The sequence below is a fragment of the Actinacidiphila alni genome, from assembly GCF_900112845.1.
Classification (GTDB): domain Bacteria; phylum Actinomycetota; class Actinomycetes; order Streptomycetales; family Streptomycetaceae; genus Actinacidiphila; species Actinacidiphila alni.
Map to the genome: position 1 here is coordinate 1 of NZ_FONG01000014.1, position 113,303 is coordinate 113,303.

Genomic DNA, 113,303 nt, shown 5'->3' on the forward strand with positions numbered 1-113,303 from the left:
CCACCGTCTCCGAGCTGGACCGGCTGGACTGCGGCTACTGGAAGGGCGAGGCCGCCAAAGCCTTCATCTCCCACATCGACAGCGACGTCACCCCGCTGATCAAAAAGGCACACGACTCCTTCGGCCGCGCCTCCAGCGCACTGGGCCGCTGGGCCGACCAACTCCACGGCTTCCAGGACGAAGCCGACGCACTCGAACGCGAAGCCGCCACCAAACAAGGCACCCTCGACCACGCCAAAACCGCCGCCGGCATCCCGCCGGACGACGGCGCCCCGCACCCGCAACCCGAGGCGTCCCCCAACCCGGACCCCCACGCCGCAGCCGAGGCCAAGAAGAAACAGCAGGCCGTCACCGACGCCAACAACGCCTTGGACGGCGTACGCCACCGCGCCGAAGAACTCCACAACCGCTTCACCAACGCCGCCAACGCCATCAGCCACGACCTCGACAAAGCCGGCGACATCGCCCCCGACAAACCCGGCCTGTTCAGCCGCATGGTCCACGGCATCGAAGACGCCTGGAACGACACCGTCCAATGGGTCAAGGACCACGCCGACCTCATCAAACTCATCGGCGACCTCCTCAGCGACCTCAGCGGCATCCTCGGTGTCCTGGCGATCATCACGGCCCCGTTCGAGCCGCTCGGCGCGATCTTCGCCGCCGCGGCCGTCGTCACCAGCGCCGCCGCGCTGATCACCCATCTGATCGCCAAGGCCGCCGGCGCCGACGTGAGCTGGATGAGCATCGGCTTCGACGCACTCGGCGCGATACCCGGCATCGGCGCCTTCTCCAAGGGCGCCAAGGTGGCCGACGGCGCGATCGCCGCCACCCGCGCCGCCGAACTCGGCGAGGGATTCCGCGGCGTCACCACCATCGGCCGGAACTTCGTCGGCAAGGCGGGCGAATTCATCGCCGGCGGCAAGCAGATAAAACTCTTCGGGAACGTCAAGCTGGAGTTCGGCGGCTTCAAGACCGCCGGAAAGATCATCTCGGACGGCAAGATTATCAACCGTATGCAGATGGTTTCCGAGCAGCTCTACCACGGCGGCCAGTTGATCGGCACCAAGGGCATCAAAACCATCACCGGCGGCCGGGTGGCGATCGACGCGATGAGCAACGCGGGCCGCGCCATCGACGCCGGGCTCAAGCTCGCGCCGAAGCTGTACTCGATCCCCCAGCACATCGGCGACGCCGTCCACCTCGGCGACCGCTTCAACCAGGCGGCCACCGCCCACTGACCCGCACCCGTTCGACGAGCCCGCAGGAAGCGGCAGAGGAAAGGCGCACGACGATGGACTGGTATCCGGACGCGGACGAATCCACCCTGGTACGGACGCCGATCCGCTTCGCCACCGGTTACGCCCATCCGGTGCTGGGCTCGCGGTGGTTCAGGGACACCGACCGCCGCGACATCCAGGCGGAACTGCCCGGCTGGCCCGCCGGCCCCGCGTACACCCTGCATTCGAAGGCGACGCAGAAGGTGGACCGGGTCGGCGGCGGACTCCTCGGCGGCATCGTCACCGCGGCGCGGGTCGCCGTCGAGGCGGTGACCGGCGGCAACGCGGTGCAGGTCGGCGGCGCGTCCCGGTCGAAGCCGCAGGACCCGGCCAACGAGTCCGAGGACTTCCCGGTGATGTGGGCCGCGACCGGGACCGTGGCCCGTACCGTGCCGTGGCAGCTGGACCCCGGCCGCAGCCCGGAGCACACCCGGGTCGACGCGGTCGTCACCGAGCGCCGCTTCCTGCTGCTGGGCATCGGCCCCGATCTGACCGCGTCCGCCACCGTGCTGTGGGAGACCCCCCGGGACACGGTGGCCGGCGCCGAGCAACTGGCGTTCAGCGAGGGCGGGCACGATGTGCGGGTCACCTTCACCGACGGCTCCTGGGTACGGCTGTCCACCGGCGCCGCCGACAAGTTCGCCGGAGTGCTGGCCGAGCGCCGCAAGCTGCTGCCGGAGTCCGAACTGACCGCGGGGCAGCGCGAACGCCTGGCCCGTTTCGTCGGCGAACTGCCCGCCACCGCACAGCCGCCGAAGCTCTTCCGGCTGGCCAGCGGCATCGTCCTGGCCGAGGCCCAGGTCCCGGCGAAGGTCGGCAAGGGGCTGTTCGAGACCCACTCGATCCTGATGGGCGAGACCGGCGAGGCGGCCCGTCCGCAGCCCGGCGACCTCTGATCCGGGCCGTTCGCGTCCGCTCCTTCCCGGCCGGCCACAGAACGCAGACCGCAGACCTCCACCACCACTAGGCGATCCCACCCATGAGCACTCCTCCTTCCGAAGCCGTCACCCCCGACGCGTCGTCGTCCGACCCGGCACAGGACGCCGGCACGACGCAGGACACCGGTACAGCGCAGGACGCCGGTACGGCGCTGCTCGCCTTCGAGGCCAGCGACGTACCCCCGCTGAACTTCGTCGTCCCCGAGTCCTTCCACGGGCTGCCGATCGCGGCCACCCCCGAGGAACGCGCCGCGCTCGCCGAGACGTTCGTCCGCGACCTGTACCCGGAGGGCAGCGACGACCTGTGGACGCCCGCCGCCCCGTACTACGCGATGCTCGGCGAGGCGATGGGCGACCAGGGCCTCGCCTACTCCGCGATGGGCCTGTTCTCGATCGACGAGGGCATAGCCCACTGCTCCTTCACCGTCGCCGCGATCGCCTCCGACCACCCCTCCCCCGAGGTCGCCGCCCTCGGCATCCGGGAGATCCTGGTCCGCGAGGAGACCAATGACGCCCGCTGGATCGACCTGCCCTGCGGCCCCGCCGTCTCCTGCGTGACGCTGCGCGAGTACGTCATCGGCGCCGAACTCACCGCCAGCGGTGAGGAGGCCAAGCTCCAGATGGGCCAGATCCAGGTGTACGTGCCGTTCCCCACCGGCCCCTACACCGCCGTCTTCACCCTGGACACCGCGGCCATCAACTACTGGGGCGAATTCAGCGAGATGACCATGGCCATCCTGCGCAGCGTCAGCTTCGCGGACCCCGACGCCGAGGCGGATGCCGCCCCGACGGCCGGCACCGGGTCCGGGGCCGATGCCGGGACCGATGCCGGGACCGCGCTGCCGCAGCAGGCGGACCGGTGACGGACCCCGCACCCGGGCCGGCCGGGCGCCCCACCGGGTTCGCCCGCGTGTGGGAGGCGGGCCGTATCGGTGCCCCGACCCGTGGCGCCGCCTGGGCCCGTGGTGCCGTCACGCTGCTGTTCACCGTCGTGTCCACCGCCGGGGTCTCGATCGGCTGGGCTCACGCGACCTACGCGGGCAGCTTCGCGGTGGCGGGTGTCGCGCTCGTCGTGGTGGCCTCCTCGATCACGATGGTGCTGACGCTGTACTGGCTGCACGGCTCCTTCGGTCAGGTCCTGTGCGGTTTCCTCCTTCTGCTCTTCTGCATGATCGCGGGCGGTTTCGCCGTCTCCAACGCCCTGTTCGCGGCCCGCGGCGAGGTGTCCTCCGGTGTGATCACCGGCTACACGCACCGCACGACGCTGCGGACGTCCTGGGACGCGTGCCGGGTCCGGCTGGACAGCGGAGCCGCCGTGGACCGCGAGATCCGCTGCGGCCGGCCGAAGGTCGGCAAGCACGTCACCGTGACGCAGGACCCGTCGGGCCTGGCCGCCCCCGCCTTCAGCGACCGTACGGACGCCTCCCCCGTCCTGCCCGCGATCGTCGGCGGCGCCTTCGTCCTGCTCGCGGGCACCGTCCTGCGCGCCACCGCGACCGGCGAGCGCTACCGCCTGACCGGCACCGCCAGCCCCGCGCAGGCCCCGAACCCCGGCTACTACCCGCGGCGCCTCGCCTCTCCCGGATACGGCTCCCGCGCCACCTCCTGACCCGCCGTCAGCCCGCCCCGGCCCGACGTGCCCCTGCCGACGCGCCCCGGCCCGCCCGGTACTGACCCGCCGTCAGCAGCTCTCGGCCGACCCTGCCGCCTGCGGCTCCACCACTGCCCGCCGCAGAAAGTCCTCGACCGCCGCGTACCACGCCTCGGGCTGGTCCCACGGGACGAGATGGCCGGCGTCCGGGATCTCCGCGTAGCTGCCGCGCGGCAGTACCCGGACCATCTCCTGGGCCTCCGCGCGCCCCAGTTCGCCGTCCAGTCCGCGGACGACGAGGGCGGGGCAGGCGACCTGCGCCAGTTCGTCCCAGTGGGCGTCACGTATCCAGGGGTCACGGGAGCGCAGCAGATGGCGCGGGGCGTAGTGCGGGTGCCAGCCGTCGTCCCGCTCCTCCATGACCTCCGCGAAGAAGTCGCCCCTGACCGGATTCGGCGGATCCGCCCACGGGTCCTCGGCGCCGAACCACCGCCGCGCGTCGGCGAGGGTGTCGAAGGGCACCGGCCAGGAGCGCGTCCAGTCCTCCCACTCACGCTGCCCGGCCGCGCCGAGCGCCGACGCCCGCATGTCGCAGATGACCACCGCCGCCACCAGGTCCGGGCGGCTCACGGCGCACTGCCAGGCGGTGAGCGCCCCCATGGAGTGGCCGATGAGGGTGACAGGGGCGAGATCGAGCTGTTCGATCGCGGCGATGGCGTCGGCGGCGTACGCGTCCGGGGCGTACGGCCCCTCCGGCTTGCCGCTGCGGCCGTGTCCGCGCTGGTCCAGCGCGATCGTGCGGTAGCGCGGGGACAGCCGGCGGGCGGTCGGCGCCCAGTGCGAAGCGCGGCCGAGCAGGCCGTGCAGCAGGAGGACACCCGGCCGCCTGCCGCCGGGTCCCGGGCCGGCGGCTCCGGTCGTGACGCCGGCCGCATAGTCCCAGGCGGCGAGGCGGACGCCGCCCGCGCCGGTCACCTCGGTGCGCCGTGCCGTGTGCTGTGCTGTGTGCCGATCCGCATGCCGGTTCATGTGCCGCACCCCCTCCCGTAGCCGTCGTGTCCCGGTCCGGCCGGCGCGCTCGTACGCACCGGCTCCTTCACGACCCCACGCTATCGAACTTTTATTCGAACAAGCGCTTCACGCGCCCAACACCGCTCTTTCGAGTGACAACGCTCAAGGATTGGCCGGGCGGGCCGAGGGGAGGACTTCTGCGGGGCGCGGCACGCAGGGGAAGCGGGTCGCGGGAGGCACTCGGGAAGCTCGGGGTCCTGGGTGCTTCGGGGAGTCCTTGGGGAGGGACAGAGGGGGAGGAGAGGGGCCCCGGCGCCGTTGGGACGGCGCCGGGGCCCTCACCCGTTCCAGGGCATGGCACGGCGACGGTGGGCCCGGGGGCCCACCGCGCGGGCGCGGGGCCCGCGGCCTACCGCTTGGCGACGAAGACGTGCGAGGCGATCTCGGAGTCCAGCTCGGCCGCCTCGCCGCCGCTGCCGACCAGCACCCCGCCGGCCGACACCGTCACGCTCACCACGGCGCCCGGCTGCACACCGGCCCGCCGCAGCGTGTACATCACCTGGGCGTCCGTCTGGATCGGCTCGCCGATCCTGCGCACCACGACGCTCGCCCCGGCGGAACCGGGCGCCAGCTCGTTGAGACTGACCATGCCGTCCTCCAGGAAAGGATCGGCCTCGCCCTTCTCGCCCAGCTCCTCCAGGCCCGGGATCGGGTTCCCGTACGGCGACTCGGTCGGGTGCCGCAGCAGCTCGAGCACCCGGCGTTCCACCGCCTCGCTCATCACGTGCTCCCAGCGGCACGCCTCCGCGTGCACCTGCTCCCATTCCAGGCCGATCACGTCGACCAGCAGGCATTCGGCGATGCGGTGCTTGCGCATCACGCGAGTGGCGGTGCGGCGCCCCTCGTCGGTCAGCTCAAGGTGCCGGTCGTTGGCGACGTGCAGCAGCCCGTCGCGCTCCATCCGCGCCACCGTCTGGGAGACCGTCGGGCCGCTCTGGTCGAGCCGCTCGGCGATTCGGGCGCGCATGGGGACCACACCCTCCTCCTCCAGTTCCAGGATGGTGCGGAGATACATCTCCGTCGTGTCGATCAATCCGGACATGCGCGCCCCTCGTTTGTTCGTGCGTGGCCCTGACTCAATTCTGACGCATAGCGCCGACAACGGTCCCCGATCCGTTGCTCGCCCTTTCTTGACACGGACTCGCGGGGGCCGCACGGTGATCCGCATGAGTGAGCCCCGCGAGTCCCTGGCCGACCGTTACTTCGACGCCGCGATCACCTTGCTGCACCGGATCAGGGACGAGGAGGCCGCCGGGATCCAGGCCGCCGCGGACGCCATCGGCGACGCCATCGCCGCCGACGGGCGGGTGTTCGTGTTCGGCGCGGGACACTCCTCCCTGCCTGCTCAGGACGTGGTCTACCGGGCCGGCGGCCTCGCGCTGATCAATTTGCTGGCCGTGCCCGGCGTGGTCGGCGTGGACGTGATGCCGGCCACCTTGGGCAGCGCCCTGGAGCGGGTCGACGGGCTCGCGGGCGCCGTCCTGGACACCAGCCCGGTGCGGCCCGGTGACGTCCTGATCGTGATCTCGCTGTCCGGGCGCAACGCGCTGCCCGTGGAGATGGCGCAGAACGCCCGCGCGCTCGGCCTCACCGTGATCGGCGTCACATCGGTCGCGTACGCGAAGGAGACCAAATCGCGGCACGCGTCCGGCACCTTCCTCAAGGACCACTGCGACATCGTCCTCGATTCCAAGATCGCGGTCGGCGACGCCGAGCTGACCGATGAGGCCATCCCCGCGCCCTTCGCGCCCGCGTCCACCGTCGTCATCAGCGCCCTGATGCAAGCTGTTGTGGCGACCGCGGCCACCGGTCTCGCCGCCCGCGGCATCACCCCGCCCATGCTGCGCTCGGGCAATGTCGACGGCGGTCACGACTGGAACGGCCGGATCTTCGAGGAGTACCGGGACCGGATTTTCTTCCGCCACTGAGCGCCGCATATTGCGGCGGAAAACGGCGGGCGCGCACCTCATGAGCGGGCGCGCGTCCTTAGGTCGATCCCGGCGACAGATCCCGTTCAGCGGTCCCCGGTCAGCCCCGCCAGGTCCAGCGCCATGGCGACGCGCGCCGCGACGTCCTCCGCGTACGCCGCGTCCGCCCGGTCGAAGAGCCTGCGTCCCGAGCCGCGCAGGAAGGTGAGCGCGCCGACCGTACGGCCGCGGCTGCGCAGCACCGTGGCCAGGCCGTGCACGGTCCCCGCCGGCCAGCGCCTCGCGGCGGCCCATTCGTCGATCCGGGCCCTGGACGCCGACTCCTCGGCGGTCAGGGCGGCGTCCCCGGTCGTCGGACCGAAGCTGGCGCGTACGGTGCCGATCCGCTCCACGGCCTGGAGCACGGGGTGGGCGATGTCGTAGCCGACCGGGATGGAATTCTCCTCGACCGCCGCGGCCGGGCCCGGTTCGCCGACGGGCGTCTCGGCGATCCGGATCAGCCGCCCGGCGTCGTCGGCGATGTCGAGCAGGGCGTGGTCGGCGAAGCCCGCCAGCGCGAAATCCAGCTGCAAGGTGGCGGCTTCCAGGGCGCTCTCGCACTCGGCGGCGGCCCGGTCGGCCCGGTGCAGCTGCTGGTAGCGGAAGCGGACCTGTGCGCCGTCCTTCTCCAGCGCCTTCTGCCGGGTGATGTCAAGGAAGAGCCAGCCCACACCCAGGGGTACGGGTTCCTCGCCGAGCGGCGACCCCAGTCGGACGAAACCGCTGCGCCAGCAGCGCCGCGTACCGCTCGCGTCGCCCCGCAGGGTCACCCACAGGTCGGCGGTGGTGGGCGGCGCCCCTTCGGACAGGACGTGCTGCAGCGCGTTCTCCAGCTCTTCCACGCCCTGGGTGAGCAGATCGCCCAGCGGCCTGCCCAGCAGCGCGTCACGGCCGGTGCGCAGCAGGCGGGCGGCGTGCGCGTTGACCACGGCGGGGCGCAGATCGGCGTCGATCAGCACGACGCCCCAGGATGCGTCGGTGAACAGCACCTCGCTGAGCGCGATCGACCGTTCGAGGTCGATCTGCGCGTGTACCTCGGAGAAGGCGCAGTAGACACCGCTGGGCCGCCCGTCGGGGCCCTGGACGGCGGCGGACTGGGTGCGGACGAGCACCCGGCGGCCGTCCTTGGTGACGAGCGCGAATTCGTGCACCTGGCGGCCGGGGCCGTCCATGGTGGCGAGCAGGCGTTCCTCGACCTCCCGGGCGTCGGCCGAGCGTGCCGCCCAGCCGGCGAATCCGGCCCTGCCGATCGCGTCCTGCGCGGTCCAGCCCAGTATCCGGACGGCTTCGGAATTCCAGTGCGTGATCACACCTTGGCGGTCGAAGGCGCACAGGCCGGCCTCCATGCCGTCGAGCAGCGCCGCGAGCAGATGCCCGTCGCCCTCGTGTCCCGTGTGCTCCTCGGGGCCGTCACCCGCCCCACCAGGGGGAATGCCGCTGCCCGCCCCCTGGCTCCCGTGGCTCTCGCCACCACCATTGCCGCCACTGCCGCCGTCATCGAGCGGCTTTGATTGCGCGTCGAAAGGCTGCACGACACACCATTCAACTCCGGTGTGGGCTGCGTCACACGAGATTTCGATAAATCAGTTGTGCGGTTCCGGAGCGCTTCTTACTGTGGCTGGACACACGAAGGGAGGTGGTCTGAAGCATGAGTTGCACTCGGACACGTGAGGTGACTGCGGGCTAGTACCGCGCACTGGGCGTGCGCGATGCGCGCCAATCCCACGCAGTTCACCCGACCCGCGGGCTCGTCGGACTTGTCCGGCCGGTGCCCGGAGCCATTGGCTCCGGGGAGCAGCCCGCGGGTCGTTCGCGTTTCCCGCCGCCTAAGGCGCCGGGTAAGCCGCCGCCCTGTGTACCGGCCAAGGCGCCGTGCTCTCAGGGCGCCAGGCGTACGACGTCCCACCCGCCGTCCGGGCCGTGCGTGTAGCGCAGCCGGTCGTGCAGCCGGTTCTCCCGCCCCTGCCAGAATTCGACGCTCCGCGGCTCGACCCGGAAGCCGCCCCAGAAGGGCGGTACGGGCACGGTGGTGCCCTCCGGCCAGCGGGCGCGCAGCTCCTCGTACCGCCGCTCCAGCACCTCCCGCGAGGCCACCTCTGCGGACTGCTCGCTCGCCCAGGCGCCTACTTGCGAGCCGTACGGGCGGCTGTGGAAGTACGCCTCGGTCTCCTCCGCCGGCACGCGGACCGCCGTACCGCCGACGATCACCTGGCGGGCGATCGGATGCCACGGGAAGAGCAGCGACACCTGCGGGTTGGCGGCCAGTTCGCGGCCCTTTTTCGACGCGTAATTGCTGAAGAAAACGAATCCGCGCTGGTCATAACCCTTGAGCAGCACCGTACGGGAGCTGGGCGCACCGTCGGGTGCTGCCGTGGACACCACCATGGCGTTGGGTTCGGCGAGCGCGCCCTCGTCACGGGCCCGTACGGCGTCCGCGAACCAGCGGGCGAACTGCGCGTAGGGATCGGCCGCCAGCTCCGGTTCGGTCAGCCCGCCGGAGCGGTACTGCTCGCGCATCGCGGCGGGGTCCGCAGGTGCCGCGGCCGGATCGGCGGGCGCCGTCGCGGCCGGCTCCTGAGGTGCCGATTCCTGGGGCGTGTCATCTGGTTGTCGCACGACCACATCTTGCAGGACCGCGCCGCAGGGCGGCCGGACCGGCGAATGTGCCGGAACTCACCCTGTCCGCCGTGTCCGGCAGCCAGCAGAATTGTCCGGTCCGCCGCGGCCCCGGATGGAGCAGGGTGACATCCGCCGCCGCGGGGCATGACCGAGGGGTCGGCCCGTCCGGCACCCCCCTGCCCGCGCACCCCTGGGCACCGCCCGTTCCACTCATCAGGCACTGCCGCACCACCGCACTGTCGAGATCATCAAGAGGAGCCGCCTCATGTCCGACTTCGTACCCGGACTCGAGGGAGTCATCGCGTTCGAAACGGAGATCGCCGAGCCCGACAAGGAAGGCGGTTCGCTGCGCTACCGCGGTGTCGACATCGAGGATCTGGTCGGCCATGTGTCCTTCGGGAACGTGTGGGGCCTGCTGGTCGACGGGAAGTTCAACCCCGGTCTGCCGCCCGCCGAGCCCTTCCCCATCCCGGTGCACTCCGGCGACATCCGGGTCGACGTGCAGTCGGCGCTGGCGATGCTCGCCCCCGTGTGGGGCCTCAAGCCGCTGCTGGACATCGACGCGGAGGAGGCGCGCGACGACCTCGCGCGGGCGGCCGTGATGGCGCTGTCGTACGTCGCCCAGTCCGCGCGCGGCCAGGGGCTGCCCATGGTGCCGCAGAAGGAGATCGACAAGGCGCACTCCATCACCGAGCGGTTCATGATCCGCTGGCGCGGCGAGCCCGACCCCAAGCACGTCGCCGCCGTGGACGCGTACTGGACGTCGGCGGCCGAACACGGCATGAACGCCTCCACCTTCACCGCCCGCGTCATCGCCTCGACCGGCGCGGACGTCGCCGCGGCGCTGTCCGGCGCGGTCGGCGCCATGTCCGGGCCGCTGCACGGCGGCGCGCCGTCCCGAGTGCTCGGCATGATCGAGGAGATCGAGCGCACCGGCGACGCCGAGGCGTACGTGAAGGCCGCCCTCGACAAGGGTGAGCGTCTGATGGGCTTCGGCCACCGCGTCTACCGCGCCGAGGACCCGCGGGCGCGCGTCCTGCGGCGGACGGCCCGTGAACTGGGCGCGCCGCGCTACGAGGTCGCCGAGGCGCTGGAGAAGGCGGCCCTCGCCGAGCTGCACGCCCGCCGTCCCGACCGGGTGCTCGCCACGAACGTCGAGTTCTGGGCGGCGATCATGCTGGACTTCGCGGAGGTCCCGGCGCACATGTTCACCTCGATGTTCACCTGTGCCCGCACCGCCGGCTGGTCCGCCCACATCCTGGAGCAGAAACGTACCGGCCGCCTGGTGAGGCCGTCGGCACGCTACGTCGGCCCCGGCTCGCGCGGGCCGCAGGACATCGAGGGGTACGCGGGCATCGTGCACTGAGCGCACGGTCGCCGTATGTGAGCGGTGGGGCGCGGGGGACCGTCGACGGTCCCCCGCGCCCTTTTCGCGCTCCCGTCACCCGGCCCCGCCGGGCTCCTTCTCCCGTCCCCCACCCGGCGCCCCGTCCGGGCCCTCGTCCGCGTACTCGGCCGGTTCCTCGGCAGGGCCCCCGCCCGAGCCGCCGTCCAGACCCTCGGCGAGGAGTTCGGCCAGGTGCCGGGCCGTCACGCCGTCGCCGAGCTGGGCGATCTGGGTGCGGCAGGAGAAACCGTCCGCCAGCACCGCCGCGCCGGGCGCCGCGGCCCGTACGGCGGGCAGCAGCGCCTCTTCCGCGCAGGCCACGGACACCTCGTAATGCCCGGCCTCGAAGCCGAAGTTGCCCGCGAGGCCGCAGCAGCCGCCGGTCAGTTCCCCGGTGAGCCCGGCGCGTTCGCGCAGCCTGCGGTCGGCGGCGTCGCCGAGCACGGCGTGCTGGTGGCAGTGCGTCTGGCCGACGGCCGTACGGTTCAGGCGCGGTGGCGTCCAGTTCGGCGCGTACCGCTCCAGGGCCTCGGCGAAGGTGCGGACGGAGGCGGCGAGTGCGGCGGCGCGCGGCTCGTCGGGCCCGAGGAGTTCCGGCAGGTCGGTGCGGAGGGCCGCGGCGCAGCTGGGTTCGAGGACGACGAGCGGCAGACCCGCGTCGAGTACGGGCGCGAGCCGGTCGAGGGTACGGCGCATCACGGCCTTGGCGTGGCCGAGTTGGCCGGTGGACACCCAGGTCAGGCCGCAGCAGACGGCCGCGGGCGGGATCAGGACGCGCAGTCCCGCGGCTTCCATGACGCGGACCGCGGCGCGGCCGACCTCGGGCGAGAGGTGGTCGGTGAACGTGTCGGGCCACAGGACGACGGTGCGGCGCGGGTCCGGTCGGGCCTCGGATTCGGCGGATTCGCGGTCCCGGAAGACGTCCGGGAGCGTTCCCGCGCCGCCGGGTAGGGCCCGTGATTCCCACCATCGAGTGAAAGTCTCGGATGCCAGTTCGGGAATGGCGCGTTCGTCCGCGACGCCGCCGAAACGTTTTACGAGCCGGGCCAGCGGCCTGAACCTGACAAGTGCGTTGAGCGGCCGGGCGAGTGGCGCGGCGGCCCGAAGCCACACCGGGAGCCAGCCCATCGCATAGTGGGCGCGCGGCCGCGGCCGGTGCCGGTAGTGGTGGTGCAGGAATTCCGCTTTGTACGTGGCCATGTCGACCTCGACGGGGCAGTCGCTGCGGCAGCCCTTGCAGGAAAGGCACAGGTCGAGGGCGTCCCGCACCTCCCGCGAGCGCCATCCGTCGCGGATCACCTCGCCGGCCAGCATCTCGTGCAGCAGCCGCGCCCGGCCGCGGGTGGAGTGCTTCTCCTCGCCGGTGACGCGGAAGGACGGGCACATCACCGCGCTTCCCGCGCTGCCGGAAACGGCCGCTGTCGTACGGCATTTCGCGACTCCGACGCAGCGGCTGACGGCGGTCGGAAAATCTCCCCGGTCACCCGGATAGGTGAACTCGACATCGACCGGCCCGGCCGAAATCGGGGGCAGCGCGGCGAAGCGCAGGTTGCTATCAATGAGTCCGGGACGCACGAGCATCCCCGGATTCAGACCGCGGTCGGGATCCCAGAGGTCCTTGAAATCTGAAAAGAGTGCGATCATCTCCGGTCCGTACATCTTCGGCAGCAGTTCGGCGCGCGCCTGCCCGTCGCCGTGCTCGCCGGAGAGCGAACCGCCGTGCGACACCACCAGGTCGGCGGCGGCCTCGGAGAACCGGCGGAAGCGGGCGACCCCGGCCCGCTCCTTGAGGTCGAAGTCGATACGGACATGGACGCAGCCATCGCCGAAGTGTCCGTAGGGCGCGCCGCGCAGCCCGTGCTCGGCCAACAGGGCCCGGAATTCCCGGAGATAGCCGCCCAGCCGGGCCGGCGGGACCGCGCAGTCCTCCCAGCCCGGCCATGCCTCGCTGCCGTCGGGCATGCGCGTGGCGGTGCCCGCGGCGTCCTCCCTGATCCGCCACAGGGCGCGCTGCCTGGCGGGGTCCGCGACGACCTCGTGCGCGGTGCTGCCGTCCGCAGTACGGCACAGGTCGCGGGCCCTGGCCAGCGCGTCGTCCGGGTCGTCGCCGCCGACCTCGACGAACAGCCAGGCACCGCCGCGGGGCAGCGACCGACCCGCCGCCCCGACGAGGTCGGCCGCCATTCCCTCGACCGTCAACGGCCTTCGCGGCAGCAGGAGATGCGCGGCGTCCGCGGCGGCGCTCTCGTCGGGGTAGCCGAGCACCGCGAGCACCCGCGCGGCGGGCGGGCACACCAGCCGTACGGTCGCCTCGGTGAGGACGCCGAGGGTGCCTTCGCTGCCGGTGAAGGCCCGGGCGGCGTCGCGGCCGTGCTCGGGCAGCAGCCGATCCAGGGCGTAACCGGAGATGCGGCGCGGCAGTTCGGGGAATCCGGTGCGCAGCAGGGCCAGGTGCCGGTCGGCCAGGCCGCGCAGCCCGTCCCGGAGCCGGGCCGGGAGGGCGTCCGGCGCCGCGGACGCCGGATCGGCTTCGGCGCCGCCGAGGCGGGCGTGTTCACCGCGATAGGTGAGGACGTCCAGTGCTCGCACATTGTCCGCGGTGGTGCCCCAGGCCACCGAGTGCGAGCCGCAGGCGTTGTTGCCGATCATGCCGCCGAGGGTGCAGCGGCTGTGGGTGGAGGGGTCGGGGCCGAAGGTGAGGCCGTGCGCGGCGGCGGCCCCGCGCAGGTCGTCGAGGACGACGCCGGGCTGGACGCGGGCGGTGCGGGCGTCCGCGTCGATCGCGACGACGCGGTTCATGTGCCGGGTGAAGTCCAGGACAACCCCGATGCCGGTGGCCTGCCCGGCGATGGACGTCCCGCCGCCGCGCGGCACGACCGGCACCCCGTGGTCGCGGCACACTGCCAGTGCCGCGGCCACGTCCTCGGCGTCCGCCGGGGCGACCACGCCGAGCGGAACGCGACGGTAGTTCGAGGCGTCCATCGTCATGAGGGCGCGTGCTCCCGGGTCGAAGGCGACCTCGCCGCGTACCGCCGCCCGCAGTGCCCGCTGCACATCCCGTGCCAGACCAGCCGTCATGTGCCCAGCTTGCCCCGCCGGCGGTGCGGCGCGCCGCAGGGGCCGCGCGCCGCCGCAGGTCCCGGGGGCCGTCTCATCGGATGGAACGCTCCCGGAAACACGCCTGTGACGCACTACGCTGCGATCGTGGCCGATATCGAGATTCCCGCTGACATCAAGCCCGCCGACGGACGATTCGGGGCGGGCCCCTCCAAGGTGCGGACGGAGGCGCTCGCGGCGCTCGCCGCCACCGGCACGTCCCTGCTGGGCACCTCCCACCGGCAGGCGCCGGTGAAGAACCTGGTGGGCCAGGTCCGTGAGGGCGTCAAGCAGCTCTTCTCGCTGCCCGACGGCTATGAGGTGGTGCTCGGGAACGGCGGCTCGACCGCGTTCTGGGACATCGCCACCCACGGGCTGATCGACAGCAAGTCGCAGCACCTGTCCTTCGGCGAGTTCTCGTCGAAGTTCGCGAAGGCGGCGCAGCTCGCGCCGTGGCTCCAGGAGCCGACGATCGTGAAGTCGGAGCCGGGCACGCACCCGGAGCCGGTCGCCGAGGCGGGCGTGGACGTCTACGCCTTCACGCACAACGAGACGTCCACCGGTGTCGCCGCCCCGATCCGCCGGGTCGCGGGCGCGGACGACGGGGCCCTGGTCCTGGTGGACGCCACCTCGGGAGCCGGCGGCCTGCCGGTCGACATCACCGAGACGGACGTCTACTACTTCGCGCCGCAGAAGAACTTCGCGGCGGACGGCGGCCTGTGGGTCGCCGCCTTCTCCCCGGCCGCCCTGGAGCGCGCGGCCTCGGTCGCCGCGTCCGGCCGGCACATCCCCGCGTTCTTCGACCTGCCGACGGCGATCGACAACTCGGTGAAGAACCAGACGTACAACACCCCGGCGCTCGCCACGCTCTTCCTGCTCAAGGAGCAGCTGGAGTGGATCAACGGCCAGGGCGGTCTGGAGTGGGCGGTCAAGCGCACCGCCGACTCGGCGTCGCGGCTGTACGGGTGGGCGGAGAAGGCGTCCTTCGCGACGCCGTTCGTCGCGGACCCGGCGCAGCGCTCGCAGGTCATCGGCACCATCGACTTCGAGGACGGCATCGACGCGGCGGCCGTCGCGAAGGTGCTGCGGGCCAACGGCATCGTGGACACCGAGCCCTACCGCAAGCTGGGCCGCAACCAGCTGCGGGTGGCGATGTTCACCGCCGTCGACCCGGCGGACGTCGAGGCGCTGACCGCGTGCATCGACTACGTCATCGGGCAGCTCTGACCGCTGCTCCCCCGCACGACCCGCACAGCGGTGGCGCGACCCCGGCCGAGCAGGAGGGCCGGGGTCGCGCGTTCACCGGGTGAGCGACACGGGTCAGTCCCGGCGCCGGTCCCGGCTGCGACGCGCCAGCCTGCGGGCGCCCACACCGAGGGCGCCGATGGCGGCGAGGAAGGCGATACCGGCCACCTTGTTGCGGTTGCTGTGCGAGTCGGAGTCCTTCTCCGAGGTCGATCCCGTCGAACCGCCGGTGGACTTGGAACCGTCCGCCGAGGAGCCGGAATCGGTGGCGGCCGCACTGTCGGGCAGTTCGTCGCCGCTGAGCGGCGCGCGCCAGACATCGCTGTCCTTGCCCTCGCTGCCATACATCAGCGCGCGGCCGTCGGTGGTGAAGGTGACGGATTCGCCCTGCCGCTGCATCGGGACGTCGAGGCTGCCGATCTTGCGCGGGGCGCCGTCGACCCAGCGGTAGCCGGTGGCCCAGAAGTAGCCGCGCAGCACCAGGCGGGTGCCGTCCGGCGAGAAGGCGCCGTCGGTCACCCAAGGGACGTCGGCGATGCGGTGGAAGACATTGACACCGCCGGCGCTGAGCTTGGTGGGGCCGGCGTAGAGGGCGCCGCCGTCCTCGTTCTTGCTGGCGATGTAGACCCGGCCGGTCTTGGGCTGCACCATCAGCGCCTCGGCGTTGCGGGGCCCGGCGTCGTAACGGACGGTGTAGCGGGTGACGTCGACCGTGGCGTCGCGGAGCTGCTTGGGCTCGGGGAAGCGGTAGATCCACACCTCGGGCCAGCTGCCGCCCAGATTGTCGCCGATGTCCCCGACGTAGAGGTCACCGTCGGGGCCGAGGGATATCGCCTCCACATCCCGCGGTTTGATGCCGCGCATCGTCACCGTGGCGACGGTCTTGCCGGTGGCGGAGTCGACCGCGTAGACGTACGGGCCGTCGTCACTGTCGTTGTGCGTCCAGTAGATGCCGGGGTGGATCCGGCTGGCGGCCAGGCCGCTGGACTCGGTGATCCGCGGGTCGCTGATGGTGAAGGCGACCTTGGAGCCGCTGTCGGCGGCGGCCGGGGCGGCGACGCCGCAGGCCAGGGCGAGGGCGGCGCACGCGGCGGCCGTCGGGAGATACGCACGCATGGACCCCAGTGTCCCTGGTCGGCGGCCGGTCGGGGATGATGCCCGGCATGCGTTACCTCTTCGTCGGCGACTCCATGACCGTGGGCGCCGCGGGCGACTACACCTGGCGGTACCGCATGTGGCGGCACCTGAACGAGCTGGCGCAGCCGTTCACGGTGGTCGGACCGCGCACCACGCTCTACGACAGGACGGCCGACGCGGCGGTCTCCTCGGACTACGCGGACCCGTCCTTCCCGCTCCAGGCCCGGCGCCATCTGGCGGGCTGGGGCGAGGGCTGGCAGCACATGGTGCCGCTGATCGGTGACGCCGTGCGGGAGCACCGCCCCGACGTGCTGCTGATCTCGCTGGGCCTGATCGACCTCGGTTTCTACACCGACGCCGAGCAGACCGCGCGGAATGTGGAGCGCTTCATAGCGGCGGCCCGCGCGGAGGGGCCCGCACTGCGGATGGTGCTGCTGCCGGTCATCCCCAACACCCGGGCGGAGCTGGACCCGGGCTTCGCCGACCAGTGCGCGGAGCTGAACACACTGATGGCCAAGGCGGTCGCGGAGCTGGACTCCCCGGTCTCGCCGCTGCTGCTGGCCTCCCGGCCGGACGGTTACGACATCCAGCTCCACACGTACGACGGCACGCATCCCAATGCGGCGGGCGAGCACAAATTGGCGGCGGCGTTCGTGGACGCGATGTACCAGGCGTGGGACATCGGGGCGCCCTACAACGAGTTCTGAGCCGGCCGTTCCGCGCGGCCCCGCCGGGCCGGGGCGGGCCCGGCGATTGGCCCTTGATTCGAGCGCACTCCAAGAGCTTGGCTGATGGGTATGGAGTACACACAGCTCGGACGCACCGGCCTCAAGGTCAGCCGCCTGGTTCTCGGCACGATGAACTTCGGTCCGCAGACCGACGAGGCGGACAGCCACGCGATCATGGACGCCGCGCTCGCCGCGGGCGTCAACTACTTCGACACCGCCAATGTCTACGGCTGGGGCGAGAACAAGGGCCGTACCGAGGAGATCATCGGCACCTGGTTCGCCAAGGGCGGCGACCGTCGGGACAAGACGGTGCTGGCCACCAAGGTGTACGGGCACATGGGCACCGAGGAGACGCCCTGGCCCAATCACGACAAGCTCAGCGCGCTCAACATCCGGCGCGCCGTCGAGGCCAGTCTGAAGCGTCTGGGCACCGACTACATCGACGTCTACCAGTTCCACCACGTGGACCGGGCGACACCGTGGGAGGAGATCTGGCAGGCGATCGACGTCCTGGTCCAGCAGGGCAAGATCCTCTACGCCGGGTCCAGCAACTTCGCGGGCTGGCACATCGCGCAGGCCAATGAGGCGGCGGCGCGGCGCGGTTCGCTCGGGCTGATCACCGAGCAGTGCCTGTACAACCTGGCGGAGCGGCGGGCCGAGATGGAGGTCATCCCGGCGGCGCAGCACTACGGTCTCGGCGTGATCCCCTGGTCGCCGCTGCACGGCGGTCTGCTCGGCGGCGCGCTGCGCAAGCAGCGCGAGGGCGGCGGGTCGCGTTCCACCAGCGGGCGCAGCGCGGACGCGTTGCGGGACGACAAGCAGCGCGACCAGATCCAGGCTTACGAGGACCTGTGCGACAAGCACGGTCTGCAGCCCGGTGACGTCGGCCTGGCGTGGCTGCTCACCCGTCCGGGCGTGACCGGCCCGATCGTCGGCCCGCGCACCCAGGACCAGCTCGACTCGGCGCTGCGCGCGGTGGAGCTGGAGCTGTCGGAGGAGTTCCTGACGGCGCTCGACGAGATCTTCCCCGGCCCCGGGCCGTCCCCCGAGGCGTTCGCCTGGTGATGCGTCCGCTGTGAGCGGTCATGGGCCGGGCGAGCCGACGCCCCGGCCCGGAAAGCCCCGCGATCCCGGTGACGGACACGGGATCCGGTGGTCCTCGCGTCGCCGCCGCGGTTCAGCGCACCGCGGCGGCGACGACCACCACCACGAGCATCAGGACGAAGGCGGCGGTCATCACACGGGTACGGGTCTTGGGGTCCACACCCCGAGGTTAACGGTCCCCGGCCGCCGCCCCGGCGGGTGGGCCGGGCTGCGGTCCGGCGTCCGGGCCGCGAGGCCCCGGGCCGCGAGGGTCAGCGGGCCCGGCCGAGCGGCCAGGACGATTCCGTGGTGTAGCGGGGCTGCTCCCCCGGGGTGCCGGAGTGCGGCAGGGCGCTGCTGACCAGACAGAGGGTGCCGGCCGTCCAAGGTGCGCCGTGGAACGCGGCGAGGGCGTCGGCGAAGGGCCGCAGGCGGACGGGGCGGCCCCGGTGGGTGCGGGCCAGGGTCAGGTGGGGGCGGAAGCCGTGTTCCTCGTCGGCGGGCGCCCCGGCCCGGCGGGCAGCGGCGCGTACGGAGTCGGCGAGTGCGGCGAGCGCGGTGAGTTCGCCGTCGGCCCCGGTCCACAGGGCGCGGTCGCCGAACCGGCCGCCGCCGGACAGCCGCAGCTCGCACGGGGCGTGCCGGGCGGCGGCCCGGCCGAGGCGTTCGTGGAGTTCCGGCCGGACGTGCTCGGGCACCTCGCCGAGGAAGGCGAGGGTGAAGTGCCAGCTCTCCGAGGTCGTCCAGCGCAGCGCCGAGGCGTCGGGCAGGCGGCGCAGTGGGCCGACCGCGTCGGCGAGCTGGTCGGCGGCGGCCCGCGGGGGCAGTACCGCGACGAACAGCCTCATACGGCCGGGGTGAGCCGGGGTGCGGGCTCCTCGCCCTGGGGCGGCGTCGCCCCGTCCGTGGCGGGCCGCTCGCCCTCGCGGCCCGGCTCGTCACCGGAAGCGGCCTCTGTACGCGCCGCGGGGCCGTCTTCCGCCGCGCCGTCCTCCGCGCTGTCGTCCATCGGGACATCGGAGGCGGCACCACCGGGCCCACCGGGTGCACCGGCCGCACCGGAGGCGCCGTCACGGGGCACGAAGGCGAGCAGAGGCTCGCCCTTGCCGCGGCCCCGGCGGAGGTTGAGCTGCGGGCGCAGACCGCCGACCCGGGCCAGTACGAGGGCGACGGCGACGGCCGCGGCGGCGGAGACCAGGCCGCCGGAGAGGAAGCCGACGCGGGCGCCGTAGGTGTCGGTGACCCAGCCCATGACCGGTCCGCCGACCGGGGTGCCGCCGACGAAGACCATCATGTACAGGCTCATCACCCGGCCGCGCATGACGGGGTCGGTGGCGAGCTGGACGGAGGCGTTGGCGGTGGCGTTGAAGGTCATGCCGAAGATCCCGATCGGGATCAGCAGCAGCGCGAAGAGCCAGAACACCGGGGAGACGGCGGCGACGACCTCCAGCAGGCCGAAGGCGCAGGCCGTGGCGACCAGCATGCGCAGCCGGGTGCGGCTGCGGCGGGCGGCGAGCAGCGCGCCGATCAGGGAACCGGCCGCCATCAGCGTGTTGAACAGGCCGTAGGTGCCGGCGCCGCTGGAGAAGACCTTGTTGGCGAAGGCGGAGAGCCAGATCGGGAAGTTGAAGCCGAAGGTGCCGATGAAGCCGACGAGGACGATCGGCCAGATGAGTTCGGGGCGGCCGGCCACGTAGCGCAGGCCCTCGCGGAGCTGGCCCTTGCCGCGGGGGGCGCGTTCGATCTTGTGCAGCTCCGAGGTGCGCATCAGCAGCAGGCCGGTGAGCGGGGCCAGGAAGGACAGGCCGTTGAAGAGGAAGGCCCAGCCGCTGCCCACGGCGGTGATCAGCACACCGGCGACGGCGGGGCCGACGAGGCGGGCGGACTGGAAGTTCGCGGAGTTCAGCGAGACGGCGTTGCGTACGTGGTCGGGGCCGACCATCTCCACGACGAAAGTCTGCCGGGTGGGGTTGTCCACGACGGTGACCACGCCGAGCAGGAACGCGATCGTGTAGACGTGCCAGACCTGGACGACACCGCTGAGGGTGAGGCCGGCGAGCAGCAGTCCGAGGAGGCCGAGGACGGCCTGGGTGAGGATCAGGATCTGCCGCTTGGGGTAGCGGTCGGCGAGGACACCGCCGTAGAGGCCGAAGAGCAGCATCGGCAGGAACTGGAGCGCGGTGGTGATGCCCACCGCGAAGGACGAGCCGGTGATGCTGAGCACCAGCCAGTCCTGGGCGATCCGCGACATCCAGGTGCCGGTGTTGGACACCACGGCGCCGGTCGCGAAGAGCCGGTAGTTGCGGACCTTGAGCGAGCTGAAAGTGCCCGTCTTCTGCTCCGCGGGACGGTCAGGTTCGGTTGCGGCTTCTGGTCCGGCTGCCGAACTCAATCGGGTCTCGCCTCCCTTTCGACGGGTGCGTTGCGTTCATCGGGTCGTACAGATCCATCAGGTCGTACAGGTCCATCGGATCGTGCGGGTGCGGCGGGCCGAACAGGTGCCGTCACAGGTGGGCGAGCTTCTCCAGTACGGGGGCGGCCTGGCGGAGCACCGCCCGTTCCTCCTCGGACAGGCCCTCGGTGAGCTCGGCCAGCCAGGCGTTCCGCCGGTCGCGGCTCTCCGCGAGGATCGCCGCGGCCTGTTCCGTGCGGCTCACCACGACCTGGCGGCGGTCCTCGGGGTGCGGTTCCCTGCGGACCAGGCCCTTGGCCTCCAGCATCGCCACGATGCGGGTCATCGACGGCGGCTGGACGTGCTCCTTGCGGGCCAGTTCGCCGGGGGTGGCGGACCCGCAGCGGGCCAGGGTGCCCAGCACCGACATCTCGGTCGGGCTGAGCGTTTCGTCGACGCGCTGGTGGCGCAGCCGGCGGGAGAGCCGCATCACGGCACCGCGCAGCGTGTTGACGGCTGCGAGGTCGTCCTCGGACAGTTCGGTCACGGTGTTTAGGTTAGCTCATTACCTTACCTAAGCAAACTTTGGCCCACGCCTGCCCCACTCAACCCTCATGTGCCCTTATCTCACCCATACGGGTGAGATGGCGGCCGAAAGCCTCCCGCGGTACCGCCCCGGGCGGCGACCGTTGGCACATGGCATCGAGAGTGCTCAGCCTGCGCATAGACGCAGACCTGTGGGACCGGATCCGTGATCATGCCGCCAAACGCGGAATGAGCGCCCAGGACTATGTCGTCCAGGCGCTCGTCCGCGACGATTTCGACGAGCGGTTCAAGACCGCGGTCGACGAGACCGAACGCTTCTACGGGCAGGACGGGCCCCTGAACGCGTCCGCCCCGGCCCGCGACCCTCAGAGCAGGCCGAGCGCCGGCATCAGGTAGTAGAAGGCGAAGACCGCGGAGACCGCGTACAGCGCGACCGGCACCTCGCGCCCGCGGCCCGCGGCCAGCCGCAGCAGGCAGAAGCTCAGGAAGCCGATGCCGATGCCGTTGGTGATCGAGTAGGTGAAGGGCATCATCACCATCGTCAGGAACGCCGGCACCGCGATGGTGAAGTCGCTCCAGTCGATCTCCCGGACCGACCCGGCCAGGATCAGGAAGCCGACCGCGACCAGGGCGGGCGTGGCCGCCTGGGCCGGGACCATGGTGGCCAGCGGCGTGAAGAACAGCGCGAGCACGAACATCAGCCCGGTGACGATGCTGGCCAGGCCCGTCCTGGCGCCCTCGCCGACGCCCGCGGTGGACTCCACGAAGCAGGTGTTGGCGGACGAGGAAGTGGCGCCGCCGACGGCGGTGGCGATGCCGTCGATCATCAGCACCTTGTTCATGCCGGGCAGGTCGCCCTTCTCGTCCAGCAGGTCGGCCTCGTCGCTGACGCCGAGGATGGTGCCCATCGCGTCGAAGAAGCAGCTCAGCAGCACGGTGAAGACGAAGAGCACACCGGTGAGGACGCCGACGTGCTGGAAGCCGCCGAAGAGGCTGACCTTGCCGACGAGGCCGAAGTCAGGGGTGGCGACGGGGTTGCCGGGCCACTTGGGGACGGTCAGGCCCCACTTGGCGGCCGGGATGTCGGCGACGGCGTCCACGATCACCGCGAGCACCGTCATCGCGACGATGGAGATCAGGATCGCGCCCGCGACCTTGCGGATGATCAGCGCCAGGGTGAGCAGGGTGCCGATGATGAAGATCAGCACGGGCCAGCCGTTGAGGTGACCATCACCGCCGAGCTGCAGCGGGACGGTGGTGTGGGCGGCGTCCGGGATACGGGTGACGAAGCCGGAGTCGACCAGGCCGATCAGCATGATGAACAGGCCGATACCGATCGCGATGCCCTTGCGCAGGCCGAGCGGCACCGCGCTCATCACCCGCTCCCGCAGTCCGGTGGCGACCAGGATCATGATCGCGAAACCGGCGAGCACGACCATGCCCATCGCGTCCGGCCAGCTCATCTTCGGGGCGAGCTGGAGGGCGACCACCGTGTTCACGCCGAGCCCGGCGGCCAGCGCGATCGGCACATTGCCGATGACGCCCATCAGCAGGGTGGTGAGCGCCGCGGTGATCACGGTCGCGGTGACGAGCTGGCCGCCGACCAGGTGGTGGCCGTACTTGTCGGTGGCCGAGCCGAGGATGATCGGGTTGAGCACGATGATGTACGCCATCGCGAAGAAGGTGGCGAGGCCGCCGCGGATCTCCCGCGGGAGAGTGGACCCGCGCTCGGTGATCCGGAAATAGCGGTCAAGGCCGGGGACGGCGGGCGACATACGGGTCCTCAGGGTGCTCAACTTGGATGTTCATACGAACAGAATCAGCCACGGCGTGGCTGTTTCAGTATGAATAAACAACATGTCAAACACCATCTCCGCGCGTAGACACCGGTGTCGCAAGGCCCCGGCCCGCACTACGATGAGCGCATGAGCAGCAGCAAGACGCGGACGCCCCTGCGCGAGGCCCCGGAGCCGCTGGAGGCCAATGACGTGGCCACCGTGACGGTCGGCACCATCGTCTGGGCGGTGCTCTTCGTCGTGCAGCTCCCCTTCTACGGCTGGTACGACGACCACGGCCACACCTGGCTGATCTGGACCTGTCTGGCCGGGGCCGGGCTCGGTCTGGTCGGCCTGAAGTACGTCACCGCACGGCGGGACGCCATCCGCCGGGCCGCCGCGGCGCGCGGCCCGGAAGAGCCCTCCGCCGGGTAGAAGCGCCGGGCGCCACGTACCGTCGGACCCATGACGGAACGCACGGACACCGAGGTCGTCACCCGCAATACGGGACTGACCAGTGGCGAGGTCGCCGAACGCGTGGCGCGCGGCGAGGTCAATGACGTACCGGTACGCTCCTCCCGCTCCACGACCGAGATCGTCCGGGCCAATGTCTTCACCCGGTTCAACGCGATCATCGGCTTCCTCTTCCTGATCATCCTGGTGGTCGGCCCGATCCAGGACGGCCTGTTCGGCTTCGTGATCGTCGCCAACACCGCGATCGGCATCATCCAGGAGCTGCGCGCCAAGCGGACCCTGGACAGCCTGGCGGTGATCGGCGAGGCCAAGCCGTCGGTGCGGCGGGACGGTGCGTCGGCCGAGATCCACACCTCGGAGATCGTCCTCGGCGACCTGATCGAGCTGGGCCCCGGCGACAAGGTCGTGGTGGACGGCGTCATCGAGGAGGCCGACGGCCTGGAGATCGACGAGTCGCTGCTGACCGGCGAGGCCGATCCCGTACTCAAGCGGGCCGGCGACCAGGCGATGTCCGGCAGCTTCGTGGTCGCCGGCGGCGGCGCCTTCACCGCCACCAAGGTCGGCCGGGAGGCGTACGCGGCGCAGCTCGCCGACGAGGCGTCCCGCTTCACCCTGGTCAACTCCGAACTGCGCAACGGCATCAGCCAGATCCTCAAGTACGTGATGTGGATGATGGTGCCGACGGCGGTCGGCCTGATCATCAGCCAGTTCACGGTGGAGAGCCACGACGGCCGGGAGGCGGTGCGCCGCACGGTCGGCGGCATCGTGCCGATGGTGCCCGAGGGGCTGGTGCTGCTGACCTCGGTGGCCTTCGCGATCGGCGTGATCCGTCTTGGCCGCAAGCAGTGCCTGGTGCAGGAGCTGCCCGCGATCGAGGGCCTGGCCCGGGTGGACATCGTCTGCCTGGACAAGACCGGCACCCTCACCGAGGGCGGCATGGACGTCTCGGACCTGCGCCCGCTGGACGGCGCCGACCCGGACCACGTCGCCCGGGTGCTGAGCGCGCTCGGCGCCTCCGACCCGCGCCCCAACGCCAGCCTCCAGGCGATCATCGACGCCTACCCGAAGCCGGCCGACGCCGTGGACGGCAGTCCGGCGCCGGGCTGGCGCTGCACCGAGGCGCTGCCGTTCAGCTCCGCCCGCAAGTACAGCGGCGCCGCCTTCAACGAGCCCGACGGCACCAGCAGTACGTGGCTGCTGGGCGCGCCCGACGTGCTGCTGCCCGCCGGCCACGCCTCGCTCGCCGAGATCGACCAGCTCAACAACGAGGGCCTGCGGGTGCTGCTGCTGGCCCGTACCGACCGGGCGCTGGACGACCCGCGGGTGGCCGAGAGCGTCACCCCGTACGCGCTGGTGGTCCTCGAACAGCGGCTTCGGCCCGACGCCGGCGACACCCTGCGCTACTTCGCCGAGCAGAATGTGCAGACCAAGGTCATCTCCGGCGACAACGCGGTGTCGGTCGGCGCGGTCGCGGGCAAGCTCGGGCTGCCGGGCGCCGAGGAGCCGGTGGACGCCCGCCAACTGCCCACCGACCAGGGCGCGATGGCCCGGGTGCTGGAGAACGGCACGGTCTTCGGCCGGGTCACCCCGCAGCAGAAGCGGGACATGGTCGGCGCGCTCCAGTCCCGCGGCCACAATGTCGCGATGACCGGCGACGGCGTCAATGACGTGCTGGCCCTGAAGGACGCCGACATCGGCGTCTCGATGGGTTCCGGCTCGGAGGCCACCCGGGCCGTCGCGCAGATCGTGCTGCTCAACAACAGCTTCGCGACGCTGCCTTCGGTGGTCGCCGAGGGGCGCCGGGTGATCGGCAACATCACCCGGGTCGCCACGCTGTTCCTCACCAAGACCGTCTACTCGGTGCTGCTCGCGGTGCTGGTGGTGTGCTGGCAGGTGCCGTACCCGTTCCTGCCGCGGCACTTGACGCTGCTGTCCACGCTGACCATCGGCGTGCCCGCGTTCTTCCTGGCGCTGGCGCCCAACAAGGAGCGGGCCAGGCCGCATTTCGTGCGGCGCGTGATGCGCTATTCGGCGCCCGCCGGCATCATCTGCGGCATCGCGGCGATGCTGACGTATCTGCTGGCCCGCCACCACTACACCGGCAGCGGCTCGCTGGACGCGGAGACCAGCGCGGCGACGCTCACGCTGTTCCTCATGGAGGTGTGGGTGCTGGCGATCGTGGCCCGGCCCTACACCTGGTGGCGGATCGGGCTGGTGCTCGCGATGGGTGTCGGCTTCGTCATCGTGCTGGTCGTGCCGTGGTTGCAGGACTTCTTCGCACTGAAGCTGGTGGGGACGCAGATGCCGTGGACGGCGGTCGGCATCGCGGTGGCCGGCGGTGTGGTGCTGGAGTTCGTGTGGGCCTGGGTGCGGCGCCGCGACGCGGCGTGAGGTGGCTCCCGCACCGCCGTCGCACCCCGGTAGGGACCCGTCAGTCGAACCAGCGGTCGATCGCCAACTCCTCCGTGCGGGTGGGGTCTTCGAGCAGGGCGGCGAGTTCGAAGCGGCGGTGCCAGGCGCCGCAGGCCCAGGCCAGGCCCGCGGCGACGCCCTCCACGGTGGAGGCGTGCAGGGTGCCGTCCACATAGCGCCAGGACAGCTCGACGTCGCCGGTGACCAGCAACTCCTCGTGCTCGACGTAGCTGGTGGGCGCGCCGGGCAGCAGGTCGTGGACGGCGGGCAGCACGTCGTGCGGCTCGCCCTCGGACAGCACCCGCGCCTCGATCGCCTCACCGAGCCGCGGCACCTGGAACAGCTCGGCGAGTTCGGCGGCCAGCCGCGGCGGTACGGGCAGCAGCGCGCGGCCCCCGGCGAGCGGCAGCAGATCGGGGGCGTCGGCGACCAGCGCGTCCGCGGCGTCCACCACACGCGGTTCGCCGTCCACGACGGCACGCAATTCGTCGGGCAGGGTGACCTGTTCGGGGTCGAGTTCGGCCAGCGCCGCGTAGAGGCGGTGCAGTTGGCCGGGGGTGACGGGGCGGTCGGGGTCGGCGAGGCGGGCCAGCAGCTCGGCGGCGCCGCCCGGCTCGTCCAGCAGGGCGCGCACCGACGTACGGACGCCGAGCGCGCGCAGCACCTGCTCGTCGACGCCCGTGCCGGTGGCGGCCTCGTCGTAGAGCCCGGCGAGCAGCGGGTCGCCGCCCGCCGCGCGCAGGCCGACCGGGCTGCGGCCGTCGATGACGGGGTGGTCGCGCAGCCACCAGGCGGCGTAGGGGCGGACGGATTCGGTGGTGCCGTCGGGCAGCAGCACACGCACGGGCGCGGTGATCGCGTCGCGCAGCGGCGGCCGGGACAGCAGGGCCAGCGCCTGCGGCCAGGCGTCGTCGTCCACCAGGTCCAGGTCGCGGACGCCGATGACCTCGGTGGCGACCGGCGGCACATCGGTCTCCGGGAGCCGGTCCAGGACGTCCTCGCACCACACGTCCACGGCGTCGAGCAGGCCGACGTCGTCGGGCTCGGCCCAGTCGCTGTCGCGCGGTTCGAGGTCGTCGGGGTCGAGGACGACGTCGGCGGCGCGGACCAGTGCGAAGGTCGCGAGCACCCCGACGGCGGCGAGCGGCTGCTCGCCCCAGCGGTCGGCCAACTCGGCGTCCACGGCGGCCAGTTCACCTTCGCGGAGCACCGACTCCAGGGCGCTGCCCGGGAGGATCAGCTCACCGGCGGGCGCCAATTCGCCGTCCTCGTCGGGCAGCGCGAGGGCGGCGAGCCACGGCTCGTCGCCGGGCGCGAGTCCGGCGGCGCGGGCCAGGCCGAGCACGGTGTCGGCCAACTCCTCGGCGTCCAGAGCGTTCTCGTCGTCCCAGGCGGCGCCCTCGTCGTCCAGCGAGGCGGCGACCGCGGCCCGCACCTGGGGGGTGGTCAGGACGGCGCGCGGGGTCGCCGGGGCGGCACCGAGCTTCTCCAGCAGCGGGTGTACGGCGTCGGCGTGGGCGACCCGCAGGCCGAGCCGGGCGAGCGCGGCGGGGTCCACGGGTGACGCGCCGCCGTCCGGGGCGTCGTCGTCCCCGGGCACCGGCAGCAGCACCTGGCGCGGCCCTACGACGGTGCGGCCGTCGGCGAGCGGTACGGGCAGGCCGCTGAGCACGTCGGGGTCGGTGCCGGCCAGCGCGTCGTACAGCCGCCACCACCAGTCCGCGGGGCGTTCGGTGCCCGCGAGGCGGTCGACGGCGTCCGCGAGGCTGAGCCGGGCGACGCCCAACTGGCGCAGTGCGGGCCGCCGTTCGAGGGCGGCGGGCACCAGCGTGGGCAGCACCTCGGCCAGGACGCGTACGGCCTGCGCGGTGGCGCCCTCCACGACCTCGGCCTCGACGGGGCGCAGTGCGTGCCCCTCGCCGGCCAGTGGGCCGCCGCCGTCCCAGGCGTACGGGTCGGGCCCGGCGTGCGTCGGGTCGGCCGTGTCCTCGGCCGCTTCGGGGCGCGGCTCGGCGGCGCGCGGCAGGAAGGCGGTACGGGGCAGCTCCGCGAGGATCGCGCGGCGCAGTTCGGCGTCCAGCTCGCCCTTGCCGAGCGGTCCCGGCACGAGGTCGACGAGGCCGGTGCCGACCGGCCGCCAGTCGGCGAGCAGCCGGACGTACGAGGCGGCGGCGCGGGCCAGCAGGAAGTCGGTGAGCGGGCCGGGCGCGGCGCGCCTGCGGGCCGGGTCGAGCGGGAAGGAGGCGAGCAGCAGCGCGGGCAGGCCGAGCGGTTCGTCGGTGGGCGTGGGGGCGTGCACGACGGGCGCGGTACGGGGCGCGGCCGGGGCGCCGTCCGCGTCGACGGGGACGGCCCAGGTCACCGACCAGACCGGGCGCAGCCGTTCCTCCACCGGGCGGTCGGCGAGCAGGTCGGGGGTAAGGGCGCCGGACGCGGACGCCACCCGCCAGCGGGCGGCGCCGTCGCGGGCGCTGTCCTCGATGATCACGTCGCTGCCGCCGGGGCCTCCGGCTCCGTCCTCCGCTTGACGGCGGGTCAGGGTCCTTACCCCGTCCGGGGTTTCCACCACGACCTCGGACAGGGCCGGCAGCGCCAGCAGCAGCGCGTCGTCCACACCGGCCAGCAACCGGGCCGCGAGGTCGCCCGCGGCGCCGTCCCGCAGCGGCAGCAGCACGACGGTGTCGTACGTGTCGGGCGCGCTGCCCTCCGCGGCGAACGGCAGCCGCAGCAGCGGGACATGGCCGTCGCGGCGGCGCAATTCGTCGTCCAGGCCGGGGACTTCTGCGGCCAGTGCCCTGGCCTCGGCCAGCGACCAGCGGACGCCGCCGGTGCGGCTGACGACGGCCGGTTCGTCGCTGACGGCGAGGACGGCGGCGAAGCCGACGCCGAAGCGGCCGACGGCGGCGGCGCCGTCGTCGCGCTTGGCGGAGGCGCGCAGCGTGGACAGGGATTCGACGGCGGCGGCGTCGAGGGGGGCGCCGGTGTTGGCGGCGGCGAGGAGGGCGGGGGCGTCGTCGCCCTCGCCGCCCGCGTGGAGGGTCAGGCGGAGGCGGCCCGGGACGCCGGCCCGGACGGCGGCGTCGGCGGCGTTCTGGGCCAGTTCCACGACGAGGCGGTCGCGGTAGCCGCCGAGGGCGAGGTCTTCCTCGGCGTTGGCGTCTTCGCGGAAGCGGGCGGCTGAGGCGGTCCAGGCGGTGAGGACGCCCTTGCGCAGGGCGGCGGTGGCGAAGGGGTCGCTCGAGGCGTGCGTGATTTCCGTGGGTCGGGTTGTCCCTGCGCGGCTCACGTCGCCCTCCGGGTTGCTCCTGCGGCCCGCAGCCGGGCCTCGTCGGGGCGACCGTACCGCCCCGGGGGGCGAGCCCGCGAAGCGCGGCCTTCCCGCGCCTGCGGCGCGGTCGTTTTTCCCACCCGCACCACCCGTACAACTTGGATTTCGGCGATCGGCCCACCTGTGGGGGTGACCCGCCGTCGGCGGCTGCCGGGCCTCGCGCTACGAGTGGCCCAGCTCCTCCGCAGGAGAAGCTTCGTCGTCGACGGAGGCGGTGCGGTCGGGGTGGAGGGTGAGGGGCTCGGTCTCGGCGAGGTCGTCGAGGACCATGGGCGGCGGGGCCGGGGTCTTGGGCATGACCGCGGCCTCGGAGTGGCCGCCGCAGCCGTAGGAGAGCGAGACGAGCCGGCCGTCGGCGGGCGAGAACTCGTTGGCGCAGATCCCGAACGCCTGGCTGAGCGAGCCCTTGATGGCGACGAGGAAGCCGCAGCTGACGCAGTTGGCGGGCGCGGCCTGCGCCATCGGCGTCTTGGCGCCGAACTGCTCCTCCCAGCGGTCGGCCGCCGCGTGCAGCCCGTACCGGGAGAGCACCCTGGGCCGCCCCATGCCCAACTCGGCGGCGACGGCGCTGATCGTGGCGGGCGTGGGCACCACGAAGTCCTGCGCGGGGACCTCGGCCCCGGAGGTCTCGGCACCGTCGGAAGCGCCCGGCCCCTCAGGCCCGACGCCCTCCGGGAAACCGGGGAAGCGCTCGTCGTCCTCGCCCGTCCAGCCCGGTTCGAGGCGCAGGTCGTCCGCCTCGGTCGGCAGCAGGTCGCCGGGGCCCATGTCGCCGGGGCGCAGCCGCTCGCTCCACGGCACCCACTCGGGGGCGAGGACGGCGTCGTCGCCGGGCAGCAGCACCGTTTCGTCGATGGTCACGACCTTGGCGCGGGAGGCCCGGGTCAAGGTGGTGGCCCAGCGCCAGCCGCGGTAGGCGGGCTCCTTGCAGGCGAAGAAGTGCGTGACGACGCGGTCCCCCTCGGCCACGACCCCGAGGTGCTCGCCGACGGACTGCGGCCCGGCCGCCTCCTCCGTCACGGCGAGCGCGACATCGACCGCCTCGGCGCACAGGCGGTCAGGGGTACGGCTTCGCATCGCAGCACTCACAGAAATCGTTTCTCTCTCTACGCCGTCTCACGTGTGCGCCGCGACGCGACGGACCCGGGCGGGTCCCGGGGCCGACAACCGGGGCGGAGCGGACCTGCGGACCGCTTCGACGCCTTCGTTGCCTGCCTTCGTTTCCTGCCTCGTGGTCCTGCCCGAGCGTCTCCGGGCGCACCTGTTGCCACCCATTCTGCGCGATCGCACGCTACCTGTGCGCAGCACGTGCGCAAAGCAAGGGGTGCGTGCTCTTCCGATTGGGGCAGGATTGCTGTCGTGGCACGAACGGTGACTGCGGGCCCAGGGCCCGTGCGCAGGGCCGGACGCGCCCTCGCGAATGGCGTGGGGCGGTCCGGCGGTGCCGTGCGCCGTCGTATCCGTCGCTCGACACACGCGGGCGGCGCGGGCGAGTCGGGACTCGCGAAACTGATCGAACTGCACGCCGTGAACTCGGCGGGCGACATGCTGATCACGATCGCGCTCGCCAGTTCGGTGTTCTTCTCGGCGCCGACCGGCCAGGCACGCGGCCGGGTCGCGCTCTATCTGCTGGTGACGATGGCGCCCTTCGCGCTGCTCGCCCCGGTGATCGGCCCGCTGCTCGACCGGTTGCAGCACGGTCGGCGCGCCGCCATGGCGATGTCGATGCTGGCCCGCGGTGTGCTGGCCTGGACGATGGCGGGGGTGATCAGCTCCGCGGGCCTGGGCCTGTACCCGATGGCGCTGGGCGTCCTGGTGTCGTCGAAGGCGTACGGCGTGGTGCGCAGCGCCGTGGTGCCACGACTACTGCCGGACAGAACGACGCTGGTGAAGGCCAACTCGCGGGTGACGCTCGCCGGTCTGCTGGCGACGAGCATCGCGGCGCCGATCGGCGCCGGCCTGCACGCCATCGGGCCGCAGTGGCCGCTCTACGGGGCCTTCGTGATCTTCGTCTGCGGCGCGTTGCTGTCGATGTCGCTGGACTCGAAGGTCGATTCGTCGCGCGGCGAGCGCAAGGCGCGGCTGTCGGCCGACGAGGAGGCGCCCGCGGAGCCCTCGGGCATCCCGGGCAAGAAGCCGAGCCTGCTGGGCGTCGGTTCCTCCGTGCTGCACGCGCTCCAGGGCAACGCCGGGCTGCGCTCGCTGTCCGGTTTCCTGACGATGTTCCTGGCCTTCATGCTGCGCGAGCATCCGCTGGGCGGGCTGACGGCGGCCACCTCGCTGGGCGCGGTGGTGGTCGCGGCGGGCGCCGGCAACGCGCTCGGTACGGCGCTCGGCGCGTGGCTCAAGGCGCGCGGCCCGGAGATCATCATCGCGAGCGCGCTGATCCTGTCGCTGGCCGCGGCGGTCGCGGCGGCCACCTGGTACGGGCTGGTCACCGTCGCGGCGGCGGCGGCCGTCGCGGGCATCTCGCAGGCGCTGGCGAAGCTGTCGCTGGACGCGCTGATCCAGCGGGACGTGCCGGAGACGGTGCGGACCTCGGCCTTCGCCCGTTCCGAGACCGCGCTCCAACTGGCCTGGGTGGTCGGCGGCGGCCTCGGCATCGTCCTCCCGCTGAACGGCCCGCTGGGCATGTCGGTCGCCGCCTGCCTGGTGCTGACGGCCTTCCTGGTGTCGATACGCGGCCTGTTCGGCGCGGCCCGGCGCGGCGGCAACGCGGCCTCGGCCCGGGTGGCGTAGCGCGCGGGTCCTGCCGGTGCCACGACGTGTCTGCGGCCAGTGCCACGACGTGTCTCCGGCAGGTACGGGGACACGTCCCACCCCCGCGCAGCGCGGGGGCAACCGCCCGGTAGCCTCCTGCCATGAGCATTCGCCGCGCTGCCACCACCATCGGTGCCATCTCCCTCGGGCTCGTCGCCCTGACCGCCTGCGACAAGCCGACCCCCCTGGCAACCGTGACCGTGGGCGGCAAGTCCGTGACCGCGGAAGCCGTGGACAAGTGCTACGCCCACGGCAAGCTGCTCCCGCAGACGATCTTCGAGGCGTGCCTGACGGCGGCCCCGAAGCACCACATCACGGTGGGCCTCGGCGACAAGGTGCGGATCGGCGTCGACCCGAAGCTGGCGAAGAAGGGCTGGCTGATCGCCGACGGCACCCAACTGGTCACGCAGGAACTGCTCAAGGACAAGACGTACTGGACGCTCGACAGCGCCACGCTCTTCACCCAGCAGGACCCGCAGACCGGCCAGTCCGCCCCGGTCAAGGACGTCACGCTGAACATCGTCCAGTCCGGTGACCTGACCGGTCAGAAGACGTACGGCATCTGGAAGATCAAGCTCGTCCGCGGCAAGTGACGGCGGACCGGTCCGTCCCGGACCCGGGCGACGGCCGGCCCGCGGCCCATCACGGCACGCCCGCCGCGGCCCACGCCGGCCCCGCCGCGCCCCGCCCCCGGCGGCTGCTGGTGGTCACGGCGGTGGACGCCGAGCGCGTGGCCGTCGAGGCGGCGCGGCTGGAGACGGCCGAGGCCCTGGACGCGGTGCGGGTGATCGCCGCCGGGGTCGGCCAGGCCGCCGCCGCGGCCGGCACCGCCGTCGCGCTGGCCCGCGCCGAGGCGGCGGGCGAGCCGTACGACCTGGTGATCAGTGCCGGGATCGCCGGCGGTTTCGCACCGGTCGCGCCGGTCGGCCATGTGACGGTCGCGGAGACGATCGTGGCGGCCGATCTGGGCGCGCAGACCCCGGAGGGTTTCGTGCCGGTCGCCGAGCTGGGCTTCGGCGTCGGCGAGCACCGGCCGCCCGCGCGGCTGAGCCGGGACGTGGCGCGGGCGCTGGGCGCCGCCTACGGCCCGCTGCTGACGGTGTCCACGGTGACCGGCAGCGCCGAGCGCACCGCGGAACTGACCGGCCGTCACCCGCACGCCGTCGCCGAGGCGATGGAGGGTTTCGGGGTGGCGGAGGCGGCGGCGGCCTGCGGCGTACCGTGCCTGGAGATCCGTACGGTGTCCAACACCGTCGGGCCCCGGGACCGGGACGCGTGGCGGATCGGCGACGCGTTGGCGGCCCTGACGGCGGCGTTCGGGAAGCTCCCGGCCGCCTTGGAGGTTGAAGCGACACATGACGACTGACACCGCTGACAGCGCGGACCCGGGCACGGCCGGGAGCGAGACCGCCCTGCGGATCGCGTACTCCCCCTGCCCCAACGACACCTTCGTCTTCCACGCGTGGGCGCACGGTCTGGTGCCGGACGCGCCGCCGCTGGACGTGACCTTCGCCGACATCGACATCACCAACGCGATGGCCGAGCGCGGCGAGTCGGACGTGCTCAAGGTGTCGTACGCGGTGCTGCCGTGGGTGCTCGACGAGTACGCGCTGCTGCCCTGCGGCGGCGCGCTGGGCCGCGGCTGCGGTCCGCTGGTGCTCACCAAGGACGCGGGCAGCGGTACGGGGGCGGACCTGTCGGGGAAGACGGTCGCGGTGCCGAGCGAGCGCTCGACGGCGTATCTGCTGTTCCGGCTGTGGGCGGCGGACCAGGTGCCGGGTGGCGTCGGCGAGATCGTGGTGCTGCCCTTCCACGAGATCATGCCCGCGGTACGGGACGGCCGGGTGGACGCGGGCCTGGTGATCCACGAGGCGCGCTTCACGTACCAGAATTACGGCCTGCACAAGCTCGCCGACATGGGCGAGCACTGGGAGGCGACCACCGGGCTGCCGATCCCGCTGGGCGCGATCATCGCCAAGCGCTCGCTCGGCAAGGAGCGGCTGCACGCGCTCGCCGAGGCGGCCCGCACCTCGGTGCGGATGGCGTGGGACGACCCGGAGCCGTCGCGCGACTACGTGCTGGCGCACTCGCAGGAAATGGACCCGGCGGTCGCGGACCAGCACATCGGGCTGTACGTCAACGAGTTCACGGCGGATCTGGGCGAGGACGGATACGCCGCCGTACGCGGGCTGTTGACGCGGGCCGCGGCCGAGGGCCTGGTGCCGCCGCTCGGTCCTGACGCGCTCGCTTTCTGACCGATTGTTTTGCCGACTGGCCGGAATTCACCGGGCGACTTCGGCCGTTGACTTCGGCCCTTGAGTGCGTCGGTGCTTTGCCGGAAGGAGAGCTTCCGGCAAAGCACCGCTAAAAGCGGCCAACTCCCATACGGGCGGCGCTCATACGTCGAGCTGGTCGGCGACCACCCGCAGCACCGAGGCGATCTTGTGTCCATGGGCCTTGTCGGGATAGCGGCCGCGTTGCAGGGAACGCGCGACGTCTTCGAGCAGCGTGGTCAGATCCTGAACGATCGGGAGCAGCTCATCGGGTTTACGGCGCTGTGCCGCCGCGACCGAGGGCGCCGGGTCCAGAAGAGTCACGGAAAGCGCCTGATCACCGCGCTGACCTGCGACGACGCCGAATTCCACGCGCTGGCCGGGCTTGAGTGCAGCGACTCCGTCAGGCAGCACCGACGAGTGCACGAAGACGTCGCCGCCGTCATCGCGGGAGAGAAAGCCGAAGCCCTTCTCGCTGTTGAACCACTTGACCTTGCCGGTAGGCACGTCCGACCTCGTCCTCATTGCTCGAAACGACTCCGAATAAGACATCAGCGGGTCCATCGGAGACCCGCTGGCACCAAGGCTAATGGCCTGGTGCTGTGTGACAAGACGCCAAGGTCCCGTTCCCCGGCCGCTCGACCGCCCCCTGAACGGATCTACCCTTGTCCGGTGAGCAAACAAACCATGGGCCCCGGTGACCTCCTGGTCCGTACCGGCGCCGTCGTCTTCCTCGTGGGCGCGGTCGGCACCCTCGTCACCGTCGCGCCGCTGCTGCTGGGCACGAGCACCCTGCCGACGCCCGCGTATTTCGTGTCGATGCTGATGGGGGTGGGTCTGGCGATCGCGCTGTGCGGGCTGCTGCGGTCCGCGCTGGCGCAACGGCAGGCCGCGGCCCCGCGCCGCTAGCCGGGGCTCGCGGTACGGAGCACGGGGTGACGGCCGCGGCTCAGGCGGCCGTCGCCGTGTGCGCCGCGAACCAGGCGGGAAATTCGGTGAGGTCGTTCAGGACGACGTCCGCGCCCGCCTCGCGCAGTTCCGCCGCGTCGCACGGGCCGGTGGCCACCGCGACCGACAGCGCGCCCGCCTTGCGGGCACCGCGGACGTCGCCGATGTGGTCGCCGACGTAGACGCTCGCGCCGTACTCGGTCAGCGCCTCCGCCTTCGCCTCGGCCCACAGCCAGCCGCGCAGCTCGGCGTCGATGCCGACGTGGGCCAGGTGCAGTTCGGCGTTCGGGCCGTACTTCGCGGTGACGACCACCGGCCGGCCGCCCGCGGCCCGTACCGCCGCCACCGCCTCGACCGCGCCGGGCATCGCGGGCGTCGGGGCGATCGCGTGGTCCGGGTACAGCTCCCGGTAGAGGTCGGCGACCTCCGCGACCCGCTCCTGCGGATACCAGTTGGCCAGTTCGTCGTCCAGCGGCGGCCCCAGCCGGGACACCACCAGGTCCGTGTCGATCCACACGCCCGTCTCCACGACGAGCCGGTCGTAGACGGCCTTGATCCCCGGGCGCGAGTCGATCAGCGTCATGTCGAGGTCGAACCCGACGGTGAGCTGCGCGGGCTTGGGCGGTACGAGGTCGCGGTTCGTCGTCACGCCGACCATTGTCTCCCGACAGGTCAAACGGTTTCCGGGGTGCCCCACAAGGGGCACTCACGCCGGGCGGCGGGCCCGCCACAGCAGGTAGAGGGCCGAGCCGACGGCCGCGATGCGGATCGTGGCGGGGTAGGCGTCCTGGAACGCCTGGCCCATCTGGCCCTGCGCGATGGGGTCGCCCCATTTGCCGGCGTCGCGGCCCCAGACCCAGACGATCATGCCGACGGCGGTGGCGCCGGGAATGCCGAGGATGCCGAATTTGGCCTGCTTGCGGGTGAGTTGGCGGGAGAGGTAGCCCGTGAGCCAGCCGAGGCCGAGCGGGATCAGCGAGCCGATGACCGCGCCGACGATCAGCAGCCCGGCGGCGAGCAGCGGCAGCGGCGCCCAGGCGACCGTACGGGGGCCGCCGCGGCGCGGCAGCAGGCGGCGGCGCGGCCGGGGCGCGGCCACGTCCTCCTCGTAGGCGTCGTCGGCCCCGGCGTCGTCCTCGTCCGCCGCCGCCTCGATCGCGGCGGGCAGGCGTCGCGGCGCCTTCGCCGGGCCCCCGGCGTCGTCCAGTTCCTCGTCGTCCAGCGGGATGAAGACGCCGCCGGTCATACCGGGCAGGCCGGTCAGCTCGTCGCCCGGCCGCAGCCGCCCGTCGCCGGGCCCGCCGCGCTGCCACCACTCCCCCGTGCCGCGCCCCTGCGCCCGGGGCTTGTCCAGGTCGGGCCGGGCGGGACCGTCGCCGGGCGCGCGGGTCTTCGGTACGGCGTAGGGGCCGTACGGGCCCGCCGTCGCCGCGGGCGAGGGGCCGTCGGAGAGTCCGGCGGAAGCCGGGGACGTGCCGCCGGCCGCCGCCTCCACGACCTCGTCGGGGCTGCCGATCCGTCCGAGGATGCGCCGTACGGTCGCCGGGCTGTCGCTGCCCTTGCGCTCGCGGTCGATGTCGTCGCGGAGCTGCGCGACGAGCCGCATGCGCTGGGAGGCGGGCAGCGCGGCCTGCGCGAGATCGCCGACCCGGCTGAGGTAGTCGAACACCATCCGGTCGCTCTCGACGCCCACCGCCAAGCCCCCTTCTCCCGCCGGTTTCTCCGGCCCGCGCCCGGCACCGCACCACGACCGTACCCGTCCGCCGTCGTGACTGTCGTCACCCCGCGCCCGCGCCCGGATTTTCGAACCCTCAGCCCTGGTGCGAGCGCCGCCGGGGCGCGCGCGACGGGCCGGTGCCCGCGGCCGAGGGGGCTAATGTGGGACGGATGACGACCGGAGGCCAAGGCTCTGCCCCGCGCACGCTCGCGGAGGACCTGCGCGCACGTGACGACGAGGCGCTGGTCCGGCTGCTGCGCGCCCGGCCGGACCTGCTGAGCCCCGTTCCGAACGACCTGACGCAGCTCGCCACCCGCGCCTCCACCCGGACCTCGGTCGTACGCGCGCTGGAGCACCTGGACCGCTTCACCCAGCAGGTCGCCGAGGCGCTGGCGGTCACCGCCGACCCGTGCCCGTACGCGACACTGCTCACGCTGCTGACCGGCGGTCCCGGGCCCGCCGCGCACGGCGAACCGCTGCCGCCGGAGACCGTCGAGGCGGTGACGGCCGCGCTGCCGCGCGCGGTGGACGTGCTGCGGGCGCGGGCGCTGCTGTGGGGCGGCGACGACCGGCTGCGGCTGGTGCGCACCGCGCGCGACGTGCTGGCGCCGGCCGCCACGGTGCCGTCCGCGACCGGCCTCGGCCCGTCCGTGAGCGAGGCGACGGCGGGCATGTCGCCGTCCCGGCTCCAGGAGATCCTCGCCGACGCGGGGCTGCCCGCCACCCACGACCCGATGAGCGCCGTCACCGCGCTGGCCGGGCTCTTCGCGGACGGCGTACGGACGGCCGCGCTGGTGGGGAGCGCGCCGGACGACGCGCGCGCGGTGCTCGACCGGCTGGTGTGGGGGCCGCCGTACGGCGAGGTGCGGGACGCGACGGTGCCGGTACGGGCGGCCGACGCCGTCACACCCGTGCAGTGGCTGCTGGCGCGCGGCCTGCTGCTGCCGGCCGGGCAGCACAATGTGCTGCTGCCGCGCGAGGCGGCGCTGAGCCTGCGCGGCGGCCGGGCGCACCGCACGCCCGAGCCGACGCCGCCCGCGGTGACGCCGGTGCCGCGCACCGAGCGGACGGTGGACCTGACGGCGGCCGGGCAGGCGCTCACGGCGGTCGGCACGGTCGGCGAGCTGCTGCGCGAGTGGCAGACCGGCGGCCCTGCCGTGCTGCGCGCGGGCGGCATCAGCGTCCGCGACCTCAAGCGGACCGCGACCGCCCTGGACCTGACCGAGCCGCAGGCCGCCTTCTGGCTCGAACTGGCCTACGCGGCCGGGCTGATCGCCACCGACGGCGAGGTGGACGAGGCGTACGCGCCGACGCCCGCCGCCGACCTGTGGCTGCAACAGCCCGCGCAGGAGCGCTGGGCGGCGCTGGCCGCGGCCTGGCTGACCGCGACCCGCACGCCGGGCGTGGTCGGCACCCGGGACGCCAAGGGGCGCGCGCTGTCCGCGCTCGGCCCCGACCTGGACCGTTCGCTCGCGCCCCGGGTGCGCCGCCGCACCCTGCGGATACTGGCCGAGCTGCCGCCGGGTTCGGCCGCCGCGCCCGACGAGCTGCTGGCCCGGCTGCGCTGGGACAGGCCGCTGCGGCCCGGCGCCGACGCGCTGCGCGCGGACCTGCTGCGCTGGACGCTCCAGGACGCCGAGAATCTGGGCCTGACCGGGCGCGGCGCGCTCGCCGCGCACGCCAGGCCGCTGCTGGCCTGGCACTCCGCCGCCGAACTGTCGGCCGCCACCGTCGCCGCCGCCGGTCTGCTGGGGCCGCTGCTGCCGGAACCGCTGGACCATGTGCTGCTCCAGGCTGACCTCACGGCGGTGGCGCCCGGCCCGCTGATGGCTCCGCTCGCCGAGACCCTCGGGGTGCTGGCCGACATCGAGTCCAAGGGCGGCGCGACCGTCTACCGCTTCACACCGGAGTCGGTGCGCCGCGCCCTGGACGCCGGGCGGACCGCCGCCGAACTGCAGGACTTCCTCACCGCGCACTCGCGCACCCCGGTGCCGCAGCCGCTCAGCTATCTGATCGACGACGTGGCGCGCAGGCACGGCACGCTGCGGGTCGGCGCGGCCTCGGCGTATCTGCGCTGCGACGACGACGCGCTGCTCACCGAGCTGCTGGCGGACCGGCGCGCGGCCGGGCTCGGCCTGCGCCGCCTGGCGCCGACGGTGCTCGCGGCGCAGTCGGAGCCGGGCGTGCTGCTGGACAAGCTGCGCTCGATGGGTCTGGCCCCGGCCGCGGAATCCGCCGACGGGGATGTGCTGATCACCCGGGCCGACGCCCGCCGCACCCCGCCGCGTACGCCGCCGGCGCCGGTCACGGACGGGCCGCCGGTGCCGGCGGGGCCGCTGCTGGGGGCCGCGGTGAAGGCGATCCGCGCGGGCGACCGCGCGTCCACGGCCGTCCGACGCTCCCCCGCCGATTCCGCGGCGCCCACCACGGGTTCGACGGGCGCCGCCTCGGGTGACGGCCTGCCGCGTACGCCCGCGGCCGACACGCTCGCCACCATGCAGGCCGCGGTGCTCAGCGGCGAGTCGCTGTGGATCGGCTACGTCAACGCCGAGGGCTCGGCCAGCCAGCGGGTGATCGCGCCGGTCCGGGTGGAGGGCGGCTATGTGACCGCGTACGACCACACCGTGGACGAGATGCGGACCTTCGCGCTGCACCGCGTCACGGGCGTCTCGGAACTGGCCGAGGACTCTGCCTGAGCCTGCTGCGTTCCCGGGGGCGTGCCGTGTCCCGCGCGGCTTCCCGCTCGGCCTCCCGCGCGCTGCGGGCCGCCGCGCGCTGCCTGGCCCGCTCCTGGCCGCCGAACCAGCGGTGCCACCAGTGCCTGCGGCGCGGGTGGAGGGCGCGGCCGAGGCGCAGGCCCAGCAGCAGGTAGCCGATCAGGGCGCCCGAGGTGTTGAGAATGACGTCGTCGATGTCGAAGGCGCGGCCCTCGACGATCGCGCCCTGTGTCGTCTCGACCAGCAGCATCACCAGCGCGGTCAGCACCGCGACGCGCAGCAGGCCGCGCGCCTTGGGGAACAGCACCGGCAGCAGAATGCCGAAGGGCACGCCGAGCAGGATGTTGCCGCCGATCTGCTTGACGGTGTCGCGCACATTGGGCTGGTCGAGATAGGCCCTGATCGAGTCGCCCGGCTTGAGATTGGTGTGGATCAGCGCGTCCGACGACGGTGACGGCACGAGGGTGACCTTCGCCAGCGCCACGGCGAAGGCCACCATGCAGACGATCGCGACGGTGAGGACGAGGACGCGGGCGAGGGTCGCGTACCAGGAACGGCGTTGCAGCAGCGGGGTGGTGGGCGGCTGCTGGGGGGTGCGCGGGGCGGGCGCGGGCCTGGTCCTGGGCTTGGGTTTGGCCGGGGGGCCGGGCTTCTTCGCGGCCGCGGGCCGCGCTTTTGACGCGGGCTTCGCCTTCGTCGCGGGTCCGGGGGCCGACCGGGAGGCCGTCCACGCCTTGGGCCAGAGCGGGAACGTCCGGCCGGCGGACGGGGCCGGTGCGGCCTTCGTACGGGTCCGCGCCTCCCCGGCCGGCTTCGCGGGCGCTTTCGCCGCCGCCTTGCCGGCGGCCGCCGTCCCGGCGCGCCTGCCGACGCCGAACGTCCTTCCGGGCTTTCCGGGCTGCTTCCCGGCCTTCGCCGCCATGGGCCCCTTGCCCCCCCTCGTACGGGTGCCTCCGGCGGGCACCGTCAAGACGCCGCATACCCGGGCTCGGCCGCCGTACGCCGTACGCGTCGGCGCTGCGGCGGCCGATACCCGTCAGGGGTGCGGGAGTTCAGCCGTGCCGGCCGCGACGGCGCGTCGCCGCCACGAACAGTCCGCCGATGCCCAAGGCGCCGGCCGCCGCCGCGGCCAGCCACTCAGTCCCGTCGGAGCCGGTGTGCGGCAGCTGCCCGGGCGTCGTCGTCGACGGCGTACCCGGTGTCGCGGGCGTGCTCGGCGTCCCGGGACGGGTGCTCGGGGGCGTCGTCGGAGGCGAGGTCGGAGGCGTGGACGACGTGGTCGGAGGAGTCGTGGGCGGGGTCGTCGGTGGAGTTGTGGGGGGTGTGGTCGGCGGGGTCGTGGGGGGCGTCGTCGGAGGGGTCGTAGGCGGGGTCGTGGGGGGCGTCGTCGGCGGAGGGGTCGTAGGCGGGGTCGTGGGAGGAGTTGTGGGGGGCGTGGTCGGAGGAGTCGTCGGCGGGGTCGTGGGGGGCGTCGTAGGCGGAGTGGTCGGCGGGGTCGTCGGCGGAGTGGTGGGAGGCGTGGTGGGAGGGGTCGTCGACGGCGTGGGCGAGCACGACTCGCTGTCGCTCGGCGACGGCCAGCCCGTGTCGGGCGGCGAGGACCAGCCCGTGTCGGTGTCCGGCGGCGACGACCAGCCCGTGTCCGTGTAGGACGGCGAACCGTAGCCGTCGTTCGACGCGGCGCCGGCCGAGCCGGGCAGCAGCAGTCCGGCCGCGGCCATCACGGCCGCGCCGACGACGACCGTGGACGCGGCGACGGCGCGCAGCGGTCGGCGCTCACGCGGCGCGGCGGCGGCCGCGGAATCGGTGGCGGAGGAATCGGCAGGGGTGGGGGACGGTTGGTTGTCCATAGCGGGCAGATAACCGCAGGCGTTCCGCGACGCGCCGAGCGCCACGAAGCGTGGCTCGGGAGTTTCGCACGAATGGCGAACAAACACGCCCAGGGTTGGCCGCCGTCCGGGTGAACCGCGACACGCAGCCGTGACGGCCATTCGCAGTACAATTCTCTGTTCGATCCCGTCCGTGGAGGTAATGCGTGTCCTGTCTCATCGTGCAGAGCGACAAAACGCTCCTCCTGGAGGTCGACCACGAACAGGCCGACGCCTGCCGCCGCGCGATCGCGCCCTTCGCGGAGCTGGAGCGCGCCCCCGAGCACATCCACACCTACCGGCTCACCCCGCTCGGCCTGTGGAACGCGCGGGCGGCCGGGCACGACGCCGAGCAGGTGGTGGACGCGCTGGTCGAGTACTCGCGCTACCCGGTCCCGCACGCGCTGCTGGTCGACGTGGCCGAGACGATGGACCGCTACGGGCGGCTGCGGCTGAGCAAGCACCCCGCGCACGGACTGGTGCTGACCACCACCGACCGGCCGGTGCTGGAGGAGATCCTGCGGTCGAAGAAGATCCAGCCGCTGGTGGGCGCCCGGATCGACCCGGACACGGTGCAGGTGCACCCCTCCGAGCGCGGCCAGATCAAGCAGGTGCTGCTCAAGCTCGGCTGGCCCGCCGAGGACTTCGCGGGGTACGTGGACGGCGAGGCGCACCCGATCGACCTGCGCGAGGACGGCTGGGCGCTGCGCCCGTACCAGAAGCAGGCCGTGGACGGCTTCTGGCACGGCGGCTCCGGTGTCGTCGTGCTGCCCTGCGGCGCCGGCAAGACGCTGGTCGGCGCGGGCGCGATGGCGGAGGCCAAGGCGACCACGCTGATCCTGGTGACGAATACGGTCTCGGCCCGGCAGTGGAAGAGCGAGCTGGTCAAGCGGACGTCGCTGACCGAGGACGAGATCGGCGAGTACAGCGGTACGCGCAAGGAGATCCGGCCGGTCACGATCGCGACGTACCAGGTGCTGACGACCAAGCGGAAGGGCGTCTATCCGCACCTGGAGCTGTTCGACTCCCGCGACTGGGGGCTGATCGTCTACGACGAGGTGCATCTGCTGCCCGCGCCGGTCTTCAAGTTCACCGCCGACCTCCAGGCGCGGCGGCGGCTCGGGCTGACCGCGACGCTGGTGCGCGAGGACGGCCGCGAGTCGGATGTCTTCTCGCTGATCGGGCCGAAGCGGTTCGACGCGCCGTGGAAGGAGATCGAGGCGCAGGGCTACATCGCGCCCGCCGACTGCGTCGAGGTCCGGGTCAATCTGACCGACTCCGAGCGGCTCGCGTACGCGACGGCCGAGCCGGAGGAGAAGTACCGCTACTGCGCGACGACCGCGACCAAGCGGCGGGTCACCGAGGCGCTGGTCGCCAAGCACAAGGGGCAGCAGACGCTGGTCATCGGGCAGTACATCGACCAGCTCGACGAGCTGGGCGAGCACCTGGACGCGCCCGTGATCAAGGGCGAGACCACCAACGCGCAGCGCGAGAAGCTCTTCGACGCCTTCCGCAACGGCGAGATCTCCGTCCTGGTCGTCTCCAAGGTCGCCAACTTCTCCATCGACCTGCCCGAGGCCACCGTCGCCATCCAGGTCTCCGGCACCTTCGGCTCCCGCCAGGAGGAGGCCCAGCGCCTCGGCCGCGTCCTGCGCCCCAAGGCCGACGGCCACGAGGCCCGCTTCTACTCCGTCGTCGCCCGCGACACCATCGACCAGGACTTCGCCGCCCACCGCCAGCGCTTCCTCGCGGAACAGGGCTACGCCTACCGGATCGTCGACGCCGACAACCTCCTGGAGGAGGACGAGGCCGCCTGACGACGCGCCGCCGGTCCCGCGTCAGGGCAGGGGGCGGGTGAGCCAGGCCACTTCGCCGGCGGTCGGCTCGGTGGCGGCGAGGAATTCGGCGATGGAGGCGCGGATCCGCTCGACCGGTGGTTCGCCCTTGCCGCGGGCGGCGAGCAGGTCGCGGAAGTCGGGGGCGTCGGACTCGGCCCAGGGGCGGAGGGTGAGCCGCTCGGTCTCCAGGTGGAAGGGCATCGGGAGGTATGCGGGCATACCCCCACCCTGCCCGACGGGGCTCAGCTCGCCGCGGGCAGGTTCACGTAGATCAGGAGCGTGGCGGCGGCCAGGAGGGGGGCGGCGGTCGCGGCCACGACGCGGGTGGTGCGGTGGCGCAGCCGCCACGGCAGCAGCCAGGACAGGCCGAGAGCGAGCACCGCGAGGAAGAGGACGGCGGGCGCGACCAGCAGCATCGTGTAGAGGTCGTGGCAGCCGTGGGTGGTGCAGGAGTCGGTGGCCATCGGCGAGATCATCACGATCATGCCGCAGAAGGCGATCAGCGGGCCGCCGAGGACGGTGGCGATCAGCGGCGCGACATAGGCGTACCGGTCGTGGTCCGGCGGCCGGACCACGACCGGGCGGAAGGCCGGGGCGGGGGCGGGGCCGAAACCGGGCCCGTAACCGGCACCGAGGCCGGGGCCGGGGCCGGGTGCCGCGTGCCCGGCCGGGCGGTGCTGCCATTCGTGCGGCTGCGGCGGACCGTACGGGCTGCTGTGGCTCATGGCGTCCATTCAACGGGCCGGGCGGCGGGCGCGGATCCGGCGACGTACTCAGTTCGGCGCGGCCGCGTACTCAGAGCGGTGCCCGCGAGGAGGGCGAGGCCGAGCAGCGGGTACGGGGCGGCGAGCGGCTGCTGCCACCACGGCAGGTGAAGGTCGAGGTCGCCCGCGTGCGGCACCTGCCACATGCTGCGGCCGTAGAAGACGGCCGCGCCGCCGGCGAGGACGGCGATACGGGTCCACCGCCCGCGGACAGGAGCCCGTACGGCCGGGTCGCCGATCCGCGCCGCCGCCAGGGCGAGCAGCGGCACGCACCACACCCAGTGGTGGGTCCAGCTCACGGGTGAGACCAGCAGCGCGGTGACGGCCGCGCACAGCAGCCCGAGGGCGGGGCGGCCGTGGCGGTGGGCGCGGGCGGCGACGGCCAGGCCCGCCGCCGCGGTGAGCAGCGCGGCGGCCGCCCACAGCGGGCCCGGGTCCGGGGTGTGCAGGACCCGGGCGAGCGGGCCCTGGAGCGACTGGTTGTCCACGATCCAGACCTTGCCGACGCGGCCGGTCTCGTAGAGCCGCGCGGTCCAGAAGTCCAGCGAGGCGCGGGGCAGCAGCGCGAGCCCGAGGGCGGCGCTCGCGGCGAATCCGGCGGCAGCGCGGGCCGCCTCGCGGCGCTGCCCGGTGAGGGCGAGGTGGACGGCGAGGAGCGCGGGCGTGATCTTGACGCCGGCGGCGAGGCCGAGCATGAGCCCCTTGCCCCGGGCGCCGGCGGGCCGGGTGAGGTCGGCCAGCACGAGGACCGCGACGGCGAGATTGATCTGCCCGAAGATCACCGTCTGGAAGACCGGCTCCAGCCAGAGCGCCGCCGCCGTGCCGAGCAGCACCAGGGACAGCTGCCGCCGGACGCGTACGCCCGCGAGCCGCAGCGACAGATGGACGAGGGCGGCCAGCAGCACCAGATCCGCGGCGACGCACGCCGCGCGGGCGGCGGGCAGCGGCAGCCGTGCGACGGGGGTGAAGAGCAGCGCCGCGAAGGGCGGATACGTGGCGGGCAGCCGCCAGGGCGTGACGCGGAAGGCGTAGAGGTCACGGCCGCCCAGGACGGCGGCGCCCTCCGCCCGGTAGACCTGGAGATCGGCCATCGGCACGCTGTGCCGGGCCCACCAGAGCCCGAAGGCGGCCAGGGAGACGCCGAGCGCGAGCCCGGCGAGTACGGGCAGCAGCCGGTCGGGGACGCGACGGGGCGGGCGCGTCCGCGAGGGGCCGGCGGTACGGCCGGCGGGAGGCGCCTGGCCGAGCGCGGGAGCGGTCATCGCCGCGACAGTAGCGGCAGGTCAGCCGCTCACCGGGCAACGGCGGCCCGGACCCGCCGGGTCAGTGCCGCTTGCCCTCGCTGCCGAGCAGCACCACTTCGACGGCCGTGACGGCGAAGACACGGACCGCACGCAGTGTGCTCCCCAGCAGGTGGCGGGGGTGATCGGGGCGGGCACCGAGCGCGGTGCCGCCGTGGACGGTGGGACCTGGGGAAACGGTGGTGGTGGTCATGAATCCACGGTACGAAATCAGGCATTCGGCCTACGTCGGGCTGAGGATGTAATTCTCACCCTCCGTATCCCCCTGTGGGCTGACCCCGGACCCTGACCCGGGCCTCAGGGTCACCCCCGACACCCGTCCCCCGCCGGGAGGACGGGACACCGGTGGGCACGGGCGAACACCGGCGGACCCCCGGGTGAAATTCATTCGCGGCCCCGCGCGCGGACGCGTATGATCGCCCGTCTTGCCGCCTCCCCACGGGAGTGCCGCCGGCCGGACGGAAACCGGGCGGCCCGTCGTCCCCGACACCACGTCCGCCCGCCGCGCCGGACCGCTGTCCCGGACGGCCACCTCGCGTACGCAACCGCAGCAGCACTCGTATCAGCCGGAGGCAAAGCCGTGCCCTCGCACGTCCCGATCCAGGACAGCGCCCGCAGCAATCCAGGCGAGAATCCAGGCGAACCGAACGAACCGAACGACGCGGTCGACGCGATCGGCGCGGACGACCCGCTCGGCCGGGAGCGGGCCCACCTCGCCTCGTCCAGGACCGCCCTGCGCGCGATGCGCCACGACGTCGAGTCCCTCGACATCACCGATGTGACCGGCAACTGGGTCAACGCCAAGATCCTCGCCGCCGAGATCGACGACCGGATCAAGGCGCTGTCCGACCTCGCCGACACCCCGCTCTTCTTCGGCCGCCTGGACTATCTGCACGCGCCGGGCGGCGAGGTCGCGGAGGGGGCGGGCGGCGAGCAGTTCTATATCGGGCGCAGGCATGTGCACGACGCCGAGGGCGACCCGATGGTGATCGACTGGCGCGCGCCGGTCTCGCAGCCGTTCTACCGGGCCTCGCGCACCGCCCCGCTGGACGTCCGGCTGCGCCGACGCTTCGGCTACACCGGCGGCGACCTGACCGCGTACGAGGACGAGTATCTGACCGACCCGCCGGAAGGGACGCAGGAGCCCGGCACGTCGAGCAAGCTGCTGCAGAGCGAGATCGAGCGGCCGCGCGTCGGCCCGATGCGCGACATCGTCGCGACGATCCAGCCGGAGCAGGACGAGATCGTGCGCGCCGACATCACCGGCAGCGTCTGTGTGCAGGGCGCACCCGGCACGGGGAAGACCGCGGTGGGCCTGCACCGGGTGGCGTATCTGCTGTACGCGCACCGCGAGCGGCTGGCGCGCACCGGCACCCTGGTGATCGGGCCGAACCGCTCCTTCCTCCAGTACATCGAGCAAGTGCTGCCCGCGCTGGGCGAGTTGCAGGTCAAGCAGGCGACCGTGGACGACCTGGTGGCGCATGTCGAGGTGCGCGGCACCGACTCGGCCGCGGCGGCCACCGTCAAGGGCGACGCGCGGATGGCGGAGGTGCTGCGGCGCGCGGTCCGGTCCGGCATCCGGATGCCGACGGAGCCGGTGATGGTGGTGCGCGGCTCGCGCCGCTGGCGCGTACCGGTGTACGAACTGGAGGAGATCGTCGGTGAGTTGGCCGAGCGCGACATCCGGTACGGGGCCGCGCACGACGCGCTGCCGCAGCGGATCGCGCACGCGGTGCTGGTGCAGATGGAGCGGGCGGGCGAGGCGCCCGACGACCGGGTGCAGGACGCGGTGGCCCGCAACAGCGCGGTGAAGGCGGCGGTCAAGTCCTGCTGGCCCGCGGTCGATCCGGCCAGGACGGTGCTGCGGCTGCTGTCGGACCCCGACTTCCTGGCGGCGTCGGCGGACGGCCTGCTGGACGCCGACGAGCAGAAGACGATCCTGTGGGCGAAGCCGGCGCGGGGGCTCGCCTCGGCCAAGTGGTCCGCCGCGGACGCGGTGTTGATCGACGAGGCGTACGACCTGGTGCAGCGCACGCCCTCGCTCGGCCATGTGGTGCTGGACGAGGCGCAGGATCTGTCACCGATGCAGTACCGCGCCGTGGGGCGGCGCTGCTCGACCGGTTCCGCGACGGTGCTGGGCGACCTCGCGCAGGGCACCACGCCCTGGGCGACGGCCTCGTGGGCCGAGGCGCTGGCGCACCTGGGCAAACCGGAGGCCACCGTCGAGGAGTTGACGGCGGGCTTCCGCGTACCGCGCGAGGTGATCGCGTACGCGACGCGGCTGCTGCCGCAGATCGCGCCGGGCCTCGCGCCCGCCACCTCGGTCCGTGAGGCGGCGGGCACGATGTCGGTGCGCGAGGTCGGCGAGGGCGCGCTCGACGCGGCGGTCCTCGCGGCGTGCGACACCGCGCTGGAGCAGGAGGGCTCGGTCGGCCTGATCGCCGCCGACGCGCGAATTCCCGTACTGGGCGCGGCACTTGACGCGGCCGGGCACCGTTACGTGTCCCCCGGCGAGGAGACGTCGGCGGAGGCGCGCCTGACGCTGGTGCCCGCCTCGCTCGCCAAGGGCCTGGAGTACGACTACGTGGTGCTCGACGAGCCCGCCGCCGTGGTCGACGGCGAGCCCGACCCGCGTACGGGGCTGCGCCGGCTGTACGTCTGCCTGACGCGAGCCGTCTCCGGGCTCGCGGTGCTGCACACCGCGCCGCTGCCGGCCGCGCTCAGCACGCCGTGACGCGCGTCAACTCTGTTCCAGCCGGAAAAGATTGCCCGCGGGGTCGCGTACGGCGGCGTCGCGGGCGCCCCACGGGCGGCTCTGCGGCTCCTCCAGCACCTCGGCGCCGGGCGCGCCCGCGACCGCCTCGAAGGTCGCGTCGAGGTCGTCGCTGCTGAAGTGCATCGGGCGCAACTCGCCCTTGGCGAGCAGTGCGGCGATCGCGTCGCCGTCCTCCTGGGAGCGGCCCGCGTGCGGCTGGGACAGCACGATCTGGATCTCCGGCTGGCTCGCGGTGGCCAGCGTGATCCAGCGGAATCCGTCCTGCTCGACCTCGTGGCGCACGGTCAGCCCGAGCGTGTCGCGGTAGAAGACGAGGGCGGCGTCGGGGTCGTCGACGAAGACGTGCACGGCACTGATGGAAACGGTCATACCGGCGATGCTAGGTGCGTACGGGCGCGGCGGCTTCTTCAGAACTGCTCGATCCGGGACCGCCCGCTCCGGGACTGCCCGGACCAGGTCCGGCCGCGGCCGGGCCGTCCGCCGCGGAATCCGTACGCGCCGGGCGTCCGGCCTTGGGCTGGCCCGCCCCGCCGGTCTTGCGCGGGCGGGTGATCACCATCATGTGGCAGCCGGGGACGACCTGAACGTCGCTGTGGTCGCGGGCCTTGTACGCGCTGGGCGTCTCTCCGACGATCTGGGTGAAGCGGGCGGAGAAGGACCCCAGGCTCGTACAGCCGACGGCGAAGCAGGCGTCGGTGACGCTGATGTCGCCGCGCCGCAGCAGCGCGGTGGCGCGTTCGATGCGGCGGGTCATCAGGTAGGAGTACGGGGTCTCGCCGTAGGCCGCGCGGAACTGGCGGCTGAAGTGGCCGGCCGACATCAGGGCGGTGCGGGCCAGGGCGGGGACGTCGAGCGGCTGGGCGTACTCGCGGTCCATCCGGTCGCGGGCCCGCCGCAGCAGCCGCAGCTCCTCCAGGTCCATGCCGCCCATGCTGCCACGGTTGCCCCGGGAGCTGTCCGAAAACAGCCCCCGGGGCCACGCGCGGCGGCCTCGGGAGACTCAGGAGACGGCGACCGGCGTGTCCAGCGCGGCGCGCCAGCGCGCGACGGCCCGGACGTCGACCGGCGAGTCCCAGCCCGCGGGGCGGACGGCGCCGCCGACGTGGAAGGCGTCGAGCCCGGCGGCCCGCAGCACCGGCACGTGCTCCAGCAGCAGGCCGCCGCCGACCAGCAGCCGCGGCTCGTAGCCGGGCTCGCCGGAGCGGCCGGCCTCGGCGCACAGCACGTCGAGCCCGGCGGGCACGCCGGCCGCGGCGCCCGCGGTGAGGTAGGTGTCGAGGCCCGGCAGTCCGGCGAGCCGGAGCCGGAGCGCGTCACGGTCGGCGGCCCGGTCGATGGCGCGGTGGAAGGTCCAGCGGCAGCCGTCGATGACGTCGACGAGGGCGTGCACGGCGTCCAGGTCGGCCTCGCCGCGCTCGTCGAGGAAGCCGAGGACGAATTCGTCGGCGCCCTCCGAGCGCAGTGACTGCGCGGCGGCGCACAGCGCGTCCAGGTCGCGCGCGTCGCCCGCGGCGAAGCCGTCGGACAGCCGCAGCATGACGCGCAGCGGGATGTCGACGGCGGCCCTGATCGCCCCGAACGTGGCGCGGGAGGGGGTGAGTCCGTCCGCGGCCATGTCGGTGACCAGTTCGAGGCGGTCCGCGCCGCCGTCCCGGGCCGCTACGGCATCGTCCGCGCCGAGGGCGATCACCTCGAATATTGGTCTAGACATATGAGCAAGGGTGCCACATGCGTCACTCCCGCGCGAGACGTGTAGCGCACAATTGCCCGCATGTCCTTCTCGCCCGCCGCCGCACACCCCCGTTACGACGCCCTGCTCGCCGAATGGTGCGACCTGCTGCGCCGCTGCCAGGAACCCGGCGCGGACGGCGCGCCCGCGCCCGACCCGGAGCCGTACGGCCGGGACCTGCTCGGCCGCTGGGGCGAGTCGCAGCGCAAGTACCACACGCTGGACCACCTCCAGGCGGTCCTGGACCGGGCCACCGAGCTGACCGCGTACGCCGCCGATCCGGACACCGTGGCGCTGGCCGCGTGGTTCCACGACGCCGTCTACCGCCCGGACCGCTCGGAGAACGAGGAACGCAGCGCCCACCTGGCGGAACGCGCCCTGCCCGAGGCCGGTGTCGGCGCCGGCCGCACCGCCGAGGTCGCCCGGCTGGTCCGCCTCACCGTCACCCACGACCCGGCCGGCGACGACCACGACGGCGAGGTGCTGTGCGACGCCGACCTGGCCGTGCTGGCCGGTGACCCCGCCGCCTACGCGGCCTACGCCGCCGCCGTCCGCGCCGAGTACGGCTTCGTCCCCGACGACGCCTTCCGCACCGGACGCGCCGCCGTACTGCGCCAACTCCTCGACCTGCCCGCCCTGTTCCGCACCCCGTACGGCAAGGAGCAGTGGGAGCGCACGGCCCGCCGCAATCTGACGACGGAGCTGGAACTGCTCACGGCCTGACGTATTTGCGGCGCCGCAGGCCCGCCTGCGTGAGGCGGCGGACGATGTCCTTGCTGCCGGTCTCGACCGCGCCGAGGGCGACCGCGTCGGCGTAGCGCTCGGCGGGGATGTCGTAATGGTCGCGCTCGAAGGCGCGGGGCGGGGCGCCGAGCGCGGCGGCGAAAGCGTGCAGTTCGGCGTAGGAGACGTCGCTGACCAGATGCGACCAGAGACGGCCGTGGCCGGGCCAGGTCGGCGGGTCGATGTAGAGCGTCATCCGCGGCTCCCGGCACTGCTCGTGCGGGGACCGGTTGCACGGGGGCCGCTTACGCCGGGGCCGCTCGTACGGGAGCCGGTCGTACGGGGGCTGCTTACGCCGCGGCCGCTCGTACGGGAGCCGGTCATACGGGGGCCAGCGCGCCGACCGGGGCGACGACGGCGCCGCGCGCCTCGCAGACCCAGTGCGGGTCGGGGCCGAGTTCGGGTTCGACGGCCAGGGCGTGCGGGTCCTCGCAGTCCGGGCACAGCGGCCAGCGGCCGTAGCGCTCCATCAGGGCGTCCTGGACGTCCTGGGCGAGCAGGCCCGCGATGTACGCGGCGCCGTCCGGCCACTGCTCCAGCCACCAGCGGCGGCCGCTGACCGCGTCCTCGACCAGCGAGACGACCTCGGCGTCGGCCACGTCGCGGGCCGCGAGGTCGGCCAGGATCAGGGCGCGGGCGCCGTGCAGCACCGCCTCGCCGCCCGCCCCGCCCGGGGTGTGTGCGTCCTCCATCCGTCCATTGTCGCAAGTGCCGCAAGGCCGTGGCGCGGGCCGTCCCGCGTGACCGCGGCGCACGGCGGACGGGCTCCGGTGGTCTTGACGTACGGCCGTCGCTGAAAATACCTTTCAGAAGGTGACCTACAGCGTGAAGGAAACTTTCTCCCCGAGCGTCCGCGCCCTCCGCGGCGTGTCCGGCGCGCCCGTGCTCCCCGTCACGCCCCCCGACCCGGGGGCCCTCGCCGCCAAGGTCCGCACCCTCGCGCCTTCGATGACCCGCTCGATGCAGCGGGTCGCCGAAGCCGTCGCGGGCGATCCGGCCGGCTGCGCCCATCTGACCGTCACGGCACTCGCGGTGCGCACCGGCACCAGCGAGGCGACCGTCGTCCGCACCGCCCGGCTGCTGGGCTACCCCGGCTACCGCGACCTGCGGCTGGCGCTGGCCGCGCTCGCCGCCCAGCAGGCCACCGGCGCACCGCCCGCCATGACCGCCGACATCGCCGTCGACGACCCGCTCGGTGACGTGGTCACCAAGCTGGCCATGGAGGAGCAGCAGACCCTCGCCGACACCGCCGCCCAGCTCGACATGGCGCAGCTGGAGGCCGCGGTGGCCGCGCTGGCCGCCGCCCGGCGCACCGACATCTACGGGATCGCCGCGTCCGCGCTGGTCGGCCAGGACCTGGCGCAGAAGCTGCTGCGGATCGGGCTGATCGCGCACGCGCACGCCGATCCGCACCTGGCCGTCACCAACGCCGTACAGCTGCGGCCGGGCGACGTGGCGCTGGCCATCACGCACTCCGGCACCACGCACGACGTCATCGAGCCGTTGCGGGCCGCCTTCGACCGGGGGGCGACCACCATCGCCATCACCGGCCGTCCGGACGGCGCCGTCACGCAGTACGCGGACCTGGTGCTGACCACCTCGACCTCGCGCGAGAGCGAACTGCGGCCGGCCGCGATGTCCAGCCGGACCAGTCAACTCCTGGTCGTGGACTGCCTGTTCATCGGTGTGGCACAGCGCACCTACGAGGACGCGGCCCCGGCGCTGTCCGCCTCGTACGAGGCGCTGGCGCACCGGCACAGCCCGCGCTCCGGACGCGCCTGACGACGCGCGCCGAGCGTGACCGCACTCCCCCACGACAGCCGCAGACGAAGGATGAACGAGCCGCATATGTCGCACTACACCGAGCTGCGCCGCGAGCTGGAGACCCTCACCACCGAGGCGTTCCGGCCCGAGCTCGCCGAGATCGACCGGATGCCCACCCTGGAGATCGCGCGGACCATGAACGGTGAGGACGCCACCGTTCCGGCCGCCGTCGCCGGGCAGTTGCCCGTGATCGCCGCCGCCATCGACGGCATCGCCGCCCGGATGGCGCGCGGCGGCCGGCTGATCTACGCGGGCGCCGGCACGGCGGGCCGGCTCGGGGTGCTCGACGCGAGCGAGTGCCCGCCGACGTTCAACACCACGCCGGGACGCGAGGTGGTCGGACTGATCGCGGGCGGCCCGTCCGCGATGATCACCTCCATCGAGGGAGCGGAGGACAGCAAGGAACTGGCCGCCGCCGACCTGGACGAACTGGGCCTGACCGCCGCCGACAGCGTCGTCGGCATCTCCGCCTCCGGGCGCACCCCGTACGCGGTCGGCGCGGTCGAGCACGCGCGGGCCGCCGGGGCGCTCACGGTGGGCCTGTCCTGCAACGCGGACTCGCCGCTGGCCGCGGCGGCCGACCACGGCATCGAGGTCGTCGTCGGGCCCGAACTGGTCGCCGGTTCCACCCGGTTGAAGTCCGGCACCGCGCAGAAGCTCGTGCTCAACATGCTGTCGACGATCACCATGATCCGGCTCGGCAAGACGTACGGGAATCTGATGGTCGACGTGCGGGCGTCCAACGAGAAGCTGCGGGCGCGCTCGCGGCGGATCGTGGCGCTGGCCACCGGGGCCGGTGACGCGGCGATCGAGGACGCGCTCACCGCCACCGACGGCGAGGTCAAGCACGCCATCCTGACGCTGCTCGCGACCGTGGACGCGCCGACGGCGGCCCGGCTGCTCGCGGAGTCCGGCGGGCATCTGCGCCAGGCGCTGGAAGCGGCGCGCGGCCAGAAGGCCCAGAAGACCTCGTAGCGCGTTTCCCTCGGGGGGTGCGGCGGGCGGCGCTACGTCGTCCGCCGCGCCGCCTCCGAGGCCGCGAGCACCGTCGTCAGCCACTCGGCGTCGAACAGCGTGGCGTCGGCGAGGCGTTGGGTGTTGGCGTACGCGTTGAGCATCGTCTTGGCGGCCCGCAGGGCGGCGGGCGACCGGCGCAGCATCGGGCGCGCCCAGCGGTCGACGGCGGCGTCCAGCTCGGCCTCGGGCACGGCCTTGTGGAGCACGGACAGCTCGACGGCGCGGGCCGCGTCGAAACTGTCGCCGGTCAGCACGAGTTCGCGGATCCGGGCGGCGCCCACCTCGCCGAGCAGCCGCGGCAGGATGCCGCCCCAGGCCGGCGGCAGGCCGAGCGCCAGCTCCGGCAGCCGGAAGCGGCAGGTGTCGGCGCCGACCCGCAGGTCGCAGAACATCGCGAGGGCCACGCCGGCGCCGATCACGTCGCCGTGCAGCCGGGCGACGGTCACGGCCGGCAGCGTGGCGAGCGCCTCGCAGACCTGGCGCGCCTTGTTGCCGACGGCGCGCAGGCCGGCGCCGGTGGGGTCGGCGGCCAGCGACTCGGCGAATTCCCTGCGGTCGCCGCCGAGGCAGAAGTGCTCCCCGGCACCGGAGAGTTCGAGCACCCGGATGCCGGGGTGGTCCTGCACCGACCGCAGGACGGCCAGCAGTTCGTCGAGCACGGGGCCGGTGACGGCGTTGCCGGTCTCGGGGCTGTTGAGCCGCACCCGCAGCAGGGCGCCGTCCTGGCTGACGCGCAGAACCTTGAAGTAGTTCATCATCGTCCGGTCTGTCTCTTCCGGGCCGTGGCGTCCGGGCGGTGCCTTCCGGGCCGTGTTTTCCGGGCTGGGTCTTCCGGGCTGTGGCCGTCCGGTGGGCGTATCCGGTCAGTCCCTGGGGCCCGCCTGGTGCGGGACCCGTTCGTGCGCGGTGTCGGCGACCTGGAGGGTGGTCAGCCGCCGGAAGGCGACCCTGGGCGCCCACTCGGGCGGCCGGTGCAGCCGCAGCCCCGGCAGCCGCCGCAGCAGCGAGGTGAGCAGCGCCGCGGCCTCCATCCGGGCCAGCGGGGCGCCGACGCAGTAGTGGATGCCGCCGCCGAAGCTGAGGTGCGAGACCTTGCGGCGGATGTCGAAGATGTGCGGATCGGCGTACTGCGCCGGATCGTGGTTGGCGGCGGCGAGCATCAGGTGGACGGTCTCGTCCTTGCGCACGTCGATGTCCGCCAGCCGCATGTCGTCGCCCGCGACCCGGGTCACGACGTGTATCGGCGGGTCGTAGCGCAGCACTTCCTCGACCGCGCCGGGGATGTCCTGGGGGTGGGCGCGCAGCCAGCCCATCTGGCGCGGGTGGCCGGCGATCAGCCACGCCATGGTGGACAGCAGCGTGGAAGTGGTCTCCAGCGCGGCCAGCACGACCAGCAGCGCCAGGTAGTAGACCGCCTCGTCGGCCCGGTCCCGGTCCGGCTCCAGCTCGTCCCAGATCCGCAGCCACTGCGAGACCGGGTCGTCGCCCGGCGAGCGCCGCCGGTCCCGTACGAGCGCGGAGAAATACTCGTGCAGCGTGCGGGTCGCGTTGTCGGAGATCATGAGCTGGCTGGGCGACGGCAGCAGCTCCTGGGTGAATACCTGATCATGGGTGAGTGCACGCAGCAACGGAAAGTCCGCGGCCGGTAATCCCATCCACTCACCAATGGTGATGACGGGGAGTTCCTCGCTCACCAGCGGTACGAAATCGGCCACTCCGTCGCGCAGCCGCTCGGCCAGCCGGGCGACGAGCCGGTCCGTCGTCCTTTCCACCGATTTCTTGATATCCGCGAGCGCACTCCGGTCGAACATATTTCCGACCGAGCGTCGCATCAAGGTGTGGTGCGGGGGGTTCAGCCGGACCAGTGTCTGGCCGATTTCCCGCGAAGAAGCCGCACTCCAGCGGGTGCCCTGCCCCTGCCTGGCAGCCCACTCGTTGTCCGTCACCCGCCATGCCCTGTTCCGCAGCACCTGGTCGCTCAGACCGAACGAAGTGACCAGGTGGCCGCCCCAGGGCGCGGGGACGACGTCCCCCATCGCCTGGAGTTCCGCATATATGGGAAGCGGGCTTTCCTGCCCGCCGGGCTTACGCAGTCGGGAAAAAAGTGATACGACCCTTCGGCGGTCGGTGGGGGCGACCGAATACGGTGTGACCACGGCGGCGAAACTCCTTGGTCCTCAAAAGGTCAGGCCGGATTGATCTGTCGTGCATACCCCACCTATTAATTGCGTATCCAGCCGGACACAGCTCGTAATTGTGGCGAGCGTCACACTGTCGGCCGATGCGTTTCGGCCATGATTGTTTATGCCTTCAACCAGTTGAGGAACGAGCTCCAGCGGCTCGCCGCCTTGGGCTTGGCCTGCGCCTGGGCCTGCGCCTCGGCCGGTGCCGCGGCGGCCTGTGCGGCGGGCCTGGGCGCCTGCCGGGCCGGGGTGAAGCGGGCGGGCAGCGAGGTCAGCGCGCGGTGGAAGGGGCCGGGCCGCCAGGTCAGGCTCTCCACCGGCACCGCGAGGTCGATGTCCGGCAGCGTGTTGAGCAGCTTCTCGATCGCGCGCAGCGAGATGAGAGTGGCCGGATCCTTCGCCGGGCAGACGTGCGGCCCGGCGCCCCAGCCGAGGTGCGCGCGCTTGCTCATCGTGCGGCCGTTGCCCACCAGCGCCGGGTCGGTGTTGGCCGCCGCGTAGCTGATCACCACCGGGTCGCCGGCCTTCAGCGTGATCCCGGCGAGGTCCACGTCGTGCACCGGGTAGTGCACGCCGTAGTTGGCCATCGGCGGGTAGTTCCACAGCACGTCGTTGAGCGCGTCCTCGACCAGCAGGCCCGCCATGCCCTGGCTGTCGGCGTACTTGTCGTCGGACAGCAGCAGCCGCAGCGCGCTGGAGATCATGTTCTGCACCGGCTCGGTGCCGGCCGCGATCATCGGGAAGACCTGGTGGATCATCTCCTCGGTGCTCAGCGCCGAGGGGTGCTGCATCATCCAGGAGGTGATGTCGTCGCCGGGGTGGGTGCGCTTGAGCTCGACCAGTTCGGCGAGCGCCCCGATCAGCACCTCCTGCGACTTCTCCACGTCGATGCCGTCGAAGATGCCGGAGATGCCGAACACCAGCCGGTTGCCGATGTCCTCGGTGCAGCCGAACAGGTCGTTGAAGACCAGCAGCGGCACCTGCTGGGCGTAGTCGGCCACCAGGTCGGCCCGGCCCTTGGCGCCGAACTGGTCGATCAGGTACGACGCGACCTGGTCCACATGGCGGCCGAGCCGGTGCGAGTCGACCTTGGCCAGGCTGTCGGTGGCCGCCTGCCGCAGCCGCATGTGCTCGGCGCCGTCGGAGAACAGCAGGTTAGGCCGGTAGGCCATCATCCCGACGACGGGGCTGTCGGCGGGTATCCGGCCCTCGTTGAGCGCGTTCCAGCGCCGCGAGTCGCGGGCGAAGGTCTTCGGGTTCTGGAGCACCCGAAGCGCCTCGGTGTAGTCCGTGACGAGTTCGGCCTCCACGCCGGGGGCCAGCTCGACGGGCGCGCTGGGGCCGAACTGCCGCATGTAGGAGTAGTAGGTCTCTGGAGCGGCGGCGAACTCCGGCCCGTACAGCGGCACGCTCTGTCCGCTGTCGTGCGCGGGACAACCGGGCGGCGGGGGCTGGAAGTCCGGAGGGGTCTGCATTGCCTGTGCTCCTCGTTGAAATACCGCTACTGCCTGTGCCTGGGTACTGCGTACGCGGCGGCGCCGCCGGCGTCCTGCCTGCGCGCCGCGCGCGTACGGTCTGCGTCCTGCGAAACCTACCTGCACCCCGTCAACTGCCGTGCATCGCGGCTCAGTTGAGCCGCGACATCAGATACTCCACCAGCGCGATCAGCGAGCCGGCCGAGGACTGCTCGTCGCGGGCGTCGCACGAGACGACCGGTGTCTCCGGCAGCAGGTCCAGCGCCTCGCGCACCTCGTCCAGCGAGTGCGGCGGCGCCCCGTCGAAGCGGTTCACGGCGATCGCGTACGGCAGACCGTGCCGCTCCACCAGGTCCATCACCGGGAAGGACTCGCGCAGCCGCTGCGGGTCGACCAGCACCAGCGCGCCCAGCGCGCCGCGCGAGAGGTCCTCCCACAGCCGGACGAAGCGCTGCTGGCCCGGTGTGCCGAACATGTACAGCACCAGCTCGTCGCTGAGCGTCAGCCGCCCGAAGTCCATCGCCACCGTGGTGGTGGTCTTGTTGGGCGCGCCCTTGAGGTCGTCGATGTTCGCACTGGCCTGCGTCATCACTTCCTCGGTGCGCAGCGGCGGGATCTCCGACATGGTGCCGATGAACGTGGTCTTGCCCACGGCGAAGTGCCCGACGATGAGGATCTTGGCGACGGTCCTGACCGAACTGCGCAGGTACACATCGCCGTTCGCCGCGTTCCGCTCCGGCCGGGACGCGCTGTCCCTGGCCGCGCTGTCCCTATCCGAAGCGAGCCCGGAGCCCATGCAGCACCTCCTCCAGCAGTTCCCGCTCGACCAACTGCGCGCGGGGAACGGGGGCCCGTGCGAGCAGATATCCGTCCTCCACCAGATCCGACAGAAGGATCTTGACGACACCCATCGGCAGTCCGGTGTGCGCGGCGATCTCCGCGACGGCGAGAAAGCCGCCTGCACACAGTTCCATCACCCGGAGCTTCTCCGGATCGAGAACTCTCGCCCGGGGCGCTTCGTCGGATACGGCGACCAGTGTGATCATCGTGAACGTGTTGTCGCCCGGAAGCTCACGGCCGTTGGTGATCACATACGGCCGCACCAGCTCCGTGGCTTCTAACTCAAGCTCCGGTTCGTCCGTCAATTGATGTCAGCATTCTCGCGAGGAGGGGTGGTCAGTACCTTGCCGAGCTGGCCGACCAGCTGCTGCATGCGGAAGGTGATCTCCGCGAGGTCGGCGTCGGGCGACGCGGAGACGGCCAGATAGGCGCCCTCGCCGGCCGCGATCAGGAAGACCCAGCCGTGGTCGAACTCCACCAGGGTCTGCCGCCAGGACTGCGGGGCCTGTCCGCCGCCGACGAATTCACCGACGGTGCGACTGAGCGACTGCATGCCGCTCATCGCGGCGGCGACGGTGTCGGCGTGGTCCCGGCCGACGTCCTTGGAGCGGGCCATCAGCAGGCCGTCGGCCGACACCAGGATCGCGTGCCGGGCCTCGGGCACCTCGAGCGCGCTGTCGAGCATCCACGAGAGGTCTTTCCCGGTCACTGGGCGTCCTGCCCTTCGCTGCTCGCGTTGACGGAGTCGACGCCGTTGATGCCGCTGATGCCGTTGCCGCCCCTGGTCCCGTTGCCGCCGACGCCGTTCACCGAGCGGCGGCCGGACAGGGTGCCGCGCTGGAAGGCGCCCATCCGGGAGGCGGCCTCGACGCTGTCGCGGACCGGCTCGGGGGCCGGCGCCGCTCTCTCCTCGGCGCGGTCCTCGGCCGTGGGCACTATCGAGATCGGGTGCCGGAAGCGGCGCCGCTTGGGCAGTCCGCCGAAGGTGGTCGCCTGCACCGGCGGCTCGGGTTCGGTCTCCGCCGCCACCGGCTCGGACTCGTCTCCCACGGCGGGGGTCTCCTCGGGCTCGATGGTGGTGGTGAGGAGTTCGTCGGGGAGCAGCAGGACGGCGCGGACGCCGCCGTACGGGGAAGTGGAATCCACCGAGACGCTGAATCCGTAACGGGTGGCGAGGACGCCGATCACCGCGAAGCCGAATTGCGGCGGATTTCCGAGGCCGGAAACACCGGGGGTGACCCGGCCGGTGAGGAGATCGCCCGCCAGGGTTTTCTCCTCGTCGCTCATGCCGACACCGGCGTCGTCGACGACGATGCAGACGCCTTTCGGCACGGGCTGGATATTGATCTCGATCGACGTTTCCGGCGCGGAATAGCTGGTGGCGTTGTCGAGGAGTTCGGAAAGCGCGAGGGCCACCGGTTCGACGGCCCGGCTGACGACCGCGAAATTGCTCTGCGAGCGGATTTCCACGCGGGTGAAGTGCCGGATACGGCCTTTCGCGCTGCGCACCACGTCGTAGACGGAGGCGGCGTTCTTGCGGCGGCCGAGCCAGCCGTCGCACAGGACCGCGATGGACTGCGCGCGCCGGGTGAACTGAGCGTTGCCGTGGTCGACGTCCAGCAGGCCCTTGAGGGCCGCGTGCTCGCCGTTCTCCCGCTGGAGCTTGGCGATCGCCACCTGCTGCTCGCCCGCGAGGCCCTGGAGGGTCCGCATCGCGGCCTTCAGCACGCTCTTGGTGCCCTCCTCGGCCCGCCGCATGGCCTCGTCCACGATCTGCTCGCGGCCGGCTTCCAGGGAGGCGCGGCGTGCCGACTGCTCGGCCAGCGCCGCTCGTAGCTTCGCATTCGTTTTCCTGCCCATCGCTATCGCGGTCGCGGCGACAGGAGTACCTGCGATCAGGCCCCAAAGTGCTGGATCATGTAAGTAGGACGTCATGAGGCTCTCTTCGGGCGAGGGGCCGCCATTTGCGGAATCTCTTTCAAATCCGAACAAAATTGCGGAACACTTGCGCATGACACTTGCCAAGCGATGCGAGCCTAGCAGCCTGTGTGACGGCCGGTACCACGGATTCCTGTTCTCCTACCGGCATCTGACGGTAATTAAACAATGCCCCGTTTTGGCACCGTATTGTCGGGGTTTGCCCGGAGCGTACCGAACAAAAAGACGGCACCCCCGGCAGGACCGGGGATGCCGTCTTCGTGGTCTCGCTGACCCTGTCCGGCCCTCGCGGGCCGGGGCCGGATCAGAAGTCCATGTCACCGCCGGGCATGCCGCCCGGAGCACCGGCCGGGGCGGCCTTCTCCGGCTTGTCGGCGATGACCGCTTCGGTGGTGAGGAAGAGCGCGGCGATGGAGGCCGCGTTCTGCAGCGCGGAGCGCGTGACCTTCGCCGGGTCGATGATGCCCTCGGCGATCATGTCGACGTACTCGCCGGACGCGGCGTTCAGGCCGTGGCCGACGGGCAGGTTGCGCACCTTCTCCACGATGACGCCGCCCTCGAGGCCGCCGTTGACGGCGATCTGCTTGAGCGGGGCCTCCAGCGCGAGCTTCACGGCGTTGGCGCCGGTCGCCTCGTCGCCGTCCAGCTCCAGCTTCTCGAAGACCGCGGACGCCTGGAGCAGGGCCACGCCACCGCCGGCGACGATGCCCTCTTCCACGGCGGCCTTGGCGTTGCGCACCGCGTCCTCGATGCGGTGCTTGCGCTCCTTGAGCTCGACCTCGGTGGCGGCACCGGCCTTGATGACGGCCACGCCGCCGGCCAGCTTCGCCAGGCGCTCCTGGAGCTTCTCGCGGTCGTAGTCGGAGTCGCTGTTCTCGATCTCGGCGCGGATCTGGTTGACCCGGCCGGCGACCTGCTCGCTGTCACCGGCGCCGTCGACGATGGTCGTCTCGTCCTTGGTGATGACCACGGTACGGGCGCGGCCGAGCAGGTCCAGGCCCGCGTTCTCCAGCTTGAGGCCGACCTCCTCGGAGATGACCGTGCCACCGGTGAGGATGGCGATGTCGCCGAGCATGGCCTTGCGGCGGTCGCCGAAGCCCGGGGCCTTGACGGCGACGGACTTGAAGGTGCCGCGGATCTTGTTGACCACCAGGGTCGACAGGGCCTCGCCCTCGACGTCCTCGGCGATGATCAGCAGCGGCTTGCCGGACTGCATGACCTTCTCCAGCAGCGGGAGCAGGTCCTTCACCGCGGAGATCTTGGAGTTGACGATCAGGATGTACGGGTCGTCGAGCGACGCCTCCATCCGCTCCAGGTCGGTGGCGAAGTAGGCGGAGATGAAGCCCTTGTCGAAGCGCATGCCCTCGGTGAGCTCGAGCTCGAGCCCGAAGGTCTGCGACTCCTCGACGGTGATGACGCCTTCCTTGCCGACCTTGTCCATGGCCTCGGCGATCAGCTCGCCGATCTGGGTGTCGGCGGCGGAGATGGAGGCGGTGGAAGCGATCTGCTCCTTGGTCTCCACGTCCTTGGCCTGCTCCAGCAGGGCGGCGGAGACGGCCTCGACGGCCTTCTCGATGCCGCGCTTGAGGGCCATCGGGTTGGCGCCGGCCGCGACATTGCGCAGGCCCTCGCGGACCAGGGCCTGGGCCAGCACGGTCGCGGTGGTGGTGCCGTCACCGGCGACGTCGTCGGTCTTCTTGGCGACTTCCTTGACCAGCTCGGCGCCGATCTTCTCGTACGGGTCCTCCAGCTCGATCTCCTTGGCGATGGAGACACCATCGTTGGTGATCGTGGGGGCGCCCCACTTCTTCTCAAGGACGACGTTGCGGCCCTTGGGGCCGAGGGTGACCTTGACGGCGTCGGCGAGCTGGTTCATCCCGCGCTCGAGACCGCGCCGTGCCTCCTCGTCGAACGCGATGATCTTTGCCATGTGAAGTGTCCTCCGCGGACTGGGTTTCCCCGCCGGAAGCGAGGGGCGACGGCTCGGACCGTGTGGCGCCCGCGACGGACGGCCTGCCGTGTCCACCGGTTCCTTCCCGGTGTCCCGGCGGGCCTCACCGACCCGGTCCTTCAGCACTCTCACGCGGAGAGTGCTAACGCCAATGATTAGCACTCGACCCCATCGAGTGCAAGCGCCTGTGGACAACTCCGGGGCCGGTACGGGGGGATTTGGTTCGCGCGCGCCCGCGCGTACCCGAGGCTTCCGGACGCACGAAGGGCCCGTCCCCCTCGGAGGTACGGACCCTAGGTGCGTGAGTGCGTCGCTTCGGTCGCCGAGCGCGCCCGCGCCGTCAGGCGGTGGCCAGCCGGACCATGTCCGCCTGCGGCCCCTTCTGACCCTGCGAGATCTCGAACTCGACCCGCTGGCCTTCTTCGAGGGTGCGGTAACCGTCCATCTGAATCGCGCTGTAGTGGACGAAGACATCCGCACCACCGTCGACCGCGATGAAGCCGTAGCCCTTCTCCGCGTTGAACCACTTGACGGTGCCCTGAGCCATTCCTAACTCCCCTATTACTGGCCCTATCGCGGCCCCGCACTCCGCGGGTCCGGGTCAGACCTCACCTCCGGGAAGGCCCCTTACGTGGGACAGGGGACCCCTGGCGGTGTGCGCCGGAACGCGTCGACCGCGGCTGAATGTATCTGCACGGATGCCCTCTGCAACAGGTCAATCGGACGAGAATTCGGGGACCGATCCATCGGAAATAGCCCGGAAAAAGGCATTATGGCGGGGCATCCCGGACCGGACATAGGCCGCATCGGCGACAATCCGAACGTGAATTTGGCGATAAACCGCCGCACCGACCGTCGCGGGCGGCAACTTGCCCGTGGCAACCGTACAACGCTTCAACTACCGCCCCGGACACGGGCCGCCCGCCGCCGTTCCCGTCACGGAATGCGCCGTGCCCCGCCCACCCGAAATGGGTGGACGGGGCACGGATGCGCAGGTCGGGTCGGACGGAATGGATCAGCCGCCGGCGACCGCCGGAATGATCGAAACACTCGCGCCGTCCGGCACCGCGGTGGCGAGACCGTCGGAAAAGCGCACATCGTCGTCGTTGACATAGACGTTCACGAAACGACGGAGTTTTCCGGTGTCGTCGAGAACACGCGCGGAAATGCCCGCGTGATTGTTCTCCAGCGACTCGATGACCTCGGCCAGGGTGCCGCCCTCGGCGGGCACCTCGGCCTGGCCGCCGGTGTAGGTGCGCAGGATGGTGGGGATACGTACGGAAGCACTCATGCGAGGCCAGCCTCTCGGAACGCGTCAAGGGTCGGGCGGATGATGGCGGTCGGACCGGTGGTCGGCGCCACCGCGTCCAGGGTCTTGAGGCCGTCGCCGGTGTTGAGCACGACGGTCTCGGCGGCCGGGTCGAGCTGCCCGGTCTCGATCAGCTTCTTCAGTACGCCCACGGTCACCCCGCCCGCGGTCTCCGCGAAGATCCCCTCGGTGCGGGCGAGCAGCTTGATCGCGTCCACGATCTGCTCGTCGTCCACGTCCTCGACCGCGCCCCCGGTGCGCCGCGTGATGTCCAGCACGTACGGGCCGTCCGCCGGATTGCCGATCGCCAGCGACTTGGCGATGGTGTCCGGCTTCACCGGCCGTACGACGTCGTGCCCGGCCTTGTACGCCGCCGAGACCGGCGAGCAGCCCTCGGCCTGCGCCCCGTAGATCTTGTACGGCTTGTCCTCGACCAGGCCGAGCTTGATCAGCTCCTGGAGGCCCTTGTCGATCTTGGTGAGCTGGGAGCCCGAGGCGATCGGGATCACCAGGTTGTCCGGGATCCGCCAGCCGAGCTGCTCGCAGATCTCGTACGCCAGGGTCTTGGAGCCCTCGCCGTAGTACGGCCGCAGATTGACGTTGACGAAACCCCAGCCCTCGCCGACCGGGTCGCCGATCAGCTCGGAGCAGAAACGGTTCACGTCGTCGTACGAGCCCTCGATGCCGACCAGTTCGCCGCCGTAGACCGCGGCCATCACGACCTTGCCCTGCTCCAGGTCGTGCGGGATGAAGACGCAGGAACGGAAGCCCGCGCGGGCGGCCGCGGCGCCCACCGCGCCCGCGAGATTGCCGGTGGAGGAGCAGGACAGTGTGGTGAGGCCGAAGGTGCGGGCGGCCTCCAGGGCGATGGCCACGACCCGGTCCTTGAAGGAGTGCGTCGGGTTGCCGGAGTCGTCCTTGACGTGCAGGCCGCCGGTGATGCCCAGCTCACGGGCGAGGTTGTCGGCCTTGACGAGCTTGGTCCAGCCCGGGTGCAGATTGGGCTTGTCGGTGACGTCGGCCGGGACCGGCAGCAGCGGCGCGTACCGCCAGATGCTGGTGGGGCCCGCCTCGATCTTCTTGCGCAGCCCCTCCGGGTCGCCCAGCGGCAGGTCGTAGGCGACTTCGAGCGGCCCGAAACACTCCTGACAGGCGAAGACCGGGCTCAGCGGGAAGCGGGTGCCGCACTCCCGGCAGGACAGCGCGGCGGCCGGTCCGAAGGCGGGGACGTCGGTCTGGTCGGGGGTGGCGGCGACGGTCTGCACAGCCATGATGGCGAGGCCCTTTCTCCTCATCTTCCTTGTGACGGATGTCGCCACAAGACGGAATTGGCACCTTCCCCACCGTGTGACCTCGCGGTCGGCGGGAGGGTTGCCGGGGCTTCAACGGGCCGTTCCCTCTGCCCCTCTGGATGAGCGGTATGGCGCCCGGACGCGGTGGCGAGCACTGCCGTCCGCGGTGGCGCGTTTGTCCCGCGCTGGGACCCCCGGCATGCGGTGGTCATACGCGTTGTTCAAGACTGTAACCGACGAGCGTGACAGTTGAGATAGTCGTCCGAACGGCGAGATGGCCGGGACACGCCACACGAAGGGGACGCGACCGTGCTCGATGAGGTGGAGCGCTGGCTGGAGCGCCGGTCGTGGTCCGCTGCCGACCGGCCGCTCGATCTGCTGCTCGCCGCCAAACGGGCCGCGGGTCCGCGGGGCACCGTCAGCGTGGTGCTGCCCGCGCTGGACGAGGAGGCGACGGTCGGCGAGATCGTCGCGGCGATCCGCCGCGACCTGATGACGGACGAGGTGCCGCTGGTCGACGAGCTGGTCGTCGTCGACTCCGGCTCCCGCGACCGTACGGCGCAGGTCGCGGCGCGGGCCGGGGCCCGGGTGGTGCAGCGGGACGCGATCCTGCCGCGGCTGCCCGCGCTGCCGGGCAAGGGCGAGGTGCTGTGGCGGTCACTGCTGGTCACCAGCGGCGAGATCGTCTGTTTCGTGGACGCCGATCTGCGCTCCTTCGACTCGCGCTTCGTGTCCGGGATCGTCGGGCCGCTGCTCACCGAGCCGGGGCTGCGGCTGGTCAAGGCGATGTACGACCGGCCGCTGGAGACCGGCGGCGCGGTGGTGCCGGCCGGCGGCGGCCGGGTCACCGAGCTGGTCGCGCGCCCGCTGCTCAATCTGCACTGGCCGCGGCTGGCCGGCTTCGTGCAGCCGCTCGGCGGGGAGTACGCGGCGCGGCGCTCGCTGCTGGAACGGCTGCCGTTCCCCATCGGCTACGGCGTCGAGCTGGGCATGCTCATCGACTCCCTCTCCCTCGTCGGGCTCGACGCGCTCGGCCAGGTCGACGTCGGGGTGCGGCACCACCGGCACCAGGACGGGCAGGCCCTCGGGCGGATGTCCGCCGCCATCTACCGCACGGCCCACCTCCGGCTCTCCCGGGCGCCCCTGGTCCGCCCCCGCCTCACCCAGTTCCACCGCGCCCCCTCCGGCGGCTTCGCCCCCCTCACCCACCCCGTCGACATCGACGAACGCCCCCCGATGTGCCAGATCCCCGAATACCTCACCCGCCGCGCCGCCTAGCCCCTCCCGGGGGGGATGCGACGAACGAGGGTGCCCCTTCAGGGGCGCGGGGAACTGCGCGGCCCGCCCCCACCGGGCCGGTGGTCGCAAAACAACAGCGTCTGCCCCACTGGGGCGGTCTTTTACCCGCGCCACGGATGTGGCTGAGCGCGCAGTTCCCCGCGCCCCTGATGGTGAACGTCCTCCGCATGCGCGGGTACAGGGGCTGCGCCCCTGGGAGGCGCCCACGCGCCGTGGGAGGAAGGTCACGTTTGGCGGGGATCCTGCCTGGCTAGGCTCTGGGCATGGTCGCTGCTCAAGGTGCTGCCCGGATTCTGGTTGCCTCGAACCGGGGACCCGTCACCTATGCGGTGGACGAGCCCGGCGGGGAGCTGAGGAGCAGACGCGGCGGCGGCGGGCTGGTGTCGGGGCTGAGCGCGATCGGGCCCGACGCGGGAGCGGTGTGGGTGTGCGCGGCGCTCGGCGACGGCGACCGGGAGGCGGTGCGCCGGGGCGTCCACGAGCCGGGGTCGCGGATGATCGCGATCGACCCCGAGGTGTTCGCGGCGGCGTACAACGGCATCGCGAATTCGGTGCTGTGGTTCGTGCACCACCTGCTGTACCAGACGCCCTTCGAGCCGGTCTTCGACGAGGACTTCCGCGGCCGGTGGGCGGCGTACGAGACGTACAACACGGCCTTCGCCGACGCGCTGGCGGAGGAGGCGGCCGAGGGCGCGCACGTCCTGGTGCAGGACTACCACCTGGCCCTGGTCCCCACGCTGCTCCGCGAGCGCCGCCCCGACCTGCGGATCGGCCATTTCTCGCACACCCCGTGGGCGCCGCCGGACTACTACCGGCTGCTGCCGGACGACGTCGCCGCCGGTGTGCTGGAGGGCATCCTCGGCGCGGACCGTGCGGCCTTCCTGACCCGCCGCTGGGCTGACGCGTTCGCCGACTGCTGTGTGCGGGTGCTGGGCGCGACGCTGTCGGCGGACGGCCGCGAGGTGACCCACCGCGGCCGGACCACCCGGCTCGGCGTGCACGGCCTCGGCGCGGACGGTGACTTCCTGCGCGAGCGCGCGCACCGCCCCGACGTCGCCGACCGGATCGCGCGGCTGCGCGCGGAGACCGGCGCGGACCGCCGGCTGATCGTCCGGGTGGACCGCACCGAGCTGTCCAAGAACATCGTCCGCGGTCTGCTCGCCTACCGGCAGCTGCTGCGGGAGCGGCCGCAGTGGCGCGGCAAGGTGGTGCACGTCGCCTTCGCCTACCCCTCCCGGCAGGACCTGGCGGTCTACCGCGAGTACACCGAGCAGGTCGCCCGGCTGGCCGAGGAGATCAACGCCGAGTTCGGGGCGCCCGACTGGCAGCCGGTGCTGCTCAAGGTCGACGACGACTTCGCCCGCTCGCTGGCCGCCTACCGCCTGGCGGACGTGGCGCTGGTCAACCCGATCCGCGACGGCATGAATCTGGTCGCCAAGGAGGTGCCGGTGGTCTCCGACCACGGTGTCGCCCTGGTGCTGTCCCGTGAGGCGGGCGCCTTCGAGGAGCTGGGCGAGGACGCCCTGGTGGTCAATCCGTACGACATCCGCGAGACCGCCGCGGCCCTGCACACCGCCCTCACCCTGCCCGACGCCGACCGCGCCGCCCGCACCAAGCGCCTGGCCGACGCGGCGACCGCCCTCCCGCCGTCCCGCTGGTTCCTGGACCAGCTGCACGCCCTGGAGGACTGAGGGCGCGCCCCGCCCGCCGCGCCCCGCCCGCGCGGCGGGACATTGCGGTCAGCTTCTGTCCGTGGCGGTGAAGAGGGGCGTGCCGCACTCTCGCGCGGTTACCGCTCGCGCTGGGACACTCACCTTGTGTATACCGTGCAGCGCGGCGTCCGTGGTGGCGGGCGATGACGTACGAGCCGCAGAGCGGGGCGGCCGGTGGCAGGCACCGGCGGCCGTGCGGTTTCTGCCGGATCCATCCGGCGGACCTGCGGGATCGGGAGACGGGTCTGGTGTGGTGCCTGGGGTGCGCGTCGGACCTCATCCACACCGGTGACCCGATCACGGACTACGAGGAGTTCGACACGGGCGACCGCTACGGCGATCTGCTGGCCCGGCACGGCAGCGGTCTGTACACCGCCTTCCGCCGCCGCGGCGGCCCGGGCCGGCCGTACCCGGGCCAGGCGTAGGGAGCGCTCAGCCCTCCAGCGCGTCGGCGAGCGCGTCGAGCACCGCGACGACACCCTCGGGGCCCGGTACGGCGAGGTCGGCGTGCGCGAGCACGTCCATCGGGGTCTCGGCGGCGGCGCTGGCGACCAGCAGCCCCGGCAGGCCCTGCTCCTCGCGCAGCGACCGGACGGCGGCGAAGGCCGCGAGGTCGCCGAGGTCGTCACCGGCGTAGAGGACGGAGGCGGCGTCGGTCTCGCGCAGGTAGGCGGCGAGCGCGACGCCCTTGTCGACGCCGGGCGGCCGCAGTTCGAGGACGAAGCGTCCCGGTTCGACCATCAGGCCGTGCCGTTCGGCGAGTTCGGCGAGCGGGCCGCGCAGCGCCTCGAAGGCGGCGTCGGGGTCCTCGGTACGCCGGGTGTGCACGGCGACGGCGCGCCCCTTGTCCTCGATCCAGGTGCCGCGCCAGGAACCGTTGCGGTCGAGGAAGCCGGGCAGCTCCGCCCGTACGGAAGTGACGCCGGGGTGGTCGCCGGGGGTGTGCACGGAACCGGTGTGCGCGTCCCAGCGCTCCGCGCCGTAGTGGCCGAGCACCACCAGGTGTTCCAGGCCCGGGACCCCGGCGAAGCCGCCGTAGCGCACCGCGACCCCGGCCGGCCGGCCGGTGACGACGGCGACCGCGGCCAGGTGCGGGGCGAGCCGGACGAGGGCGGGGACGGCGCCGGGGTGCGCGCGGGCCTGCTCCGGGTCGGGCACGATCGGGGCGAGGGTGCCGTCGAAGTCGAGGGCGACGACGGCGCGTTCGGGCCGCGCGAGCAGCGCCGCGAGCCCTTCCTTTCCCTCGGGCGTGGTGGGGGTGAGGATGTCGGCGGAGGCCATGCAGCCGACCCTACCCGGGTCCCCCCGGCGCATGCCCGGCGTACGGTGGCACGCGTGCCGCGTACGGGCCGGCCGCCAGGACCGGGGCTACCGCTGGGCCCTGCGGACGTCGCGTTCGGCGCGCAGCCGGTTGACCGTCACCGGGTCGTGGGCGAGCGCGCGCGGGTCGTCCAGCAGGGCGTTGAGCAGCTGGAAGTACGCGGTCGGCGAGATGCCGAGCTCTTCGCGCACCGCCCGCTCGCGCGGGCCGGATCCGGTGAAGGTGCGGGCGGCGAGCGCCAGGACGGCGAGGTCCCGTGCAGAGAGCGGTTCCGCCGCCTCCGGTGCCATCGCCGTCCCGTTCCCGTCGTCGCCGGAGTTGGTTGTGACTACTTGCCCGAGTCGGTGGACAGCGCGAACCTCTGCAGGTCGGAGAGGACCGTCTTGGGGTCGCTGTGCACGGCCTGTCCGATGGTCTTCTTCACCTGGTCGCTGACCGGGCCCCACGAGGTCTTGTTGACCGGGTAGAAGCGGGCCTCGGGCAGCAGGTTGAGGAACTGCACCAGGTCCTTGTTCGCCGGATTCTTCCGCATCGCCTGGGACGCGGTGATCGTCACCGGCAGCAGACCGTATTCATTGAGGAACTTCAGCGAATTCTGCTCATTGAACACGTACTGGAGGAATTTGCCGTCGGCTTCCTTGTTGCCGTTCTGCTTGAACGCCATCATCCAGTCGGCGACGCCGAGGGTGTCGGTGGCCGGGCCGGTCTCGCCGGGCAGCGGGACGACGCCGACGTCGATGCCCGCGGCCTTGGCCTGGGTGAGCAGCGTGGGGTGGCCCATGACCATGCCGGCCTTGCCCGCCAGGAAGTCGGCGAAGGTGTCGCGGCGGTTGGTCTTGGCCGGGTCGGTCGGGCCGACCAGCTTGGCGTCGACGAGGTTCTTCTTGACCCAGGAGAACGCCTGCACATTGGCGTCGGAGTCGAAGGTGTAGCTGCCGACGGTGTCGGTGTAGCCGCCCTGCGCGCCGAGCATCCACATCATGGCCTCGGCCTGTGCCTCCTCGGTGCCCAGCGGCAGCCCGTAGGGCACCTTGACGCCGTCGGCCTTGAGCTTGACGGCGTCCTCCTTCAGCTCGTCCCAGGTCTCGGGGGCCTTGGTGATGTCCGCGTTCTTGAAGAGCTTCTTGTTGTAGAAGAACATGCGCGAGCTGGAGACGAAGGGTATGCCGTACTCGGTGCGGTCCACGGACCCGGCGTCGGCGAGCGACGGGATGAAGTCGGACTGCATGCTGATCGGGAACAGCTCGTCGGCGCTGTAGAGCTGGCTCTTGGCGGCGTAGGCGGCGTAGGACCCGATCTGCGCGATGTCGGGGGCCTTGTTCTCCTTGACCATCTGGGCGACCTTGTCGTCCACGTGGTCCCAGTCGATGATCTGGACGTCGACCTTGATGTGCGGGTTGCGCTCCTCGAAGGAGCGGGCGAGGTCGTCCCAGTAGACCTTGGAGCTGTTGTTGGTCTTGGGGTCGCCGTAGTCGGCGGCGACGAAGTGCAGGGTGACGTCGCTGTTCAGCGGTGAGTTGTTGCCGCACGCCGTGAGGGTCGTGATGGCCAGGGCGGACGCGATGCCGATCGCCGCCAAGCCGTGAAGTCGTCGCCGCTGCACCGTTCCTACCGCCTTCTTGCACACTTACGCACTACTGCTACGGAAGCGTCGAGTCTTCCCCACACCTTTGCCCAAGGTCTACACCATGAGTGGTCTCGCTTGCGCAACGGGTCCCCTGAAAGCCCCCGGAAATACCGTTGCGTGATCTTTCCTCGCCGAGTGGACTAGACCTTTATGGGTGCGAGACGCGAGACTGTTCCCGTGAGACATGTCATCGCCCTCGATGTGGGCGGCACCGGGATGAAGGCCGCCCTGGTCGCGGCGGACGGCACCCTGCTGCACCAGGCGCGCCGTCCGACCGGCCGGGAACGCGGCCCCGACGCCGTGGTCGCCGCGATCCTCGACTTCGCCGCCGACCTGCGCGACCACGGCGTCCGCGAGTACGGCGAGCCCGCCGCCGCGGCCGGTGTCGCCGTCCCCGGCATCGTCGACGACGTCAACGGGATCGCGGTCTACGCGGCGAACCTGAACTGGAAGGACGTCCCGCTGCGGGAGCTGCTCTCGCGGCGGCTGGACGGTGCTCCGGTGGCGCTCGGCCACGACGTGCGCACCGGGGGCCTGGCCGAGGGCCGGATCGGCGCGGGCAACGGCGCCGACCGCTTCCTGTTCATCCCACTGGGCACCGGCATCGCCGGCGCCATCGGCATCGACGGCCGGATCGAGTCGGGCGCGCACGGCTACGCCGGCGAGATCGGCCACATCGTGGTCCGCCCCGGCGGCCCGGAGTGCGGCTGCGGGCAGCGCGGCTGCCTGGAGGCGCTCGCCTCGGCCGCCGCGGTCTCCCGGGCCTGGGCGGCCGCCAGCGGCGACCCGGACGCGGACGCCGCCGACTGCGCCAGGGCCGTCGGCACCGGCGACCCGCGGGCGCTCGCGGTCTGGGGCGAGGCGATCAACGCGCTGGCCGACGGCCTGGTCACCGGTCTCACCCTGCTGGACCCGCGGGTGCTCATCATCGGCGGCGGTCTCGCCGAGGCGGGGGACACGCTCTTCGGGCCGCTGCGGGCGGCCGTGGAGGCACGCATCACCTTCCAGAAGCTCCCCCTCATCGTCCCCGCCGCGCTGGGGGACACCGCTGGATGCCTGGGCGCGGGCCTGCTCGCCTGGGATCTACTCTCCGTGGAGGTAACCGCCTGATGGCCCCCGTAACGACAACGCAGCGCACGGTGCTGGCGGGTGCCCGTGTGGTCCTGCCGTCCGGTGTGGTGGAAGGCGGCCGGCTGACCGTCGAGGGCGCCCGGATCGCGGCGAACGAGGCCGCCGAGCGGGAGTCGACGCTCACCGTGGACCTGGCCGGCCACACCGTCGTCCCCGGTTTCGTGGACATCCACAACCACGGCGGCGGCGGCGCGTCCTTCACCTCCGGCACCGCCGACGACATCCTCACCGGTGTGCGCACCCACCGCGAGCACGGCACCACCACGGTGGTCGCCTCCACCGTCACCAACGCGCTGGACGTACTGGCCCGGCAGGCGGCGCTGCTGTCGGAGCTGGTGGAGCAGGGCGACCTGGCCGGGATCCACTACGAGGGCCCGTTCATCTCGCCGTGCCGCAAGGGCGCGCACGACGAGGCGCTGCTGCGCGACCCCGACCCGGCCGATGTGCGCAAGCTCGTCGAGGCGGGCCGCGGCGCGGCCCGGATGGTCACCCTGGCGGCCGAACTGCCCGGCGGAATCGATTCCGTCCGGCTGCTGGCCGACCTCGGCGTGATCGCGGCGATCGGCCACACCGACGCGACCTACGAGCAGACGCTGGAGGCGGTGGACGCGGGGGCCACCGTGGCCACGCACCTGTTCAACGCGATGCCGCCGCTCCAGCACCGCGCGCCCGGCCCGATCGCGGCGCTGCTGGAGGACGAGCGGGTGACCGTCGAGCTGATCAACGACGGTACGCACCTGCACCCGGCGGTGCTGGAGCTGGCCTTCGGCAGCGCGGGCGCGGACCGGGTCGCGTTCATCACCGACGCGATGGACGCGGCCGGCTTCGGCGACGGGCACTACGACCTGGGCCCGATGAAGGTCGAGGTGCTGGACGGCGTCGCCCGGCTGGTGGAGGGCGGCTCGATCGCCGGCTCCACGCTCACCCTGGACACCGCCTTCAAGCGGGCGGTGACGCTGGACGGGCTGTCGCTGAACGACGCGGTCAAGGCGATCTCCACCAACCCGGCGCGGCTGCTGGGTCTGGCCGACCGGATCGGCACGCTGGAGCCCGGCAAGGACGCGGACCTGGTGGTGCTGGACGCGGCGTACGACCTGGTGGGTGTCATGCGGAAGGGCGAATGGGTGGTCCGGCCGCACTGAGGCCGCCGGTTTCCCCGGGGGGTTCGTCCGGATTCCGGCCGGTTTTCATCCGGATACCCGTGGGATTCCCGCTAAAAGCTGCGTAACGGCGGTCGGCTCGCTCTGGGCCGACCGCCGGACTTTTGCCAGAATCATCAGGTGATCATCACCGTCACGCTGAACGCCGCCCTCGATGTGACCTATCGGGTCCCCTCGCTGCGCCCGCACACCACCCATCGCGTCACCCACACCGCGGAACGCCCCGGCGGGAAGGGACTCAATGTGGCCCGCGTGCTGGCCACGCTGGGCCTGCCCGCCGTCGTCACCGGCTTCGTCGGCGGCCCGGTCGGCGGCGAGCTGCGCGAACGGCTCGCCGAGCGGGCCGCCACGTACGACGGGCTGCTGACCGACGCGCTGATGCCGATCGCCGGCACCACCCGCCGCACGGTCGGCGTCGTGGACGACACGACCGGCGACACCACGATGTTCAACGAGCCGGGGCCGACGGTCACCGCGCGCGAGTGGGGCGCCTTCCTGGAGCGCTACCGGGAGCTGCTGGCCGACGGGCGGACCTCCGCGGTGGCGCTGTGCGGCAGCCTGCCGCCCGGACTGCCGGTCGGCGCGTACGCGGAGCTGGTGCGCGAGGCGCGCTCTGCGGGGGTGTTCGTGCTGCTGGACACCAGCGGGGAGCCGCTGCGCCGCGGTCTTGCCGCCCGCCCGGACCTGATCAAGCCCAACGCGGTCGAGCTGACCGGGCTGACGGGCTTCGCCGAGCCCGCGCGGGCCGCGGGTGACGCCCGGCGGCGCGGCGCCCGCGCGGTGGCCGCCTCGCTCGGCGAGGAGGGCATGCTGGCGCTGACCGAGGAGGGCGCCTGGCGGGCGCTGCCGCCCGCGCGGCTGGCGGGCAATCCGACCGGCGCGGGCGACTCCGCGGTGGCCGGGCTGCTGTCCGGGCTCGCGGAGGGCCTGCCGTGGCCGGACCGGCTGGCGCGGGCGGTCGCCCTGTCGGCGGCGACGGTCGCGGCGCCCGCGGCCGGCGAGTACGACCCCGCGGTCTACGCCGAGCTGCTGGGCCAGGTGAAGGTGGTGCCCGCGGAGCCGGGCGCGGCGGACTGAGCGGCGGCCCGGCAGCCCGGGCCTTACTTGGTGACCTGGCCCTGCTTGAGCTGGAACTGGTCCAGGTTGACCGCGCACTGATTGCCCTGCTGGCAGCTGAGCGAGACGGTGTTGGAGCCCTTGTTCAGGTCGATCCAGGAGTAGGTGTGGTTGTGCCACGCCTTCGCCCAGTCGGTGTAGTCGCCGTAATTGCGCAGGTTGACGGCGTCGGTGCGCGGCTTGCCGTTGACCGTCAGGGTGAGCGTGGCGTCGTCGCCCGCGTTCCCGTAGTACGTGAACAGGGTGTACTGGCCGTCCTCCGGCACGTCCACGGTCCAGGTCACGCTCGCGCCGACCTGCGTCATGTGGTCGACGTACTTGCCGCCCGCCGCGCTCGCGCCCTCGTGCTCGGTGCTGGTCTGCGCGCCGCCCGCCAGGACGAGCGTGGACGCGTCGGTCAGTTTGGAGTCGAACGGGGTCGGCTCCGCGGAGGCCGACGGCGTCGTCTGGCTGGGCGCGGCCGACGTCACCGGCGTGGTCGGCTTGTCGCTGGCCTTGTCCTTGTCGTCGCCCGAGCCGTTGGTCATCGCGAAGGCGATCCCGATGGCGACGGCCGCGACCACCGCGACGGCGCCGATCAGCAGACCCTTGCGGCCCGGCGCTCCGCCCTGTGGCCCGTCACCGCCCGCGCGCCTGCTGTACGGCGGCCCGGGCGGCTGCTGCCGGCCGTCGTAGCCCTGCTGCTCGTGGCCGCCCTGGTCGTAGCCGCCCTGCTCGTACCCCTGCCGACCGCCGCCGTACTGCTGCTGCTGGGGCGGGCGGCCGTACGCCTGCTGCTGGGCCTGCGTCTGCTGCGGCGGGTAGCCGTAGCCGGACGGGGACTGCTGCTGCGGGTAGCCGTAGCCCGAAGGGGACTGCTGCTGGGGCGGCTGCGGGCGCCGCTCACCGACCCGCTGCACCTGGTGGTGGGAGGTACGCGGCATGCCCGGCTGCTGCCCCGCGGCCGGATCGGCCGGCGCCTCGCCGTCCTCCGACCGGTAGAGATACGCGAACGGGTCGTCGTTCTCAGGGGTGCCGTCGTTTCCGGCAGTCATCCGCTGTCCACTCCCTCACTGCACTGCACTGCACATACGCTGCACACGCCGTCGCGGCGCCTGTGGTATCCCAGGAACAGTACCGGGCCCGAGTGACACACCGCTCAGACCTTCGACGCTTCGCCAGGTCAGGACGGTTCCCCTGTGAGCAGGCACACCCCGGCCGACACGTACCGTTAACCCCGTGGACGGGCAGTGGCGGGAAGCGTGGGTGCCGTGGCGGGCCGCGATGGAGCACGCCCTGTACGGGCCCGGGGGCTTCTTCGTACGGGAGCGGCCCGCGGCGCACTTCCGCACCTCCGCGCACGCCTCGCCGCTGTTCGCCGCCGCCGTCGCCGAGCTGCTGACCCGGGTCGACGCGGCCCTCGGCCACCCGGCCGAACTGACCTTCACCGACATGGGCGCGGGCCGCGCCGAACTGGCCACTGGGGTGCTGGCCGCGCTGCCGGCCCCGGTCGCCGCCCGGGTCCGGGTGCACGCCGTGGAGCGCGCGCCGCGGCCTGCCGGGCTCGACCCGCGGATCGTGTGGTGCGCGGAGCCGCCGCGCGGGGTGCGCGGGCTGCTGCTGGCCAACGAATGGCTGGACAATGTGCCGCTCGACATCGCCGAGACCGACGAGGCGGGCGTGCCGCGCCAGGTGCTGGTCCGCCCGGCGGACGGCGCGGAGCGGCTCGGCGACCCGGTGACGGGCGCGGACGCCCGCTGGCTCCAGCGGTGGTGGCCGCCGTCCGCCGAGCCCGGGACCAGGGCGGAGATCGGGCGGACCCGGGACGCCGCGTGGGCGGCGGCGGCCGGCTCCCTGGACGCGGGCCTGGCCGTCGCCGTCGACTACGCCCACACCCGGGCCGGCCGGCCGCCGTACGGCACGCTCACCGGCTACCGGGACGGCCGCCAGGTGCCGCCCGTCCCGGACGGCGGCTGCGACCTGACCGCCCATGTCGCCCTCGACGCCCTCCCGGGCACGGCCCGCACCCAGCGCACCGCCCTGCGCGCCCTGGGCGGCCTCCCCACCCGCCCGCCGCTCTCCCTGGCCACCACGGACCCGGCCGCCTACGTCCGCGCCCTGGCGGCGACCGGTGAGGCCGCCGAACTGACCGCGCCGGGCGGCCTCGGCGGATTCACCTGGCTGACGACGGCGGTGGGCATCGACGACGTGCTCGCCTGATCCGGCGGGCGCTCAGCCCAGCTCCGCCCCCAGTTGTGCCAGGAGCGCCGCCTCCTTCTCCGGGGCGAGGCCGACCGTCGGGCGGTCGGGGCGCTGGGGGGCTGTACCGCCGATGGAGCCGAGCCAGGACCAGGTGTCGGCGACCGTCTCGCGCACCGGGCGGCAGGTCAGGCCCGCGGCGAGCGCCTTGGACACGTCGCCCTGGTGGAGGGTGTCGTGCAGCTCGCCCGGCGGCAGCCAGACCGGCAGCTCGGTCCAGGGCGCGATCCCGGCGGCCTCGACCGCCTCGGGTGCGGCCCAGCGCAGGACGGCGTCGGAGCCGGTGACCTCGACGCAGGTCTCCAGCAGCTCGCCCATCGTGGTGTGCCCGGACGCGCTGACGATGTTGTAGGCGCCGCCGAGCCGCCGCTCGATCGCGTCCAGCGCGAAGGCGGCCAGGTCGCGCGCGTCCACGTACTGCAACGGCAGGTCGCGGGGGCCTGGCGCGAGGACGTCGCCGCCGCGCGCGATCCGGGTCAGCCACCACGGCAGCCGGCCGATGTTCTCGTACGGGCCGAGGATCAGCCCGGCGCGCAGCAGCAGCGCCCGCTCGCCGAACGCCTCGACGGCCGCCAGTTCGCCGCCGCGCTTGACCGCCGCGTAGTCGTCGCCCTCCGGCTCGACCACGGGCGCGTCCTCGGCCGCGTCCGGCGCCGTCGGATACGTGTACACCGACCGAGTGGACACGTACGCGTACGTCTCCACCCGGCCGCGCAGCGCCTTGGCCGCCGCCTCGACGGCCGCGGGCGCCCCCGACCAGGTGTCGAGCACCGCGTCCCACTCCCCCGCCGCCAGCGCCGCCAGGTCCCCCTCCCGGTCCCCGGCCAGCACCGTCACCCCGGCCGGCGCCGGGTGCCGCCCGCGGTGAAAGACCGTCACCTCCCAGCCGCGCCGCAGCGCGTCCTCCACCACGGCCCGCCCCACGAATTCCGTCCCGCCCAGCACCAGTAGCCTCATCCCCCCACCCTCCCCCGCCCGGGCGGGCCCGGGAAAGGCGCTCACGCTCTCGGCGAATCCGCTGACGGCGTAGCGCCGGGGGCCTGAGAGGATGGGCCGTATGACGGAGACCACGATCGGAGTCGGCGGGGCCGCCGAGGGCACCGACATGGTGCTGAACATCGGGCCGCAGCACCCGTCCACGCACGGGGTGCTGCGGTTGCGGCTGGTGCTGGACGGGGAGCGGATCCGCAGCGCCGAGCCGATCGTCGGGTACATGCACCGGGGCGCGGAGAAGCTGTTCGAGGCGCGCGACTACCGGCAGATCGTGATGCTGGCGAACCGGCACGACTGGCTGTCGGCGTTCTCCAACGAGCTGGGCGTGGTGCTGTCGGTCGAGCGGATGCTCGGCATGGAGGTGCCCGAGCGCGCGGTGTGGACGCGGACACTGCTGGCCGAGCTGAACCGGGTGCTGAACCATCTGATGTTCCTCGGCTCGTACCCGCTGGAGCTGGGCGGGATCACGCCGATCTTCTACGCCTTCACCGAGCGGGAGAATCTCCAGCACGTGATGGAGGAGGTCTCCGGCGGCCGGATGCACTACATGTTCAACCGGGTCGGCGGCCTCAAGGAGGACCTGCCGCACGGCTGGACGGGCCGGGCGCGGCAGGCGGTCGCCGGGGTGCGGTCGCGGATGGGCCGCTTCGACGACCTGGTGCTGGGCAACGAGATCTTCCGCGGGCGCACCCGCGGGGTCGGGGTGCTCTCCCGCGAGCACGTGCACGCGTACGGGGTCAGCGGGCCGATCGCGCGCGGCTCCGGCGTCGACTTCGACCTGCGGCGCGACGAGCCGTATCTCGCGTACGGGGAGCTGGCCGACACCCTCAAGGTCGTCACCAGGACCGAGGGCGACTGCCTGGCCCGCTTCGAGGTGCTGCTGGAGCAGACCCACAACGCGCTGGACCTCGCGGACGCGTGCCTGGACCGGCTGGCGGAGCTGCCGCAGGGGCCGATCAACCAGCGGCTGCCGAAGGTCCTCAAGGCCCCCGAGGGGCACACCTACGCGTGGACCGAGAATCCGCTCGGCATCAACGGCTACTACCTGGTGTCCAAGGGCGAGAAGACGCCGTACCGGATGAAGCTGCGGTCCGCGTCGTACAACAACATCCAGACGCTCGCGGTGCTGCTGCCGGGCACGCTGGTCGCGGACATGGTGGCGATCCTGGGGTCGATGTTCTTCGTGGTCGGCGACGTCGACAAGTAGTGGGCGGGGGCGGCCGGTCACATCGGCGGCGTCCGGTACGTCAGTGCGCTGACGACCGCTCGACGGAGGACGTGAACGATGACCGACCCCATGGACGACAAGGACCTGCTGGCGGCCCGCTTCGAGGCCGACCGCGCCCACCTGCGGGCGGTGGCCTACCGGATGCTCGGCTCCACCGCCGAGGCGGAGGACGCGGTGCAGGAGGCGTGGCTGCGGCTGAGCCGGTCCGACACCGGTGACGTCCGCAATCTCAGCGGGTGGCTGACGACCGTCGTCGGGCGGGTCTGCCTGGACATGCTGCGGTCGCGCCGCAGCCGCCGCGAGGAGCCGCTGAGCGCGCCCGAGGCCGCGTACGGCGACGGGGAGGCCGTCGAGCCCGAGCAGCAGGCGATGCTGGCCGATTCGGTCGGGCTCGCCCTGCTGGTCGTCCTGGAGACGCTGGAGCCCGCCGAGCGGCTCGCCTTCGTCCTGCACGACATGTTCGGGGTGCCCTTCGACGACATCGCGCCGATCGTGGACCGCACGCCGGTCGCCGCCCGGCAGCTCGCCAGCCGGGCGCGGCGCCGCGTCCAGGGCGGCGGTTCCGTCGCCGACCCGGACCAGGCGCTGCGGCGCGCGGCCGTCTCGGCTTTTCTCGCTGCCGCTCGTGACGGTGACTTCGAGGCTCTGGTCGCCGTGCTCGACCCCGACGTCACCGTCCGGGCCGATGTTCCCGGGCGGCCCGGGGTCACCTCCCTCATCCACGGTGCCGCCACCGTCGCCCGCGGCGCCATCACCTACGGTGCCTTCGCCCGTGCTTCCGGTCCTGTCCTCGTGGACGGGCTCTACGGTGCCGCTCTCGGTGTCGGCACGCCCGAGGCCCGCGTCCTCGTCTTCGCCATCACCGACGCCGGCCGCGTCGCCGCCGTCGACATCATCACGGCCCCCGACCGCCTCGCCACCCTCGACATCCGTCCAGCCTGATCCCTCTCCTCCGGAGTGGGGTGCCCGAATAAGGGCGCGGCCCCTGTACCCGCACCTCTGCGGAGGAGGGTGCCCCTCCAGAGGCGCGGGGACGCGGCGCGGCGCTTGCGGAGAAGGGTGCCCGATAGGGGCGCGGGGAACTGCGCGCTCAGCCCGCGCGCGCCTTCAGGCGAAAAACCGCCCCCAGCGGGGCAGACGCTGTTGTTTTTGCGACCACCGGGCCGGTGGGGGCTGAGCGCGCAGTTCCCCGCGCCCCTAAAAGACCTGACTCCCGCACTCCGCAGGAGACCTCACGCGCCCCACCCCGGAGGGGCGGCGCCCCATTTCGCGGGGGCACCGCGAACCAGGCTCAAGCCTGGGCGCGGAGCTCCGACATGTCGAGCTGTTCGGTGTCGTCGTGGGCCGTGAGGTCAATGACCTCGGGTTCGGCGGCGGCAGCCGCCTGCTCGGCGAGGGCCTCGTCGCCGACGACGTCGTCGAGGTCGGCCACATCGGCACCGTCGGAAGCGTCGGAGACGTCGGAAGCGGCTTCGGAGCCCGCCGGCTTCTGGGTGCCGAAGAAGTCGAAACCGCCGATGGCACGGCCCCCCTTGGCGGAGGCGGAGGCGGCGCCGCGGTAGGGCAGGACCGCGGCGGCGACGGCCGGGACGAGTCGGTGCTCGCGGACCGGCAGGCCGGCCGGGGAGGTGGCGGGGGTGTGGCCGTCGGCGGAGTGCCGCCCCTGCGGCTCCTCGGGGGCGGCGGCGTCGCGCCGCCGGGCGTCCTCGACGGTGCGCTGCGCCTGCTGGCGGGCCGCGTTCCGGCCGAGGTCACGCAGCGCCTGATCGGCCTTGAGGAAGGCCGCCGGGCCGACCGGCGAAGCGCCGGTGAGGGCCAACTGCGAGGGTGCCGCTTCGAGTTGGAGCTGGCGCCGGCTCTCCAGCGCGCGGGCCCGCTCGCTCTCGGCGGTCGCGTACCGCCGCAGCAGATCGGCGTGTTCCGTGCGCAGCCGCGCCAATTCGGCGCGCTTGCCGCGGAGTTTCTTCTCCAGCCGCCCGCGTATCTCGCGCGACTCCTCGAGATCCGTCTCGAGTTCGGCGGCCCGTTCGTCGGTGCGCCATTCCTCGCGCACCCGCGCGGCCTCGAGTTCGGCGACCGTACGGCCGGCCGAGCGGTCCCAGGTGCGGGCGAGCGCGGAACCGGCGCACGCGGCGACCGCGGTGGCGACGGTGATCACCCGGAGCGTGCCCGTATCGGCGGAGAACAGGGAGGCGGCGGCGAGGACCACCGCGCTGCCGGCGACGGTCAGCGGCGGCAGCATCCGGTGCAACGGCGGCGAATGGCGGTGGCGTCCACGGGGCATGGCCAGAAATTTAGCGTGTGCGAACGACCTGTGGGGAGGCGGCCCCCCAATATCCGGTGAGATTCTCACGCGGAATCGGCCACCGAATACGGAGGGCATTCACCGTGGCACGATGTGTCCCCAATGTGCCGTTGGTGAATGCCCTCGTCGTACCGCTCAATCGATCATGAAACGCGAAGTGTCAAGATCGGAAAGCGACTTCAGGTGGCCGGCGGACCGAATTCCTCCGCTTCCGCGATGTGCGGGGTCGGCGCCGTCGGCTCGCCGGTCGGCGCGGTGACCGGCAGGCCCGCCGCGCGCCACGCCTGGAAACCGCCGTCCAGGTCGGTGGCGGCGCGCAGCCCCAGGTCCTGGAGCGTGGCGGCGGCCAGCGAGGACGCCCAGCCCTCGTTGCAGATCACCACGACCGGCTGGTCGTAGGAGGTGACCCGGGCGAGGCGGTGGGTGCCCACGGGGTCGAGCCGCCACTCCAGTTCGTTGCGCTCGACGATGACGGCGCCGGGGATGGTGCCGTCGCGGTCGCGCAGCGCGCCGTAGCGGATGTCGACCAGCAGGGCGCCGTCCTCCTCGGCGGCGCGCGCGGCGGCCTTCGCGTCCAGCCGGCGCAGCCGGGCGCGGGCCGCCGCGAGGTGCTCCTCCAGCGCCATCACCACTCCTCGGGGCGCTCGACGATTTCCAGGCGCAGCGTGCTGCCCTTGCGGCTGTAGCGGCGGATCAGCGGCAGCGGCGGGTAGTACGCGTGCACCGAGACGGCGTGCGTGGCCGGGGAGTTGTTGGTGACCTGGTGGACGTGGTTGCGGCCGAAGGCGCGTCCGACGCCTTCGGGCAGCACGCGCTTGCGGTCCAGGCCCTCGGCCAGTTCCAGCGAGCGCCAGCCCTCGGAGGGCAGCGGCACGGACAGCGACTGCTCGGTCAGCTCGCCGGCGGCGGTGACGAAGACGCCGTACGAGCCGCCGTGGTCGTGCCAGCCGGTCTCGGCGCCGGGCGGCCAGCCGATCAGCCACGCCTCGCAGCCGCCGGGGCCTTCGAGCCGCACCCAGGTGCGGCCTTCGGGGTCGAGCGGCAGATTGCCGACGACCGCGGGGTCGGCGGCCACGGAACGGGCGAAGTCCAGCAGGTCGGCGGCGGTGGGCGCCGTGGGGGCCGGGGCCGTGGACACGGCACCGGAGTCGGCCGGGGGGACGGCCGTGGAGGCAGCCGTGGATTCGGACGAAGGTTCGGACGAAGGGACAACGGAGGACAAGAGACACCACCCTGAATACGCGGCGTCGGCGGAAGCAGTGCCGGCGTCAGGTACGTGCAGGGAGCACCTACACCCGTACGCGGCAGCGGACGGGGATACGTACGGAGATCAGACCGGGGCTGCGCCTAGGACGCGGAAGGGGAAAGATGAACGACGCTCGACGGAGGCGCGCTTCAGCGCGCGGTCGTACAGATGCAGCCCGCGTACCGGACGAGGTCCAGGTGGACCTTCCGGTGCAGATGCCATCCGGGTTCGCTCACGTAGCGGACTGAACCATGTCACCCGCCCGCCGGTCAAGCCGATCATCCAAGGGGTGGCGCCGGGCCCGTCAGGACCGGGATGCGTGGGGCGCGTGTCGTCTCACGATGTGGATGGGGCGGTCCGGTGAGGGCGCGGTGAGAGCGGCGGGCGGGCGCGGCGGACGTACGCGTCAGCGCCGGTGCGGGGTCGCGTGCGGCACCGTGTCGTCGTCCTCGGGCAGCCGGCAGACCCGTTCCAGGAAGAGGGCGGCGGCGATCACCGCGACCCCGGCGACGACCGCGAGGCCCGCGTAGATCGCCTGCTGGCGGCGCGGATCCTGGTCCAGGTCGTACATCACCAGGTAGAGGCCGGTGCCGCCGTACATGCCGACGACCAGGGCCGCGACCAGGGCGCTGGCCTGGCCGAAGACCACCGCGCGGGCGGCGGCCAGCGGGTCGACGCCCTTGGCGCCGGGGCTCCGCTCGCGCTGGGCGTTGAGCCGGGCGCGCAGCGACAGGGCGGTGGCGAAGAGCGCGACGGCGATCAGCGCGAGCACGATCGGCGCGGCGACCGGCACCCCGGGCAGCGTCCCGACGTGGTCCCACAGCCGGGCCCCGGCCCATGAGAGCACGGCCGCGACCGCGAAGAGCCCCGCCAGTGTCCTGATCCGCAGCGTCCTCACCGAGCGCCCGCCTCCACTTTCTTTCCGGTCCCGCCGTATTTCTGTCCGGTCCCGCCGTACGGCACCCTTTGCGCGCGTCCGCGGCCGTCCGCGGTCCGCACGTCCCCCAACGATTACTCGGGCAGCCGGAGTTCCACGTCCGCGCGCCGGCGCACCCCCGAGGTGCCGACGGATTCGATCAGCGCGGCGACCGTGCCGTGCCCCGGCACCTCCGCCGCCGGGTCCACGTCGTGCCAGGGCACCAGGACGAAGGCGCGCTCGTGGGCCCGCGGGTGCGGGAGGGTCAGCGCCGGGTCGTCGGACGTCACGTTCTGGTACGTGATGATGTCGACGTCGATGGTGCGCGGCCCCCAGTGCTCGGTGCGCACCCGCAGATACGCCTCCTCGATGGCGTGCGCGCGCTCCAGCAGCGACTGCGGCGGCAGCGTCGTGCGGACCAGCGCCACCGCGTTGAAGTAGGCGGCCTGCGAGCCCTCGGGGACGCCCCACGGCTCGGTCTCGTACACCGGCGAGACGGCCTTGACCCGGACGCCCGGGGTGTCCTCCAGCGCGTCCACGGCGCCCTGAAGGGTCTCCAGGCGGTTACCGAGGTTGCCGCCGAGGGCGATCACGGCGGTCTTGGGGTTGTTCAGCGTGAAGTCCGCGGCGTCGACCTGCGCGACCACGGACGCCGGGACGGGCTGCACGGTGGGGTCGGTCACCGGCTCCTGGGGGGAATTCACGGGCGCCTCCGGGTGATGGTCACGGTCACGTCGTCGAAGGGCACGGTGATCGGGGCGTCGGGCTTGTGCACGGTCACCTCGACCTCCCGCACCACCTCGTGCGCCAGGCAGGTGTCGGCGATGCGCTGGGCGAGCGTCTCGATGAGGTCGACCGGCTCGCCGGTGACGACGGCCGCGACCTCCTCGGCGACCACACCGTAATGCACCGTCCTGCTCAGGTCGTCACCGGCCGCCGCCGGGGCGGTGTCCAGGCCGAGCACCAGGTCGACGACGAAGATCTGGCCGTCCTCGCGTTCGTGCTCGAACACTCCGTGGTGGCCCAGGGCCCTCAGGCCCCGCAGGGTCACGCGATCCACGAACTCACTCCCGCCGGTCGATCGGTCATACGGTCGTACGTCATGCCGCGGGGTCGTGCGGGCGTGCGTCACGTCGTACGTCATGCGGTCGTACGCCGTCGTCCCGCCCCGCGGCCGGCTCCGAATCTACCGTCGGTCACCGACAGGGCCGGTCACCCGGCCAGGCCCTCGCCGTCCCCGTCCGGTCCTTCGCCGGCGCCCGCGCCGTCACCGTCGGACTCGTCGTCCTCCTCGGCGAGCACCGGGGAGCCGTGGTGCACCCACATCCGCCAGCCGTCGGCGGTGCGCCGGAAGACATTGGTGGCCACCACCAGGCCGCCGACGAGCGAGCCGGCGGAGCCGTCCTCCTCGGCCGGGCCGCCGGTGAGGATGTTCTCGGTGCAGGTGACCACCGCGCTGTCGCCGTCCACGGCGACCTCGACGTCGGTCAGGAAGAACTGGATGTAGTCGGTGTTCGCCATGATCAGCGCGTAGGACCGCATGACCTCGCGGCGCCCGCGCAGCACCGGCCAGCCGGGGTGCACCACGGCGACCGACTCGGCGAGCGGCCCGTCCAGCACCACCGCCTCCAGCGCGTCCAGGTCCGAGGTCTCCACCGCGTCGTAGAACGCCTGATTGGCCCGCTCCACGGCGCGGGCCTCGGCGGTGCGCGGCGTCACGCGCCGGCCGCCTCGATGGCGCGGGCCACCCGGACCGCGTCGGCGCTTGCGTGCACCTCGTGGACGCGGACCGCCCAGGCGCCCTCGCGGGCGGCGATCGCGGTGACGGCGGCGGTCGCCGCGTCGCGTTCCCTGGCGGGCGGCGGCGCGCCGTCGTCCCCGGCCAGCACCCGGCCGAGGAACCGCTTGCGGGAGGCGGCGACCAGCAGCGGGCGGCCGAGGGCGCGCAGCTCCCGCAGATGGGCCAGCAGCGTCAGGTCGTGGCCGGCGTCCTTGGCGAAGCCCAGGCCCGGGTCGAGGACGATCCTGGCGGGGTCGATGCCGCCCGCCACGGCCCGCTCCAGGCCCGACCGCAGTTCCGCGACGACCTCGCCGAGGACGTCGGCGTAGACCGCGCGGTTGTTCATGTCGATGGACTGGCCGCGCCAGTGCATGACGACGAAGGGCACCCCGGCGGCGGCGACCGCCGGGACCATCGCGGGGTCGGCGAGGCCGCCGCTGACGTCGTTGACCAGCCGGGCGCCGGCCGCGACGGCCTGTTCGGCGACCGAGCCGCGCATCGTGTCGACGCTGACCAGCGCCCCGGCCGCGGCCAGTTCCCTGACCACCGGCACGACCCGGCGCAGCTCCTCCGCCTCGTCGACCCGCTTGGCGCCGGGCCGGGTGGACTCGCCGCCGACATCGACCAGATCGGCGCCCTGAGCGACCAGGTCGAGGCCGTGCTTGACGGCCAGCTCCGGGTCGAACCACCGCCCGCCGTCGGAGAACGAGTCGGGCGTGACGTTCACCACGCCCATGACCGCGCAGCGGTCCCACTCCGGCAGTCCGACGGGCCCGCTCCGGGCCTGCAACGTAACCATGCGCCCAGCGTAGGGGCTGGGGCCGGTCCGCAAGGTCGCGGCATTCAGGCGACGGCGCTCGGTTCGCGGTGGTCCACCGCCGTCGCGTAGCCGCTCTTGTGCCGGTGCGGGGGCCGCTTGGCGCGTCCGGGCAGGAAGCGCTGGACGGCGGCGGGCAGCGGCAGGGACAGGGTGACGAAGCCCTCGGCCTGCATGATGGCGAAGCCGATCCTGGGCAGGTCACGGGAGTTGGGGAACACCAGGAAGCGCGGCACCCACTCGGGCTGGAACTTCGCGTTGAACTTGTACAGCGACTCGATCTGGAACCAGCGGGACAGGAAGACCAGCAGCCCGCGCCAGCCGCGCAGCACCGGGCCCGCGCCGATCCGTTCGCCGCGGGCCAGCGCCGAGCGGAACATCGCGAAGTTCAGCGACACGCGGGCGACGCCGAGCGCGGACGCCTGCTGGAGCGCGGCGACGATCAGCAGTTCGTTGAGCCCGGGGTCGGCGGCCCGGTCGCGGCGCATCAGCTCCAGGGACATGCCGTCCGCGCCCCAGGGCACGAAGTGCAGCACGGCCCGCAGGTCGCCGAGTTCGGGGTGCGGCGCGCCCTGCTCGCGCTCCTTGTGGGCGGTGACGACGACGCAGTCGCCGTCCAGCTCCTCGCCGAAGCGGCCGAGCGCCATGGAGAAGCCGCGCTCGGTGTCGGTGCCGCGCCAGGCGTCCGCGGCCAGCCGTACGCGGTGCTTCTCGTCCTCGGTCAGCTCCCGCACCCGGCGGACCCGGCACACGTACCCGGAGCGCTCGATGCGCTTGACCATCTGGCGGACGTTGCGCATCGCGCGGCCGGTGAGGGTGAAGTCGGCGGTGCGGACGATCGCCTCGTCGCCCAGCTCCAGCGCGTCCAGGCCGGTCTCGCGGGTCCACACCTCGCCGCCGGTCTCGCTGCACCCGACGACGGCGGGCAGCCAGGCGTGCGCCCGGGCCAGCTCCATGAACTGCTCGATGGCGCCGGGCCACGCCTCGACGTCGCCGATCGGGTCGCCGCCGGCGAGCATCACGCCGGACACCACGCGGTAGCAGACGGCGGCCTTGCCGCTGGGCGAGAAGACCACGGACTTGTCGCGGCGCAGCGCGAAGTGGCCGAGCGAGTCGCGGGCGCCGTGCCGGGCCAGCAGGGCGCGCAGCCGGTCCTCGTCGGCCTCGCTCAGCTCGGCGACCGGCCGGGCGGGGCGCAGCACGAGATACGCGGTGGAGGCGGCGATCAGCAGGCCGAGGCCGCCGAGCGAGTAGCCGACGACGTCGCCGACCCGGTCGCTGGTGTACGCCACGGGGCCGGAGACGCCGAACAGGCCGTACAGCACGTGCTGGCAGCGGTCGAGGAAGCCGGGGCTGCCGCGCTCGGAGCTGGGGTGGGCGCTGGTGATGACCAGGCCGAGCGCGAAGGCGCCCAGCGACAGGCCGACGAAGTTCAGCGCGGCCCGCCAGCGGGTGCGCGGGTCGGACAGCGCGGTGAACTCGGCCCGGTAGCCGATCAGCACGCCGAGCAGGCCGAGCGAGACGACGGCGCCGAAGCCGGAGTGCCGGTAGATCAGTTGGGTGGCAGCGCCGACCGGCAGCAGCACCACGGCCGCCCACCAGGCCCGTGACTTCCCGCGCTTGAGCGCGTGCGCGAGCATCAGCAGCAGGATGCCGGTGACCACGGAGGTCGCGGCGGCCAGCGAGCTGACGGTGCCGGGGAAGACCGCGGCCATGTGGTGCATCCGCCCGTTGCGGAACGCCGGGAAGACCGCGGAGACCACGTCCAGCAGGCCGATCACGGCCGCGGCGGTGCCGAGGATCCCCGGCACGGCGGAGGGCTTCAGCCGCCAGCGGCGCGAACGCGAGGCACAGGCACGGTCAGCGGACATACACGTCACCAGGGTCCATTACGAGCGAGTGAGTGGCGCCCTGTAGGACGCGGAACTCTGTTTAAGGGTTCCGTCGTGGGCAACGCAACTGTGACAGTCGCGGCCCGTTCATGTAACGGCCGGAGCGTAGGGGATCGCTCAGCCGCGCCCGATGATCAGGCTCATCGCCTCGGCGCGGGTCGCGGAGTCGCGGAGCTGGCCGCGGACGGCGGAGGTGATGGTCTTGGCGCCCTGCTTGCGGACCCCGCGCATCGTCATGCACATGTGCTCGCACTCGATGACGACGATGACCCCGCGCGGCTCCAGGATACGCATCAGGGCGTCCGCGATCTGCGTGGTGAGCCGCTCCTGCACCTGCGGGCGGCGGGCGTATACGTCGACCAGCCGGGCCAGCTTGGACAGGCCGGTGATCTTGCCGCTGGTGGACGGGATGTAGCCGACGTGCGCGACACCGACGAACGGCACCAGGTGGTGCTCGCAGGACGACATCACCTCGATGTCCTTCACCAGCACCATCTCGTCGTGCCCGAGGTCGAAGGTGGTGGTCAGCACGTCCTCGGGCTGCTGCCACAGGCCGGCGAATATCTCCTTGTACGCCCGGGCCACCCGCGCCGGGGTCTCCCGCAGGCCCTCGCGGTCCGGGTCCTCCCCCACCGCGTACAGCAGCTCGCGCACGGCCGCCTCGGCCCGCTTCTCGTCGAACTCGCCCACGGGGCTGTCGCCGTCGATCGTCACGGGATCGGTCATGATGCCTCGTTCCTCCGAAGTTCGCCGAAGTTCACCCGAAAAACGGCAGCGGCCCCAAGGTTAAAACCCTGGGGCCGCTGCCTGCATTCCGGGCCGGGCCCGGACTTCCCGCTGGTGGGGGCGGTCAGCCCTCCGGAGTGCCGTCCTCGGGACGGTCGACCGGCTCGGCGACGGGGGGCTTGGCCGTGGAGACCGAACCCGACGTGATGCCGTTGGCGGGCTGCGCCCCGTTGGTCAGTGCCAGCTCCTTGGGAGAGAGCACCGGCGGACGGGTGGACGGCGTACGGCGGGCGGACCCGGTCCAGGCCGGACGCGGGGGACGCTTCACGATCGGAGCGAAGATCTCGGCGATCTGCTCCTTGTTCAGCGTCTCCTTCTCCAGCAGGTTGAGGACCAGATTGTCCAGGACGTCCCGGTTCTCGACCAGGATCTCCCACGCCTCGTTGTGCGCCGTCTCGATGAGCTTCTTGACTTCCTCGTCCACCAGCCCGGCGACCTCTTCCGAGTAGTCGCGCTGGTGACCCATCTCACGGCCGAGGAACGGCTCGGAGTTGTCCGAACCGAACTTGATCGCGCCGAGCCGCTCGGTCATGCCGTACTGCGTGACCATGGCACGGGCGGTCGCGGTGGCCTTCTCGATGTCGTTCGACGCGCCGGTGGTCGGGTCGTGGAAGACCAGTTCCTCCGCCGCCCGGCCGCCCATCATGTAGGCGAGCTGGTCGAGCATCTCATTGCGCGTCGTGGAGTACTTGTCCTCGTCGGGCAGCACCATCGTGTAGCCCAGCGCCCGGCCGCGGGACAGGATCGTCACCTTGTGCACCGGGTCGGAGTTCGGCGAGGCCGCCGCGACCAGGGCGTGTCCGCCCTCGTGGTACGCGGTGATCTTCTTCTCCTTGTCCGACATGATGCGGGTGCGCTTCTGCGGACCGGCCACGACGCGGTCGATGGCCTCGTCGAGCACCGCGTTGTCGATGACCTTCTTGTTGCTGCGCGCGGTGAGCAGCGCCGCCTCGTTGAGCACATTGCTCAGGTCGGCGCCGGTGAAGCCGGGGGTGCGGCGGGCGACGGCCATCAGGTCGACGTCCGGGGCGACCGGCTTGCCCTTCTGGTGCACGGCGAGGATCTCGACGCGGCCCTGGAGGTCCGGCGGGTCGACCGCGATCTGCCGGTCGAAGCGGCCGGGCCGCAGCAGTGCCGGGTCGAGGATGTCGGGCCGGTTCGTGGCGGCGATCAGGATCACGCCGCCCTTCACGTCGAAGCCGTCCATCTCGACCAGCAGCTGGTTGAGGGTCTGCTCGCGCTCGTCGTGACCGCCGCCGAGGCCCGCGCCGCGGTGCCGGCCGACGGCGTCGATCTCGTCGACGAAGACGATCGCCGGGGCGTTCGCCTTGGCCTGCTCGAACAGGTCGCGGACGCGGCTGGCGCCGACACCCACGAACATCTCGACGAAGTCGGAGCCGGAGATCGAGTAGAACGGCACGCCCGCCTCGCCCGCGACGGCGCGGGCCAGCAGGGTCTTGCCGGTACCCGGGCGGCCGTACAGCAGCACGCCCTTGGGGATCTTGGCGCCGACGGCCTGGAACTTGGCGGGCTCCTGGAGGAATTCCTTGATCTCCTGGAGCTCCTCCACCGCCTCGTCGCAGCCCGCCACGTCGGAGAACGTCGTCTTGGGGGTGTCCTTGGTGATCAGCTTGGCCTTGGACTTCCCGAACTGCATGACGCGCGAACCGCCGCCCTGCATCTGGTTCATCAGGAAGAGGAAGACCACGACGATCAGCACGAACGGCAGCAGCGACAGCAGGATGCCGACGAAGGCGTTCTGCTTCGACGGCGAGACGGTGTAACCGTCGGGGATGGTGGTCCCCTTCACCTTGCCGTCGACGATGTTCTGCAGCTCGGCGGCGATCGCGGCGCCCTGGTCACCGATGTAGCTGGCCCGGACCTTGGAGCTGCCCTCGACCTTGACCCCGTCGCGGAGCTGGACCTTGATGGAGTTGTCGTCGCCCGTCGTCAGTTCGGCGGACTTGGCCTGGTTGGTTTCGATCGCATGTAGAACCTCGCCGGTGTCCACCGTCTTGTAGCCGCCGCCTGATCCGACGACCTGCATCAACACGACCACGGCGAGGACAGCCAGCACGATCCACATGACTGGCCCACGGAAATAGCGCTTCACGTCCATCCATGCGGGGCGAACTCGCCCCGTCCCTCCTGCCACAGTGAGGCACCGCCGCCTGCTGGCCGCGCGTGCGTGCCGGTGTATGACCCGACCTTCGGACGGTACCTCAGCATTGTCACCCGAGGTTGCCGCCGACCGTTAACAATCCCGCTTTCCCCTGCTCCAACGGCGGGAAACCGGCCCTGGTTCCCGCGGCCGAACGGGGTGTGTGCGACGTCTCGGCGGACGCCGCTGCCTGCGGGCCTGCGGTCAGCCACCGTAGACGTGCGGGGCGAGCGTCCCCACGAAGGGGAGATTGCGGTATTTCTCGGCGTAATCCAGGCCGTATCCGACGACGAATTCATTGGGAATGTCGAAGCCGGTGTACTTCACGTCGATCTCGACCTTGGCCGCGTCGGGCTTGCGCAGCAGCGTGCAGACCTCCAGGGAGGCCGGGCCGCGCGAGCCGAGGTTGCTGATCAGCCAGGACAGGGTGAGCCCGGAGTCGATGATGTCCTCGACGATCAGCACGTCGCGGCCGGCGATGTCGGTGTCCAGGTCCTTGAGGATGCGGACGACGCCGGAGGACTTGGTGCCGGCGCCGTAGGAGGACACCGCCATCCAGTCCATCGTGACGTTGGCGGACAGGGCACGGGCCAGGTCCGCCATCACCATCACGGCGCCCTTGAGGACACCGACGATCAGCAGGTCCTTGCCCGCGTAGTCCCGGTCGATCTGCGCGGCCAGCTCGCTGAGCTTCGCGTCGATCTCTGGCTTGGAGATGAGCACCTTCTCAAGGTCGGCGCCCATGTCTTTCTCGTTCACTGCGCGGTATGTCCCTCAAGTAGTCGGCTCCCGGGTCGCCGGACGACGGCGGCAGCTCTACGACGGCGAGAACACCAGTCTGCCATTGGCCCTGCGCGCGGCGACGCCGCCCGGCAGGTTGAGGGCCTTCTGGCCGTGCCAGTCGGTGACCAGCCGGTCGACCTCCTCGATGTGCCGGGCGAAGAGGAAGCCGGGGGGCGAGCCGGCGGCGATCGCGGCGCGGCGCAGCACCCGGCGGCGTACGGCGGCGGGCAGCGCGTACAGCCGCAGCGCGTCCAGGCTGCCGTCGTCGCCCGCCGCGTCGGCCTGGGCGTCGGCGGCCCACTGGTCGAGGGCGTCGGCGTCGTCCCGGGAGAGCTGGGCGGTACGGGCCAGGGCCTCGACGACGCCCTTGCCGAGGGACTTCTCCAGGACGGGCAGCGCCTCGTGGCGCACCCGGGAGCGGGTGTAGGCGGGGTCGTGGTTGTGCGGGTCCTCCCACACGGTGATGCCCTGGGCGAGGCATCCCTTGCGCACGGTGTCGCGGTCAAGCAGCAGGAAGGGGCGGCGGTAGCGGCCGCCGGTGCCGGAGACGGCGGCCATCCCGGACAGTGACCGGGTGCCGGAGCCGCGGGCGAGGCCGAGGAGCACCGTTTCTGCCTGGTCGTCACGGGTGTGGCCGAGCAGGACGGCGGCGGCGCCGTGGGCTTCGGCGGTGGCGTCCAGCGCGGCGTAGCGGGCGTCCCGGGCGGCGGCCTCGGGCCCGCCCTGGCGGCCGACGGTGACGCAGACGGCGTCGACCGGGTCGAGGCCGAGGCCGCGCAGGCGTCCGGCGACCTCCTGGGCGCGGAGGGCGGAGCCGGCCTGGAGGCCGTGGTCGACGGTGACGGCTCCGGCGCGCACCCCGAGTCTGGGGGCTTCGAAAGCGAGGGCGGCGGCCAGCGCCATGGAGTCGGCACCGCCGCTGCACGCGGCGAGCACCAGGGGGTGCGGGTCGGTGGACGCGGTGAGGACGTCGTGCAGGACGCGGCGGACCGCCAGGCGTATCGCCGCGACCGTGGGATGGGGGCCCATGTCCGGTTCCCTCCTGAGGAGGCTGTGAGAAGCGCGCCGAAGTGACGCAGGGTATCCAGATGGTGACAGAAGCTCGGGGCTTACCCGAGCATCGCACGCGCTACCCTGCGGCTACGGTCCCTCGGACGGGTGAACCGGGCGGCGTACCGGCCTTCCCGGGCGGTGCCGTCCTCACGATTCGCTACGGCTGTGCACCCGCGCGACCCACTCCGCGGGTTTGGCGATCTCCGATTTGGTGGGGAGGGTGTTGGGCGAGGTCCACACCCGGTTGAAGCCGTCCATGCCGACCTCCTTGACGACGGCGCGCACGAAGCGCTCGCCGTCGCGGTACTGGCGCAGCTTGGCGTCCAGGCCGAGCAGGCGGCGCAGCGCCTGGTCGAGCCGGCCGGCGCCGCTGGCCCGCCGCTGGCTGAACTTCTCCCGGATCTCCGCCACCGACGGCACCACGTCGGGGCCGACGCCGTCCATCACGTAGTCGGCGTGGCCTTCGAGCAGCGACATCACGGCGGTGAGCCGGGCCAGGATCTCGCGCTGGGTGGGCGTCTGGACGAGGTCGACCAGGCTGCGGCCGTCCTCGTCGCGCGACGCGCCGTCGGCGGCCCCGGCGGGATCCGCGGCGTCTTCTTCCTTGCCGCCGCCGGAGCCGGTGAAGGACTGCACGGCTTCGCGGACCCGTTCGATGACGGTGGAGGCGTCCAGTTCGGTCTCGCCGAGGAAGGACTGGATCTCGTTCTCGATGTGGTCGCGCAGCCAGGGCACGGCGGAGAACTGGGTGCGGTGGGTCTCCTCGTGCAGGCACACCCACAGCCGGAAGTCGTGCGGGTCGACGTCCAGTTCGCGTTCGACGTGCACGATGTTGGGCGCGACCAGCAGCAGGCGTCCGGCGCGGGACTCGCCGGGTCCGGGCTTGGCCGGTCCTGCGGGCAGTTCGCGGGTCGGCGGCGCGAAGGTCTCGTACTGGCCGAGCACCCGGGAGGACAGGAAGCTCAGCAGCATGCCGACCTCGACGCCGGTGACCTTGCCGCCGACGGTGCCGAGCACGACGCCGCCGGGGCCGCCCGGGCGGCGCGACTGCATCTTGCCGAGCAGCGGCTTCATGATCTCGCGGAAGCCGGCGACATTGGCCTTCACCCAGCCCGCGCGGTCCACGATGAGGACCGGTGTGCCGTGCGGGGGCACCTCGGCGTCCCCGTACATCCGGGTGAACGCCCGCACATGTGCTTCCGACTCCTGCGCGTGCGCGCGCAGCTCCGCCACGATGGCGCGGGCCTCGTCCCGGCTCACCTCAGGCCCCGGGCGCGTCAACCGCTGCGCGGTCGCCACGGCGAGGTTCCAGTCGACCATCTCGCTTCCACCGATGCTCGTCATGCCTTCACGGTACGTTGCCGCCCCCGTTTTGGGCTGCCCCACCAACAGGTTGCCCCTGCTCCGGGATCGCCGAGGGGGTACTTCGCGGTCGCCCGGGGGTCGCTTCCGGCGGGCGCGGACGCCGTACGGGGCGGCCTGCGGTCAGCGCGTCAGGGCCGTGGCCAGGCGGTCGAGGGCGGACTGGGCCGCGTCGGCGTCGGTGGTGCCGTCGGTCAGGAACGCGAAGGCGAGCAGGCGGCCGGCCGGGGTGACGGTGGTGCCCGCGATGGTGTTGGTGCCGGTGAGGGTGCCGGTCTTGGCGTGCACGACGCCGGCACCGCGCGTGGCGCGGAAGCGGTCGGCGAGCGTGCCGGTGAATCCGGCGACCGGCAACCCGGTGAGCACCGGCCGCAGTTCGGGGTGGGCCGGGCTCGCGGCGAGCGCGAGGATCCGCGCCAGGGTCGTCGCGGCGACCTTGTCGGTGCCGTCGAGGCCGCTGCCGTCGTGGAAGGACGCGCCGGGCAGCGGCACCCCGAGCCGCCGCAGCACGTCGGGGATCGCCGCCGCGCCGCCGGCGAAGCTCGCGGGCCGCCCGGTGGCCCGGGCGACCTGCCGGGCCAGCGCCTCGGCCAGGTCGTTGTCGCTGTTGGTCAGCATCCGCTCGACCAGCTCGTCCAGCGGCGCGGACTGATGCGCCGCCAGCCGCGTACCGCCGCGTCCGCTGTGCTCGGAGACGGCGCCCTCGACGGTGATGCCCCGGTCCCGCAGCAGGTCGGCGAAGGCGTCGGCGGCGTCCCGCGCCGGGGTGAACGACCGGTCGGCGGTGCCGCTGTCGCTGTCGTCCAGCCGCCCCTCGCGGACCATCAGCGCGGTGACGGGCGCCAGGTTCTCGTTGTGCCCGATGGGGTGCAGCGAACTGCCGCTGTACAGCGAGGTGTCGTAGCCGAGCCGTACGGACGTGGCGCCGCGTGCCTTGAGGGCGGCGGCGGTGTCGTCGGCGAGCCCGCCCAGTTCCAGGGTGGGGTCGCCGCCGCCGACCAGGACGACGCGGCCGTCCTTGCCGAGCACGACCGTGGTGGTGAGCCGGTGTCCCGCGCCGAGCGTGGCGAGGGCGGCCGTGGCGGTGGCGAGCTTGGTGGTGGACGCCGGGGTGGACGGCGTGGCGGCCCGGTGGTCGTACAGCACCGTGCCTGTGGCGGCGTCCACGACGATCCCGGTGCGCAGCGTGCCGAGCCCGTCCGAGGCCATCAGCGGGTCGAGCAGCGCCTTGAGGGCGGCCGGGTCGGGCGCGGTGCCGGTCGCCGAGGCGGAACCGGCCGAGGCTCCCTTGCCGGCGCCGGTCGCCGAGGCGGGCGCGGGCAGCAGCACGGGCGCGGCCGACGGTGCGGGCGGCGTGACGGCGGGAGTGCGCGGGGGCGGTGTGTGCCGGTGTCCGGCGGCGGCCAGGACCCGGTCCCGGTCGGCGGCGTGCCGGCGCTCCGCCGTACGCTGGCCGGAATCCCACGGGCCCGAGGCGGCCACCGCCCCGAGGGCCACCGCCAGACCTATCGCGGCCGAACCCGCCACGACCTGCCACGTTCTGCCGAGCGGCACCCCCGACCAGCCCCTTTCGCGACCACCCACATGCGTGGGAGACACTTAATCACCCGCAGTATGCGCTGATCATGGAGGAGTAGGGCCTTGGAGTTCGACGTCACGATCGAGATCCCGAAGGGTTCGCGGAACAAGTACGAGGTGGACCACGAGACCGGTCGTATCCGCCTGGACCGCAGGCTCTTCACTTCGACCAGTTACCCGGCCGACTACGGCTTCATCGAGGACAGCCTCGGCCAGGACGGCGACCCGCTGGACGCGCTGGTCATCCTGGACGAGCCGACGTTCCCCGGCTGCCTCATCAAGTGCCGCGCCATCGGCATGTTCCGGATGACGGACGAGGCCGGCGGCGACGACAAGGTGCTGTGCGTGCCGGCCTCGGACCCGCGCGTGGAGCACCTGCGTGACATTCACCACGTGAGCGAGTTCGACCGTCTTGAGATCCAGCACTTCTTCGAGGTCTACAAGGACCTGGAGCCCGGCAAGTCCGTCGAGGGCGCCAACTGGGTGGGCCGCACCGAGGCCGAGGCGGAGATCGAGGACTCCTTCCGCCGGCTGAAGGAGCAGGGCCCCGGCCACTGAGCCGTCCCGCCCCGCGTCGTACGAACGCCGGGCGGGCCGGGTGCGCGGTACGACGCGTTCCCGGCCCGCCCGGCGTTTTGCGTGTGCCGGCGCCGCGTCGGCCCGGTCGGCCCGTCAGCCCAGTTCCGCGAGCGCGCCGCGCAGCCGGTCCAGCGCGGCGCGGGCCAGCGCGACCATGCCTTCGCCGTCGCCGTCACCAGCGTCGCCCGTGCCGCCCGTGCCGCCCGTGCCGCCCGTACGGTCCGTGCCGTCGTCGGGTGCCTCGTCCGCCGCGACCCACGCCGTGAACGCCTCCGAGAAGGCGAGCACGCCCATCTCGGCGGCGAGGGCGGCCACGGCCTGCGGCACGCCGCGGGCGCGCAGCGCGTCCGCCATGGCGGCGGCCATGCCGACCTGCTTGAGCCGGTGCCGTTCGCGCAGTTCGGCGTTGGCCGCGATGGCCGCGCTCATCCGGGAGCCCAGCTCGCGGTTGAAGGACGTCATGGTGGAGCACGCGCGGTCCAGGCCCGCGCCGACCGCGTCCAGCGCGGTGGCGCCCTCCGGAGCGTCGGCGATGCCCTCGGCGAAGAGCCCGGACAGCGTCTCCTGGCCGGCGGCGAGCACTTCCCGCTTGTCGGGGAAGTGCCGGAAGAAGGTGCTCTTGGTCAGCCCGGCGCGCTCGGCGATCTGGGTGACGGTCGTTTCGTCGTAGCCCTGTTCCGTGAACAGGTGCAGCGCGGCGACGACAAGGCGCGCACGCGCGTCGGGTTCCCATCGCGGCATGGCCCCAGCCTATCAATGGGACCTTTGTCCCATCACTCTGTTACGGTGATGGGACCGTAGTCTCATCACTCTGGGAGTTCCCCATGCGTGTCTTCGTCACCGGTGCCAGCGGCGGAATCGGCTCCGCCGTCGTCCCCGAACTGCTCGCCGCGGGCCACGAGGTGCTGGCGCTCGCGCGGTCCGAGTCCTCGGCCAAGGCCGTCACGGCCGCCGGCGCCACCCCGCTGAGCGGCAGCCTCACCGACCCGGCGAGCCTGCGGGCGGGCGCCGCCGAGGCCGACGGGGTGATCCACCTCGCCTTCGGCAACGACTTCACCGACTTCGACCGCTGCGTCGCCGAGGAGGCCCTCGCGGTCGAGGCGTTCGGCGACGCCCTCAAGGGCACCGGCAAACCGCTGGTGATCGCCTCCGGCACCCCCGCGGTCCCGGGCCGGGCGTCCACCGAGGAGGACCAGGGCCCGCTGGAGGGCCCGGCGAGCGGCCGGTTCCGCAACGCGCAGGCGGCACTGGCCCTGGCCGCGCAGGACGTGCGCTCCGGCGTCGTCCGGCTGCCGCGCTCGGTGCACGACGAGGGCGGCCCGTACGGCTTCGCCGGATTCCTGATCAGGGCGGCGCGGCAGACGGGCGTGTCCGGTTACGTCGGTGACGGCGCCCAGCGCTGGCCCGCCGTGCACCGCAAGGACGCCGCCCGGCTCTTCCGGCTGGTCCTGGAGCAGGGCGAGCCCGGCACCGTGGCGCACGCGGTCGGCGACGAGGGCGACAGCATGCTGACCATCGCCGGGACGATCGCGGCCGAACTCGGCCTGGAGACCAAGGCCGTACCGGCCGAGGGCTTCGGCTTCCTCGGCACCATCTTCGGCTTCGACCAGCCGTCCACCGCGACGCTCACCCGCGAGCGGTTCGGCTGGGAGCCCACGCACCCGAGCCTGCTCGCCGACCTGGCGGCCGGCAATTACCCCGCCTGATACCGGCTGATACCGGCTGATACCGGCTGATACCGGCTGATCCGGTCTGATCCCGCCCGATCCCGTCCGATCCGGCCTGAGCGCGCCCCGCGCGGAACCTCAGAATCCCCGGGTGCGCTTGGCCGCGCCCCGGGGGGCCGCGGGTCCAGGCGTCTTGAGCACCAGCCGGGCCAGTTCGCCGCCGAGATTGACGCCGACGGCGATCGCCAGCGCCAGGGCCGCGGCCCGGGTCAGCTGCGTGAACGCCTGGTCGGAGTGCTTGTGGGTGAGCGCGAGCAGCCCGAAGTAGGTGGCGGAGCCGGGCAGCAGCGGCCCGATCGCGGCGGTCACGTACGGCAGCACCGACACGTACCGGTAGCGGGCCATGAGCTGCCCGAACAGGCCGACGAGCCCGGCCGCCACGGCCGTCGCGGCCACCTGGTTGCCGCCCGCCTGCTGGTGCAGCACGCCGTAGACGGTCCAGGCGATCCCGCCGTTGAGCGTGACCAGCGGCAGCACCCCGCGCTCCACCTGGAGCAGTACGGCGAAGGCCAGCGTCAGCACCATCGCGGCCGGCAGCTGCACCCAGGGGCGGTCGTACGCGCGCAGCGCCTGGTCCGGGTCGAGGTCGGCGCCGAGCGCGGTGAAGCCCGCGTAGAGCACGACGGTGACGCCGATGACGAGGCCGACGACCAGATACATCACCTCCAGCAGCCGGGCCGAGGCGGTGATGTAGAAGCCGGTCAGGCCGTCCTGGACGGCGGCCACCAGCGCGCGGCCGGGCAGCAGCGCGAACAGCCCGCCGGTGATGACGGCGGACGCCTGGACGCCGTGCGCGCCCGGGATCCAGTGCGCGTAGCGGGCGATGGCCACGCCCATCGCGGCGGCCGGCATCGCCGCCGCGGCGAACTGGTAGAACTCCGGCAGCCCGCGCCCGGCCAGCAGCCACGCCAGCCGGTCGCCGAGCATCGCGGCCAGCGCGGCGGCGGCGAAGATCACCGGGCCACCGCCGACCAGGACGCTCGCCGCGCCCGCGAGCAGCCCGGCCGCCCCGGTCAGCACCCAGGTGCCGTACGGGTGCCGGTTGCGGCGGATGTCGGCGAGCCGGCGGTAGGCGTCCTCCAGCGTCGCCTCGTGCGCGGTGATCTCCTCGACGAGCTGGAAGACCGCGGCCAGCCGGGTGTAGTCGGTGCCCCGGCGGCGCACGGTGCGGCTCATCGTCAGCGGCGGGTCGGTCAGCGACGGCTGGAAGGAGATGCCCAGCAGCGTGAAGGTGACATTGGGCTCGACCCGGGCCAGGCCGTACGCGTAACTGACGCCGAGCATCGCCGCCTCGACGTCCTCGGCGCCCTCGCCGCCCGCGAGCAGCAGTTCGCCGATCCGCAGCGTCAGGTCGAGGATCCGCGGAACGGGAACGAACTGCGCGGATTCCTGCCGGTCGGCGGGCGGTACGGGCTCGGGCCGTTCGGTGACGGGAATGCGGACCATCGCCCGCATACGGTCCTGCCACCGCGCGTCGTGCGGCGGCAGGACGACCACGGGAATTCCTTCGGGCGGGGTGAAAGGCCCGAAGGACGGGGTCACGGCGGTGGGTCCCGGCGGCGGGGACTGCTGGGGATTCGGCTGGGCCTGCGGAATCGGCTGCGTCGGCGGCGCGAAACCGGAACCCGGCGGTTCAGGCGCGGGCGGCACCGGCACACCCGTGGGGGGCGTGAATTCCGAGCGGACCTCGTCCGCATCCGGCTTGCCGTCCTCCAACACCGCTGATCAGCGCTTCTGTGCGCGATGCCGCCCCGGGCCCGCCGTGCGCTGCGCGACCGGGACCGGCTCGGGGTCGCCGGCCGCGGCACCCGGAATCACGGATTCCGCGGCCGCGTTCGACGCATTGCCGCCCGCGTTCGCGGTCCCGTTCTTCTTCGCCTTGCTCTTGGAGCGCAGATATTCGATGCCAATGGGCACCACCGAGATCAGCACCACCAGGACGAGCATCGCCTCGATGTTCTTGTGCACGAATTCGATCTGGCCGAGCCAGTAACCGAGCAGCGTGACACCGGCTCCCCACAGCGTTCCGCCGATGAGGTTGAAGGTGACGAAGGTGCGATAGTTCATTCGGCTGACGCCTGCGACGATCGGGGTGAACGTGCGCACGATCGGTACGAAGCACGCCATCACGATCGCCTTGGGTCCGTGATGCTCGAAAAAGGCATGTGCCTTCTCGATATTCTCCATCTTGAACAGCCGGGAGTCGGGGCGGCGGAACAGCGAAGGCCCGACCTTGCGGCCGAACAGATATCCGACCTGTTCACCGGCCACGGCCGCGACCGCGATCAGCGCGGCCACCAGTGCCAGCGGCTGGTGCAGGGTTCCGGTCGCCACCAGCAGACCGGTCGTGAACAGCAGTGAGTCCCCGGGCAGGAAGAATCCGATGAGGAGCCCGGACTCGGCGAACACGATCAGCAGTACGCCCCACAGGCCGTAGGTGTTGATCAGATGGTCCGGGTCGAGCCAGCTCGGGCCGAGCGCGATGTTCGTCACGGATCAAAAGTATCAATCCAGTGTTGATACAAACGTTCCGCAACCTGCCGTCGGTGCACTACCTTCTCCGCAGCGTCATCCACGCACCACCCCAAGTTTCGCAAGTCTGGCAAGTCTCCCCCCACGTGCCCCGTCACCGCGTCCGACCACCTGGCGGCTCCCGTTATGACTCGCGCCATCACCCTGCACGAAGTTTCCAAGTACTACCCGAAGCAGCCGTCGCCGGCCGTGGACAGGTTCTCGCTCGACATCGCGCCCGGCGAGTTCCTGGTGCTGCTCGGCCCGTCCGGCTGCGGCAAGTCCACCGTCCTGCGGATGATCGCGGGCCTGGAGGACATCACCACGGGCGAGCTGCTGCTCGACGGGGAGTACTCCAACGACCTGGCCCCCGGCGACCGCCGGATGGCGATGGTCTTCCAGAACTTCGCGCTCTACCCCAGCATGACCAGCCGGGAGAACATCGGATTCCCGCTGCGCTTCGAGATGCCCGGCGAGGAGCACGGGCCGCGCGTCGACGAGACCGCCCGCATCCTCGGCATCGAGGAGATCCTGGACCGCTACCCCGGCCAGCTCTCCGGCGGCGAGCGGCAGCGCGTCGCGATGGGCCGGGCGATCTCCCGGCACCCGTCGGTCTTCCTGATGGACGAGCCGCTGTCCAATCTCGACGCCAAGCTGCGCGCCCATCTGCGCGCCGAGATCGCCCGGCTGACCCACGGCATGGGCGTCACGACGGTGTACGTGACGCACGACCAGGCCGAGGCGATGTCGCTGGGCGACCGGGTGGCGATCATGCGCAGCGGGGTGCTCCAGCAGCTCAGCACGCCCCGCGAGGCGTACCACCTGCCGGAGAACGTCTTCGTCGCCGCCTTCGTCGGCACCCCGCGGATCAATCTGCTCCAGGCCACCGTGCTCGCGCCGCTCGGCGGCGGCATGTGGATCGACTTCGGCCGGCAGCGGCTCGGCATGCCCGAACCGCTCAGCCTGGACCACCAGATGCTCCGCATCCAGCAGGGCCGCCGGATCATCGTCGGCATCCGTTCCGAGGCGGTGCGGATCGCGCAGCCCAGCCAGGCGCACGCCGGCGAGGTCGTGCTGAGCGGCATCGTGGAGCACGTCGAGTACCAGGGGCACGAGTCGCTGGTGCACCTCAACACCGGGTCGCGGCCCGCGGTCGTGCCCGAGCTGGAGGCGCCGCGGCCGGCCCAGCAGCAGTCCCGCTCGGCGGCCCGGCGCTCGGCCGGCGGCGCGGGCACGGGGCTCGGCAAGCTCGCGCAGAAGGCGGCCCGGCGGATCCAGGCGTCGGTACCGGCCCGGGAGGGCGGCGGCACCGGCGTGAAGGAGAACGGCTCCTCCAACGGTTCGGCGAACGGCGTCCCGCCGCGCCCCACGCACGCCCCCGGGCGCGCCCCGGTGACCGTGATGGACCGGCCGGCCGGCGGGCCCGAGACACAGACCGGCGACCTCGTCGTCCGTACCGGCCCCGACATCCGGGTGCGCCGCGGCGACCGCGTCCCGCTCCTGGTCGACCTGGCCCATCTGTACGTCTTCGACCACGAGGGCCGGCGGATCTGCCCGGCCCCGCAGCAGGCGCCCCGCCTGGAGTAGCACCGGCCGCGCCGGGCCTGCGGGCGGCGGCCGGCCGGGGCACGGAGGTGTGCGCGTACGGCACGGCCGTGGTGCTGGTGCGCGACTGCCCCCCGTCGGGCCGGCTTCCGGCAGGAAACCGGCGGCCGTTGTCGTACCCCGGTGACACACTTGTCCGATGCTGGGGACTACGGATCTGTCGACGTATCTGGCCGGGCTGGCGGTGATCGTGCTGCTGCCCGGTCCGAATTCGCTGTATGTGGTGTCGGTCGCGGCCCGCCGGGGGCGCCGGGTGGGGTACCGCGCGGCGGCCGGGGTGGTGTGCGGGGACACCGTGCTGATGACGCTGTCGGCGGCCGGGGTGGCGTCGCTGCTCAAGGCCAGCCCGATCGCCTTCGACATCGTGAAGTTCGCCGGCGCCGGCTATCTGACCTGGCTCGCGGTGGGGATGCTGCGCGGCGCCCGGCAGATGTGGCGCGAGCGTACGGTGCGGCGCGCGGCCCTGGCGGTGGAGGCGGACGCCGAGAGTACGGGCGGGGCGGCCCCCGCCGTGGGTGCTGCCGCCGCTGTCGCCGCCGAGCCGGTGGAGCGGCCGTACCGCAGGGCGCTGATCGTCAGCCTGTTCAACCCGAAGGCGATCCTCTTCTTCATCGCCTTCTTCGTGCAGTTCGTCGACCCGGACTACGCGCACCCGGCGCTGTCGTTCCTGGTGCTCGGCGCGTGGGCGCAGCTGTTCAGCATCACGTATCTGTCGCTGCTGATATTCGGCGGCAGCTATCTGGCCGCGGCCTTCCGCCGCAGGCGCCGGCTGGCCGCGGGCCTGTCCGCGGGCGCCGCGGGCGTCTTCCTGGGCTTCGCCGCCAAGCTGTCGCTCGCCAGCGCGGGCTGACCGGCCGCGCCCGTCGGCGCGGGCCGGCCGGCCGCATCCGTCGGTGCCGGCCGAACCGCACCGGCCCGCACCCTTCCCCCGACTCCTGGAGATCCCCGTGCCGGAAACGACCGTCGTCCCGCTGGACCCGGAGAGCGAGATGCTGCTGGCGTATCTCGACGCGCAACGGCGCCATGTGCTCGGCGCGCTGGACGGGCTCGACGAGGAGGCGCTGCGCCGCCCCGTGCTGCCCTCGGGCTGGAACTGCCTCGGCCTGGTCCGGCACTTGGCGCTGGACGTGGAGCGCTTCTGGTTCCGCGGGGTCGTGGCGGGCGAGCAGGAGGTCATCGACGCGGCGCTGACCGGTCCCGACGACGCCTGGCAGGTCGGCCCGGACGTCCCGGCGGCCAGCGTCCTCGACCTCTACCGCGACCAGAGCGCGCTGGCGGACGCCGTCATCGTCAGGACCCCCCTGTCGACGCCCCCGGCCTGGTGGCCCGCCGAACTGTTCGGCCCCGACAACTCCATCCGCGACCTGCGCGAGGCGATCCTGCACGTCACCGTCGAGACGGCCTGCCACGCGGGCCATCTGGACGCGGTGCGCGAGCTGATCGACGGCAAGAAGTGGCTGGTGCTGACGGACTCCTGAGCGAGTCCGCGCCCGCGGACCGCCGGGCGGGTGCAGGCTGGGCGGGTCGTGATAGCCGCCCGCGCGCACCGCCGCCGGGCTTGCCACGGAAGGCCGACATGTCGCTGCACAAGGGCACGGACACCGCCCGCAACATCGCTGTCAACCCGTTCTTCGGCGAGGCGGACCCGGTCGCCGGCCGGACCACCGCCCCGCCCAAGCACAAGCTGCCCGACGGCCCGATGTCGCCGCACGCCGCGTATCAGATCGTGCACGACGAGCTGATGCTCGACGGCAACTCCCGGCTGAATCTGGCGACCTTCGTCACCACCTGGATGGAGCCGCAGGCCGGGGTGCTGATGGCGGAGTGCGCCGACAAGAACATGATCGACAAGGACGAGTACCCGCGCACCGCCGAGCTGGAGCGGCGCTGCGTGTCGATCCTCGCCGACCTGTGGAACGCGCCCGACCCGTCCGCGGCCGTCGGCTGTTCCACCACCGGCTCGTCCGAGGCGTGCATGCTCGCCGGGATGGCGCTCAAGCGGCGCTGGATGCGGCGCACCCCGGCGTATCCGGCGACCGCCCGCCCCAATCTGGTGATGGGCGCCAACGTCCAGGTGTGCTGGGAGAAGTTCTGCGCCTTCTGGGAGGTCGAGGCGCGGCTGGCGCCGATGGACGGCGACCGGCTGCATCTGGACGCCGACGCGGCGCTCGCGCTGTGCGACGAGAACACCATCGGTGTCGTCGCGGTGCTCGGCTCCACCTTCGACGGGTCGTACGAGCCGGTCGCGGAGATCTGCGCGGCGCTGGACGCGTACGAGGAGCGGACCGGCACGCACATCCCGGTGCATGTGGACGGCGCCTCCGGCGGCATGATCGCGCCCTTCCTCGACGAGGACCTGGTGTGGGACTTCCGGCTGCCGCGGGTGGCGTCGATCAACACCTCGGGCCACAAGTACGGGCTGGTCTACCCGGGGGTCGGCTGGGCGCTGTGGCGGGACGCGGAGGCGCTGCCCGAGGAGCTGGTCTTCCGGGTCAACTACCTCGGCGGAGACATGCCGACCTTCGCGCTGAACTTCTCCCGGCCCGGCGCCCAGGTCGTCGCGCAGTACTACAACTTCCTGCGGCTGGGGAAGGACGGTTACCGCGCGGTGCAGCAGGCCAGCCGGGACGTGGCGATGTCGCTGTCCGCGCGGATCGCGAAACTCGGTGACTTCCGGCTGGTCACCGAGGGCGACCAGCTGCCGGTCTTCGCCTTCACCACCGCGCCCGGCGTGGAGAACTTCGACGTCTTCGACGTGTCGCGGCGGCTGCGCGAGCACGGCTGGCTGGTCCCGGCTTACACCTATCCGGCCGACCGGCAGGACCTCGCGGTGCTGCGCGTCGTCGTCCGCAACGGCTTCTCCGAGGATCTCGCGGACCTGCTGATGGACGACCTCACCCGGCTGCTGCCGGAACTGCGCCGCCAGCCGCACCCCTTGAACCGCCCGGAGAGCGTGGCGACCGCCTTCCATCACTGACGGCTGCGCGGTTCACGGCGGGCACGGGCTGACCGCCAGCACCGCGCGGTCGTCGGCGAGCGCCACACCGCCGGTCCAGTCGGCCAGGTCCCGCAGCAGGACGTCGATGGCCTGCTGCGGGCCGCCGCCCGGTCCGCGGCCGGGGCCGCCGAAGGGGCCGAGGCGCGGCAGCCGGGCCTCGGGGTCGTAGAAGACGCCGTTCCGGTCGCGGGCCTCGGTCACCCCGTCGGTGACCAGCAGCAGCGTGGCGTCCCCGGGCAGCTCCACCTCGTCCGGCGCCGAGCGGACGCCGCCGAGCGCGCTCATGCCGAACGGAAGGTCGGGGGTGGCCGGTTCGAGGGTGCGGACGGTGCTGCCGTGCAGCAGATACGGGGGCGGGTGGCCGCGGTTGAGCAGCCGCAGCCGGCCGCCGGGGGCCGTACGGCCGGAGTCCGTACGGCCGGGCTCGCCCGTACGGCCGGGGCCCGTACCGTCCGTGAATTCGGCCAGCAGGCCGGTCGCGAAGCCCTCCAGCTCCTCCTCGCCCGGACGACGCGCGCGGTCGCGCTCCAGGGCGCGGTCGAGGCGGTGGGCGAGGCCGGCCAGGTCCGGTTCCTCGTCCGCGGCCTCGCGGAAGGCGCCGAGCAGCACCGAGACGGTGGCGACCGCGCCCATCCCCTTGCCGCGCACGTCGCCGATCAGCAGCCGTACGCCGTAGCGCGTGTGCTCGGCCGCGTAGACGTCGCCGCCGATCCGCGCCCCGCTCTGCGCGGCCTCGTAGCGGGCGGCGATGGCGAGCGGGCCGAGCCGGTGCGGCGGTTCGGGCAGCAGGGCGCGCTGCGCGGACTCGGCGACGTCCCGCACGGTGGCCAGCCGCCGCCCGGAGCGGGCCAGCACCCGGTTGACGGACAGGCCGATGACGGCCGACAGCAGGACGTTGAGGATCTCGGACAGGCCGATGCCGCTGCCGAAGATGCCGTTCTCGATCGTCAGGGCGATCACGCCCGCCATCGCGGTGCCGCAGGTCAGCAGGGCGGTACGGGCCGACTGGGTGGCGCCGGCGAGGACACAGGCGCCGGCCAGCATGGTGTCACCGGTGTACGGGTTCGGGGTGGCGAGGTCGAACACCACTCCGGCGACGATCATGGCGGCCGGGATCCAGCGCATCACGGCGGTGGGCCAGGGGGTCGCGCTCCGCACATCGTCCACTTGAGGATGATATGCCCGGTTGTGGGGCCAGGGGCGTCCGCCGTGATGCGTGGCTCACGGGCCTGGGGCACGGTGGAGGGACAGCGAGGGGGGCAGACGCGGGGTGTGCGGTTCCACCGAGGGAACCGGAGCACTCACCCATCGAGGGAAAGGTCCGTCATGGCCGAGCACACCTACCGGGTCACCGAGATCGTCGGCACCTCGCACGAGGGCGTGGACGCCGCCGTGCGCAACGGCGTCAAGCGGGCCGCGCAGACGCTGCGCGGCCTGGACTGGTTCCAGATCACGGAGGTCCGCGGCCACATCGTGGACGGCGAGGTCGAGCACTACCAGGTCGGCATGAAGGTCGGCTTCCGCCTGGAGGAGCCGGACGGCACCGAGGGCTGAGACCCGCCCGTCCCGCGTGCGCTACGCCGTACGGGCGCCCTGGCCACCCGTACGGCGCAGTCGCGTCCGCCCCGCGCTCGCCTTGTCCGACTGATCGTCAGATCCTTTTGTCATAAAGGCGTGTCATTGTCGGAAACGGTCTCCCCCGGTCTGTGCCGGGGCCGGAGACGGAGTCGGCCGGGCCCGCCGTGGACGCTGACGCACCGCCGACGCACTCGGGAGCCCGCATGAGCCAGGAGACGCCCACCCCGCCGCCACCGCCGCCACCGGGGCCGGGGCACGCGCCCCCGCCGCCGACCGGACCGACGCCCCGCGAGAACGAGTGGGCGCTCGGCGGCACCGTCTTCGCCGCGATGATGCTCGTGTTCGGCGGGGTGCTGGCGATCCTCGAAGGGATCGTCGGGATCGCCAAGGACTCGGTGTACGTGTCCACGCGCAACTACACGTACCAGTTCGACGTGACCGCCTGGGGCTGGATCCACCTCGCGCTCGGCGTCGTCGCCGTCCTCGTCGGCTTCGGCCTGCTGTCCGGCGCGGCCTGGGCCCGCTGGGGCGGCATCCTCATCGCCGGTCTCAACATGATCGCCAACTTCATGTTCCTGCCGTACCAGCCGGTCTGGTCGGTGGTCATGATCGCCATCGACGTCTTCATCATCTGGGCACTGGCCAGCTACGACGCCACGCCCGCGGACAAGCGGCCGGGCGCCGCCCGCACCACCTCCGGGGGTCTGCTGTGACGTACACGAGTCCCACGCTGGAACAGCTCCGCCGCTGCTCGGTGGCCGTCGACATCGGCGCCGCCCGCACCCGCGTCTACGTCCGCAACGTCGGCGTCGTCGCCGACGAGCCGAGCGTGGCCGCGGTCGACATCCGCACCGGCGCGCTGATCGCCGTGGGCGAGCGCGCCGAGCAGATGGCCGGGCGCACCCCCGGCCACATCCGGGTCGCCCGGCCGGTCGCGAGCGGCGCCGTCGTCGACATCGAGATGGCCCGGCGGATGCTCAAGCACGTGCTCGGCGACAAGCTCGGCAAGCGGTGGCGGCGCATGCCGGTGCTGCGCGCCGCCGTGTGCATGCCGCACGGCAGCGAGCCGATCGCGCGGCGCGCGGCCATCGAGACGCTGTACGGGCTCGGCGCGCGCAAGGTCGAGCTGGTGGACACCCTCATCGCGGCGGCGGTCGGCAGCGGGCTGCCCGTCGAGCACCCTGAGGCCACGATGATCGTCGTCTGCGGGGCCGGTACGACGCAGGTCGCCGTCCTCTCGCTCGGCTCCATCGTCGCCGCGGAGACCGTGCCGGTCGGCGGCGACGCGATCGACCGGGCCGTCATCCAGCACCTGCGCAACCACCACGAGCTGATGCTGCCGACGCAGTCGGTGCGGCCGCTGCACCAGATGCTCGGCTCCCCCGGCACCGGCGGCACCGTCACCACCGAGGTGTACGGGCGCGACGTCGTCAGCGGGCTCGCCCGCTCCGTCCAGGTCGAGACCGAGGGTGTACGGCACGCCATGCGGACTCCCCTCACGTCCGTGCTCGACGCGATCACCACCGTCCTGCGGGCGTGCCCGCCCGATCTCGTCGCCGATCTCGCCGATCGGGGCATCATGCTTGCCGGTGGCAGCGCGCTCATGCCCGGGCTCGACCTCATGCTCGGCCAGGCCACGGGCATGCCCGTCCACATCGCGCCCCGGCCCGACACCGTCGCCGTCCAGGGGCTCGGCGCGATGATCGAAGGCCGCGTCCGCCCCCTGGTCCTCGACCCCCTCACGGCCTAGCCCCGGCCTGGGGCCCCTCCCGGGGACGGGGTGCCCTCCCACGGAGGAGGGCGCCCCTTTAGGGGCGCGGGGAACTGCGCGCTCAGCCCGCGCGGGGCTGCGGGTCAAAAACCGCCCCCAGCGGGGCAGACGCTGTTGTTTTTGCGACCACCGGCCCGGTGGGGGCTGAGCGCGCAGTTCCCCGCGCCCCTGATGGTTACCGTCCTCCGCAGGAGACCTCACGCACCGCCCTCCGCGGGGAGCGGGTCCGCACGTACGGGTAGCGGGTGACGGGGCCCGGGTGGGCCGGGGGAAGATAGGGGCGTGGAGGAGTTCGAGGGAGCGTGGGCGCGGGTCCGCGCCGGAGGCGACGCCGTGGACGCGGCGGCGTCCGTACTGGCCGCGGCAGGCGGCGATTGGGAGCGGGCAGCCGGCGGGACGGCAAGAAACGTCGTACGGGAAGCCGAATCCCGCGGCTGGCAGGTGCGGGACCTGATCCGTATGGCCTCCCGCGAACTGGACCCGCGCCACGAACGCCTCGCCCACACCATGCAAAAAGGAAAAGCCCCTTTCCTGACGCCCTTCGCGCAAGCGGAAAAGCTCGACCGTTTCTCGGCCGCCACCACCTTCGTGGAGCTGCTCCGCCTCTACGCCGCCCTCCCCCGCATCACCCCGCTGGCCCCCGCCACACAGGCGCCGCCGCCCTCCAAGATGCTGGCCCGCATCCGGGCCCTGCTCGCGAAGGCGGAGTCCACCGGCTTCCCGGAGGAGGCCGAGGCCCTCTCGGCCAAGGCCCAGCACCTGATGACCCGGCACAGCATCGACGAGGCCCTGCTCACCGCGGCGGCCCACGGCACGGGTACGGGCGCGGGCCCCGGGGCCCGCAGGATCGGCGTGGACCGCCCGTACGAGGGCGCGAAGGCCCTGCTGCTGGACGCCGTCGCGGCGGCGAACCGCTGCGAGTCCGTATGGTCCGCCGACTTCGGCTTCTCGACGGTGGTCGGTTACGGAACCGATCTGGAGGCCGTCGAGCTGCTCTACACCTCCCTGCTGGTCCAGGCCGACCACGCCCTGCACCGCGGCACCTCCCGCTCCCGGAATTTCCGCGAGTCCTTCCTGATCGGTTACGCGGGCCGGATCCGTGAACGGCTGGCCGCCGCCACCGAGCGGGCCACGGCCGAGACGGCGGCGCCCGCCGACCTGCTGCCGGTGCTGGCCGCCCGCGAGGTGGACGTACGGGACGCGACCCGCCGGATGTTCCCGACCACGACCACCTCACGGCTCAAGGGCCGCGACGCCGAGGGCTGGCGGCACGGCGAGGCGGCGGCCGACCGCGCCCGTTTCTGACCCCGCACGAGGACGCACGACGACGCACGAGGAGGAGACGCGCTGTGGCCACTCCGACCACTCCGACCACCGATGCCGAGCAGACCCCTTCCGCAGTCGAACGGCGCAACACCGAGACCGTCCGCCGCTATCTCCGGGTCTTCGAGACCCTGGAGGTCGGGGAGTTGAAGGACCTGGTCGCCGAGGACGTCGTCGTGCACGGCGCCGGGCAGCACGTACGCGGCCGGTCGTACCCGGAGGGCTCGGTGCTGACGCCGGGGCTGTCCAACTGCCGCCTGCGCGTGGACGATCTGTTCGCCGCGGGCGACCGGGTGTCGGTCGCGTTCACGCTCACGTACACCCACGACCGCACCGGCCGCGACCTGACCATGACCGGCGTCAAGTCGTACCGCCTGGTGGACGGCGTCATCGTCGAGTTCTGGGGCGAGACCGATCTGTACGGGCTGCTGCGGCAGGCCGGTCTGGTGCCGGCCGAGATCCCGGCACTGTAACCCCCTGTCCCCGTAGGTAGCGGGCCGGGTCAGAGGCCGGCCTGGAGGCGGAGGCCGGCGAGGGTGAGATCGAGGGCGCCGAGGAACTGGTCCTTGTCGTCGTGGCCGTCGAATTCGTCGACGATGCTGTGGACGAAGGGGTAGGCGTCCGGGTCGAGGGTGCGCCAGGTGGCGGCGTAGCGGCCGAGGAATTCGTCGCGGTCGACGGCGCCGTCGAGGACGGACGGCGGCGGTTCCTGGCCCATGTCGAGTGCGTTGCTCACGACGACGCCGACGACCGCCGAGACACCGTGGAAGCGCTGGCGCGGGGTGAGGTCGAGCCGGAGGAGCTGCCGCCCGAGATCCTCGTAGAGGCGCAGGGAACTGCCCTCGACGTCGATGCCCCGCATGAAGTGGGTGCCGAGCCAGGGGCGGTCGACGATCGCGTCGAAGAGGGTGACGGCCATGACGCGCAGGTCGTCGAGCGCGTCGCCGGTGCCGGCCCGCGCCTCGATGTCGGCCAGGACGCCGCCGAGCACATGGTCGATGGCCCGCTGGATCAGGTCGTCCTTGCCGGAGACGTACCAGTAGATGCTGCCGACGCCGGTGCCGAGCCGGGCCGCGAGGGCGCGCAGGGTCAGCGCCGACTCGCCCGCCTCGTCGAGCAGGTCCACGGCCGCGGACAGGACGGCCTCGCTGGAGTGCGAGGCGCGCTGACGCCCCCGGCGGGGCCGGTCGGCGGCGGGCTGGGTGCGCGGGCTCGTCATGTCTCCATTCAACCACCGCTTGCGTCATTATCGAACCTCGTTCTATCATCGAACCACGTTCCATGATAGAACTGCGTTCGATGCTGGAACCACGTTCGATATCCGTTCACGTCCCGAGAGGAGGCCCGCCATGACCGCCACCACCGGCACCACCGCCATCGACCGCGCGACATCGCGCACCTACCCGTCCCTGCGCGCCGCGTGGATCCCGCTGGCCGCGCTCTGTCTGGCCTTCTTCGTCGAGATGGTCGACAACACATTGCTGTCCATCGCGCTGCCCACCATCGGCCGCGACCTCGGCGGCGGCACCACCGCCCTCCAGTGGGTCACCGGCGCGTATTCGCTGACCTTCGGCGGCCTGCTGCTGACCGCGGGATCGCTGGCCGACCGGCTCGGGCGGCGGCGCGTGCTGCTGGTGGGCCTGGCCGTGTTCGGCCTGCTGAGCCTCGGCGTCGTCTGGGTCTCCAGTACGGGGCAGCTGATCGGCCTGCGGGCCGGCCTCGGCATCGCCGCCGCGGCCATGGCGCCGATCACCAATTCCCTGGTCTTCCGGCTCTTCGACGACAAGGCGCTGCGGATGCGCGCCATGACCCTGATGATCATCGTCGGCATGTCCGGCTTCGTCCTCGGCCCGCTGCTGGGCGGCACCGCCCTGGCCCACGTCCGCTGGCAGTGGCTGCTCGTCGTCAACGCGCCGATCGCGCTGATCGCGGCCGTCGGCGTACGGCTGGGCGTGCCGGCCGACCGGCGCGAGGACCTGACCGACGACCGGCTCGACCTGCCGGGCGCCGCGCTGAGCGTCGCCGCCATCGGCCTCGCCTGCTACTCGCTGACCAGCGGCGTCGAACACGGCTGGCTGTCGGCGGTCACCCTGGCCTCGATCGCGGGCGCCGTCGTCGCGGGCCTCGCCTTCGTCCGGCACGAGAACCACAGCCCGTCGCCGATGCTGGACCTGAAGATCTTCCGCAGCGGTACCGTCCGCGGCGCCGCCATCGCGCAGATCGGGACGGCCATCGCGATGGCCGCCGTGATGTTCGGACTGATCCTGCACTTCCAGTACGCGTACGGCTGGAGCCCGGTGCGGGCCGGTCTGGCGAATCTGCCGATGATCGTGACGATGGTGCTGGCGACCCCGCTGTCGGAGGAGCTCGCCAAGAAGTACGGCCACCGCGTCGCCTGCCTGGTCGGCGCGGCATGTCTGGCCGGCGCGCTGGCCGGGCTCGCCTGGGGTGTCGACCACGGGTACGTCGCCATCGCGGCCTGCATGGTGCTGATGACGATCGGCCTGCGCACCGTCATGACGATCTGCGCGATCGCGCTGGTCGACGCGATGCCGGAGAACCGTACGTCGATCGGTACGGCGCTCAACGACACCGCCCAGGAGGTCGGCACCAGCGTGGGCACCGCCGTCGTCGGCACGATGATCGCGGCGCTGGTCACGGCGAAGCTGCCCGCCGGCACCTGGAGCGACGGCCTGGTGGCGTCGTTCTTCCACGGCGAGCGGGTCACGTACGCGGTGCTTGCCGTGGTCGTCGGCCTGATCGCGGCGGGCGGCGCGCTCACGCTCACCGACTCCCACTCCACGGAGGAGGGCCCGGGTGAGGAGTCCGACGAGGCGTCCTCGGACGGGGCGGCCGTAGGGGGCTCCGCCGGGAAGAGCGCGGGGGAGCCCGCCGGTATAGCCGCCGGGGAGACCTCGGCGGAGGAGTCCGCCGGCGAGCGCGCTCAGGAGTCCGCCGGTGAACCGGCCGGTGAGCGTGACGTGAGGTCCGCCGACGTGCGCGCCTGAGCGGAGGCGACCGGCGCCGGCCGGTGCCGGCCGAGGTCCGTCGGTGCCGGCCGGGGTCCGTCGGGGTCAGTCGGCCGCCGCGGCCGTCAGCAGCGGCCGCAGCCTCGTGGCCCGCAGATGGGCCACGGCCGGCGCGGCGCGCGGCGCCAGGAGGGACAGCGGCCAGGCGACGAGGGCGCCGAGCAGGATGCCGGTGACCACGTCGTGCGGGTAGTGGACGCCGATCCAGACGCGGGAGGCGGCCATCAGCACGGCGACGGGGACGGCGTAGAGCAGGCCGATCCGGCGGTGCGCCAGCAGCAGGGCGACGGCGGCGGCCCCGGCGATGGCGGAGTGGTTGCTCGGGAAGGACCAGTCGCCGAGCGCCGGACAGGTCTCCACGGTCACGGTGTGCAGCGTCCGGCAGGGCCGCTGCTCGGTCACGAGGGACTTGACGCCGTCGTTGACGAGGAAGGCGACGATCACGGTGAGCGGTACGGACAGGGCCGCGGCCATCCCGGCGGAGCCGGCCGGGCGCGCACGCCACCAGACGATCAGCATCAGGACGGCGAAAACGCCGAGCCCGTAGTCGCTGAAGAAGCGGACGGTGTCGTCGACCGGCTGCGGAGTGCGCGCCGCCAGGTCGACGACCCAGCGGTAGAGGCCCGCGTCGAATTGCGAGGTCACAGGCCCTCCGGTCGGGCGGGGGACGGGGCGGAGGCCGTCGCGGAGGCCGGGGCGGAGGCCGAGCCGGCGGAGTCCCCGGTCGTACGGGCCCGGCGCCCGCGCCGTACTTCGAGCACCAGCGGGATCAGCGAGACGACGACGATCACGGCGACGATCGGCAGCAGATACGTGTCGACGTGCGGGATCGACGAGCCGAGCCCGTAGCCGCCGAGGACCAGGCCGACCGTCCAGACGGCGCCGCCCGCGAGCTGCCAGACGGTGAAGGTGCGCACCGGCACGTTCAGCGTCCCGGCCAGCGGATTGAGCACGGTCCGCACCACCGGGATGAAGCGCGCGAGCACCACGGCCTTGGCGTGCCCGTAGCGCTCCAGCAGTTCGGCGGCCCTGGCCGCGCCCTCGTGGAGCTTGGCGTTCTTCGTACGGGCCAGCAGCGCGGGTCCGCCGCGCCGCCCGATCGCGTAACCGGTCTGCGCCCCGAGCAGCGCCCCGGCCAGCGCGGCGATCAGCACCTGCCACAGCGAGAGGTGCACCACATCGGAGGCACCGGGCACGCAGAGCAGCCCGGCGGTGAAGAGCAGCGAGTCGCCGGGGAGGAAGAAGCCGATGAGCAGACCGGTTTCGGCGAACATCACGACGGCGATGCCGACCGCCCCGAAGGACGACA

Annotated in this window: 108 protein-coding genes, 1 pseudogene and 1 riboswitch (1 of these 110 running past the window's edge); of the genes and pseudogenes, 44 read left to right on the plus strand and 65 right to left on the minus strand. The window is 72.6% G+C overall.

The features are described from left to right. From BM076_RS36745 to BM076_RS22370, 4 genes are all read left to right on the plus strand, one after another. On the plus strand, positions 1–1,238 hold a 1,238-nt coding region (locus BM076_RS36745; protein WP_093715457.1), incomplete at its 5' end, for a hypothetical protein. Positions 1,239–1,291: 53 nt separating this feature from the next. After that, on the plus strand, positions 1,292–2,173 hold the full coding sequence (locus tag BM076_RS22360; RefSeq protein WP_093715458.1) for a hypothetical protein: 882 nt from the start codon (positions 1,292–1,294) through the stop codon (positions 2,171–2,173). An 83-nt stretch (positions 2,174–2,256) separates the two neighbouring features. Next, positions 2,257–3,078, plus strand: coding sequence for a hypothetical protein (locus BM076_RS22365; protein ID WP_177246559.1), 822 nt, complete (start codon positions 2,257–2,259; stop codon positions 3,076–3,078). Beyond that, complete coding sequence (locus BM076_RS22370; protein WP_093715459.1) at positions 3,075–3,824, plus strand: hypothetical protein; 750 nt, start codon at positions 3,075–3,077, stop codon at positions 3,822–3,824. The genes BM076_RS22365 and BM076_RS22370 overlap by 4 nt, the downstream gene beginning before the upstream one ends. A gap of 72 nt (positions 3,825–3,896) precedes the next feature. On the opposite strand, the gene BM076_RS22375 is transcribed toward BM076_RS22370, so the two are convergent. Further along, positions 3,897–4,835 carry an alpha/beta fold hydrolase gene (locus BM076_RS22375; protein ID WP_093715460.1) on the minus strand — a complete coding sequence of 313 codons (939 nt, stop codon included), beginning with the start codon at positions 4,833–4,835 and terminating at the stop codon, positions 3,897–3,899. 391 nt (positions 4,836–5,226) lie between these two features. Next, a complete protein-coding gene (locus BM076_RS22380) occupies positions 5,227–5,919 on the minus strand; it encodes a metal-dependent transcriptional regulator (protein ID WP_093715461.1) in 693 nt (230 codons plus the stop codon). Positions 5,920–6,043: 124 nt separating this feature from the next. Here BM076_RS22380 and BM076_RS22385 point away from each other — a divergent pair, with 124 nt between their 5' ends. Then, entirely contained in the window at positions 6,044–6,805 is a 762-nt protein-coding gene (locus BM076_RS22385; protein WP_093715462.1) for an SIS domain-containing protein, read from the plus strand. An 86-nt stretch (positions 6,806–6,891) separates the two neighbouring features. Here the strand turns inward: BM076_RS22385 and BM076_RS22390 are convergent, their stop codons facing one another. Further along, positions 6,892–8,376: a PAS domain-containing protein gene (locus tag BM076_RS22390; RefSeq protein WP_407640691.1), complete on the minus strand. Its 1,485-nt coding sequence runs from the start codon at positions 8,374–8,376 to the stop codon at positions 6,892–6,894. A gap of 346 nt (positions 8,377–8,722) precedes the next feature. Continuing rightward, entirely contained in the window at positions 8,723–9,361 is a 639-nt protein-coding gene (pdxH, locus tag BM076_RS22395) for a pyridoxamine 5'-phosphate oxidase (RefSeq protein ID WP_093715464.1), read from the minus strand. Positions 9,362–9,728: 367 nt separating this feature from the next. Between pdxH and BM076_RS22400 the strand changes: the two genes are divergently transcribed. Further along, a complete protein-coding gene (locus BM076_RS22400; protein WP_093715465.1) occupies positions 9,729–10,829 on the plus strand; it encodes a citrate synthase 2 in 1,101 nt (366 codons plus the stop codon). Between the two features lie 75 nt (positions 10,830–10,904). Here the strand turns inward: BM076_RS22400 and BM076_RS22405 are convergent, their stop codons facing one another. Continuing rightward, a complete protein-coding gene (locus BM076_RS22405; RefSeq protein ID WP_245796226.1) occupies positions 10,905–13,928 on the minus strand; it encodes an FAD-binding and (Fe-S)-binding domain-containing protein in 3,024 nt (1,007 codons plus the stop codon). Positions 13,929–14,054: 126 nt separating this feature from the next. Here BM076_RS22405 and serC point away from each other — a divergent pair, with 126 nt between their 5' ends. Continuing rightward, complete coding sequence (gene serC / locus BM076_RS22410; RefSeq protein ID WP_093715617.1) at positions 14,055–15,173, plus strand: phosphoserine transaminase; 1,119 nt, start codon at positions 14,055–14,057, stop codon at positions 15,171–15,173. Positions 15,174–15,266: 93 nt separating this feature from the next. On the opposite strand, the gene BM076_RS22415 is transcribed toward serC, so the two are convergent. Next, the gene (locus BM076_RS22415; RefSeq protein ID WP_093715466.1) at positions 15,267–16,307 is read right to left on the minus strand and encodes an SdiA-regulated/phytase-like domain-containing protein; all 1,041 of its coding nucleotides are present in this window, start codon (positions 16,305–16,307) and stop codon (positions 15,267–15,269) included. 47 nt (positions 16,308–16,354) lie between these two features. Here BM076_RS22415 and BM076_RS22420 point away from each other — a divergent pair, with 47 nt between their 5' ends. Further along, on the plus strand, positions 16,355–17,035 hold the full coding sequence (locus BM076_RS22420; RefSeq protein ID WP_177246560.1) for a GDSL-type esterase/lipase family protein: 681 nt from the start codon (positions 16,355–16,357) through the stop codon (positions 17,033–17,035). A gap of 90 nt (positions 17,036–17,125) precedes the next feature. Next, entirely contained in the window at positions 17,126–18,121 is a 996-nt protein-coding gene (locus BM076_RS22425) for an aldo/keto reductase (RefSeq protein ID WP_093715468.1), read from the plus strand. A 290-nt stretch (positions 18,122–18,411) separates the two neighbouring features. On the opposite strand, the gene thpR is transcribed toward BM076_RS22425, so the two are convergent. The 3 genes from thpR to BM076_RS22440 form a co-directional block, all read right to left on the minus strand. Next, positions 18,412–18,987, minus strand: coding sequence for an RNA 2',3'-cyclic phosphodiesterase (gene thpR / locus BM076_RS22430; protein WP_093715469.1), 576 nt, complete (start codon positions 18,985–18,987; stop codon positions 18,412–18,414). Then, the gene (locus BM076_RS22435) at positions 18,984–20,531 is read right to left on the minus strand and encodes an MFS transporter (protein ID WP_265737109.1); all 1,548 of its coding nucleotides are present in this window, start codon (positions 20,529–20,531) and stop codon (positions 18,984–18,986) included. The genes thpR and BM076_RS22435 overlap by 4 nt, the downstream gene beginning before the upstream one ends. A 112-nt stretch (positions 20,532–20,643) precedes the next feature. Then, complete coding sequence (locus tag BM076_RS22440; RefSeq protein WP_093715618.1) at positions 20,644–21,021, minus strand: MarR family winged helix-turn-helix transcriptional regulator; 378 nt, start codon at positions 21,019–21,021, stop codon at positions 20,644–20,646. A 206-nt stretch (positions 21,022–21,227) separates the two neighbouring features. On the opposite strand from BM076_RS22440, the gene BM076_RS22445 reads away from it, so the two are divergent. Continuing rightward, positions 21,228–21,473 (plus strand): ribbon-helix-helix protein, CopG family, encoded by a 246-nt coding sequence (locus BM076_RS22445; protein WP_093715470.1) that lies wholly within the window; start codon positions 21,228–21,230, stop codon positions 21,471–21,473. Here BM076_RS22445 and BM076_RS22450 read toward each other — a convergent pair. After that, a complete protein-coding gene (locus BM076_RS22450; RefSeq protein ID WP_093715471.1) occupies positions 21,443–22,852 on the minus strand; it encodes an NCS2 family permease in 1,410 nt (469 codons plus the stop codon). The two genes, BM076_RS22445 and BM076_RS22450, sit on opposite strands and share 31 nt — an antisense overlap. Positions 22,853–23,002: 150 nt before the next feature. Here BM076_RS22450 and BM076_RS22455 point away from each other — a divergent pair, with 150 nt between their 5' ends. Together BM076_RS22455 and BM076_RS22460 are read left to right on the plus strand one after the other, a co-directional pair. Further along, positions 23,003–23,287, plus strand: a complete 285-nt coding sequence (locus tag BM076_RS22455) for a DUF2530 domain-containing protein (protein ID WP_093715472.1) — start codon at positions 23,003–23,005, stop codon at positions 23,285–23,287. A 30-nt stretch (positions 23,288–23,317) separates the two neighbouring features. After that, positions 23,318–25,717, plus strand: coding sequence for an HAD-IC family P-type ATPase (locus BM076_RS22460; protein ID WP_093715473.1), 2,400 nt, complete (start codon positions 23,318–23,320; stop codon positions 25,715–25,717). 40 nt (positions 25,718–25,757) lie between these two features. Here the strand turns inward: BM076_RS22460 and BM076_RS22465 are convergent, their stop codons facing one another. After that, on the minus strand, positions 25,758–29,024 hold the full coding sequence (locus tag BM076_RS22465; RefSeq protein ID WP_245796227.1) for a sacsin N-terminal ATP-binding-like domain-containing protein: 3,267 nt from the start codon (positions 29,022–29,024) through the stop codon (positions 25,758–25,760). Positions 29,025–29,228: 204 nt separating this feature from the next. Continuing rightward, a complete protein-coding gene (locus BM076_RS22470; RefSeq protein ID WP_093715474.1) occupies positions 29,229–30,143 on the minus strand; it encodes a DUF3027 domain-containing protein in 915 nt (304 codons plus the stop codon). Between the two features lie 273 nt (positions 30,144–30,416). Between BM076_RS22470 and BM076_RS22475 the strand changes: the two genes are divergently transcribed. The 4 genes from BM076_RS22475 (at position 30,417) to BM076_RS22490 (ending at position 34,081) form a co-directional block, all read left to right on the plus strand. Beyond that, positions 30,417–31,805: an MFS transporter gene (locus tag BM076_RS22475; protein ID WP_407640697.1), complete on the plus strand. Its 1,389-nt coding sequence runs from the start codon at positions 30,417–30,419 to the stop codon at positions 31,803–31,805. A gap of 122 nt (positions 31,806–31,927) precedes the next feature. Next, positions 31,928–32,419 (plus strand): hypothetical protein, encoded by a 492-nt coding sequence (locus BM076_RS22480; RefSeq protein ID WP_093715475.1) that lies wholly within the window; start codon positions 31,928–31,930, stop codon positions 32,417–32,419. Between the two features lie 137 nt (positions 32,420–32,556). Beyond that, entirely contained in the window at positions 32,557–33,192 is a 636-nt protein-coding gene (locus tag BM076_RS22485; RefSeq protein WP_245796245.1) for a futalosine hydrolase, read from the plus strand. Continuing rightward, the gene (locus tag BM076_RS22490; protein ID WP_093715476.1) at positions 33,182–34,081 is read left to right on the plus strand and encodes a 1,4-dihydroxy-6-naphthoate synthase; all 900 of its coding nucleotides are present in this window, start codon (positions 33,182–33,184) and stop codon (positions 34,079–34,081) included. The genes BM076_RS22485 and BM076_RS22490 overlap by 11 nt, the downstream gene beginning before the upstream one ends. A gap of 141 nt (positions 34,082–34,222) precedes the next feature. Here BM076_RS22490 and BM076_RS38205 read toward each other — a convergent pair whose 3' ends face one another. Next, positions 34,223–34,606: a cold-shock protein gene (locus BM076_RS38205; protein ID WP_033173507.1), complete on the minus strand. Its 384-nt coding sequence runs from the start codon at positions 34,604–34,606 to the stop codon at positions 34,223–34,225. Positions 34,607–34,771: 165 nt separating this feature from the next. On the opposite strand from BM076_RS38205, the gene BM076_RS22500 reads away from it, so the two are divergent. Further along, entirely contained in the window at positions 34,772–35,008 is a 237-nt protein-coding gene (locus BM076_RS22500) for a hypothetical protein (RefSeq protein ID WP_407640692.1), read from the plus strand. 40 nt (positions 35,009–35,048) lie between these two features. On the opposite strand, the gene BM076_RS22505 is transcribed toward BM076_RS22500, so the two are convergent. Both BM076_RS22505 and BM076_RS22510 read right to left on the minus strand, forming a co-directional pair. Beyond that, positions 35,049–35,705 (minus strand): HAD family hydrolase, encoded by a 657-nt coding sequence (locus BM076_RS22505; protein ID WP_093715478.1) that lies wholly within the window; start codon positions 35,703–35,705, stop codon positions 35,049–35,051. 48 nt (positions 35,706–35,753) lie between these two features. Then, positions 35,754–36,740: a hypothetical protein gene (locus BM076_RS22510; protein WP_093715479.1), complete on the minus strand. Its 987-nt coding sequence runs from the start codon at positions 36,738–36,740 to the stop codon at positions 35,754–35,756. Positions 36,741–36,934: 194 nt separating this feature from the next. Here BM076_RS22510 and BM076_RS22515 point away from each other — a divergent pair, with 194 nt between their 5' ends. After that, entirely contained in the window at positions 36,935–39,460 is a 2,526-nt protein-coding gene (locus BM076_RS22515; protein WP_093715480.1) for a helicase C-terminal domain-containing protein, read from the plus strand. On the opposite strand, the gene BM076_RS38210 is transcribed toward BM076_RS22515, so the two are convergent. The 3 genes from BM076_RS38210 to BM076_RS37660 form a co-directional block, all read right to left on the minus strand. Next, complete coding sequence (locus BM076_RS38210) at positions 39,423–40,403, minus strand: VanZ family protein (RefSeq protein ID WP_093715481.1); 981 nt, start codon at positions 40,401–40,403, stop codon at positions 39,423–39,425. The genes BM076_RS22515 and BM076_RS38210 overlap by 38 nt on opposite strands. A gap of 130 nt (positions 40,404–40,533) precedes the next feature. Beyond that, positions 40,534–40,647 carry an LPXTG cell wall anchor domain-containing protein gene (locus BM076_RS38325; protein WP_407640698.1) on the minus strand — a complete coding sequence of 38 codons (114 nt, stop codon included), beginning with the start codon at positions 40,645–40,647 and terminating at the stop codon, positions 40,534–40,536. Further along, entirely contained in the window at positions 40,619–41,035 is a 417-nt protein-coding gene (locus BM076_RS37660; RefSeq protein ID WP_245796228.1) for a hypothetical protein, read from the minus strand. The genes BM076_RS38325 and BM076_RS37660 overlap by 29 nt, the downstream gene beginning before the upstream one ends. A 481-nt stretch (positions 41,036–41,516) precedes the next feature. On the opposite strand from BM076_RS37660, the gene BM076_RS22530 reads away from it, so the two are divergent. After that, entirely contained in the window at positions 41,517–43,166 is a 1,650-nt protein-coding gene (locus tag BM076_RS22530; RefSeq protein ID WP_093715483.1) for a DNA repair helicase XPB, read from the plus strand. A 60-nt stretch (positions 43,167–43,226) separates the two neighbouring features. Here BM076_RS22530 and BM076_RS22535 read toward each other — a convergent pair. The 4 genes and pseudogenes from BM076_RS22535 to BM076_RS36750 all read right to left on the minus strand — a co-directional run. Next, positions 43,227–43,406 (minus strand): annotated as a pseudogene (locus BM076_RS22535) (GNAT family N-acetyltransferase); the annotation flags it as partial. Positions 43,407–43,429: 23 nt separating this feature from the next. Further along, positions 43,430–43,912 (minus strand): hypothetical protein, encoded by a 483-nt coding sequence (locus BM076_RS22540; RefSeq protein WP_143120613.1) that lies wholly within the window; start codon positions 43,910–43,912, stop codon positions 43,430–43,432. Beyond that, positions 43,909–45,213 (minus strand): glycosyltransferase 87 family protein, encoded by a 1,305-nt coding sequence (locus BM076_RS22545; protein ID WP_093715485.1) that lies wholly within the window; start codon positions 45,211–45,213, stop codon positions 43,909–43,911. Before BM076_RS22545 ends, BM076_RS22540 begins: the two co-directional genes overlap by 4 nt. A gap of 61 nt (positions 45,214–45,274) precedes the next feature. After that, on the minus strand, positions 45,275–45,445 hold the full coding sequence (locus BM076_RS36750; protein WP_177246562.1) for a hypothetical protein: 171 nt from the start codon (positions 45,443–45,445) through the stop codon (positions 45,275–45,277). 480 nt (positions 45,446–45,925) lie between these two features. Between BM076_RS36750 and BM076_RS22550 the strand changes: the two genes are divergently transcribed. Next, the gene (locus BM076_RS22550) at positions 45,926–47,986 is read left to right on the plus strand and encodes a HelD family protein (RefSeq protein ID WP_245796248.1); all 2,061 of its coding nucleotides are present in this window, start codon (positions 45,926–45,928) and stop codon (positions 47,984–47,986) included. A 6-nt stretch (positions 47,987–47,992) separates the two neighbouring features. Here BM076_RS22550 and BM076_RS22555 read toward each other — a convergent pair whose 3' ends face one another. From BM076_RS22555 to BM076_RS22565, 3 genes are all read right to left on the minus strand, one after another. Continuing rightward, positions 47,993–48,397, minus strand: coding sequence for a VOC family protein (locus BM076_RS22555; protein ID WP_093715486.1), 405 nt, complete (start codon positions 48,395–48,397; stop codon positions 47,993–47,995). Positions 48,398–48,407: 10 nt separating this feature from the next. After that, a complete protein-coding gene (locus BM076_RS22560; RefSeq protein ID WP_177246572.1) occupies positions 48,408–48,950 on the minus strand; it encodes a helix-turn-helix transcriptional regulator in 543 nt (180 codons plus the stop codon). Between the two features lie 78 nt (positions 48,951–49,028). Next, complete coding sequence (locus BM076_RS22565; protein ID WP_093715488.1) at positions 49,029–49,739, minus strand: copper homeostasis protein CutC; 711 nt, start codon at positions 49,737–49,739, stop codon at positions 49,029–49,031. A 60-nt stretch (positions 49,740–49,799) separates the two neighbouring features. Here BM076_RS22565 and BM076_RS22570 point away from each other — a divergent pair, with 60 nt between their 5' ends. After that, positions 49,800–50,480 (plus strand): HD domain-containing protein, encoded by a 681-nt coding sequence (locus BM076_RS22570; protein WP_093715489.1) that lies wholly within the window; start codon positions 49,800–49,802, stop codon positions 50,478–50,480. On the opposite strand, the gene BM076_RS22575 is transcribed toward BM076_RS22570, so the two are convergent. Then, the gene (locus BM076_RS22575; protein ID WP_093715490.1) at positions 50,470–50,736 is read right to left on the minus strand and encodes a DUF4031 domain-containing protein; all 267 of its coding nucleotides are present in this window, start codon (positions 50,734–50,736) and stop codon (positions 50,470–50,472) included. The two genes, BM076_RS22570 and BM076_RS22575, sit on opposite strands and share 11 nt — an antisense overlap. A gap of 124 nt (positions 50,737–50,860) precedes the next feature. Further along, positions 50,861–51,232: a hypothetical protein gene (locus BM076_RS22580; protein ID WP_093715491.1), complete on the minus strand. Its 372-nt coding sequence runs from the start codon at positions 51,230–51,232 to the stop codon at positions 50,861–50,863. Between the two features lie 121 nt (positions 51,233–51,353). On the opposite strand from BM076_RS22580, the gene BM076_RS22585 reads away from it, so the two are divergent. Further along, positions 51,354–52,322 (plus strand): MurR/RpiR family transcriptional regulator, encoded by a 969-nt coding sequence (locus BM076_RS22585; RefSeq protein WP_407640693.1) that lies wholly within the window; start codon positions 51,354–51,356, stop codon positions 52,320–52,322. Positions 52,323–52,388: 66 nt separating this feature from the next. Beyond that, a complete protein-coding gene (murQ, locus tag BM076_RS22590) occupies positions 52,389–53,339 on the plus strand; it encodes an N-acetylmuramic acid 6-phosphate etherase (RefSeq protein WP_093715493.1) in 951 nt (316 codons plus the stop codon). A 32-nt stretch (positions 53,340–53,371) separates the two neighbouring features. Here murQ and BM076_RS22595 read toward each other — a convergent pair whose 3' ends face one another. The 11 genes from BM076_RS22595 to thrC form a co-directional block, all read right to left on the minus strand. Beyond that, positions 53,372–54,139: an enoyl-CoA hydratase/isomerase family protein gene (locus tag BM076_RS22595; RefSeq protein ID WP_093715494.1), complete on the minus strand. Its 768-nt coding sequence runs from the start codon at positions 54,137–54,139 to the stop codon at positions 53,372–53,374. Positions 54,140–54,244: 105 nt separating this feature from the next. After that, on the minus strand, positions 54,245–55,153 hold the full coding sequence (locus BM076_RS22600) for a cytochrome P450 (protein WP_322936127.1): 909 nt from the start codon (positions 55,151–55,153) through the stop codon (positions 54,245–54,247). A gap of 530 nt (positions 55,154–55,683) precedes the next feature. Next, a complete protein-coding gene (locus BM076_RS22605; RefSeq protein WP_093715496.1) occupies positions 55,684–57,039 on the minus strand; it encodes a cytochrome P450 in 1,356 nt (451 codons plus the stop codon). 151 nt (positions 57,040–57,190) lie between these two features. After that, complete coding sequence (locus tag BM076_RS22610) at positions 57,191–57,835, minus strand: GTP-binding protein (protein WP_093715497.1); 645 nt, start codon at positions 57,833–57,835, stop codon at positions 57,191–57,193. Next, complete coding sequence (locus BM076_RS22615; protein ID WP_093715498.1) at positions 57,810–58,184, minus strand: DUF742 domain-containing protein; 375 nt, start codon at positions 58,182–58,184, stop codon at positions 57,810–57,812. The genes BM076_RS22610 and BM076_RS22615 overlap by 26 nt, the downstream gene beginning before the upstream one ends. Next, the gene (locus BM076_RS22620; RefSeq protein ID WP_093715623.1) at positions 58,181–58,564 is read right to left on the minus strand and encodes a roadblock/LC7 domain-containing protein; all 384 of its coding nucleotides are present in this window, start codon (positions 58,562–58,564) and stop codon (positions 58,181–58,183) included. Before BM076_RS22620 ends, BM076_RS22615 begins: the two co-directional genes overlap by 4 nt. A gap of 20 nt (positions 58,565–58,584) precedes the next feature. Next, entirely contained in the window at positions 58,585–59,814 is a 1,230-nt protein-coding gene (locus BM076_RS22625) for an ATP-binding protein (RefSeq protein ID WP_107416978.1), read from the minus strand. A gap of 307 nt (positions 59,815–60,121) precedes the next feature. Beyond that, a complete protein-coding gene (gene groL / locus BM076_RS22630; protein WP_093715499.1) occupies positions 60,122–61,747 on the minus strand; it encodes a chaperonin GroEL in 1,626 nt (541 codons plus the stop codon). Positions 61,748–62,108: 361 nt separating this feature from the next. Next, positions 62,109–62,315 (minus strand): cold-shock protein, encoded by a 207-nt coding sequence (locus BM076_RS22635; protein WP_093715500.1) that lies wholly within the window; start codon positions 62,313–62,315, stop codon positions 62,109–62,111. Positions 62,316–62,783: 468 nt separating this feature from the next. After that, positions 62,784–63,059, minus strand: coding sequence for a MoaD/ThiS family protein (locus tag BM076_RS22640; protein ID WP_093715501.1), 276 nt, complete (start codon positions 63,057–63,059; stop codon positions 62,784–62,786). After that, on the minus strand, positions 63,056–64,348 hold the full coding sequence (gene thrC, locus BM076_RS22645; protein WP_093715502.1) for a threonine synthase: 1,293 nt from the start codon (positions 64,346–64,348) through the stop codon (positions 63,056–63,058). Before thrC ends, BM076_RS22640 begins: the two co-directional genes overlap by 4 nt. Positions 64,349–64,365: 17 nt before the next feature. Further along, positions 64,366–64,495, minus strand: a riboswitch (SAM riboswitch). A gap of 183 nt (positions 64,496–64,678) precedes the next feature. Between thrC and BM076_RS22650 the strand changes: the two genes are divergently transcribed. The 3 genes from BM076_RS22650 (at position 64,679) to BM076_RS22660 (ending at position 67,805) form a co-directional block, all read left to right on the plus strand. Next, entirely contained in the window at positions 64,679–65,647 is a 969-nt protein-coding gene (locus BM076_RS22650; protein ID WP_093715503.1) for a glucosyl-3-phosphoglycerate synthase, read from the plus strand. 284 nt (positions 65,648–65,931) lie between these two features. Then, the gene (locus tag BM076_RS22655) at positions 65,932–67,359 is read left to right on the plus strand and encodes an alpha,alpha-trehalose-phosphate synthase (UDP-forming) (RefSeq protein WP_093715504.1); all 1,428 of its coding nucleotides are present in this window, start codon (positions 65,932–65,934) and stop codon (positions 67,357–67,359) included. Positions 67,360–67,523: 164 nt separating this feature from the next. Beyond that, positions 67,524–67,805 (plus strand): hypothetical protein, encoded by a 282-nt coding sequence (locus tag BM076_RS22660; protein WP_093715505.1) that lies wholly within the window; start codon positions 67,524–67,526, stop codon positions 67,803–67,805. A 7-nt stretch (positions 67,806–67,812) separates the two neighbouring features. On the opposite strand, the gene otsB is transcribed toward BM076_RS22660, so the two are convergent. The 3 genes from otsB to BM076_RS22675 all read right to left on the minus strand — a co-directional run bounded on the left by otsB (position 67,813) and on the right by BM076_RS22675 (position 70,280). Then, on the minus strand, positions 67,813–68,661 hold the full coding sequence (gene otsB, locus BM076_RS22665; protein WP_093715506.1) for a trehalose-phosphatase: 849 nt from the start codon (positions 68,659–68,661) through the stop codon (positions 67,813–67,815). Positions 68,662–68,748: 87 nt separating this feature from the next. Beyond that, positions 68,749–68,991: a DUF3263 domain-containing protein gene (locus BM076_RS22670; protein ID WP_093715507.1), complete on the minus strand. Its 243-nt coding sequence runs from the start codon at positions 68,989–68,991 to the stop codon at positions 68,749–68,751. A 38-nt stretch (positions 68,992–69,029) separates the two neighbouring features. After that, a complete protein-coding gene (locus tag BM076_RS22675; protein ID WP_245796229.1) occupies positions 69,030–70,280 on the minus strand; it encodes an extracellular solute-binding protein in 1,251 nt (416 codons plus the stop codon). Positions 70,281–70,505: 225 nt separating this feature from the next. On the opposite strand from BM076_RS22675, the gene BM076_RS22680 reads away from it, so the two are divergent. The 3 genes from BM076_RS22680 (at position 70,506) to BM076_RS22690 (ending at position 73,696) form a co-directional block, all read left to right on the plus strand. Then, positions 70,506–71,438, plus strand: coding sequence for an ROK family protein (locus BM076_RS22680; RefSeq protein ID WP_093715509.1), 933 nt, complete (start codon positions 70,506–70,508; stop codon positions 71,436–71,438). After that, positions 71,438–72,601 carry an N-acetylglucosamine-6-phosphate deacetylase gene (nagA, locus tag BM076_RS22685; protein ID WP_093715510.1) on the plus strand — a complete coding sequence of 388 codons (1,164 nt, stop codon included), beginning with the start codon at positions 71,438–71,440 and terminating at the stop codon, positions 72,599–72,601. The genes BM076_RS22680 and nagA overlap by 1 nt, the downstream gene beginning before the upstream one ends. Before the next feature lie 138 nt (positions 72,602–72,739). Next, complete coding sequence (locus BM076_RS22690) at positions 72,740–73,696, plus strand: 1-phosphofructokinase family hexose kinase (protein ID WP_093715511.1); 957 nt, start codon at positions 72,740–72,742, stop codon at positions 73,694–73,696. Positions 73,697–73,719: 23 nt separating this feature from the next. Here BM076_RS22690 and BM076_RS22695 read toward each other — a convergent pair whose 3' ends face one another. Then, positions 73,720–74,769 carry a carbohydrate-binding protein gene (locus BM076_RS22695; RefSeq protein WP_093715512.1) on the minus strand — a complete coding sequence of 350 codons (1,050 nt, stop codon included), beginning with the start codon at positions 74,767–74,769 and terminating at the stop codon, positions 73,720–73,722. Between the two features lie 229 nt (positions 74,770–74,998). On the opposite strand from BM076_RS22695, the gene BM076_RS22700 reads away from it, so the two are divergent. Continuing rightward, complete coding sequence (locus tag BM076_RS22700) at positions 74,999–75,934, plus strand: SAM-dependent methyltransferase (RefSeq protein ID WP_093715624.1); 936 nt, start codon at positions 74,999–75,001, stop codon at positions 75,932–75,934. Positions 75,935–75,946: 12 nt separating this feature from the next. On the opposite strand, the gene BM076_RS22705 is transcribed toward BM076_RS22700, so the two are convergent. Further along, positions 75,947–76,930: an NAD-dependent epimerase/dehydratase family protein gene (locus BM076_RS22705; RefSeq protein ID WP_093715513.1), complete on the minus strand. Its 984-nt coding sequence runs from the start codon at positions 76,928–76,930 to the stop codon at positions 75,947–75,949. Positions 76,931–77,030: 100 nt separating this feature from the next. Here BM076_RS22705 and BM076_RS22710 point away from each other — a divergent pair, with 100 nt between their 5' ends. Together BM076_RS22710 and BM076_RS22715 are read left to right on the plus strand one after the other, a co-directional pair. Further along, positions 77,031–78,173 (plus strand): NADH-quinone oxidoreductase subunit D, encoded by a 1,143-nt coding sequence (locus BM076_RS22710; RefSeq protein WP_407640694.1) that lies wholly within the window; start codon positions 77,031–77,033, stop codon positions 78,171–78,173. 78 nt (positions 78,174–78,251) lie between these two features. Next, positions 78,252–79,136 carry a sigma-70 family RNA polymerase sigma factor gene (locus tag BM076_RS22715; protein ID WP_322936133.1) on the plus strand — a complete coding sequence of 295 codons (885 nt, stop codon included), beginning with the start codon at positions 78,252–78,254 and terminating at the stop codon, positions 79,134–79,136. 349 nt (positions 79,137–79,485) lie between these two features. Here BM076_RS22715 and BM076_RS22720 read toward each other — a convergent pair whose 3' ends face one another. From BM076_RS22720 to dacB, 15 genes are all read right to left on the minus strand, one after another. Further along, positions 79,486–80,478 carry a hypothetical protein gene (locus BM076_RS22720; RefSeq protein ID WP_093715515.1) on the minus strand — a complete coding sequence of 331 codons (993 nt, stop codon included), beginning with the start codon at positions 80,476–80,478 and terminating at the stop codon, positions 79,486–79,488. 200 nt (positions 80,479–80,678) lie between these two features. Next, positions 80,679–81,125, minus strand: a complete 447-nt coding sequence (locus BM076_RS22725) for a rhodanese-like domain-containing protein (protein ID WP_093715516.1) — start codon at positions 81,123–81,125, stop codon at positions 80,679–80,681. Next, the gene (locus BM076_RS22730; protein ID WP_093715517.1) at positions 81,125–81,637 is read right to left on the minus strand and encodes a cupin domain-containing protein; all 513 of its coding nucleotides are present in this window, start codon (positions 81,635–81,637) and stop codon (positions 81,125–81,127) included. The genes BM076_RS22725 and BM076_RS22730 overlap by 1 nt, the downstream gene beginning before the upstream one ends. A gap of 514 nt (positions 81,638–82,151) precedes the next feature. Then, the gene (locus tag BM076_RS22735; RefSeq protein WP_093715518.1) at positions 82,152–82,643 is read right to left on the minus strand and encodes a DUF3180 domain-containing protein; all 492 of its coding nucleotides are present in this window, start codon (positions 82,641–82,643) and stop codon (positions 82,152–82,154) included. Positions 82,644–82,756: 113 nt separating this feature from the next. Beyond that, a complete protein-coding gene (gene folK, locus BM076_RS22740; RefSeq protein WP_093715627.1) occupies positions 82,757–83,344 on the minus strand; it encodes a 2-amino-4-hydroxy-6-hydroxymethyldihydropteridine diphosphokinase in 588 nt (195 codons plus the stop codon). Positions 83,345–83,361: 17 nt separating this feature from the next. After that, on the minus strand, positions 83,362–83,721 hold the full coding sequence (folB, locus tag BM076_RS22745) for a dihydroneopterin aldolase (protein ID WP_093715626.1): 360 nt from the start codon (positions 83,719–83,721) through the stop codon (positions 83,362–83,364). Positions 83,722–83,873: 152 nt separating this feature from the next. Further along, positions 83,874–84,380 carry a nuclear transport factor 2 family protein gene (locus tag BM076_RS22750; RefSeq protein WP_093715519.1) on the minus strand — a complete coding sequence of 169 codons (507 nt, stop codon included), beginning with the start codon at positions 84,378–84,380 and terminating at the stop codon, positions 83,874–83,876. Further along, positions 84,377–85,240: a dihydropteroate synthase gene (gene folP, locus BM076_RS22755; protein ID WP_093715520.1), complete on the minus strand. Its 864-nt coding sequence runs from the start codon at positions 85,238–85,240 to the stop codon at positions 84,377–84,379. Before folP ends, BM076_RS22750 begins: the two co-directional genes overlap by 4 nt. Before the next feature lie 44 nt (positions 85,241–85,284). Further along, entirely contained in the window at positions 85,285–87,129 is a 1,845-nt protein-coding gene (locus BM076_RS22760) for a phosphatidylglycerol lysyltransferase domain-containing protein (RefSeq protein WP_093715521.1), read from the minus strand. A gap of 138 nt (positions 87,130–87,267) precedes the next feature. Further along, complete coding sequence (gene folE / locus BM076_RS22765; protein ID WP_093715522.1) at positions 87,268–87,876, minus strand: GTP cyclohydrolase I FolE; 609 nt, start codon at positions 87,874–87,876, stop codon at positions 87,268–87,270. Between the two features lie 124 nt (positions 87,877–88,000). Then, a complete protein-coding gene (gene ftsH / locus BM076_RS22770; protein WP_093715523.1) occupies positions 88,001–90,055 on the minus strand; it encodes an ATP-dependent zinc metalloprotease FtsH in 2,055 nt (684 codons plus the stop codon). Between the two features lie 246 nt (positions 90,056–90,301). Continuing rightward, positions 90,302–90,856 carry a hypoxanthine phosphoribosyltransferase gene (hpt, locus tag BM076_RS22775; RefSeq protein WP_322936138.1) on the minus strand — a complete coding sequence of 185 codons (555 nt, stop codon included), beginning with the start codon at positions 90,854–90,856 and terminating at the stop codon, positions 90,302–90,304. A gap of 57 nt (positions 90,857–90,913) precedes the next feature. Then, complete coding sequence (gene tilS, locus BM076_RS22780; RefSeq protein WP_093715525.1) at positions 90,914–91,909, minus strand: tRNA lysidine(34) synthetase TilS; 996 nt, start codon at positions 91,907–91,909, stop codon at positions 90,914–90,916. Positions 91,910–92,080: 171 nt separating this feature from the next. After that, positions 92,081–93,277, minus strand: coding sequence for a zinc-dependent metalloprotease (locus BM076_RS22785; protein WP_093715526.1), 1,197 nt, complete (start codon positions 93,275–93,277; stop codon positions 92,081–92,083). Positions 93,278–93,418: 141 nt separating this feature from the next. Next, positions 93,419–94,849: a D-alanyl-D-alanine carboxypeptidase/D-alanyl-D-alanine endopeptidase gene (gene dacB, locus BM076_RS22790; protein WP_093715527.1), complete on the minus strand. Its 1,431-nt coding sequence runs from the start codon at positions 94,847–94,849 to the stop codon at positions 93,419–93,421. A gap of 87 nt (positions 94,850–94,936) precedes the next feature. Between dacB and BM076_RS22795 the strand changes: the two genes are divergently transcribed. Then, positions 94,937–95,431: an inorganic diphosphatase gene (locus BM076_RS22795; protein ID WP_093715528.1), complete on the plus strand. Its 495-nt coding sequence runs from the start codon at positions 94,937–94,939 to the stop codon at positions 95,429–95,431. A 114-nt stretch (positions 95,432–95,545) separates the two neighbouring features. On the opposite strand, the gene BM076_RS22800 is transcribed toward BM076_RS22795, so the two are convergent. Further along, a complete protein-coding gene (locus BM076_RS22800) occupies positions 95,546–96,193 on the minus strand; it encodes a TetR/AcrR family transcriptional regulator (RefSeq protein WP_093715529.1) in 648 nt (215 codons plus the stop codon). Between the two features lie 83 nt (positions 96,194–96,276). On the opposite strand from BM076_RS22800, the gene BM076_RS22805 reads away from it, so the two are divergent. Further along, positions 96,277–97,158: an SDR family oxidoreductase gene (locus tag BM076_RS22805; RefSeq protein WP_093715530.1), complete on the plus strand. Its 882-nt coding sequence runs from the start codon at positions 96,277–96,279 to the stop codon at positions 97,156–97,158. Positions 97,159–97,257: 99 nt separating this feature from the next. On the opposite strand, the gene BM076_RS22810 is transcribed toward BM076_RS22805, so the two are convergent. Together BM076_RS22810 and BM076_RS22815 are read right to left on the minus strand one after the other, a co-directional pair. Beyond that, a complete protein-coding gene (locus BM076_RS22810; protein ID WP_093715531.1) occupies positions 97,258–98,898 on the minus strand; it encodes a threonine/serine exporter family protein in 1,641 nt (546 codons plus the stop codon). A 6-nt stretch (positions 98,899–98,904) separates the two neighbouring features. After that, on the minus strand, positions 98,905–99,672 hold the full coding sequence (locus BM076_RS22815) for a DedA family protein (RefSeq protein ID WP_093715532.1): 768 nt from the start codon (positions 99,670–99,672) through the stop codon (positions 98,905–98,907). 165 nt (positions 99,673–99,837) lie between these two features. Here BM076_RS22815 and BM076_RS22820 point away from each other — a divergent pair, with 165 nt between their 5' ends. From BM076_RS22820 to BM076_RS22835, 4 genes are all read left to right on the plus strand, one after another. After that, complete coding sequence (locus tag BM076_RS22820) at positions 99,838–101,277, plus strand: ABC transporter ATP-binding protein (protein ID WP_093715533.1); 1,440 nt, start codon at positions 99,838–99,840, stop codon at positions 101,275–101,277. Between the two features lie 157 nt (positions 101,278–101,434). After that, complete coding sequence (gene leuE / locus BM076_RS22825) at positions 101,435–102,145, plus strand: leucine efflux protein LeuE (RefSeq protein WP_093715534.1); 711 nt, start codon at positions 101,435–101,437, stop codon at positions 102,143–102,145. Between the two features lie 139 nt (positions 102,146–102,284). Further along, a complete protein-coding gene (locus BM076_RS22830; protein WP_093715628.1) occupies positions 102,285–102,773 on the plus strand; it encodes a DinB family protein in 489 nt (162 codons plus the stop codon). Positions 102,774–102,871: 98 nt separating this feature from the next. Further along, complete coding sequence (locus BM076_RS22835; RefSeq protein ID WP_093715535.1) at positions 102,872–104,272, plus strand: glutamate decarboxylase; 1,401 nt, start codon at positions 102,872–102,874, stop codon at positions 104,270–104,272. 12 nt (positions 104,273–104,284) lie between these two features. Here the strand turns inward: BM076_RS22835 and BM076_RS22840 are convergent, their stop codons facing one another. Beyond that, positions 104,285–105,460, minus strand: coding sequence for a PP2C family protein-serine/threonine phosphatase (locus BM076_RS22840; protein ID WP_245796230.1), 1,176 nt, complete (start codon positions 105,458–105,460; stop codon positions 104,285–104,287). A gap of 159 nt (positions 105,461–105,619) precedes the next feature. On the opposite strand from BM076_RS22840, the gene BM076_RS22845 reads away from it, so the two are divergent. From BM076_RS22845 to BM076_RS22865, 5 genes are all read left to right on the plus strand, one after another. Further along, positions 105,620–105,847, plus strand: a complete 228-nt coding sequence (locus BM076_RS22845; protein WP_093715536.1) for a dodecin — start codon at positions 105,620–105,622, stop codon at positions 105,845–105,847. A 227-nt stretch (positions 105,848–106,074) separates the two neighbouring features. Then, complete coding sequence (locus tag BM076_RS22850; protein WP_245796231.1) at positions 106,075–106,584, plus strand: DUF7144 family membrane protein; 510 nt, start codon at positions 106,075–106,077, stop codon at positions 106,582–106,584. After that, positions 106,581–107,621 (plus strand): rod shape-determining protein, encoded by a 1,041-nt coding sequence (gene mreB, locus BM076_RS22855; RefSeq protein WP_093715537.1) that lies wholly within the window; start codon positions 106,581–106,583, stop codon positions 107,619–107,621. Before BM076_RS22850 ends, mreB begins: the two co-directional genes overlap by 4 nt. Before the next feature lie 303 nt (positions 107,622–107,924). Beyond that, positions 107,925–108,947, plus strand: a complete 1,023-nt coding sequence (locus BM076_RS22860; protein WP_245796232.1) for a DUF2786 domain-containing protein — start codon at positions 107,925–107,927, stop codon at positions 108,945–108,947. A 44-nt stretch (positions 108,948–108,991) separates the two neighbouring features. Further along, complete coding sequence (locus tag BM076_RS22865; RefSeq protein WP_093715538.1) at positions 108,992–109,438, plus strand: ester cyclase; 447 nt, start codon at positions 108,992–108,994, stop codon at positions 109,436–109,438. A 29-nt stretch (positions 109,439–109,467) separates the two neighbouring features. Here the strand turns inward: BM076_RS22865 and BM076_RS22870 are convergent, their stop codons facing one another. Next, positions 109,468–110,184 carry a TetR/AcrR family transcriptional regulator gene (locus tag BM076_RS22870; protein WP_093715539.1) on the minus strand — a complete coding sequence of 239 codons (717 nt, stop codon included), beginning with the start codon at positions 110,182–110,184 and terminating at the stop codon, positions 109,468–109,470. Positions 110,185–110,314: 130 nt separating this feature from the next. Between BM076_RS22870 and BM076_RS22875 the strand changes: the two genes are divergently transcribed. Then, positions 110,315–111,973, plus strand: coding sequence for an MFS transporter (locus BM076_RS22875; protein WP_093715540.1), 1,659 nt, complete (start codon positions 110,315–110,317; stop codon positions 111,971–111,973). 66 nt (positions 111,974–112,039) lie between these two features. Here the strand turns inward: BM076_RS22875 and BM076_RS22880 are convergent, their stop codons facing one another. Beyond that, positions 112,040–112,639 (minus strand): phosphatase PAP2 family protein, encoded by a 600-nt coding sequence (locus tag BM076_RS22880; RefSeq protein WP_093715541.1) that lies wholly within the window; start codon positions 112,637–112,639, stop codon positions 112,040–112,042. Beyond that, positions 112,636–113,303, minus strand: partial view of a DedA family protein gene (locus tag BM076_RS22885; protein WP_093715542.1) — the 3' portion only. 79 nt of this gene lie beyond the right edge of the window; 668 of the gene's 747 nt are visible here — the last part of the coding sequence; its start codon lies beyond the right edge, outside the window; the stop codon is at positions 112,636–112,638. The genes BM076_RS22880 and BM076_RS22885 overlap by 4 nt, the downstream gene beginning before the upstream one ends.

Coding starts and splice junctions, on each gene's coding strand:
- BM076_RS22375 (WP_093715460.1), bottom strand. CDS start 4,835: ATGAACCGGCATGCGGATCGGCACACAGCACAGCACACGGCACGGCGC.
- BM076_RS22380 (WP_093715461.1), bottom strand. CDS start 5,919: ATGTCCGGATTGATCGACACGACGGAGATGTATCTCCGCACCATCCTG.
- BM076_RS22875 (WP_093715540.1), top strand. CDS start 110,315: ATGACCGCCACCACCGGCACCACCGCCATCGACCGCGCGACATCGCGC.
- BM076_RS22725 (WP_093715516.1), bottom strand. CDS start 81,125: ATGGCGCTGGAGGAGCACCTCGCGGCGGCCCGCGCCCGGCTGCGCCGG.
- BM076_RS22450 (WP_093715471.1), bottom strand. CDS start 22,852: ATGTCGCCCGCCGTCCCCGGCCTTGACCGCTATTTCCGGATCACCGAG.
- BM076_RS22695 (WP_093715512.1), bottom strand. CDS start 74,769: ATGACTGCCGGAAACGACGGCACCCCTGAGAACGACGACCCGTTCGCG.
- folE (WP_093715522.1), bottom strand. CDS start 87,876: ATGACCGATCCCGTGACGATCGACGGCGACAGCCCCGTGGGCGAGTTC.
- BM076_RS22560 (WP_177246572.1), bottom strand. CDS start 48,950: ATGGACCTGGAGGAGCTGCGGCTGCTGCGGCGGGCCCGCGACCGGATG.
- BM076_RS22515 (WP_093715480.1), top strand. CDS start 36,935: ATGACGACCGGAGGCCAAGGCTCTGCCCCGCGCACGCTCGCGGAGGAC.
- BM076_RS22870 (WP_093715539.1), bottom strand. CDS start 110,184: ATGACGAGCCCGCGCACCCAGCCCGCCGCCGACCGGCCCCGCCGGGGG.
- BM076_RS22490 (WP_093715476.1), top strand. CDS start 33,182: ATGACGACTGACACCGCTGACAGCGCGGACCCGGGCACGGCCGGGAGC.
- BM076_RS22580 (WP_093715491.1), bottom strand. CDS start 51,232: ATGGAGGACGCACACACCCCGGGCGGGGCGGGCGGCGAGGCGGTGCTG.
- BM076_RS22420 (WP_177246560.1), top strand. CDS start 16,355: ATGCGTTACCTCTTCGTCGGCGACTCCATGACCGTGGGCGCCGCGGGC.
- BM076_RS22415 (WP_093715466.1), bottom strand. CDS start 16,307: ATGCGTGCGTATCTCCCGACGGCCGCCGCGTGCGCCGCCCTCGCCCTG.
- BM076_RS22470 (WP_093715474.1), bottom strand. CDS start 30,143: ATGCGAAGCCGTACCCCTGACCGCCTGTGCGCCGAGGCGGTCGATGTC.
- BM076_RS22505 (WP_093715478.1), bottom strand. CDS start 35,705: ATGGTCGGCGTGACGACGAACCGCGACCTCGTACCGCCCAAGCCCGCG.
- tilS (WP_093715525.1), bottom strand. CDS start 91,909: ATGGGCCCCCATCCCACGGTCGCGGCGATACGCCTGGCGGTCCGCCGC.
- nagA (WP_093715510.1), top strand. CDS start 71,438: ATGGCCCCCGTAACGACAACGCAGCGCACGGTGCTGGCGGGTGCCCGT.
- BM076_RS22400 (WP_093715465.1), top strand. CDS start 9,729: ATGTCCGACTTCGTACCCGGACTCGAGGGAGTCATCGCGTTCGAAACG.
- BM076_RS22460 (WP_093715473.1), top strand. CDS start 23,318: ATGACGGAACGCACGGACACCGAGGTCGTCACCCGCAATACGGGACTG.
- BM076_RS22805 (WP_093715530.1), top strand. CDS start 96,277: ATGCGTGTCTTCGTCACCGGTGCCAGCGGCGGAATCGGCTCCGCCGTC.
- pdxH (WP_093715464.1), bottom strand. CDS start 9,361: ATGCGCGAGCAGTACCGCTCCGGCGGGCTGACCGAACCGGAGCTGGCG.
- BM076_RS22830 (WP_093715628.1), top strand. CDS start 102,285: ATGCTGCTGGCGTATCTCGACGCGCAACGGCGCCATGTGCTCGGCGCG.
- otsB (WP_093715506.1), bottom strand. CDS start 68,661: ATGGCCTCCGCCGACATCCTCACCCCCACCACGCCCGAGGGAAAGGAA.
- BM076_RS22640 (WP_093715501.1), bottom strand. CDS start 63,059: ATGAGTGCTTCCGTACGTATCCCCACCATCCTGCGCACCTACACCGGC.
- BM076_RS22540 (WP_143120613.1), bottom strand. CDS start 43,912: ATGAGCCACAGCAGCCCGTACGGTCCGCCGCAGCCGCACGAATGGCAG.
- BM076_RS22365 (WP_177246559.1), top strand. CDS start 2,257: ATGAGCACTCCTCCTTCCGAAGCCGTCACCCCCGACGCGTCGTCGTCC.
- BM076_RS22835 (WP_093715535.1), top strand. CDS start 102,872: ATGTCGCTGCACAAGGGCACGGACACCGCCCGCAACATCGCTGTCAAC.
- BM076_RS22820 (WP_093715533.1), top strand. CDS start 99,838: ATGACTCGCGCCATCACCCTGCACGAAGTTTCCAAGTACTACCCGAAG.
- BM076_RS22445 (WP_093715470.1), top strand. CDS start 21,228: ATGGCATCGAGAGTGCTCAGCCTGCGCATAGACGCAGACCTGTGGGAC.
- BM076_RS22575 (WP_093715490.1), bottom strand. CDS start 50,736: ATGACGCTCTACATCGACCCGCCGACCTGGCCCGGCCACGGCCGTCTC.
- BM076_RS22785 (WP_093715526.1), bottom strand. CDS start 93,277: ATGACGAGCATCGGTGGAAGCGAGATGGTCGACTGGAACCTCGCCGTG.
- BM076_RS22405 (WP_245796226.1), bottom strand. CDS start 13,928: ATGACGGCTGGTCTGGCACGGGATGTGCAGCGGGCACTGCGGGCGGCG.
- BM076_RS22635 (WP_093715500.1), bottom strand. CDS start 62,315: ATGGCTCAGGGCACCGTCAAGTGGTTCAACGCGGAGAAGGGCTACGGC.
- BM076_RS22570 (WP_093715489.1), top strand. CDS start 49,800: ATGTCCTTCTCGCCCGCCGCCGCACACCCCCGTTACGACGCCCTGCTC.
- BM076_RS22360 (WP_093715458.1), top strand. CDS start 1,292: ATGGACTGGTATCCGGACGCGGACGAATCCACCCTGGTACGGACGCCG.
- BM076_RS22670 (WP_093715507.1), bottom strand. CDS start 68,991: ATGGCACCGGAGGCGGCGGAACCGCTCTCTGCACGGGACCTCGCCGTC.
- BM076_RS22700 (WP_093715624.1), top strand. CDS start 74,999: ATGGAGCACGCCCTGTACGGGCCCGGGGGCTTCTTCGTACGGGAGCGG.
- BM076_RS22845 (WP_093715536.1), top strand. CDS start 105,620: ATGGCCGAGCACACCTACCGGGTCACCGAGATCGTCGGCACCTCGCAC.
- BM076_RS22625 (WP_107416978.1), bottom strand. CDS start 59,814: ATGACGTCCTACTTACATGATCCAGCACTTTGGGGCCTGATCGCAGGT.
- BM076_RS22710 (WP_407640694.1), top strand. CDS start 77,031: ATGACGGAGACCACGATCGGAGTCGGCGGGGCCGCCGAGGGCACCGAC.
- thrC (WP_093715502.1), bottom strand. CDS start 64,348: ATGGCTGTGCAGACCGTCGCCGCCACCCCCGACCAGACCGACGTCCCC.
- BM076_RS22655 (WP_093715504.1), top strand. CDS start 65,932: ATGGTCGCTGCTCAAGGTGCTGCCCGGATTCTGGTTGCCTCGAACCGG.
- leuE (WP_093715534.1), top strand. CDS start 101,435: ATGCTGGGGACTACGGATCTGTCGACGTATCTGGCCGGGCTGGCGGTG.
- BM076_RS22385 (WP_093715462.1), top strand. CDS start 6,044: ATGAGTGAGCCCCGCGAGTCCCTGGCCGACCGTTACTTCGACGCCGCG.
- ftsH (WP_093715523.1), bottom strand. CDS start 90,055: ATGGACGTGAAGCGCTATTTCCGTGGGCCAGTCATGTGGATCGTGCTG.
- folP (WP_093715520.1), bottom strand. CDS start 85,240: ATGGTTACGTTGCAGGCCCGGAGCGGGCCCGTCGGACTGCCGGAGTGG.
- BM076_RS38210 (WP_093715481.1), bottom strand. CDS start 40,403: ATGGCGGCGAAGGCCGGGAAGCAGCCCGGAAAGCCCGGAAGGACGTTC.
- BM076_RS22720 (WP_093715515.1), bottom strand. CDS start 80,478: ATGCCCCGTGGACGCCACCGCCATTCGCCGCCGTTGCACCGGATGCTG.
- BM076_RS22715 (WP_322936133.1), top strand. CDS start 78,252: ATGACCGACCCCATGGACGACAAGGACCTGCTGGCGGCCCGCTTCGAG.
- BM076_RS22425 (WP_093715468.1), top strand. CDS start 17,126: ATGGAGTACACACAGCTCGGACGCACCGGCCTCAAGGTCAGCCGCCTG.
- BM076_RS22705 (WP_093715513.1), bottom strand. CDS start 76,930: ATGAGGCTACTGGTGCTGGGCGGGACGGAATTCGTGGGGCGGGCCGTG.
- BM076_RS22605 (WP_093715496.1), bottom strand. CDS start 57,039: ATGCAGACCCCTCCGGACTTCCAGCCCCCGCCGCCCGGTTGTCCCGCG.
- BM076_RS22480 (WP_093715475.1), top strand. CDS start 31,928: ATGAGCATTCGCCGCGCTGCCACCACCATCGGTGCCATCTCCCTCGGG.
- BM076_RS22800 (WP_093715529.1), bottom strand. CDS start 96,193: ATGCCGCGATGGGAACCCGACGCGCGTGCGCGCCTTGTCGTCGCCGCG.
- BM076_RS22595 (WP_093715494.1), bottom strand. CDS start 54,139: ATGATGAACTACTTCAAGGTTCTGCGCGTCAGCCAGGACGGCGCCCTG.
- BM076_RS22610 (WP_093715497.1), bottom strand. CDS start 57,835: ATGGGCTCCGGGCTCGCTTCGGATAGGGACAGCGCGGCCAGGGACAGC.
- thpR (WP_093715469.1), bottom strand. CDS start 18,987: ATGAGGCTGTTCGTCGCGGTACTGCCCCCGCGGGCCGCCGCCGACCAG.
- BM076_RS22555 (WP_093715486.1), bottom strand. CDS start 48,397: ATGACCGTTTCCATCAGTGCCGTGCACGTCTTCGTCGACGACCCCGAC.
- murQ (WP_093715493.1), top strand. CDS start 52,389: ATGTCGCACTACACCGAGCTGCGCCGCGAGCTGGAGACCCTCACCACC.
- BM076_RS22620 (WP_093715623.1), bottom strand. CDS start 58,564: ATGCTCGACAGCGCGCTCGAGGTGCCCGAGGCCCGGCACGCGATCCTG.
- BM076_RS22440 (WP_093715618.1), bottom strand. CDS start 21,021: ATGCGGCTCTCCCGCCGGCTGCGCCACCAGCGCGTCGACGAAACGCTC.
- BM076_RS22850 (WP_245796231.1), top strand. CDS start 106,075: ATGAGCCAGGAGACGCCCACCCCGCCGCCACCGCCGCCACCGGGGCCG.
- BM076_RS36750 (WP_177246562.1), bottom strand. CDS start 45,445: ATGACCACCACCACCGTTTCCCCAGGTCCCACCGTCCACGGCGGCACC.
- BM076_RS22565 (WP_093715488.1), bottom strand. CDS start 49,739: ATGTCTAGACCAATATTCGAGGTGATCGCCCTCGGCGCGGACGATGCC.
- BM076_RS22660 (WP_093715505.1), top strand. CDS start 67,524: ATGACGTACGAGCCGCAGAGCGGGGCGGCCGGTGGCAGGCACCGGCGG.
- BM076_RS22760 (WP_093715521.1), bottom strand. CDS start 87,129: ATGTCCGCTGACCGTGCCTGTGCCTCGCGTTCGCGCCGCTGGCGGCTG.
- BM076_RS22455 (WP_093715472.1), top strand. CDS start 23,003: ATGAGCAGCAGCAAGACGCGGACGCCCCTGCGCGAGGCCCCGGAGCCG.
- BM076_RS22545 (WP_093715485.1), bottom strand. CDS start 45,213: ATGACCGCTCCCGCGCTCGGCCAGGCGCCTCCCGCCGGCCGTACCGCC.
- groL (WP_093715499.1), bottom strand. CDS start 61,747: ATGGCAAAGATCATCGCGTTCGACGAGGAGGCACGGCGCGGTCTCGAG.